This is a genomic window from Rummeliibacillus sp. POC4 (assembly GCF_003576525.1).
Taxonomy (GTDB): Bacteria; Bacillota; Bacilli; order Bacillales_A; family Planococcaceae; genus Rummeliibacillus.
In genome coordinates this window covers 1-98,153 of the sequence record NZ_QWUA01000008.1, presented here as the reverse complement: position 1 = coordinate 98,153, position 98,153 = coordinate 1, and the positions used below count along the sequence as shown (strand labels likewise).

Genomic DNA, 98,153 nt, shown 5'->3' with positions numbered 1-98,153 from the left:
AATTTTCAATCAACTGTTTATATTGTTCTGTATATAAGATTAAATTCAATTTATAACTACCTCCTAAAATACGCATCTACTAATTCTTTTGACTAAATACAACTTTACCAGCTACGACAGTCTTTACTACTTTTGCTTCTAGCATCTCTTCTGATGTTCCTTTAAATAAATCTCGATCAAAAATTGAAAAATCTGCAACGTAACCTGGTTTTATAAGCCCACGTTCATGTTCCTTACAAATTGCTTCTGCGCTACCTACTGTGTACATTCGAACAGCTTCATAACGTGTCAATTTTTGTTCTGGTAAATAACCCTCTCCCTCTGTATATGGCTTTTTACGCTCTACTGCTGCATAAATGGTAAGTAACGGATTAATGTCTTCAATCGGTGCATCTGTTCCAGCAGCGCACATAATTCCGCCATTCAATAATGTTTTCCAAGAGTAAACATAGTTTAGGCGTTCTTCCCCTAAACGATCTATAATCCAAGGAAAATCAGATGTAACGAATGCCGGTTGAGCATCTATCACTATAGGTAACTTAGCAATTCTTTCTATTAAATCTCCACGTAATAAGGAAGCATGGATTAGACGATCTCTTTTTCCTTTTGGTGCAGGGTATTTTTCGATGACATTTAGTATTTGTTCCGCCCCTGCATCACCAATCATATGTACAGCAATTGCCTCACCATATTTCCGCGCCATTTTTACTAGCTCATCTAGTTCTTGATTTGTATGAATAAGTAGTCCCTTAGTTTCTGGATTATCCGTATACGGTTTGGAAAGTGCTGCTGTAAAACCACCTAAAGATCCATCCGTAAAGATTTTCATTGCACCCGGTTCGATAAAAGGTTCATCAAATTCAACGTTCGCCGCCATCATTTCTTTAAACACAGCATTATGTCGCAGCAGATTTACTCTAAAATGATGTTTTTCACCAATGACACGACGAAAAGCAGTTAGTGGATTGATAAAATCCCCAAAATAATGCATATCCTCCGTATGACCACCTGTTAAGCCAAGGGACAACATTTGGTTGACCGCAAGATTGAGTTCATCTGATAACATATCAATATATGCTTCACCTTCTCTTGGAATAGCGGAAGTAACAAGATCACCCGCGGTATCATATAACAAACCATTTAGTTTGCCCTCCGTATCCCTTCCAATCTCTCCGCCTAATGGTGATTGGCTTTTTTCATATATCCCACCTGCTTCAAGTGCCTGAGTATTGCATAGGATCACATGATGACAAACTCTTTTCAAAAGAATCGGTTCTTTACGAATTGAATCTAGTTCATCCTTTGTTGGGATACGTTTAATTGCAAAACTATTTTCATTCCACCCATCGGCAAATAACCATTTGTCACTAGGTGTATTTTTTGATGTCTCTTTCACCATCTCAAGCATTTCTTCAGCAGAGGTGGCTTTTGATAAATCCAACCAGACCATCTTTTCACCTTGAAAAATCATATGGAGATGACTATCTACAAAGCCTGGATACATTGTTGCACCCTTTAAATCGATTTGTTCATCTGAATGATTAACCAAATCCTTGAATAATCCAACAGCTATAATTTTATCCTCTTCTACTAAAACAGCTTCAACTGTTTCCTCTTCTTTTTCCATCGTATAAATTGTTCCACCATACCAAAGTTGTTTCATATTATAAATGCTCCATTCTTAAAATTCTCTGATCTTATTTAGAAGTTATTTCGACAAAAGCGTTATTTTGTCCTTCATATGAAGCATTCTTCTTTTTCATCTATAAATTAACCTGCAGTAAGCCCCCTCAATACAAAATAAAAATGCCCTAAAAGATATTTATACCTTTTAAGACATTTTCGTCCCGCCATCATGCCCGAAATAGAGGTGTTTAAAATTTTAGCTATATAGTAACCAAGTATAGCAATTATTTGAATTGTCAATTACCTTTTTACATAAAAAAACATCACTCAAATAAAAATAATTAGAGTGATGTTTTTAGCTTGCTATTCTCCGCGTAATGCATCGATCTTTTCTGGCATAAATTTTTCTGAACGGAACATTTCGATTTCATAAGCATATGGAGCTTTTTTATTTTTTGAATCAGTACCAACCCATGGAGTTTCAAGAATCTTAGGGATTCCTGTGAAAGCTTCATGATGTGCGATACGATTAAGTGCATCAAAGCCAATATGACCAAAACCGATGTTCTCATGACGGTCTTTCGCAGCACCACATACATTTTTACTATCATTGATATGTAGTACTTTGATGCGATCTACACCAATGACTTTGTCGAAATTGTCTAGGACACCATCAAAATCATTTATAATGTCGTAGCCTGCATCATGCGTATGGCATGTGTCATAACATACAGAGAGGCGCTCATTATTAGTAACGCCATCAATGATTTTTGCTAGTTCTTCAAAAGTACGGCCACATTCTGAACCTTTACCTGCCATTGTTTCTAATGCAATTTGTACAGGATAATCTGTTGAAAGAACTTCATTTAAACCTTCGATGATTTTTGCTATACCTACATCAGCACCTGCGCCAACATGAGCACCTGGGTGCAATACAATTTGTGTAGCACCAATTGCGGCTGTTCGTTCAATTTCTTTTTGTAAAAATTCAACACCAAGAGCAAAAACTTCTGGCTTTGTCGTATTTGCAATATTGATAATATAAGGTGCATGAACAACGATATTCGACAGACCGTGTTCTTTCATATGTGCTAAACCGGCTTCGATATTTAAATCTTCAATCGGTTTTCTGCGCGTATTTTGCGGTGCACCTGTATAAATCATGAAAGTAGATGCTCCATATGAAGCAGCTTCTTCGCTAGATGCGAGTAGCATTTTTTTGCCACTCATTGATACATGTGAACCAATTAACATAGAAATGTCCTCCTTTTAGCGTTGGCGGCGACGTTTTTTACGTTCTTTCTTCTTAATCTCTTCCATTTCCCAACGCATATTGCGTTTATAACCAGGTTTTACCTTTTTAGGTTTACGTACTTTAGATTTTGCAATACGATCGATTTCATCTGATTTTTTCTCACGTTTTTCACGTGCATGACGGGTTTTCATTTCAATAATCTCGCCATTTTTAATGTCTTTTGCTTGGAATGGAATACCCATATTTTCTACTCGAGCAATAGCATCTTCATCAGATGGTTCAAAAATTGTAATAGCTAGTCCTTTGTTACCTGCACGGGCTGTACGTCCAACACGATGGATAAAGAATTCTAAATCTGTTGGTAATTCGTAATTGATGACATGACTAACACCTGGAATATCAATACCACGAGCAGCTAAATCTGTTGCAACGATATATTGGAATTCAAGATCGCGGATTTGTTTCATCATCTTTTTACGGTCGCGAGGAGTAAGGTCTCCATGAATACGCCCTACACGATAGCCGTTATTTGAAAGAAAATCAGCAACATGTTCAGCTTGTTTACGTGTATTAGTAAAGATAATCGCCAAATACGGATTAATCGCACCCATTACCTCTAATAGCTTGCTGTTCTTCGATTTACTACGTGTCGGAATAAGGTAGAAATCTAAATTTTCTGCTACAGGTTTTTTGTCATCCATTTGAACATAGATTGGCGATGCCATATATTTTTTCAAAAATGGTTGTAAACTTTCTGGAACTGTTGCTGAGAAAACATACATTTCTAGGTTATCTGGCATTTGTGATGCAAAAATATCAATGTCTTCGATAAAGCCCAAATCAAAGGCAAGGTCCGCTTCATCAATCACAAGAATTGAAGCAGTATGAACTAACAACGCTTTTTCGTTCACTAAATCACGAATTCTTCCTGGTGTACCTACAACAATTTGTGGTTGCGTTTTTAGCTTGTCAATTGATCGTTGTTTATCAGTACCACCGATAAATAATTTTGCTTGAATATCAGTCTCATCAATAAGTTTGTGAAGTTCTACATTTATTTGAGTAGCTAATTCACGAGTTGGAGCTGCAATTACAGCTTGTACTTCTTGTTTATCTTGACGGATACGTTCTACTATGGGGATTAAAAAGCTGTGCGTCTTCCCTGTTCCTGTATGCGCTTGTCCGATTGCACTTTTACCTTTTAAGATAAGTGGAATCATTTCTTTTTGAATCGGGGTTGGCTCTGTAAAGCCTAATTTTTGGATAGCATTTCTTAAAAATGGTTGGAAATTATAATCTGTATATTTGGACATTAAATTGTCACTCCTAACTTTCTATAAATATTGTAACATGATTCGCATTCATTAGACCATCTGCATATCATATCTATTAATAAAGCATTAGTCAATTCTCTTGTTGATTTTTCCTATGTGCTTTTTATTGTCTTATTTTACAAGTAAACAAATTCATAATTCACGTTTGAGTGAACTTTGATTTTACTTTGAAAAATTGAAAGGAGATTCTTATGGTTTACCGATCCTTTAACCCTTATGGTAACCCAATTCAGGGAGGGTTTAATCCATATGGAATGCAACAAATGATGAGGCCAATGCCTTTTCCACCTCCTGGTCCAGGCAACTTTAATGGACCTGCACAAGCTTTCGCAAGAGGAGCCGGTAATTTTATAGGTGCACCAGGTTTTGGTGGCCCTGGTCCAGGTGGTCCTGCTCCTGCTGGTCCAATTCGGAATTTTACAGGTGGCGCAGCTAGAGCTGTAAATTCTATAGGTAATTTTGCTGGCGGCACCGCTAGAACAGCGAATACTGTAGGTAATTTTGCCGATGGTGCTGCTAGAATGGCAAATTCTTTAAGTAGTTTTGCTGGTGGTGGAGCAAGAGCTGCAAATACTGCTGGAAATATTGCCGGGGCTGCCGGAGCTGCTGGAGCCGCGGAAGCTGCTGGGGCTGCTGCAAATGTAGCTGAAGGTGCAAGTTCCCTTGGAGGATTCGCAAAATTAGAACAATACTTAAATACAGCCGATCAATTGTTTAATACTGCTCAAAAATTTACGCCTATGGTTAAACAGATTTCACCGATGTTCCAAAACCTACCTGCTTTATACAGACTTTATAAAGGGTTCCAAGGACTTCCTAATGCAAATAGCCCTACCACCGCAACTGATCCACAAAATAATAACCTTGCGCAAGAAAGAAGACCAATGAGATTTAGATTTGGTAGAAATAGTTCACAACCTGAGCCTGCACAACCAGAAGTTCAAGCATACACACCACCAAGAACACGCCCATCAACCCCAAGAATATTCCAACCACCCTTTAATGGGTAAAGTGATACTTCCTTCAGAGGGGTTCTTTCCCCCTCTGAAGGTTAGTTGAACCAATCGGGCTTTTTACGGGCAGTTCCATCATCTCTCCTTTTGAGGTGATGGAACTGCATATTGCTGAAGAATAGATTATTTTGTATTCAAATCAGGACTCCGGTATAATATACATAGCGAGCGTTGAAAGGAGTTCGAAGCATGCAAGTCATTAAAATCACACCACGAGGATACTGTTATGGCGTTGTCGATGCAATGGTGATCGCACGTAATGCAGCCTTAGATAAAACATTACCAAGACCTATTTATATACTCGGTATGATTGTTCACAACAAGCACGTTACCGATGCATTCGAACAGGATGGAATTATTACTTTAGATGGTCCAAATCGTCTTGAAATTTTGAAACAAGTTGATAAAGGAACCGTTATTTATACTGCACATGGTGTCTCACCTGAAGTACGAGAATTAGCAAGAAAAAAAGGATTAGTTGCAATTGATGCAACATGCCCTGATGTTACAGTCACACATGATTTGATAGAAGAAAAATCTGCTGAAGGCTATGATATTATTTATATCGGTAAAAAAGGACACCCAGAGCCAGAAGGTGCTATCGGTGTATCACCTAACCATGTACATCTTGTGCAAAACTTGGAGGATATTGACCAACTAAATCTTACTCGTGATAAAATCCTTGTGACAAACCAAACAACCATGAGTCAATGGGATGTAGCAGATTTAATGGACCGATTGAAAGAAAAATATCCAAATATCGAAATTCATAAAGAAATTTGTCTAGCTACACAAGTTCGTCAAGAAGCAGTTGCAAAACAAGCAGGTGAAGCTGATCTATTATTAGTTGTTGGTGATCCTAGAAGTAATAACTCTAATCGTTTAACACAAGTTTCTGAAGAAATTGCTCATACAAATTCTTATCGTATTGCAGATTTATCAGAACTTAAATTAGAGTGGCTTGAAGGTATCGAAAAAGTTGGAGTTACGGCTGGTGCTTCCACACCTACTCCAATTGTTAAAGAAGTGATTAGATTCTTAGAAAAATATGATCCCAATGACCCTTCTACTCATTCTTTAGCGAGAACCGTAACATTAGATAAAATTTTACCTAAGATTAAACAACCTTCACCAGTTGAAAAAATCATGCCGTATAACCTATCTGAAAAATAATAATGGCTAGTGTTAGTAAGAGCGTCTTACTGTCTTTATAGACAGATTAGACGCTCTTTTCTATTCTTGTTCAGTTATTATATATCTCATTTATATAAATTGGAAAGGTTCTGTCGATATTTTTGAAGGAATAAAAGTACAGTCGACTTTATGCTGTTCGCAAAGAAGTGTCATTTTTTTCGCAACTCCTGCTTTCATAACACTCTCAACATGATGACCAGGATCAACAATATGTAATCCCATACTTTCCGCATCTTGTGCAACATGGAAATACATATCTCCAGTCACAAAAACGTCCGCTCCTGCACGTTTAGCTGCATAGATATACTTATTCCCGTCGCCACCTAAGACAGCAATCTTACGTACTTGTGCTGACAAATCCCCCACAACTCGTACAGCAGGAACATTTAAAGTATTCTTTACATGTTCAGCAAATTGATGAAGTGTCATTGGATTTATCGTTCCAATTCTGCCTAATCCCATTTCATTTGCAGGTGTTTCTAAGGCAAATAAATCATAAGCAGGTTCTTCGTAAGGATGATGATTGAACATTGCACGCAAGGCTTTGTTTTTATTTGATTCTGACACAACAACTTCTATTTTCACTTCTGGTTCTGTGTGCAATTTTCCAACTTCGCCAGTGAAAGGAGTGGCTCCATCTAAGGCTCTAAATCTACCTTCACCAGAAATTGTATAGCTACAAGAATCATAATCCCCTATACGCCCTGCACCAGCACCTGCTAATGCTTGTCGTAATGGTTCTGCATGATTTTCTGGAACAAATACAGCAAGCTTATACATCTTTTCAGTAAATGTTGGTACTAACACTTCACAATTCTGTAATTGTAATGCTTCTGCTAATAAATCATTCACTCCGCCTTCAGCAACATCTAAATTTGTATGTGCTGCATATACTGCGATGTCATTTTTAATACATTTTTCTAATAATTGACCTTTTGGATTATCAGTTCGTAGATTTGCTAATTTCCGGAAGATTGGTGGATGGTGAGCAATTATTAATTGGCATTGATTGGCGATGGCTTCATCAACTACATTTTCGTTAACATCTAATGTAACTAACACTTTGGATACAGGTTTGTTTAAAGTACCAATGGCTAGTCCAATTGGGTCGCCTTCCATTGCCGCAATTTTTTTCGGAGACCATGATTCAAAAATTTGAATAATTTCTTGACCATTCGTTTTTTTCATCATCGCAAAACCTCCTCTACCATTCGAATTCGTTGCTGTAATTCTTTCTTTTTAGCTAAAATTTCTTTGGTTTGCTCTGCTTTTTCAAGAGCTTTTAAAACATTTTGCCATTGTTCGATTTCATGATTCCATTTTTCTTTAAAGACTTCATTTTGTTGTTGCATTAGTACTGGTCCTAATAGTAAGGCTTCATTTGTTAAAGTTTCTTTACCTGGTTCAAGTACTAATACTTCATAAATCTTGTCATCTTCTTTTAAGATTTCCTCGTTTATAATCTTCCAATTATTTTTAGAGGCCCATTCACGGATTGCAATTGCATGTATATTTGGTTGAAGAATTAGTCTCTTCACTCCTGCTAATCGACCTACTTCTTTTTCCAAAATAGATGCTATTAGCGGACCACCCATACCTGCAATAGTAATGACTGTTACACAGTCTTCTGGATATATAGCTTTAAGCCCATCAGCTAGACGTACTGTAATTTGTGATTGTAAGCCTTCTGATTGTACTTCATGACATGCTGATTCATATGGTCCCTTCACTACTTCTCCTGCTATTGCACCTTTTGCAATCTTATTTAAAACTAAATAGCAAGGTAAGTATGCGTGATCACTACCAATATCAGCTACAATTGAATTTTCCGGCACAAAAGAGGCAACTTTTTCGAGGCGCTTTGATAATTTTTGAGCATTCATTTTTAAACCCTCCTCCCTTGTCTTATTGTATCGAAATTCGTCATATATTGTATAGATAAGTCTTATTTCGAATTAGATTTAAGTAAAAAACCCTTATCCCAAGTAGGATAAGGGTTTGGAAAATATATAGGAATTAATTATTTTAATTCAGAAATATATTTAGCCATAGCATCAAGTTCTGCACCTGAAACTAAACCAGCAGGCATACCGCTGCCTTTACCGTTAGTAAGAATATCTTTTACTTCAGCTTCTTTTAAACCTGTACCATGTAAGTTTGGACCTACTTGGCCTTTAAGGTCTCCACCGTGACAAGATATACATTTTTCTTTAGCGATTGCTTCGGGATCAACATCACCAGATGCCGATTCTTTATCACCAGCTGCTTGTTCAGTTTTTGCTTTGTCTCCGCCTTTAGCGATATCGGCTTTATTTCCTGCTCCTTCTACAGACAAGAAGAAGATTAAACCTAAACCGAACGCCATGATTAAGATATACGGAATAATAGGATTCTTTTTCATAAATTTACCCTCCCTTATAAGTTCAATCTATTTCTATAAATAGAATCAGTCAACACTTTATATTGTACTTCATAACTGATGAAACGAAAAGGCTTTCTGTACAAGTTTTCGTTTGTTTGTGACAAATTTGACACAATAGTCATATTAACAACCAATTTGTCTTGCAATAACCATTCTTTGTACTTCAGAGGTTCCTTCACCAATTTCTAACAGCTTTGCATCTCTTAAATACCTTTCGACTTCAAATTCCTTCATATACCCATATCCGCCATGAATTTGTATAGCTTCTCTTGCGATTTCCATCGCTATTTCTGTTGCATATAATTTAGCCATTGCTGCCTCTTTTGTAAATGCTTTTTGTTGATCTTTTAACCAAGCTGCTTTATAAACCATATTTCGTGCTAATTCGATTTTTAAAGCCATATCTGCGAGCTTAAATTGTGTTACTTGGAATGTACTAATCGCTTGTCCAAACTGCTTTCTTTCCTTTGCATAATTTAGTGCTTTTGTATAGGCTGCCTGAGCAATTCCTACAGCCATTGCTGCAATCCCTATCCTTCCTCCATCTAATGTAACGAGAAATTGTTTAAACCCTTCTCCTTCAACACCCAATAAATACTCTTTTGGAACTTGCACATCCTGTAATATAAGTTCTGTCGTATTTGACGAATTTAACCCCATTTTTTCATATGGCTCAGAGATAGTAAATCCATTAGAATCTGTTGGTACAATAATGGAACTTATTTGTTTTTTACCTTTTTTGATACCAGTAACAGCAGTTAAAGCTAAATGATTTGCGTAACTTGCATTTGTGATAAACATTTTACTTCCGTTTATCGTATAAACACCATCATCAAGTTTTGCAGTTGTTTCAGTTCCACCAGCATCGGAACCTGCATTAGGCTCTGTTAAACCAAATGCCCCCAACGATTCACCTGTGCAAATTGGTGTTAGGAATTTTTCTTTTTGTTCTTTTGTTCCAAATAAATGGAGTGGAGCACCTCCTAAGGAAATATGAGCAGAATACGTTATTCCAGTGGATGCACACGCTTTACTAAGCTCTTCTGTTACGATTGCAAAACTAATGGTATCAGAACCTGCCCCACCATAAGTTTCTTCAAAAGGCAGTCCCATTATTCCCATTTCGCCTAATTGTTTAAAAATTTCTTTTGGAAACTCTTTCGTACGGTCTCTTTCTATTGCTCCTGGCGCTACTACTTCTTCCGCAAACTCTCTTATCATTTTCTGTAACATTTTTTGTTCATCGGTTAGTTCAAAGTTCATCTACTATCACTCCTCATCGAATTTTACAAAACACTTTATATAAAATCATATTTTTTAAGACTAAAAAAAAGAAGCTATTTTTAAAATAGCTTCATACTTAATTGATTGAGTTGTGAATTCCAAATCTCTAAAGTAATCGTTTTGATATCAATTTATTTAAACAACATATAAAAAATGACGATGATTAATCCAATAATACCTGAGATTTTAAAATAGATTAAGTTTAATAATCTACCAGTTAACAACCATAAAATACAATTCCCAAGTAGAACACCATAAAGAAGTGAAGGGTGTCCACCAAAATAGAGGTTTACGATTTTGATAGAGACTCCAAAAATTAGTAGAGCTATTGTAGCGTATGTTAAGGTTTTTCTCACTGTTTTATTGGGCTTGAATTTAAAAAGAAATACTAACAGACCAACTATTATGCTCACACTTAAAATAATTGGAATAAGAACGAATGGGGCTTTCAAGACAAATAATGCAACGAAAATTAGGATAATAGCTATGGAAGCTAAAATCGTTTTCAAATTATTTTTTGAATAATTTTCTGCCAGTAAAGAATTGGCCGCATTGATTCTTATTTTAGTCGTATTATTTTCTTCTACTTCTTGACCTTCTGAATATAAAGTTGTTAAAAAATCGCAATAATGTTCAGGTAATAATTTATTTTTCTTCCAGAATGAGATTTCGTTTAGGATTACTTCTTTCTTTTGACTGTTCATGTAATTGCCCCCAGCTATTGAAACCATTTTCATCCCCAATTTTACCTTAATTCAACGAAAAAAGGCACCCTTTTAAAGGGTGCCTTTTTGACTATTCTAGAAAATCTTTTAGACGTTTACTTCTTGAAGGATGGCGCAATTTTCTTAGTGCTTTTGCTTCTATTTGTCGAATACGTTCTCTTGTAACACCAAAGACTTTACCTACTTCTTCAAGTGTACGAGTACGGCCATCATCTAAACCAAAGCGTAAACGTAGTACATTTTCTTCTCGGTCAGTTAATGTATCTAATACATCTTCTAATTGTTCTTTTAAAAGCTCATATGCAGCATGTTCAGAAGGTGATTGAGCTTCTGAATCCTCTATGAAATCACCTAAATGTGAATCATCTTCTTCACCAATTGGTGTTTCCAATGAAACTGGTTCTTGAGCGATTTTAAGAATTTCGCGAACTTTTTCTGGTGTAAGATCCATTTCTTCACCGATTTCTTCAGGTGTTGGTTCACGTCCTAAGTCTTGAAGTAATTGACGTTGAACTCGGATCAACTTGTTAATGGTTTCAACCATATGCACGGGAATACGAATTGTACGTGCTTGGTCAGCTATCGCACGAGTAATTGCTTGACGAATCCACCAAGTTGCATATGTTGAGAATTTGAATCCTTTTCGATAATCGAATTTTTCAACTGCTTTAATAAGCCCCATATTTCCTTCTTGAATAAGGTCAAGGAAAAGCATGCCACGTCCTACATATCGTTTTGCAATACTTACAACAAGTCGTAAGTTTGCTTCTGCTAATCGTTTACGTGCTTCATCATCACCTTGTTCGATACGTTCAGCAAGTGCGATTTCTTCTTCTGCACTTAGTAAGTCAACCCGACCAATTTCTTTCAAATACATACGAACTGGGTCATTTATCTTAACGCCTGGTGGAACACTTAAATCATTCAAGTCAAACGTTTCTTCATGGTCCTTACCTTTAAGTAGTCGATCTAAGTTTTCTTCATCACCATCTTTACCACCTAATTCAATACCATTAGATTCAAGTTTTTCGATGAATTCTTCAACTTGATCGGCTTCCATTTCATATGTTTGCAATTTATCTGCAATTTCTGCATATGTTAATTCGCCATTTTTCTTACCAATAGCCAATAAGAATTTTTTTGTTTCTTCTAAAGTATGCTCATGTTCTACTTCTTTTACTTTTTTATCATCGGTTGAACGTTTAGACTTGTCCGCCACAGGTGTTTCCTCCTTCTAACCATCACTATCCCATTACACTTTTGATAGTGAATTCTTTAAATCAATAACTTCTTTTAAAAGCTGCATTGCACTATTCAAATCGTGCATCTTTTCTGCTTCTTGAATAGCATGTTTTTTATCTTGTATAATTTGCTTAATCCTGAACTTTCTTATTTGTTTTAAACAATCAGAAATTTCTTCCTCAGCATGATCAGGATCTCTCTCTACAAGTGCAGCTTCCATTATGATTTTACGTAGCTCTCTATCACCAATGACTTCAGCAAAACGCTGGTAATCTGCTTTTTGATGTTCTTCATAAAAACCAATTAGGTGAATATAGATTGCCATATAATCTTCCCGTACAAAGGGATTTTCATCCTCTTCTTGGCGAATTCGATCGACAACGTCAATGTTGTGTAACATATGTGCTAAGAGTAGTCTTTCTGCACGGTCAGTCGCTGTGATTTTATCTTTTTGAAGAGTAATTTGTTCAGTTATTGGTTGCACTTGTTGCTCAAATCGTTTAGAATTCTTTGCAAGCTGTGCTTCCTTTTGACGTAATTGCATTTGTAATGTTTCTTCGGAAATATTCGTATCCATTGAAATCTGTTTAATATATAATTCTTTTTCAATAGGTGAAATTCCTTCAACTAAAAAGCCTAAAGCCTCATCCACATATTGCAATATGTCATTTTGATATTGAAAATTCTTGTTGCGCCTTGAATACATCAACATAAATGCAACATAACTTTGAGGTTCACTGATTACTTTTTCTTTAAAAGCTTCTGGACCAAATTGCTGTATATATTCATCTGGGTCTAAACCTGTAGGAAGTACTGCAACTTCAATATTTAATCTTTCGGAATGTAACATTTCCGCAGCTTTTCTTGCAGCTTCCCAACCAGCTTTGTCACCATCGTAGCAAACAATTATATGATCGGTCAGACGTTTCAACTTATTCATATGTTGCATCGTTAAGGCAGTTCCCATAGACGCAACACCATTAAAAACATCTGCTCTTTTTGCCGAGAGCACATCCATAAAACCTTCAAATAACACAACTTTACGTTCTTTTCGTATGATTGGTCTTGCTTGATCCAAGTTATATAATACTTGCCCCTTATGAAAAATAGGCGATTCGGGACTATTTAAATACTTGGCATCTTCTCCACCACTATCAAGAATACGACCAGAGAACGCAATAATTTTACCTTGCTCATCACGAATTGGAAACATGACACGGCCTCTGAAACGGTCGAAGTAACCAGAACCGTCCTCTCGTTTAATAATTAATCCGCTCTGTTCCATTTCATCTAAGTCAAAGCCTTTTCGCGTTAAAAGTTGAGTTAAAGAATCCCAATGGGGTAAGGAATAGCCTATCCCATTTATTTCGATTTCTTCTTTGGTAAAACCTCTTTGTTGCAAATACTCAAGCCCTTTTTCGCCTTCTTCAGTATTTAAAAGTAAGTGCTGATAATAATCTGCTGCAAAAGAATGGGCATCTTTCATACGTCCTTCTTCTGGAGAAATAGGATGGGTATGAATATTAGGTGATGATGAAACATCGACATGAATGCCGACACGTTCACCAAGCTTAGCCGTAGCCTCTTGGAAGGATATATTATCAATGTCCATTAAAAATGTAATGGCACTTCCTCCAGCACCGCAACCAAAGCAATGGAAAATTTGCTTATCTGTGGATACAGAAAAAGAAGGGGTTTGTTCGCCATGAAAAGGACATAAGCCGAAATAATTCCTTCCTCTTTTTGTCAACTGGACATATTCACCAATTACATCCACAATATCTGTTTTTGAACGTATTTGTTCAATAATCTCTTCAGGTATTTTTTGCGCCATTCCATCACCATCTTTTTTCGCTCATAACTGAATTCGAGATAATTATCAAAAAGTCCTTCATTTTTCGACAAAAAATTTTAAATTTAAGTTAGTATGGGCTAAATACTTGTAATTATTTTTACCACAATTTTTTATTATAAAACATTACACCTGAAAATTCTATTTCTTTTTTAACATTTTTATACCGAAACATAAAAAAACCCCCTAGAAAGGAGGATTACATAGTTAGTTTATTGTTTAGATAATTGAATACGATGAATAATATCATTAGCTGTTTCTTCAACAGCTTTATTGGTCACATCAATTACCTGACAACCGATTCGATCAACTACTTTTTTAAAATGCAAAATTTCTTCGTTTATCCGTTCCAGTTTTGCATAATTCGCTCCATCATTTAATCCCAAAGCTAGTAAACGTTCTTTTCGTATGCTATTCAATTTTTCTGGAGAAATTACAAGACCAAAGCATTTTGCTGGATCCACTAAAAACAATTCCTCTGGCGGCTCTACCTCAGGAACTAAAGGGACATTAGCTACTTTGAATCGTTTGTGTGCTAAAAATTGTGATAATGGGGTTTTGGAAGTTCGTGAAACGCCTATTAAAACAATATCTGCCTTTAGTAAGCCTCTTGGATCACGTCCATCATCGTATTTTACTGCAAACTCGATAGCCTCGATTTTTTGGAAATAATCATCATCTAATTTTCGAACCAATCCAGGTTCTTCTAATGGTTCTACTTGTAAGGTATCTCCTAAGATGCCTAAAATAGGTCCCATTAAATCTACACATGGAATATTATGCTCTTGGCAAATTCCACTTAAAAATAAGCGCATTGTTTCCTTTACTAAAGTGTAAACAATCATAGCATTCTGCTCTACTGCTAGATGAACAATCTCTGTTAGCTGTTCTTTACTCTCTATATGGGGAAAACGTTGAATTTTAGTATCCTGCATTCCTGGTCTAAATTGACTAATAGCTGCCTTTGTAACTAAATCACCAGTTTCTCCAACAGAGTCTGAAATGATAAAAACAGTTAAATTATTCATGGAAGCATCACCTCACAAATCATGATTTTCAGCAAGCGATAAGAACGCTCGTGTAATATTTGTTTTTGTCAAACGACCTATGACCTCTAAGCCATCTGGATGTTCGATAACGACAGGTAATGCATCTATTTGCCTTTCAATAAGCTTATGTGCTGCCTGTATTAAACCATCCGATTTAAAACAGTATGCAATATTTGGCATCCTCGTCATGATAATATGTACGGGAATATGATTTAAATCCTGACTTCCTATACTTGTTCGAAGTAAATCCTTTCTTGAAAGCACACCTGTCAAATATGAGTTGTGGTCTACTACAAATAATGTGCCCACATCTTCTAAGAACATTTGGCAAATGGCATCATATACAGAAACATCCTCAGAAACTACCACTGGAATCGATTGAAAGTCCTTCACCTTCATATTCGTCATGCTATCGATAACAGCTTGGTTTGTCTTTTTACCAGAGTAAAAATAACCGACACGCGGTCTAGCATCCAAAAAACCTGCCATTGTTAATATGGCTAAATCCGGTCTAAGTGTCGCCCTAGTCAGAGAAAGACGCTCAGCTATTTGTTCCCCGGTAATGGGACCATTTCCTTTGACAATTTCTAAGATCTCTTCCTGACGTTTGTTGAGTTCTATTGGACTCACCGCCTCAAAAAATGTTATACTCAATACTCAATTATTATATACTATTTTTGAATTTATTGCGAAGAAAAGAATCACATGATACAATAAGCATCAATACAAATAAGCAATGAACGGTCTAATAAGTATGATTTCATCTTATAAAGCGAGTAGAGATGGTGAAAGTCTACACGAAATCAGAAAAAGGCAACCGGGAGCTGAATTTTTGAAAGAGGGTTACTATTATTTAGTAACCAATCGGGGTGGAACCGCGGGTCTATATGCACTCGTCCCCGGGTACAAAATTGTGCCCGGAGACGGGTGCTTTAATATTTGGAGGGATTTTCTAATGGCAAAAACAATGGAAAGCATCGTAAGCTTAGCCAAACATCGTGGCTTTGTCTTCCCTGGTTCTGATATCTACGGAGGCTTAGCAAATACATGGGATTACGGCCCACTCGGTGTTGAATTGAAAAACAACGTAAAAAAAGCATGGTGGCAAAAATTCGTTCAAGAGTCACAATACAATGTTGGTCTTGATGCAGCTATTTTGATGAACCCAAAAACTTGGGTTGCTTCTGGTCATGTTGGTAACTTTAACGACCCTATGATTGACTGTAAACAATGTAAAGCTCGTCATCGTGCCGACAAACTAATTGAAGAAGCAGCGCTTGAAAAAGGCGAAGAAATCATCGTCGATGGCATGCCTTTTGATAAAATGGCTGATGTTATGAAAGAATATGACGTGCATTGTCCAGATTGTGGCGCTCAAGATTTCACTGAAATCCGTCAGTTCAATTTAATGTTCAAAACATTCCAAGGTGTTACAGAAGATTCAACAAACGAAATTTTCCTTCGTCCAGAAACTGCACAAGGTATTTTCGTTAACTTCAAAAATGTTCAACGCTCTATGCGTAAACGTACACCATTTGGTATTGCACAAATCGGTAAATCATTCCGTAACGAAATTACACCAGGTAACTTCACTTTCCGTACTCGTGAATTTGAACAAATGGAACTTGAATTCTTCTGTAAGCCAGGAACTGAACTTGAATGGCATGCATACTGGAAAGAATTCTGCAAAAACTTCTTATTAAACTTGAACATGAACGAAGAATCTATGCGTCTTCGTGACCATGAAGAAGAAGAACTTTCTCATTATTCAAATGCAACAACAGATATTGAATTTAAATTCCCATTTGGTTGGGGCGAATTATGGGGTGTTGCATCTCGTACAGATTTCGATTTAAAACGACATATGGAACACTCTGGTGAAGATTTCACTTATATTGATCCAATTTCAAACGAACGTTATGTACCATATTGTATCGAACCATCACTTGGTGCCGATCGTGTGACACTAGCATTCTTATGTGATGCATATGATGAGGAAGAATTAGAAGGTGGCGATACTCGTACAGTACTTCACCTACACCCTGCTCTAGCACCATTTAAAGCAGCAGTATTACCTCTATCTAAAAAATTATCTGATAAAGCTACTGAAGTATGGGCTGAATTACGTAAAGCTTTCCCAGTAGATTATGATGAATCACAATCTATTGGTAAACGTTACCGTCGTCAAGATGAAATTGGTACACCATTCTGTATCACTTACGACTTCGATTCAGTTGAAGACGGTCAAGTAACAGTACGTCACCGCGACTCTATGAACCAAGAACGTATGCCTATCGCTGAAGTTAAAGAATATATCGAAAAGCATCTAGCTTTTTAGTATCAATACTCTAACCTAATTTTCGCTATATCTAGATAAATCAAAACCAACATTTAAGATGGCGTTAACCGACAATGGTTGCGCCATCTTTTTTCGCATTCATGTGGAATAATCCTGAAATAGTGAAAAGTTTTCGAACTATATCGACTTACCAATTGAGAAGTGTTATCATAAATGCGTGATTAGATGTGAAAAAAATTTGGAGTGAACAACATGTCATTAAATGAATTGAAACTTGGTGAAAGCGCGATTATCGTCAATTTATCAACATTAAATAAATATATTAAAAGAAGATTATTAGATTTTGGGATTTTAGAAGGCGAAGAAGTCTTGTTAAAAAATCGAATGCCATTTCATGGTCCTTTCATGATTGAACATAACGGTCAAATGTTAGGGATTCGATATAAAGAAGCTATGCAAATCGAGATTGAAAGACAATGGTAAATATAGCGCTAGTAGGGAACCCTAATACAGGAAAAACTTCATTATTCAATTATTTGACTGGCTCTTATGAATACGTCGGAAATTGGAGCGGCGTTACAGTTGAAAAGAAAGTTGGAACATTAAAGGATAAATTAGGTCATCTAATTGACCTACCCGGAATTTATTCATTAAGTCCATTATCAAAAGATGAGAGTGTTGTTTCTAAATTCTTTATCTCAGAGGAATTTAATAGCATTATCAATATCGTAGATGCTTCTCAATTGGAGCGGAATTTAGTCTTAACCATTCAACTTTTGGAATATGGAAAGCCTCTTATCATCGGGCTGAATATGTCTGATGTTGCCAAGCATCGAGGAATTTCTTTGAACGAAGAAAAACTATCTGAAGCCTTACATACACCGGTTGTTTCCATTGTTGCGAGAACTGGTGAAGGTTGTAACAATATGATGAATTATATGACTTCACTTAATACGAAGCCTGTCGAGCAGCTAACATTAAATTATGGAAAAGATATTGAAAATGGCATTGATCAATTATTATCAATTTTGCCACTAGAAGATATTCAACATCTTCCTCATCGATGGCTTGCGTTACAGTTTTTCGAAGGAAATGTAGTCATACGAAATTATTTAGAAACGCTTGTTTCAAAAGAACTGTTGGATAAACTGTACCAACAAACTGAAGCAGAACTAAAGAAAAGTAATCATATTAATAGTATAGCTCAAAGGATTTATCAGATAAGAAAGAATTACATTACAACTATTTTAGAACAATCTGTGAGTCATGAAAAACAACAACAAGTTCATTTGTCTGACAGAATTGATGCAATCGTTACAAATAAATATTTAGGAATGCCTATCTTTTTATTATGTATGTTATTCATGTTTAAACTAACATTCGATTGGCTTGGAACCCCTCTTTCAGATTTATTGGATCAATTTATTTCTGGTAGATTAACAGATTGGATAACTATTCTATTGAATGATCTTGGTACATCTCAGTTTATTCAATCGCTAGTTTTAGATGGTATAGTTGCTGGTGTTGGCGGTGTACTTGTTTTTGTACCACAAATCTTTATCTTATTTTTCTTTATTTCATTTTTGGAAGACTCAGGTTATATGGCACGTGCGGCACTTGTGATGGATAAGTTAATGGAAGCTGTTGGTCTAAACGGAAAGGCTTTTATACCGATGATTATTGGTTTCGGCTGTAATGTGCCTGGTGTAATGGCAGCGAGAACGATTGAACAGCCAAAAGAACGATTAATCACGATTTTGTTGACTCCATTAATGTCTTGTTCAGCAAGATTACCTGTCTACGCATTATTTGTCGGTGCATTTTTTGCTGGTCATCAAACAATTATTGTCTTTTCACTTTATTTGTTAGGGATTACTTTGGCATTACTGATGGCGAAAATCTTTTCAAAGCTTTTACTTAAGAGTGAAACTTCTATTTTTGTAGTGGAATTACCTCCTTATCGAATTCCTCAATCAAAAACATTATTAAGAAGTACTTGGGATAAAGGAAAGGGTTTTATTCGTAAAGCCGGTACATTCATATTCGGAGGTTCTGTTATTATTTGGCTATTATCATATGCTGGTCCAGGTGGATTAGGTGTAGAAATGGATGATAGTTTTCTAGCAGTAATTGGTGGATTATTTGCACCGATACTCGCTCCCCTTGGGTTTGGTACATGGCAAGCTGGAGCATCCCTTTTAACAGGATTTTTGGCAAAAGAGGTAGTTGTTTCAAGCATGAATATTATCTATCATGCTCCAAATATGGATAGTTTACAAGGATTGTTAACACAAGCTTACAATCCATTGTCATCATTTACATTCATTGTTTTCATCTTACTATATGTTCCTTGTCTAGCTACTGTTGGTACGATAAAAAAAGAAACTGGTTCAACAAAGTGGACATATTTTGCAGTCGTTTACGCGTTGATTTTAGCATACATCATTGCGTTGATTATTTACCAAGGTGGTAAACTATTAGGATTTTAAGGAAGGAAGCATCGAGATGATCGCTAATATTATTATAGGTCTACTTATTTTCGGATACGCAGGATGGACTATTTATCGCCATATTCAAAAAAGTAAGGAAGGTAAATGCGGTACATGTGAACTAAAAAGTAATTGCAAAAGCTGCGGCACACCGACTGCTATCAAATCAAATAATAATGACCATATAAGTACATTACACAAATAGGTACGGGGTTATCCGATTTTAGGATAACCTCTTTCTTATGGTGAAATATTAATACATCAATTGAATAGTGACCAACATTATTAGAGATTACCCTCACCTATCAATTTTCAGATGAGGGTATTACTCTTTAATGCAAGAAAAAGTTTTGACGTTTTTCTATCGTCAGTGAATTTCCTCTATTTTTCTTTTACCACAGAAATGCCGAAGCTAGACCGATTCCTACGATTGCCCCAAGAGCGATTCCTACGCCAAATCCTGGTCTATAATATCCGTATCCCGGTCCGTATCCATAACCACCCCAACCCCAGCCTAGGCCATATCCGCCCATTCCACTTTGTGGGTTAATCCATACCATTTTTTGATCTACTCTTGTAATTTGTCCTACATGTACTGTTCCATCATTACATCTAATTCTTACCATTTTCCCATGATATCTATTACATAAATTATACGCATCTGCCGGATTCATGTTCACCCTCCTTCCAAACTTATATTGCATATGAGTATGCATTGTATTATATGGTCAGTGAAATAGAATCTTATGGATAAAGGTCTAAGGAATAAAAATTCATATTCACTTAAATTTTCGAAAGCAATAACATTTTCAAAACATAACATAAATATAAAAGTAAAAGAGGATGAGGTAATTGTCAGTAATTCAAACAAAACAATGGCTTTATGAATTTATAAATAGATGTAAAGAGAAATCGATTCTTGACTATCCTACTATTCAACGTGAAACGCTCTGTGACCCATTAAAAAAGGTATTCCCTAATATTGCTCCTCAATCATTACATCACGAATTATTAAATCATGGATTATTTGATCCTTTTGAATGGTTTAAAATTGAAACAGTAGTTGAGAAAATGGAAGAATTAAATGTTTGGAAAATTGTGCAGAAGGAATATAAAAAATTAAAGAAATTGTGGAACGGACCAAATGTTCCAATATATATTTTTCCTATAAAAGGGATGGGATTCAAAAGAGATTTTCGGAAAAATGGTGTTGCTTATAAAGAAGGTGTCTTTTTATTTTTTTCGAATAGTCTCTCTGAAACGGAAATAAAAGCAATGTTTGCACATGAGTATAACCATGTATGCCGTATTCACCTTAATAATCTATCACTAGATCAAATTCCTTTAAAAGAGTCAATTATTATTGAAGGACTTGGAGAATATGCAATAAAAGATTTATACGGTGAAAAGTTCGTCGGTCCATGGACAAATCTCTATTCATATGAACAGTCTTTAGAAATATGGAAGAGATACTTTTTACCTTCATTGTATTTAAAAGGTTTAAAGAATCATTATCCTTTCTTATATGGTCAAAAAGGTAGTCCGTTACCTAAATGGATTGGATACCATATTGGTTATCAGATTATTAATAGCTATCAAGAAAAAAATGGTCCCTTCAAAAATGATGAGCTTTATCGAAAATCCTCAGATACAATAATTTCTGGTTCGAAATTCCCGAAAGAATAATTTTTTTATACAGGGTTAGTAATAGTCGAATAAATTATAAAAAAACTATGCAAGAGAACATTTAAATGCACGATAACCTACTAGATGATTATTTTTCTCTACAAAATCATTATGTTCATCCCACAGATTATAAAAATGTATCGGTATTTTTTCAGATTCATCGATATCATCAATCTCACTTGGAAGGAGGAATGGAGGCGTTAGGATTTCTTTTACATTTGTAAATCCTGCTTGCCGCAAACACGTGATCCATTCTTCTTCCGTTAAAACTTGATTGACCCCATATAATTCTAAAATTTTTTCTCTTACTTCGTTTGATAATGGTTGCTCGGCAGTCATTTCAATTATGATCATACTACCTTCTCTTTTTAAAACTCTTACTAACTCTTTTAAAGTCTCTGGTATATTTGTAAATGAAATAACCGATTCAGATAGTACAAAATCAAAGGTTTCATCAGCGAATTTCATTTTTTGTACATCACCTAAAACGGTTTTAATATTAAGCCCTTCGTTCACAAATCTTTTTTTGGCTTTCTCCACCATCATTGAATTTATGTCGATTGCTGTTACACTACATCCAAACTTTTTTGTTAAATAAGATGCGGTTTGTCCTGTACCGCAACCAATATCTAGTACACTAAAATGCGGTTCAATTTTTTCTTTTTCAAAAATAGATTGAGTTAGCGCAAAACCACCAGGATGTGCACCACCAATACCGAAATAGGCAAGTAAATCTAAATATTGATTCATCAAATAACCCCTCTACAATAAGATACTGTTATTGTATGCGAATGAGGGAAGCTTCAAAGTGTACGAAAACCTAGAAATATATGAAACTAGTCAATCAATGAAATACCTCTAAAAAATAAAAAATACTCCTCATTAGTTAACAAATAAAATTTGTTTAGACTATGAGGAGTATTTCATTTACCTTATCGATTTAAAGAAATTGATATGGTATGGGGAAATCATTGTAATCCCCCAAAAAGTTCATGCTATTAATCATTTTCAAATACTCTTTTTGAGTATAGTTGAATAATATATAACATTGTGGCGACAATCAGTAATTTTACAGAACTAGGATGGTATTTCGACTTTTACAGTCGTCATAAAGCGCATTGCCCTACTTATTGCAGTAGGTACAACAGATGCATGATTTTCATCTTCTGCTTTATAAAAAGAAATATTGTTCATAAATCTTGGTTGAAGTAATTCGTGCATCTTTTCCGAATCTTCAACCATAAATCCTTCTTCACTCCCAACAGCCACAAATAAGGGAGAAACTTTACAATCTTGATCATTTATAAATGATTGCGCTAAATTTTCTATTTCATATTGGTTCCACCAAATAGATGGACTAAATGCAATGTAACGGTCAAAATAATGCTTATTCATAAACAAAAGCCAGAGTACATAATACCCTGCAAGAGAGTGACCGAATATAATTTCATCACCATGGTTTGGAAATTTTTCATGTATTGCCGGTTTCAATTCTCTCATGAGAAATTGAGTAAATTTTGTTGCTCCTCCATTTTTACGAACCTTTCCCTTTTGCAATAAACGCTGGGGATATATATACACCTTCGCCGGTGCAGTAAAATCATAAAAGCGACGATCTCGCATATCCTCACCATGCTCAATACTTACGACAATTGCCGGACAAACCTTTGTCTTGGGTGAATTTAAACATTGCAATTTAATCGTTTGATTGGCAAATGTAAAATATGAACTACCATCTAAAATATAATAAATAGGCAACTGATCTGAATTTTTTACATTCTCAGGAATATAAATTTGAACAGTATACGTATAATCTGCACACGTAGAATGTATTTTAAAAGTCTCTATACTTGGGGCCATTTATAATCCTCCTAAGCCTTAGTCTTAATTAGTAAATAAAGAAAATACGGAATACCGATGATAGATACAACTATCCCAACTGATAATTCTAAAGGTGCAAATACCGTTTTGCCGATAAAATCTGCGAAAATTAAAAGAAAAGCTCCCATTAATGCACTAATAATGACAACAGAGCGGTGATGATTTCCAACAAGCTGTTTTGCGATATGAGGAGCCATTAGGCCGATAAACCCAATGCTTCCCGAAACAGATACACAAGCACTTACTAAACCAACACTTGCAATCATTAACTTTCTTTTTTCGCTCTCTGTTTTAATCCCTAAACTGATCATATTCTCTTCCCCTAGTTGGAAGTAATCTAAGAGATGCGCTTTATAAAAAATATAGATAGCCAAAATGACTACCCATGGTAAAATTGTCCAAATAAACATCCAATCAGCATTATAAATGGAACCATTCATCCAAACTGCTGCCGCTTCAAAATCAGATGCATTCATCTTTAAAGAAAAGAATAATGACAATGCACTAAAACCACTGTTAATCGCGATTCCTGTTAAAATGAGCCTTTGCATATCAAGTCGTTTTTGTTTATAAGCGAATGAGAATATAATAGCAGCTGCTAATCCTCCTCCAACAAAACCGAAAATAGGCATCATCATAACAGCTAGCCAGTTCTGAATATCTGCCTGAACTACTTGAATTTGAAAGAAAAACATAAACAATACAATAGCTGTCCCTGCTCCTGCATTTATGCCTAGAATCCCTGGATCTGCCAATGGGTTTCTCGTAATCCCTTGTAATACAACACCAGCAAGAGCTAATCCTACTCCTACGATGGCCGCAATAATAATGCGTGGTAACCTAAATTCAAAAATAACTAGTTTAAACCGTTCATCATCTTCAAATCCTAAAATTGTTTTTAAAACATCTTTTACACTAATATCAAAGACGCCATTTGTAATATGTATATAGCTTGCAAGAGCAATGCAACCTAGCAACAATACTGCTATTAGAGATGTTGTAAGTTTTTTATGCCGCATGTTTCCCACCTCCATGCGGACGAATTAAATATAAGAAAAATGGTACACCAATCAATGATGTAACTACTCCAATTGGCGTTTCAAACGGAAAGTTTATATAGCGACTAATTAAGTCACATAAAGATAAATACATCGCACCTAAAAGTGCTGAGAAAGGAATAATTCTACGATAATCTACTCCTACTAAAAAGCGAGTAATATGCGGAATTACTAATCCAACAAATCCAATTTTACCAACAAGAGCTACTGCTGTTCCCGTTAAACAAACCACAGCTATCATGCAAATGATTTTGATCCATTTCGTATTTTGCCCTAAACCTGTAGCTATATCTTCTCCTAATGATGTTATCGTAATAGATTTAGAACTAGCTATTGCAAGTATTAAGCCAAGAACGCCAAATGGAATGGAAATGATCAATAATTTAGGATCGACCATATGAATTTTAGTATTATACCAAGAACTAATAGATTGAGATGCTTGAAAATACATTGCAATCGCTGTCGCTATACTACTTAGAAAAGTACCTATAACTGTCCCTATAATCGCTAGTCTAACTGGTGACAATCCATTCCGAATAAGCGACCCAAATCCAAAAACAAGCCCTGCGCCTAAAGCAGAACCTAGCATTGAAAGTAAGATTAATTGGTAATTCGCAAGTCCAGGTAAAAAAATCATTGCTAATGTAATAACAAAAGCTGAGCCATCATTCACGCCCATTAATGATGGAGACGCAAGATAATTCCTTGTAATCCCTTGCATAATTGCACCAGCGACTGCTAAAAATGCTCCAACAATCGCTACTGCTACAGCTCTTGGAAGTCTACTCGTCCAAATTATTTGGTGATTTACATTTGTTGCATCATAGTTTATGATTGCCTGCCAAACCGTTGACAAAGGAATATCCTTTGTACCTAGTATGATAGAAACAATCATAACAGCTATGATTAAAACTGGTGATACAAAAGAAATAACAATTGCATTCCAGCGCTGTTTATTCATTGTGACACCTCATTTATATAAAAAGAATACACTTTCAAAAATATAGTGTTTTAATAATGAGAAAAAGAGCAGATGGACGAGAAAAATAGATTCTCTCCAACTGCTTTGTTGATAAAATGGACAAATCAAACTAAGCTTTTAAGATACGTTTGGGTCAATTGACTGAAAAGCATTAGGCTATTCGCTTTTTCAAACTTACTATTTTAGAAGGTCTTTAGAGATTGCATCTAAAAATCTTGTTTTAGACCAAGCTGTTCCTCCTTGTGCTGAAGGAGAAATACTATTGACAAATACTTTGTCATTTTTAGCAGCATTTACACTTTTGAAGATATCATTTTTTAATACTTCATCTAATGCTTTTGGTGTTTTAGTATTTTCCGATTCGTCAAATTGAAGGAAGATCACATCAGGATTGATTTTTGATAATGTTTCGTATGATAATTCCATTTGTGTTTTTGCATCTGCTATTTCTTTTGGTACCTCAAGTCCTAAATCATCATATAAAACAGGATTTAAATAAAGAGAAGGGCCATAAGCCATCATGGTACCACGAACACGGATAATCATTACTTTTTTATCTTTTAGTTCTTTAACCGCTTTATCTTTTAATTCAGCTACTTTTGTTTCATAATCACTAATTACTTTATCCGCTTGGTTTTCTTTACCTGTCAATTGACCTAATAATTGCAAGTTTTCACGCCATTTTTCTGCAACAAAAGTGTATGGGAAGGTTGTTGCCACTTTATCATATTTAGCTAATTTTTTTGCATCCATTTTATCAGAAGCTAAAATGACATCTGGTTCAAGCTTTAGCATAGCTTCTGCATTTGGTTCAAATTTATTTCCCACAACAGTCGCTCCATCAAAGTCATCTTTAAGATATTCTGGCATATCGTTTCCGGCTATTGAAACAACACCTGTTGGCTTGACACCAAGAACTGCAGCATCTTCCATAGATTCTAAACTTGCTGCGATAATATTATCTGTTTTAGCTGGCACTGTATATTCCTTACCAAGGTATGTAATTTGTTTTGTAGTAGATTCCTTGTCAGCACTTGCACTACTTTCCGATACTTTTGTATCATTTGATTTTTTTGTATCACTGTTTGAATTGCATCCTGTTGCAATTGCTAAAGAAAGTAAAGCAACCGCTCCTAATTTCCAATATTTCCCCATATTGATCCTCCTAGTAAATTATAAATTTTCATTTATTGATAATGATTATCATTGCCGATTATTAATTTACCAAAAAGATTAGAAAATGAGAATGGACAAAATGTTTTTTCGCATGGACTTTTGCCGATTTATGTAATCTCTCTGCGATATGCTGTCGGAGATACACCTACATATTTTTTAAATATTCTACTAAAGTAAAATGGATCATCATAGCTTAATTGAAAGGCAATTACTGCTATGGAAAGATCACTCTGACGAAGCATCTCTTTTGCCTCTTTCATCCTTAATTCGATGATATAATTTGATGGATTTAACCCAGTATGTCGTTCAAATAATTCTGTAAAACGACGTCTATTTATTTTAAAACGCTTTGAAATTTCTGCTACTGAAATTTTCTCTGTATAATGTTGATGCATAAAATCCACCGCTTGTTCAATTACTGTGTCCCTATCGGATTTACTGTTTCGTTTTGCACCCTGCACTAGTTCTTCAATAATTTGATGGAACAATGTTCTCGCCGTAATTTTAGAGATGGGACCTGGAACAGAATACGCCTTTATTAACTCTTTAATATATCGAGTAATTCTTGTTTGATTGTCCACTTTTAAAGAAAAATGTTGATGATAAAGCTGATATACTTCCTTCTCTTTAGCTGGGATTTCATAATGTAATACCACATACCTCCAAATTTTCTCGCTTGAATTATCTACTTTTATACTCATTTGGGGCCCTGCATGGACGATTGTACCTATCCCCATTGCAAAGGTTTGATTATTCAATGTAAAATTTGCACTTCCTTGCAAAGGGATAATAAGACCACACATTCCAGGTGCTGTCCTACGTCCTACATCACTCTTACCTGGATTTAAATTGGCAACAAATATATTGGAAAAAGATACAGATGCATTTGCATAATAATTTATAATCTCATTTAATGAAATGTCCATTTTTCTATTCTCACCCACAATTGAAAACGATTATCAATTAACATGGTAATATGTAGAAAGTGAATTGTAAAGATTTTTTAAAGGAAAACTGCTATTAATGCTACTATAAAAAAATGCACCACCGTTTGATTTTTTATCAATCGGGGTGCATTTCATGTTCATGAATTTTCTCTACTTATATTATTTTTAAATGTTTTTTAATGTTCATGATGATGACTATGTCTTTCTTCTAATTTACAAAGGATTGTATTATCATGTTTGTGTCGGTCATTTTCTAATTGAACTGTCATATGCCCTATCCCTAAGTGCAATAATTTATGTTCGAGTTCTTGTAAAATAATTTGGCTATCTTTTACTGTAAGCTTTCCATCTACAACTACATGGCAAGAAAGTGCATTTTGACCACTTGTAATACTCCATATGTGTAAATCATGAATAGCAAGTATGCCCTCCGTTGTTTGGAAAGTACTAATAATATCATCTGTCTCAACATTCGAAGGCGTCCCTTCCATCAACACATGTATAGAAGCTTTCGTAACACGCCATCCACTTGTTAAAACAAGTATTGCTACAATTATACTGGCAACCGGGTCTGCCCATTCCCAACCGAATAACATGATAAGAATAGCCGCGATAATTGCACCGACAGAGCCTAACATATCACTAATGACATGTAAAAAAGCGGCACGCATGTTCAAATTATCATGTGTATCACCACCACGCATTAAGATCCACGCAACAAGGATGTTTACCAATAAACCGATTATTGCAATGATAAGCATACCACTTGAAGCAATTTCCTGTGGTTTCGTAAAGCGTTGTATTGCTTCTACACATATAAAAATAGCTATTAAAATTAATGTCACACCATTGAAAACAGCTGCTAAAATTTCAAAGCGTTTATATCCATACGTATTTCTATTATTAGCCACCTTCTCACTTATCGTAAAGGCTAATACACCCACCCCAAGTGCAATGGCATCACTTAACATATGCCCCGCATCAGATAACAGTGCTAGGCTGTTTGTGTAAAGACCACCTACAACTTCAACTATCATATAAGATGTAATAATTATGAAAGCTATCATTAAGGTCTTTTTGTTTGCACCATGTGTATGATCATGACTGTGACCGTGCTCATGTGAATGTCCCATTATTCATTTCACCTCTAATTATGTTTCGCATGCTCAATCGTTTGTTGTAGAATGGCCATGACATGCGCATCATCTTGTGAATAAAAAACTGTCGTCCCTTCGCGACGGAATTTCACTAATCTTAAATTTTTCAAAAAACTTAATTGATGAGAAACAGTAGACTGTTTTAAATTTAACTTCTCACCAAGTTCACTAACAGAACATTCTTTTTTACTCAATAAGTTTAAAATACGAATTCGAGTTGGATCACTGATTGCTTTAAATGTTTGAGATACTAAAAATAAAATTTCTTCATCTAAATCTTCATTATTGAATGAAATTTGTTCCTCAATCACGTGAACGCCCCCTTTTTTAATGTTCTTAGATTCTTTATATGATTAGTTGTTCATATATACATATTATATGTACGATGAATTGAAAAAGTCAAAACAATTGAATAAAAAACAAAAAGCCACGATATAGCTTTTTATAGCTAGTATCGAAGCTTTTTATGATTGATGATCTTCCTCGTCCTTAGTAAAGTGTGCATCGAACAGTAATGGGGTGCGTTCTAATTGGTCTATAAATGAGCGACTTTTAAAGCGCATACCCGTTTGTTCTTCATATATAGTCGTAACAATTTTACGGATAAATTTCTTTGTTTCTTTTTTTAAAGTTAGCTTACCAATTTGGTCTATTGGTACACTATAGAACATCCTTATAAGCTTTAGCTGTGTTGGTGTTAAACGGATAAGATATGGATCTCGTTGGAAGCAACGGTGGCATAGGAAACCTCCCTGTGTAAACGAAAACGCAAATTCTCCTTCAACTGAACCACAACTTGCACATGCATGTAGAATAGGCTGTACGCCTGTGTAAGGTAACATTTTCCACTCTACGAACATGGCAATTGCTTCTGGATCATATCCTTCTTCTATTGCATGTAGTGCTTGTGTTAATACATCAAATGCATAGGGTTCTGGTTTTTCAGATTCTACTAAACGATCAATAATTTCAACAACATAGCTAGCGTATGCTGTTGCTACAATATCTTCTTGAATATGCCGCATAGATTCTAAAGGTTCCCCTTGTTGCAATGTCCCCATGCCACGGCCTTGTTGAATCATAAAAGTACCATGTACAAAGGGTTGGCTAATCGCAGCTAAACGGCTAGACGGTTTTTTTGCTCCTCTAGCCATTGCTGCAACTTTGCCAACCTCTCTTGTCATTAGTGTGACGACTTTATTTGTTTCGCCATACGGTCGTGTTTTTAAGACAATGCCTTCCCATTTATTCAGCAATTGTCTTCACTTCCTATTTCCTAGTATTCATCATCACGGTATCCATAATCACGAAGTTGTGATGCACGGTCACGCCAGTCTTTTTGTACTTTGACCCAAAGTTCTAAATAGACTTTACTTCCAAGTAATGTTTCAATGTCTTTACGAGCACGTGTACCAATTTCTTTTAACAAGGCACCACGTTTACCAATGACGATTCCTTTTTGTGAATCACGTTCAACAATAATAGAAGCATTGATGCGTACTAAGTCCTTATTTTCATCTTTTGCAATTTTTTCAATTTCAACAGCTATAGAATGTGGTACTTCATCGCGTGTTAAATGCAATACCTTCTCACGTATTAACTCTGCAATTATAAATCGTTCAGGATGGTCTGTTACTTGATCTGCTGGGTAATATTGTGGGCCTTCTGGTAAGTACTTTTTCAATGTATCAAGTAGTTGTTGTACATTGTTCCCTTGTAGTGCTGAAATAGGTACAATTTCTGCAAATTCGAATTCTGCTTTATACGAATCGATAATATTCAAAAGCTCATCAGGATGCACTGCATCTATTTTATTGACTACTAAAAAGACAGGTGTTTTCGTGCCTTTTAGCATTTCCATTACATATTTGTCACCTGCGCCAAGTTTTTGAGTCGCATTTACCATGAACATAATAGCTTCAACTTCACGCAAAGCATTTTTAGATACTTTTAACATGAATTCGCCTAGTTTATGTTTTGGTTTATGAATTCCTGGTGTATCAATGAAAATCATTTGAGCATCATCTGTTGTATAAACACCTTGAACTTTGTTTCGAGTAGTTTGTGGTTTGTCACTCATGATTGCGATTTTTTGTCCGATGACATTATTTAAAAATGTAGATTTTCCTACGTTTGGACGTCCAACAATTGTGACAAATCCTGATTTAAAAACTTTATTTTCCTGCATTCAATAAATCCTCCGGTGAAAATGCGCCTGGTAACAACTCTTTTACAGTTGTTTCTTGCACATCGCCTTTCATATTTGTTAAGTAAACTGGCATATTCGGTGCACAAAACTCTGAAATAACTTGTCGACATGCTCCGCATGGTGAACAAGGACCTTCTGTATCTGCAACAATTGCAATTGCAGCAAAATCTCTTTCACCCTCAGAAACAGCTTTGAACATTGCAGTACGTTCAGCACAGTTAGTCATAGAATAACCAGAGTTTTCAATATTACAGCCTTTAAATACTTTGCCGTCAGTTGTTAACAGCGCTGCTCCTACTTTAAATTTTGAATATGGAACATAAGCTTTTTCGCGGCCTTCTTTTGCAAGTTCTATTAACTGTTCTTTTTCCATTTCATACACCTCAATCCCATAAATTTATCCATTTCGGTATAAAGATAAGTATACCGATTATAACACTTGCACAAGCAAAAACAAGCACAGCCCCTGCTGCTATATCTTTTGCAGCCTTTGCTAATGGGTGTATTCCAGGAGAAGCAAGGTCAACAACCCTCTCAATAGCTGTATTCATCATTTCAAGTGACAGCATAATAGCCATCACAACGATTAATATAATCCATTCTAGCTGAGATAGGCCTGTAAATACACCTGCTACTACAACAATAAACACCATCATTAAGTCAAAACGAAAATTTTGTTCGACCATTACTTGTTTAATGCCTTCAATCGCATATTTAAAGGAATGTAAAAACTTACGCACGATCATTATTTTCACGAGATAATCCATAGGATTCTAATATCTCATCTTGTTTTCCAAACATCACTTTTTCATCTTCAGGAACCATATGATCATAGCCAAGAACATGTAGAAAACCATGTACAGCTAGAAAACCAAGTTCACGTTCAAATGAATGGCCGTATTCTTCTGCTTGTTCTCTTGTACGATCAATTGAAATAATGACATCGCCTAAAATACGTGGCATTCCTTCTGCAATAATAGGTGTTTCACCTTCGCCCACTTCTTCAAGAGCAAAAGAAATAACATCTGTTGGCGCATCTTTGTGGCGGTACTCTCGGTTAATCTTATGGATTTCTTCGTTAGTGACGAAAGTAATGGAGATTTCTGTACCATCTTCAATATTTTCAATCTTCGCTGCATGTTGCAAAAGATTTTCCACTAATGCAATATCAGATTCCTTTACTTTTCCTGTTTCATCTAAAAAATCAATATTCAAACTCATTTTATGCCTCCTAGGCTTATTTTGGCTTCGGATATTCGATACGTGAATGGAAGGTTCCATTTAAAGTTTCACAAAAAACGCGTTCAGCCGTTTTCAGTTCACGGATAGAAAGATCACATTCATCAAACTGTCCGTCTAGCAATTTATCTTGTACGATATTGTGAACAAGCTGTCTGATACCTTCCGATGTTGGATTCTTCATCGAGCGTACAGCAGCTTCTACACTATCTGCTACACTTATTATAGCAATTTCTTTCGTTTGTGGCTTAGGTCCAGCATAACGAAATGCTGATTCCTCCACATCTGGGTTATTTTCTTTCTCTTTAAAGTAAAAGAATTTCACCAAGCTTGTACCATGATGTTGTCTTGCAATATCTACAATTTCCTTTGGCATTTTATGCTGCTCTAATATTTTAACACCATCTTCCACATGTGCAATAATTATATCTTTACTTGTATTCGGTGGGAGCTGATCATGTGGGTTAATACCTGACATTTGATTTTCCACAAAAAAGCCTGGCCTTTTTGTCTTTCCAATATCATGATAATAACAACCTACTCGAGCTAGTAAGCCATCAGCTCCAATTGCTTCACAAGCAGCGTCTGCTAAATTTGCTACCATCACACTATGATGATAAGTACCAGGTGTTTCTACTAAAATCTTCTTTAATAATGGATGATTTGGATTAGATAGTTCAATCAAGCGATACGTAGATAACAATCCAAATGCTGATTCAATGAAAGGAAGTAATCCAAGCATCAATGCTCCCGATAAAATAGCTGAAACAATTGCTGCTAATAAATAGTAAGCTAATTCTCTTACCTCGTAATTGGACTGAGATAAAAGCAAATAAAATGCGATAAAGGCAATATTTACTGCAGCTACATATAAGCTTGTTGTCATCACACTAGATCTCTTCTTGGCATTTCGCATAAAATAAATACTAGCAAATCCGCTGAAGATAATATATAGAGATACTTCCATTTGCATAACAGAAGAATAACCTTCTTGGAAGACAATTCCTCCAACAGCTGCTGTCATAATAGTGGTCAGCAATGCAATACGTTCGTTCACCAAAACTCGAATAAGCATAGGTACGACTGCCGCCGGGAATAGAAAACCAATTGTCACATCAAAGTCACTCGAAACTAAATTTAATAATTCCATCACAATGATAGAAGTTAAATATACAATCATTGTAATAATTAAATTACGTGTTTTTAACTTTTTATCAGCTTTCCAATTATAAAATGCTACATAAAAGAAAGCCATTTGTAAGAAGATAAAAAGCCCTAATCCAACAATCGGTTTCTTAGATTGCTGATTTGACAGCATCCCTGTTATTTCCAATTGGTGATATACTTCTCTATCAATCAGTTGTCCTTCTTGTACAATAATTTGACCTTGTAGAATTCTTGTTGGGTCGACATTTGCCTTTTCTTGCTCAATTCTTTCTTTCGTTAACTTATTATCCTTTTTTTCAGTCTCTACAATAGATGTTCTGGCTAATGTTATAGCAATAGATTGAATACTTTCAGGTATTGTATAACTTCCTCGAACTATTTTTTCTACACTTGCTTTTTCATCTGATACTTGTTCTTGACGAATAGGCTCCGATAAAGATTTAGTGATAATAGAAGTCAAAGTATCTCTTGTTTTAATAAGATCTTCTTCATTTTGCGCGAGTAATGTTGATATTTCTTGACCAGTTAATCGAACAGTTTGTCCATTTGTACTAATCTCATCTAGTTTATTTCTTAAATTTTTTATCTGTTCTTCCTTTTCTATGTCTTTTTTAGATTTGCTCTTTTCTTTATTAATCGTCTTTTGAACTTCAATTATGTAATCAAATGTAGAACTAATAATTGCTGCTTGGTTTTTAGCAATATCAGGCGAAAAAGTATAAACAGGCTTAACTTCGCTAGCAATTTTTTCTCTGTCACTTTCCGTTTTTTCCGTATCTTCTATTGTTTTGGTGGAGCGAATTGTTTCAGGTGACAATTGGAATAATTTAATGTCATATTGCTCCCCTTCAATATCCTTGACCATTAAGAAAAATTGTATGATTCCCGTTAGAAATAATAAACTTGCTAGTAATAAGGGGAAACGTACATATTGGTTGAGTGTTTTTATGATATTAATCATCTCGTCACCTCCTCTTCTTATCATACCAATAGAAAAGAGATTTTCCATCATTATTTTATAGAATATTAGTAAAATTATTTTATTTATCCTTTAAATGGAAAGTTCTATGTACGGTTCAATCACTATTATAGGTGGCTTTTTATTTTTTAAGAAATGCAAAAAATCAGAGATACAATTGCACCTCTGATTTCATGCTATTTTTGTTGTTCGTATGCTTGAATTATTTTTGCAACAAGCGGATGTCGGACAACATCACCTTGTTCTAAAATTCTGAATTCAATATTTTTAACGTGGCGCAACGTTTTTTCTGCACTAATTAGACCTGATTTTGCTCCATGTGGTAAGTCAATTTGTGTTTCATCACCAGTAATCACCATTTTAGATCCAAATCCTAATCGTGTTAAGAACATTTTCATCTGTGCTTCCGTTGTATTTTGTGCTTCATCAAGAATGACAAAAGCATCATCCAATGTTCTTCCACGCATGTACGCGAGTGGTGCGATTTCAATTGTTCCACGTTCAATCATACGTCCTGTTTGTTCTGCGCCTAATACATCATGTAACGCATCATATAACGGTCTTAAATATGGGTCAACTTTTTCTTTTAAATCTCCTGGTAAAAAGCCTAAACTTTCACCGGCTTCTACAGCTGGTCTTGTCAAGATTATTCGTTTTACTTGACTATTTTTTAAAGCTTGAACTGCCATCACAACAGCTAAGTATGTCTTCCCTGTTCCTGCTGGCCCAATACAAAATACTAGATCCTTATGGCGAATTGCTTGAATATACTGTCTTTGACCTATTGTTTTTGCTCGTATAGCTTTTCCTTTTGTATTCCGCGCAATAACTTCATCATAGAGCTCCGCAAAATATTCAATCGTTCCTGTTTTAGACATCTCAAGTGCAGAGACAACATCGCGCTGATTAATGTTAATACCTTTACGAATAACTTTTAATAATTGCTGTACTAATTGACTTGCGTGTTGTTTATTTTCTTCTTCTCCAACAATGACAATTGAATCACCGCGGGTAATCATCTGAATTTGGAAAGCTTCTTCGATTAATTTTAAATTGGCATCAGATATGCCCAGAAGCATGACTGCTTCGTTTGGATCTTGCATTTGTAATTGAATAGGTTGTTGTTCTGTCATGCTCAATCTCCTTGGTTAATCGCTTGTTTAATCGCAATATTTTCATTTACTAAAAACAATACTTTCCCCTTTACTGTATCATTATCAATTGTAACATTCAAAAGTTTTTCTTGTTTAACGACTGTTTTACGGGGTAATTTTTCTAAATACTTTTGATGCAATAGTGGTATCACAAAATCCTCCACTGATTTTTCATCGATTGTCACCTTCTTTTTAATCAATTCTTGTTGTATATAAACTTCCCCAATCATTGAAAACCATTTTGGAAGGTTTGCAACTTTCCATTCTTTTTCAGTCTTTTTTTCATTTGCCCAACGGAAATGATATGTTTTTTCCCCCATGGTTTGATAAGTAATCTCCTTGGGTAACGAAAACTCTGATTCTATCCAATAATCAGCATAAACTTCACCTTCTGCTCCATAAATGATATCCTTTTCACCACGTTTTAAAATTCCAGTTACTAATAATTGTCCATTTTTTACAGCATCATTTTCTTCTACTACTCGTTCACCTTTCGATAAATTAAAATGAGTAACAACACCATTTTTTTTAGCAATTAAATTTCCTTTAATAGGGTCATTAATGACTTCATTTTCAATAATAGGTGCAGCCAGAGGTTCAAATATTATTCTGCTCCCTCTGCGATGGATGTGTACCCAAGATAAATCACGATGCTTTGTCAATATATTCTGCCTAATTATAGTGTCATCAGGTTTATCCCTTTTCAGAAATGGTCCTGCAAGATGCATTTCATGTAATGTTTCAAATAATTCATCCGTCTGTTCAGGTGTAGCATTTTCAACTGAAACTTGCCATATCCACTGTGAAAAGAAAAAAGGAATTGCGAATAATATCAGTAAACCGGCATAGACAATCCATTCTTTTCTTAAAACGTGGTCATCATCTAATGATTCAATGCGGAATGTAATACCATATTGATACCGTAGTTTCCTAATTATACGTAAATTTTTTCTAGTTGTATGGAATGATACTTCATTTTCTGTAGTGATAAGATGACGTAAGACAATATTATTTTTTGTTAAGGCAGTTAAAAAAGCTGGGACTCTTTTCGTTCGTTTAATACGAATGCGAACAATACGATATTCTCGACTTTTTTTCATACTTCCTAATCCTCTATTCTGGTTAGCTCAATTTTTTTTAAGTTTTCCATGTCAAGTGCTAAAAGCTCATCTCGAAGAAGCTTTACATGAAATGAATCTGCTTCAATTTTTATACGATAATCTTCATGTATAAAAATCATATGGTTATCTGCAATTGTCTCAAGCAATAAATCTCCTCTGATTCGCATATGCTGGAAGTTTTCAATTTCGACCAGAGGCATTACTTGAAATAGCCTTTTCGACATAAAAAACCTCCTCTCTTTTTAGCATATGCTTAAAGAGAGGAGGGCATGTTATCTTTTCGATTTAGGCGGGCCTAAAATTTCAGCCATAACCATTGCTTGAGCTAACTCATTTGGGGTTTGAGGAAATTTAAAGCTGTTGTTTGTTTGATTATTATCATCTTTTGCAACTTGCTTTTTTGTAACATTTTGAAGCATTTCAGAACGGTCATAAGAAGTGTGATTCAAATGTTCAAAAACATTTTTTTCAATATTTCTCTCTTGTTTCTGAATCATTTCATTTGCCTGTTTTCTCAACTCATCAGGCTGTGGAATCTTCTTTTCTACCTCTTGTATAACGTTCTTTGAAGCTTCAGTAAGCTTTCTACGCATTGTTTGCTCTATTTTCTTTGGCTCAGAGCGTTGGACTCTACGATTAACAGGTGGAGGCGTGTTGGATTGCTCTTCTTTGTTTTTTAAGAAATAGCCTATAAGTGAAGAGATGACGAGTAAAATAATCGCTTCCAAGTTACACCCTCCTTTCTTCGTTTAAGTTATTGTTCCTTAGTGTTGTTAGCGTCATGTCCATTTTGATTCATTTTACCAATTGAATCACGCATTCCTGTATCAGCTTGAATGTTTTTGTAATTCATATAATCCATAATACCGATATTACCTGTGCGTAAAGCTTCTGCCATCGCCATAGGAACTTCTGCTTCTGCTTCAACTACTTTTGCTTTCATTTCTTGTACCTTTGCAATCATCTCTTGTTCAGAAGCAACTGCCATTGCACGACGTTCTTCGGCTTTTGCCTGTGCAATATTTTTATCTGCTTGGGATTGTTCAATTTGAAGTTCTGCCCCAATGTTCTTGCCGATATCAACATCCGCAATATCGATGGAAAGAATTTCAAATGCTGTACCTGAGTCTAATCCTTTTGATAATACAGTTTGTGAAATGGAGTCTGGATTTTCAAGTACATCCGTATGGCTTTGTGAACTACCAATCGTACTGACAATCCCTTCACCTACACGGGCAACGATTGTTTCTTCACCGGCCCCACCGACTAAACGGTCAATATTTGCACGAACAGTTATACGTGCTTTTGCTTTCACTTCAATACCATTCATCGCAACACCAGCGATAAATGGTGTTTCGATAACTTTAGGGTTAACAGACATTTGTACTGCCTCTAAAACATCACGCCCTGCTAAATCGATTGCTGCACAACGTTCAAATGTTAGAGAAATATTCGCACGGTGAGCTGCTATTAATGCATTTACTACTCGATCGACATTACCACCTGCTAAATAGTGACTTTCTAATTGGTTAATAGTAACAGGTAAGCCTGCTTTATGTGCTTTGATCAAAGGATTAACAATTCTTGATGGGATAACCCGACGTAAACGCATCCCTATTAATGTGAAAATACTAATTTTAACACCTGCAGCTAATGCTGAAATCCATAATGCTACTGGCACAAAAGTAAATAGAATTACTAGCGCTAAAAAAGCAACAACAATTCCGATAATTGTAACGATGAAACTACCACTTAATGCTGTCATTGTTCTCCTCCTATACTTTATGAGACTCTCGTACGACTATACGAACGCCTTCTACTTTAATAATAGTGACTTTTTTATGAGCTTCAATATAGCCACCTTCTGATACGACATCAATGCGCTCATCTCCTAACATCGCTGTGCCAGAGGGACGAAGAGGTGTTGTCGTAATCGCTTCCAATCCTAACAAATCTGTACGACTCTTATTGGATATATATCCTTTTTCAGTATCCGTTGAATCCTTTAAAACCATTTTGTTTAGCATATTCAGTTTTTTACCAAAAAACTTCATCATAATCACCATTCCTAAAACTGCCATAATTAAAGCAGTCAATATTGCATATGCCATATGCGTCGTATCTGCTCCTGAACTCAACAAACTAATAATAATTGCAACAAACCCTATGATTCCTACAATACCACCAGGCAAGATCAGCTCCAGTAATAATAAAATAATACCAAATACCAGTATAAATATACTTTGCCAAGTTGCAAATCCTGTAATCATATGAATTACGTAAAAAATTAATAGCGCCAAGATGCTTATAATACCGCCAAATCCAAAATGTGGTTGAAATAACTGAAAGACAATACCGATACTAGCTATACAAAGTAAAATGGCTACAACAAAAGGATGCGTCATCCACAGTAACATGCCATCTGTCGTATGAGTTGTTAAGTTGTCACTGGCATAACTTGGACTAGAAACATAAAACACTAAGAACATTGCAATAATCAATATTTTTGTTTTCTGCATTCTCCTTTACATTTACCCCTCCTCCGTCTAAAAACCTATCATTATAGTATACGGATAAATCCACAATAAGTTTCATTTATGCCTTTTTAGAATTTCTAATAGCATGAATGGACAACCGTACAAGAATTATTAAACTTAAGAATAACCCCAAGAACGAAGCCGTATTTAGATAAATGGCAGAAGCCGAATTGATGAATTGTGAAATGGCCAATAAAGATACGGAAATAATGCCAATTGTTATACCGACGATTAACAACATAAAATAGGATAGCCATTGGTTGACAAATGTGCTACTGGCTTTCTCCGAAAAAACATCTAACTTAACGGTTACTTTGCCTTTTTCTATGGTCTCTGCCATATTTTCAAATCGTCTTGGTAAATCTCTTAAAGAAGGTAATAACATGATCAATTCTTGTTCTAATAGAGCTTTTGTTTCTCTAATATTTGAAACAGGTAGAAATTTGCTTTTGTTGTCTGAAGTAAATAGTTTTGCTTCGGAAAACAAATCGAAATCTGTATCTAAAAAATTCAACGTCCCCTCCAAAGTAATTAGCGCTCGTAATGCTACACCTACCATTGGATATAGACGTAACTCATGCTTCTGCATAATGGCAAAAAGAGATTGAACAAGTTCTTCTGCAGAAATTCGATCTAAATAAGAAAGTTTAATAAGCAATTGGCTAATTGCTTGTAAAAGATTTTCCTCATGATTGATTTTATCATCTTGAACTAATTTCTTTACTCCTTCAAGTACTACTTTAGGATCATTCCGCTCAATACCGATAAACATCGTGCGTAAGCCTTGTTGTTGTATCGGTCCAATTCTTCCTACAGCACCAAAATCTAAGAAACAAGCTTGACCAGTTTCCTCAAGTACATAAATATTCCCAGGGTGTGGATCTGCATGGAAAACGCCCGCTACGAGCAACTGATGTAAGAATGTAAAGTAAATGGAGCGCAATAATTCTTTCTCTTCAATTTTATGTTGTTTAAGTAGTAATGCGCTATCTTTTATACTTACCCCTTGTATGAACTCTATAACTAAAATCATTCGATTACTATACTCTTTATAAATTTTAGGAATTTTTACAATCTTTTTGTTTTTGCCTAATGAATTTGTTATTTGTTCCATATTTCTAGCTTCAATTTCAAAATTAATCTCTTCACGAAGATTATCAGCAAAACCTTTTGCTAGTTGAAATATGCCAAGATTTTCAGCCCAAGAAGATTCTTCTGAAAGCCAATTCGCAAAATGCAGAAGAATATCTAAATCTTGATTCATAACTGATACTACTTCTGGGCGTAATATTTTTACTATCACTTCATCACCATTAGCTTTTAACTGCGCTCTATGTACTTGACCAATTGAACCTGCTGCTAGTGGTTCGTCATCAAAATATTTAAAAATATCCTCTAAAGGTTGTGATAGATTTTCTGATAATTGTTCATGTATTTGCTCTGTTGTCATTGGTTTAACAAATTGCTGTAATTTTGATAATTCTAAAATATATGCAGAGGGAAGGATATCTTTTCGAGTTGATAATACTTGACCAAACTTGATAAAGATTCCACCGCAATCTTCTAATGTTTTTCGTAAGATACTCGCAAGAAAACGGTCATTTTCATATGTCCTTTTATAGCTTAAAGTCCGTCCAATACCTTGTCGAAAGGCAATTCTGAAAACTTGAGAAAGGCGTCTTTGTCTTCTCCAACTACCGCGTAATCTAGTTATTATATTTCGGTTTCCTGTTAATCGTTCTCCTCGCTCTCCTAATTTAATCGGATCAAATAATTCTAGGATTAAGTAAAACAACATGGCGATTAACAACATACTTCCAATCCAAACAAGTGTACTGATATTTGTGACTTCTTGAATCATATCTTCTTTCGGAAAATCTGTATGACGCAAATACGAGTACCAATAAACAAATGTCGTAAATACAACGCTTAGCGTAGCTGATAATACCTTTTTGATAAAATTAAGCTTTGTCCCAATAAGACGCCCACTAACGAAATAGATCAGCAATCCTATTCCTATCAGTTGTAAAGCTGTCCATAAATAATGCATGGAATCACCTTCGCATAATAATTTCGTTACTTCTATTAAACCACAATACATTTGGTAAGGCTTGTAAAAACATTTAGTATGCTATTCAAATTTTTGAATAGCTAAAGGAATTATGTAATAAGACTGTTGAAAAATAAATAAGCCGAGAAACCAATTAAGATTTCCCGGCTTAGATTATTTGCGAGTTTAATAAATCATGATAGTGCGTGTTTAGAACGTAGGGATTGTCTAGGAATGGATATTACCACTTACGTTTACGTGCAGCTTCTGATTTCTTTTTGCGTTTTACGCTAGGTTTTTCATAAAATTCGCGTTTTCTTACCTCTTGAATAGTACCACTTTTAGAAACAGTACGTTTGAAGCGGCGAAGAGCATCTTCAAGCGATTCGTTTTTTCTAACGACAGTTTTTGTCATCTCTTTTTCCCTCCCTCCGAACACACGTCAAAACAGCAACATTACTTATTTACATAATAACGTTGTGTACTAAAGAATTATAACGTATATCTAGGCTTAGGTCAATACTATTGGGCGAATTAATAGTCTGTTTTTGAAATTTGTCCTTTTATAATTTTAACTCCAGAACTTGCACCGATACGAGTAGCTCCTGCTGCTACCATAGATTCTAAGTCTTCTAAACTTCTAACACCGCCTGATGCTTTAACTCCAATTTCAGGGCCAACAGTTTTACGCATTAATGCAACATCTTCTGCTTTAGCGCCTGCTGTTGAAAATCCAGTTGAAGTTTTAACAAAATCAGCTCCTGCTTTAACAGATAATTCACATGCTTTGATCTTTTCTTCATCTGAAAGAAGGCATGTTTCGATAATAACTTTCACTAAAGTACCGTTTGCAGCTTCAACAACAGCTTTAATATCATTTTCCACTACATCATACTGTTCGCTTTTTAATGCACCAATATTAATCACCATATCAATTTCTTCTGCGCCATTTGCGATTGCATCTTTTGTTTCAAATGCTTTTGTTGCGCTTGTAGAAGCTCCTAATGGGAATCCAATTACTGTACAAACTTTAGATGTTGCATCTTTTAGCTCTGATGCAGCTAAGCTAACCCAAGTGGGGTTTACACAAACTGAAGCAAAACCATATTCTTTTGCTTCTGCACAGATCTTTTTAATTTGTTCTTCAGTTGCTTCTGGTTTTAATAATGTGTGATCAATATATGAAGCATAATTTTTTGTCATTTTGTAAAACTCCTTTAATAACTAAGATGTACGTACATCTCAAGTCTAACATGAATAGCTATATCCTTTCCATTAAAACAAATATAAATAAATGATTTTCCAAGTATAGATTGCCCTTGATATATTCCGATAGTTCTGAAAACAATAAAAAGAAAAAGTGCACAATAAGAAGAACGTTCTTGTCTTTTGTGCACTAGCTTTTACTTTGTTTTATCTAAATATTCACTAACACCATCAGAAATTGATGTCGATAACTTATCAAGATAATGGCTGTTAGATAGATTTCTGTCTTCTTGTGGATTAGAGATATAACCTAACTCTACAAGAATAACGGGTACTTTAGACCAATTAAATCCTGCCAAATCGCTACGATAAATAAGGCCATTTTGGTAGAGTACAAAATCCTTTTCTACTTGTTTAACAATGGTTTGAGCAGCTATTTTACTCTCTCGGAATACTTTCTTCGTGTAAGGATTATCCTTTCCGGGGGCTATGATTGAGAACCCATGTACATTTGGATTTTCCGCACCATCAGCATGTATTCTGATGAATAACGATGACTGACGTTTGTTTGCGATTTTAGCGCGCTCAATATTCGATAAGTCTACTTCATTTGTATACCGAGTTAAAAAAACTTTATAACCCTTTTTCTGTAGTTTTTTTTGCAGCATTTTAGAAGCATCTAAAGTAATCGCATACTCACTCTTTTTTGTTATGGCACCTCTTGAACCGACAGTCGCTTTAAATTTGGTCATTTTAGATTTTGGTGCAACAGGTTCTTGTCCCAAATTTGCTTTTTCTTGATGACCTGGATCAATGGTAACCACAATATCCTTTTTAACCTTTTTGGGTCGTACTTGCTTTTTCTCTTTTATGTTAACTTTTGGTGCTTCTTTTGTTGTTCCCTTGGTTAAATCTTTCGATGGCTTTGTAGAAACAGTTGAATTCATATAATTACGATTACTATTTTTTAATAATCCTTGGTCTGTTTGATGATTGACGATTAACACAGCACTTGAGACAACGAGTGTCATAATGATTAATATAAGTGCCAACTTTTTCATCTGCATCGCCTCAATTCATTTTTCTACATTCAATAATATAACTATAACAAAAAAGCCCAGCTTTGGTCGCTAGGCTTTTTGACATATTCTAAAATTAGGCTTCAACAGTGTCCAATACGCGAACGAATTGTGCATGTGAATGTGGATATCCTGCCTTGTCAATTTTGACTTTGACTAGTTTACCAATCATATCTTCAGTGCCTTCAAATACAATTTTCAAATAGTTCGGAGTATAACCAGTCACTAATCCAGCTTCTTCGCCTTCTTTAATCACTTCTTCTGGAATGATTTCAAGAACTTCACCTTCAAATTTTGAAGCGTATTCTTTAGCTAATTGATCATTTAAAGTTAACAAACGATGTACACGTTCATTTTTAACTTCTTCATCAACTTGGTCTTCCATTCGAGCAGCAGGAGTACCTGTACGTTTTGAGAATGGGAATACATGAAGTTCTGCAAATTTATGTTTTGCGATGAAGTTATAAGTTTCCATAAATTCTTCTTCAGTTTCACCAGGGAAACCTACAATGACGTCTGAAGTTACAGCTAAGTCTGGTAATACTTCACGTAAGCGATCTAAACGTTCTCCGAAAAATTCCATCGTGTATTTACGACGCATCCGTTTTAAAACTGTGTCAGAACCAGATTGGATAGGAATGTGTAAATGATTGACAACAATTTTAGAATCACGTAACACTTCAATTACTTCATCTGTTAATTGACTTGCTTCAATTGAACTGATTCGTAGACGTTTTAAACCTTTAACATTTGCTTCAATATCTCGTAGAAGTTGTGCCAAATTATAGTCTTTTAAGTCTTGTCCATAACCACCTGTATGGATACCTGTTAAAACGATTTCTAAATAGCCAGCATCCACAAGTTGTTGTGCTTGACGTACAACTTCTTTTGGATCACGAGAACGCATTAAACCGCGTGCCCATGGAATAATACAGAAAGTACAGAAGTTATTGCACCCTTCTTGAATTTTCAAAGAAGCGCGTGTACGGTCAGTGAAATAAGGTACATCCAATTCTTCATATACTCTGTTTTTCATAATATTTTTTACTGCATTGATAGGTTGTCGTTCTTGCTTGTATTGTTCAATATATCCAAGCATTTTCGTACGGTCTTGTGTTCCGACTACTATATCAACACCTGGAATAGCCATAATCTCTGCAGGTGAAGTTTGTGCATAGCATCCTGTTACACAAATTACTGCATCTGGATTTTGACGTATCGCACGGCGAATGACTTGACGACTTTTTTTGTCCCCTGTATTCGTAACTGTACATGTATTAATCACATATACATCCGCTTGATGATCAAATTCTTTACGTTCATAACCTTCATCTTTGAACAGTTGCCAAATTGCTTCTGTTTCATAGTGATTCACTTTACATCCAAGTGTGTGAAAAGCCACTGAAGACAAGGCTGCTCACCTCTTTCATTCAAATTCATAAGAAATAGCAGAAAGCACATAGAAAGGTGCTGTTTCTGCTCGTAATATTCTAGGTCCTAGTGATATGCACTGACATCCTAATTGTTGTAGAGCTTGTGCCTCTTCGCGGGCAATTCCACCTTCTGGACCGAAGATAACAAGCATTGATTTATAATCATACACCTTTTTTAGTTGTTCGGCAAATCTCGTACGTACTTCTTGTTTCGCATCTTCTTCATCCGCAAGAAAGACTACATCATAGTTTTCTACTTCTTGTAAAAGTTTTTTAAAACTAATAGGTTCTTCAATTGTCGGAATATGTGTACGATGCGATTGTTCAGCTGCTTCTTTTGCAATCTTTTGCAAACGTTCTTGTTTCTTTTTGCCTTTTTTATAATCCCATTTTACAATTGAGCGTTCCGCCTCAAAAGGTATAAAAGAGTACATTCCAAGCTCTGTTGACTTTTGAACAATTAAATCTAGCTTATCACCTTTAGGTAAACCACAAGCAATCGTTACATGAATCGGAAGTTCTGGAGAACGGAGTGTACGTGTTGTTTTTTTCACATGCACTCCTTCTTCAGTTAGATTTGCAATTTCACAAATGGTTGCTTCACCATTATGTACGACGATAATTTCATCGCCAGCACGCATTCGCATGACTTTCGTTATATGGTGAGCGTCATCCCCGACGATGATGGCTAATTCATTGTCAAATGATTCGTTGATAAAATATCTTTGCATAAGTACACTCCATTAAATTTCAGCTTTGCGTGAAACAATTGTAACCCAGTCTTCCATCATCATAACCTCTTCAATCAAAAAGCCCGCTTTTTCAAGAGATGCTTTCACATCTTCTTTTTTTGCTTCGATAATACCTGATGTGATGAAATATCCACCTGGTTTAACAACCGTATATGCATCATCAGTAAAAGTCATAATAATTTCCGCTAATATGTTCGCGACAACAATTTCAGCAGGTTCTTTTACCGTATTCAATAAATTCCCTTGTACTACATCAATATGGTCTTGAACTTTGTTTAGCTTAACATTTAATTTAGCGGATTTCACAGCTACTTCATCCAAGTCAAGTGCATGAATATGTTTTGCACCTAACATAGCTGCTCCAATTGCTAACACACCAGAGCCAGTCCCTACATCAATAACTGTAGAATCTTTTGTAATATATTTTTCAAGTGCTTGCAAACTCATAACTGTAGTAGGATGAGTCCCTGTACCAAATGCCATTCCGGGATCTAATTCAATGATTAGTTCATCACTATCAACCGGTTCATACATTTCCCATGTCGGAACGATTGTAAAGCGATTGGAGATTTTCACTGGGTGGTAATATTTCTTCCAAGCAGTTGCCCATTCTTCTTCGTTCACTTCACTAATAGAAACTTCATTGGCACCTATATTAATATCAAAATTAATCAGATTAGTGATTGCAAGTTTGATTTCTTCTACTGTTTCTCCTAAAAAGCTTGTGACAGGTAAGTACGCCTTTATAATTACTCCATCTACTGGGAAATCGGATGGATCTAAATCATATATTTCACCAAATTCATTTTCATGAACTTTGATAAGATCTTCTGAATCTTCAATTACAACTCCACTTGCACCGGCCTCATGCAATATATTTGAGATAGGTTCAACAGCTTCATTTGTAGTATGGATGGATAATTCCGACCATTTCACTTACAATCACTCCTCTAATTATTCACCTTTAAATTTTTTCTTTAACTTATCAATTAATGAGCTACTTTGTTCCTCAGGAATATCACCTGAAACATTAGCGAACTCACGTAGTAATTCTTTTTGTTTTTCCGTAAGTTTTTTCGGAGTTTTAATTTGAACAATGACATGTTGGTCACCTGTACCATAACCATGAACGTTTTTGACACCCTTACCTTTCAAACGGAAACGATCACCTGATTGTGTACCTGCAGGTATTTTCATTTTCACTTTGCCATTGATTGTCGGCACTTCAATTTCATCACCAAGGGCAGCTTGAGGGAATGTGATTGGTAATTCTAAATAGATATCATCACCATCACGTTCAAATTTATCGCTAGCTCGGACATGGAACACAATGTATAAATCCCCTGCTGGACCACCGTTTATACCTGCTTCACCTTGACCACTTAAACGTAATTGTTGGCCGTCATCCACACCTGCTGGAATGTTGACTTTAATCTTCTTACGTTTTTTAACAGTACCTGCACCATGACATGTTGAACATTTATCTTTAATGATTTGACCTGTACCTTGACAGTGGCTACATGTGCGACGGTTAACCATTTGACCAAATGGTGTGTTAACTGTTTCTGATGTTTGACCAGATCCATTACAGTATGAACATGTTTCTTTTGAAGTTCCTGGTTTAGCACCAGTACCATGACAAGTTTCACAAGTTTCTTCTCGAGGAATTTCAATTTCTTTTTCTTTACCAAAGACAGCTTCTTCAAAGCTAATTGTCATTCGGTATTGAAGATCGTCGCCTTTACGTGGTGCATTCGGATCGCGGCGAGTTCTTCCGCCACCACCAAAGAATGAACTAAAGATATCTTCAAAGCCTCCAAAGCCTTCAGAACCACTAAAGCCTCCGAAACCTCCGAAGCCTTGATTTGGATCTTGATGTCCAAATTGATCATATCGAGCACGTTTTTGATCATCACTCAATACTTCATAGGCTTCTGCAATTTCTTTGAATTTTTCTTCTGCCCCTGGTTCCTTGTTTAAATCAGGATGGTATTTTTTTGATAGTTTACGATATGCTTTTTTAATTTCATCTTTAGATGCTGTTTTTGCAATACCTAAGACTTCGTAGTAATCGCGTTTTTCCATCTTCCACACTCCGCTCTATTCACATAATTATTATTGTATCATGTATCGATAATATGGCAAAAGTAATATTTTGCGAGTATCTTTTATTTTCTCATATTCGATTTTTCTAGAAGAACTTTAATTTAAAAAGCCAAAGCCCGAGAGCGGTCTTTGGCTTTTCAATATTTCTTTATTACGATGAATAGTCAGGCTTTCCGCGCGGCTAAACTCGCGCGTTTAGCACTCTTATAATCCGGCTTCTCGCGCCAGCCCCTCGTGTCATTTCAGTCCCTCAGTCGAAAGTTTAAAAGATACTTTCGATTCGGGCCTTCCAATGCTCTTCGTGGCTTACAGGCGCGTTTAGCACTCTTATTTGTCGTTTACTTCTGTGAAGTCTGCGTCAACTACACCATCGTCTTTTTTATCTGTTGCTTGGCCTTCAGCACCTGCTTGAGCTTGTTGAGCTTCTGCAGCTTTTTGGTAAACTTTCATCACTAATGGTTGAAGAACGCCTTCTAATTTTTCTTTAGCTGATTTAATTGTTTCGATTTCACCAGCTTCAAGAGCTTTTTGTAATTCTTCTTTTGCATCAGTTACTGATTTCTTTTCATCTTCAGTAATTTGATCACCTAGGTCAGTGATTGTTTTGTCTACTTGGAAGACTAATTGATCTGCTTCGTTTTTAAGATCTACTTCTTCTTTACGTTTTTTATCAGCTTCAGCATTTGCTTCTGCTTCTTTAACCATACGTTCGATGTCTTCTTCTGATAGACCTGAATCAGATTGGATAGTAATATTTTGTTCTTTTTGTGTACCTAGATCTTTTGCTTTTACATTAACGATACCATTTTTATCAATATCGAATGTTACTTCGATTTGAGGTACACCACGTGGAGCTGGTGGAATATCAGTTAATTGGAAGCGACCTAAAGTTTTGTTATCAGCAGCCATTGAACGTTCACCTTGTAATACGTGAATGTCTACTGCAGGTTGGTTATCAGCAGCTGTTGAGAATACTTGAGATTTAGATGTTGGGATTGTTGTGTTACGATCGATTAATTTTGTGAACACACCACCCATTGTTTCAATACCAAGTGATAATGGAGTTACGTCAAGAAGTACCACATCTTTAACATCACCAGTTAGTACACCACCTTGAACAGCAGCACCCATTGCTACTACTTCATCAGGGTTTACACCTTTATGAGGTTCTTTACCTGTTGCTTTTTTAACTGCTTCTTGAACAGCAGGAATACGAGTTGAACCACCAACAAGAATTACTTGGTCAATATCTGAAGCAGAAAGGTTAGCATCTGATAATGCTTGACGAGTTGGAACCATTGTACGTTCTACTAAATCTGAAGTAATTTCGTTAAATTTAGCACGTGATAGAGATACTTCTAAGTGTAATGGACCAGCTTCACCAGCAGTGATGAATGGAAGTGAAATTTGTGTAGTTGTTACACCAGATAATTCTTTTTTCGCTTTTTCAGCTGCATCTTTTAAACGTTGTAGAGCCATTTTATCTTGTGATAAATCGATACCGTTTTCTTTTTTGAATTCTGCTACTAAATAGTCAATGATTTTTTGGTCAAAGTCATCGCCACCAAGACGGTTATCACCAGCAGTAGCTAATACTTCGAATACACCATCACCAAGTTCAAGGATTGATACGTCGAAAGTACCGCCACCAAGGTCAAATACTAAAACTTTTTGATCTTGATCCATTTTTTCTAAACCATATGCTAGTGCTGCAGCTGTTGGTTCGTTAATAATACGTTCAACTTCAAGTCCAGCAATTTTACCAGCATCTTTAGTAGCTTGACGTTGAGCGTCATTGAAGTAAGCAGGAACAGTGATAACTGCTTTTGATACTTTTTCACCTAGATAATCTTCAGCGTATTCTTTTAAGTGTGTAAGAATCATTGCTGAAACTTCTTGAGGAGTGTATTCTTTATCTTCAACTTTAACTTTATAGTCAGTACCCATGTGACGTTTAATAGAGATAATAGTATTTGGGTTTGTAATTGATTGACGTTTAGCTACTTCACCAACTTGGCGTTCACCATTTTTGAATGCTACAACTGATGGAGTTGTACGAGCGCCTTCTTTGTTTGCGATTACTACAGGTTCGCCACCTTCTAATACAGATACGCAAGAGTTAGTTGTACCTAAGTCAATACCAATAATTTTACTCATTTGAATTTCCTCCTAGATTTCTATTCATCAAATTATGATGTGATTTATTCATTAACTTTAACCATTGCTGGTCGGAGTACGCGATCTTTTAGCATATAACCTTTTTGCAATTCTTGTAACACAATTCCTGATTCTTTTGAGTCATCTTTTTCTTGCATTACTGCATGATGAATATTCGGATCAAATTGTACATTTTCTGTTGCAACTGGTTCTAAGCCTTCTTTTTTTGTAGCTTCTATTAATGAACGGTAAACCATTTCGATTCCTTGTTTCATCGATTTGGCATCTTCCGTTGTTGCCTCTACTTGTAACGCACGTTCAAAATTATCTAACACTGGTAATAAATCAGTTAATAAATTTTGAGCACGATACTTTTCTTGTGCTACACGGTCAATTTGGTTACGACGTTTTAAATTGTCGAAATCGGCGCGTAAACGTATATAACGCTCTTCTTCTTGTGCTAGCTTTTCTTTTAACAGCGCTAGTTCATCTGGTTGTTCTTCGGATACATTTTCTTCCGTTGGTTCTTCAGTAGTTGTTTCTTCGTTTTCTACTGTTTCATCTACTGAAGTTTCATCAGAATTTTCTACAGTTGACTTTTCTTCATTTTCAACTAATTGCTCTTTTTCTTCTCTTGTCTGAGACAATTGTCATCCTCCTCTAATGTCGATCGTTACCGGATTCTTTTCGTAATCTCATTTGACATAAAATCTAATATTGAAACTACTCTTTTGTAATCCATCCGTGTAGGACCGATGATAGCAATAGATCCTTTTTGCTCTGTACCAATTAAATAAGACGCAGTAATAACACTACAACCTTCCATAGCTAAGTGATTATTCTCAGAGCCTATTCGAATATGAATACCTTGTTCATCTAATGGGAAAATCGTTTGAATTTGACTTGTCTTCTCCATTAGTTCCATTAACATTCGGACTTTATTTAAGTCATGGAATTCTGGCTGGTTAAGCATGTTCGTCTTTCCACCATAGTATATTTTACCTTCTCCTTGATAGTTGTTAATATCAAAGATTGACGATAGCAGGCCATCATAAGTGCCTATATGTTGTTTAATCACTGCCGCTGCCTCTTGCTCAAGCTTATTATGAAGCTGCTCAAGCGGAACACCGACAAGTCGATCATTTAAAATGTTCACGACTTTTTCAATATCCGAAGGTGAGAAATTCTTCGGTATTGAAATCAAGCGGTTTTCAACATGACCATTGTCAGTAACAATAATAGCCACGGCTGAGTCAGCTGTTAAAGGAACAATTGAAAATTGTTTTACTTTATGAAGCTGAACATCTGGACCCAAAATAATGGAAGTATATGTCGTCAAATCCGATAAAATAGCTGCAGATTTACGAATCACCTGTTCCGTTTCCATCATCCGATCTTGAAACAAAGATTGGATGGTTTTGATATCTTGAGTAGTAATAACTTGAGGCTTTAACAAATGATCCACATAAAATCTATAGCCTTTTTCTGAAGGTACTCGCCCGGAAGAAGTATGCGTTTTTTCCAAATAACCTAGATCCTCTAAATCAGCCATCTCATTTCGAATGGTAGCTGCACTAAAGGTCATCCCATCTTTCTTCGCAATTTGGCGAGACCCTACTGGCTGTGCTGTCGCTATGAAGTCATCTATGATTACTTGCAAAATTTGCAACTGTCGATTTGTTAGCATGATCATCACCTCTCGTTGTTAGCACTCACGATAGAGGAGTGCTAATACAATTATTAATTTATCACCTCTATATTATGATGTCAACGGAAATGCATAGGTTTATAGCAAAAATTCTTCAAATACTTCATTTCCAACAAAACGTCCTTTACGGGTTAGTTTTATATAGTCTCCTTCGATAGCAATGAGTTCTGTTTTCAATAGCTCCTGTATCTGTTTTTCATAAATACTTTCTATTGTGCAATTAAATTTGGTAAAGAAATGTTTTTTGCTTACGCCTTCTGTTTTGCGTAAACCTAAAAACAACTCTTCTTCAATACGTTCTTGCTTTGTTTCAGTATGTGTTTCATGAATCGGCTTATCCCCGTTTGCAATAGCTTCCATATATTTTTTTAGTGGACCATGATTTGAATAACGGATTCCTTTACTATACCCATGCGCTCCGGCACCAAGCCCAACGTATTCATCATTATCCCAATAAATACGATTATGAAGAGAAGAATAACCCTCTTTACTAAAATTACTAATTTCATATTGATGAAGGCCATGCTGTTCCATTTGTTGCATTAATACATCATACATTTCAGCTTCTAAGTCTTCGCCTGGTAATCGTAATTTTCTTTTTGCCATGAGATTATAAAAAATAGTTTTGGGCTCCACGATCAATGAATACGCTGAGTAATGTGGCAACCGAAGTGAAAATGCTATATCTAAAGTTTCTTTCCATTGCTCCATTGTTTGACCAGGTAATCCATACATCAGGTCGATACTAATATTTTTGAAACCTATTTTCTTAGCTTCTTCAATTGTTTGAAAAACATGTTTATTTGAATGGGTTCTTCCTAGTTTTCTTAATAAGTCTTCTTGGAAGGCTTGTACACCTAAACTTAACCGATTGACACCGCCATTATAGAGCACTTCTAGCTTTTCTTTAGTTAGTTCGTCCGGATTTGCTTCTGATGTAAATTCTGTGACATGTTCCATTGGTATATACATATGTATTAAGGTCAATAATCTTTTCAATTGTGTAGGTGATAATGATGTTGGTGTCCCTCCACCTAAAAATACTGTTTCAATGCTTTGAAAATCACTTTCTGCTGCCCATAGTCGCAGTTCTTCACCTAACGATTCTATATATTCATCGACTGGCTGATTTTTGAAAAATACCTTGTTGAAATCGCAATAGTTGCAAATCTGATGGCAAAATGGAATATGAATATAAATACCTCTAGCCAATCTAAAACCCTCTTTCAAATTATCTTTCCATAAACTTTTTATCAATTGACATTATGTATAGTGTAAAGGATTATACGCTATTATCAAAATTTCCCGTATTTTTTAGGAAACAACATCATTGCACCCTAAAAACGTTATCATAAAAGCCGTATGCTGAATTCACATACGGCTTACTTATGTATTACTTTAAATATTCAAATCGATTCAAATTATAGCATTCATCACATGCAACTTCTACTTCAATTGCGTCCTTGTCAGTAAAAGTAATTTTTGCGACGTTACCAGCCATTTCTCTTGAAGCACTTACCGTTTCAGAAGTGATGGGTGGGTTAAAATATACACCTTTCCATTCAAATACACGACCACAATTAAAACATTTATGAGTGTCTTTGATCTTTTCAATATTTTTCATAGCAATCGCCTCCAGCTATATTATTTCATAATTCCATTCAAATTAACCGAAAAAAAGTGACTATTTTAGGAAATTTTTTCATACAGTAAGAGGCAAAATAGGAGCGATTATTTGACCGCTATTTATTAGAAAGGAAGCATATATCTTTTTCAAATAAAAAAAGAAGCATTTGTTTTCGCTTCAGTAATTTGGCTAAATAGCAGTTTTAAGTTGCAAATGTTGTACATCATATATGTTATCTTGCTTTTTTATTTCATCTAATTTTTTTTGCATATGATCGATATGTCCTTCAAATGCATCTAGATTATTTTCAATCGTTTTCATTAAACGCTCTAGGTAATCTACTTCTTCATTTAATACCATTTTATCATTCCTTTATTTACATTTAACACTGTACTAATAGTGTAAAACTAATGTAGTAAATGAAAAATACCCATAAATAATCACTAAGTAATTTTTCAAAATACTACTATATTTTATATTACTTATTTTGAGAATTAATATCATTTCATTTTACCTAATACTATTTTACCCATAAAACCTATTTGCGTCTAGGGTTTTGACAATTCTTTTTGAAAAACTATAAAAAAAATGATAAAACCATTAATTCAGCTTTGAAATAACTTGTTATCTTGTTATCTCTTTACCTTACTCCCTAATATCTCTTCACTTTTATCTATGAAATCGGGTCTTTCATAGATTTCGTTACATAATAGACCTAAGAAATTTTCTCTTGAATATTCCTTAATACTGACTAACTCCTTAGTTTCTAGTTGCTCTAAATAATTATCCAAGGTAGGTACTTTACGAAGATAACAATAAGTTTGAGGAGCAAAAAAATTCGGTTCTATTTTTCGTGCGTCATCTAATGAAACAAACTTATTAAGAATTTCAATTTTTTCAATTGGAATAACATATTTAGCTCCCTCTTCTTGATGAAGTTTTAATCTACCAACAGTTTTCCATTCACTTGTAATCTTATCATCTAATAGTAAATCATTGATTTTTTCTTTTTCAGAAAAAGTTATCTTTCCTACAATAGACTTCACTGGGCTACTTAGATAAATATACGCTTCTATTTTTCCAATTGGAAATTGCCTTCTATACTCAAATTGTTTTAGCCCACTACATAACGCTGGAAATACACGTGGTTGGAAGCTCAATATTATTTTCATGTTATCATTTCCTCCCAAAGTAAAAATACTTTCATAGTAATTTAAAAGCTATTTTTGATTTCAGATTATCATCTTGTTCCCAGTTCATCATATAACTTCACGTTCTATAAGGAACTGGGAACACTGCAGGAATGTTATTGATATAGACTCTTACCAGAAAAATTCTCCAGTGTTTTCTATAACATTCTCAACAAAAGTTACAAACGATTCTTCTGTCGCCTCGGGCATTATATGTCCTACATAAATTGCACCTTGCGAAGAATGCTTTTTAAGCTTACGCGCGTCCATTATTATATATCCAGCATCCGGGAATTGGCCGATAGGATAATCTTTTGTTGGTTCAAGATCATCTTCTTCGCGATCTTCTTGTACAATTAAGAAATTCTCACGAATTTCGTCCAAGCCATAAAATTTATATTCAACAAGATATGTACTAAACAATGTCATGCCATTATGATGTAATAAAAATTCTCTATAATCATAAGGAATAGTTATACCTAATTCTATTTCTAAAGAATTAATCTCGCCTTCTGTTGCAGGCTCTTTAAAAATACATTCTTCTCGTAGAATATTTTTATCGTCTCTGTCTAATAACCCTCTAGGATGAAGTCTAGTTAAGTTCTCATCTAATTGACTTTTTAATTTATCTAATACAGTTTTAATATTTGCCATTTTAATCTCACCTCTCTTTAATAACTATTTAATTTACCAGCTGAGAACTTACTCCATATACTATAGGTTTTATATGATGCAAATCAATTTTATCTTCCTTATAATACTGGATGAGCCATACATTTCTTCTCGTCCTCGGTCATATTTTTCCCCTTCGCCCAATCGTTACGAATATTAGAGGCTACTTTTTAGACCACTTATCTTTATAATCAGGAAATCTATAATTTTGCTGACCAAAAATAAAAGCGGTGGCAATACGGTGGCAAAATCCACCTAGTATTACACATCCGCTTATTGTTAATCAAACAAAACGTTGAGATATCAATATTACTTTTTCGGTTGGTCGTCGTCCATTTTTAATACTGCCATAAAGGCTTCTTGCGGAACTTCAACGGAACCAACTTGTTTCATACGTTTTTTACCTTCTTTTTGTTTTTCAAGAAGTTTACGTTTACGTGAGATATCCCCACCGTAACATTTCGCCAATACATTTTTACGCATTGCTTTAATCGTAGAACGTGCGACAATTTTTTGTCCGATAGCAGCTTGTACGGGTACTTCAAATTGTTGGCGTGGGATAAGCTCTTTTAGCTTTTCAACAATGACTTTACCACGTTCATAGGCAAAATCTTTGTGTACGATAAAGCTTAATGCATCGACTTGCTCTGCATTTAATAAGATATCCATTTTCACTAGATTAGATGGTTTATAGCCAATCAATTCATAGTCAAAAGAAGCATATCCTTTTGTGCTAGATTTCAGTTGATCGAAGAAATCGTAGACAATTTCAGATAACGGAATTTCATAAAAAATATTGACACGTGTTGTATCGATGTAATCCATTGTTAAGAAATTACCACGTTTTCGTTGGCAAATTTCCATAACAGCACCAACATAATCATTTGGCACCATGATGTTTGCTTTTACATATGGCTCTTCTACACGATCTATTTTTTGTGGTTCTGGCATCATAGATGGGTTGTCCACTTTTACTTCTTCCCCATCGGTCATGTGTACATGGTAAATAACACTAGGCGCAGTAGTAATCAAATCAATATTAAATTCACGTTCAATACGTTCTTGAATAATTTCCATGTGAAGTAGACCTAGGAATCCACAACGGAAACCAAAACCTAGTGCTTGAGATGTCTCTGGTTCGTACTGTAACGCAGAGTCATTTAGCTCTAATTTTTCAAGTGCATCACGTAAATCATTGTATCTTGCTGTGTCGATTGGATATAAACCGCAATATACCATTGGATTTAGTTTTCGATAACCTGGTAAGGCTTCAGAGGCTGGATTTTCTGCAAAAGTAATCGTATCCCCTACTCGTGTATCACCAACATTTTTGATAGAAGCCGTTAAATATCCAACATCTCCGACTGTTAAAAATTCAGTTGGTGTAATTTTAGGTGTATGAACACCAACTTCGATTACTTCGAATTCAGCACCAGTTGCCATCATACGAATTTTATCTCCTGGCTTCACTGTTCCTTCAACAATTCGAATGGATGTAATAACACCTCGATATGCATCGTAAACCGAGTCAAATATCAATGCTTGTAAAGGTGCTTCAGGATCACCAGTTGGCGCAGGAACTTTTTCTACAATCTGTTCCAGTATTTCCTCTATACCAATGCCAGCTTTTGCAGATGCTAAAACAGCTTCAGAGGCATCTAATCCTATGACATCTTCAACTTCTGTTCGAACACGTTCAGGGTCAGCTGAAGGAAGGTCAATTTTGTTGATGACAGGTAGTATTTCTAGGTCATTATCTAAAGCAAGATATACGTTTGCTAAAGTCTGTGCCTCAATCCCTTGTGCTGCATCTACAACTAAAATTGCACCTTCACAGGCAGCTAAGCTTCGTGACACTTCATATGTGAAATCGACATGTCCTGGTGTGTCGATTAGATGAAAAATATACGTCTCTCCATCTTTAGCAGTGTATTTTAATTGTACTGCATTTAATTTAATCGTAATTCCACGTTCTCTTTCAAGATCCATAGAATCTAGAAGTTGTTCTTTCATTTCACGTGCAGTAAGTGCATGTGTTTTCTCTAATATACGGTCTGCTAATGTAGATTTTCCGTGGTCAATATGCGCGATAATAGAGAAATTTCGTATATGTTCTTGTCGTTTAATCAGTTCTTCTCGATTCATGCGTTCCACTCCTATTTAAACTACTAGAATTATAGCAGTGATTCGCCTTATATTGCAATGTTAGGATGATGCTGGTTCAACAAATGCTTCTTGGATCGCTCTTCCCAAAATAGCAATTGAACGATTTAACTCTTCTTCATTGTTATTAACTCCACCAAGTTCGATTAAAATAATCTGTTTGGATAGATCTTGATTATAAATTCCATTAACCCCATCACCCGTTTTTCTCAATACACCTCTTGATATTCCCGGAACAAGGCTATTTAGCTTTTTCGATAATTGTTCAGCATAGGCTTCATTTGCCTGGTATTGCTGATTCTTTCCTCCAATAACAAGAGCCATTCGAGCATATGAAGAACCTTTATAAGTTGTTGTGGTTACTTTTTTACCAGCAGAATCTCTATGAATATCCATGATTAAATCATAATCTTTTTTTCCAATTTGATTTTTCACATAGGGACGGACTGCATCGTATGCCTGATAGAATGTCATATCTTGTTTTTTCATAACTTTCATCGCATCTACATTCAATAAATCCGTATTAATATTATTTTGTTTAAAGTGTTTGACAAATAAGTTTCCTAAGGATTGGACGTTTGTCGCATCATGATAGACTGTAATGGTTTGTTGCCGTTCTTTCAACATTGGATAGTATGCTTCATGAGAGTGGGTGAAATAAATTAATGTGTTAAAACTTTTTCCTTTTTTTGTTTCAGATACTTTTGTTGGAATTGTCTTGTTGGCTGCATAAGCAATTTTAGTGTCCTGTTTTGACGATTCAATAACATGTTGCTTTTCAGCCAAAAATGGTAACTTTGCTGCAAGAATCGGTAGTGAAAAAAAGATTGCTAAGAATAATAAAATAAATTTCCATCGATGTTGTTGTCTCCGCATCCAATATCCCTCCTCCAGTTACTTTATGGAGAAAAGATATGGATTAGAACTTTATGCGACGCTTAACCATCTTGTACAAACGCTTGCAAGCATTGATACATAAGCTGAAACCCAATCATCAATATTTTTTGGCGTAACAAATAATCGTTGTTGTCCGGTTAATGCTTCCTGAAACAGTTGTAACCTTTCTTGTCTTTCCCATTTTACCCATTCACCAAAAATCGGCAATAATGCTTCCGTCAAAATTTTAGTATTTTCATCTACAGAATAGGAAGAAACGGATAAAGCTGATGAAGGTCTTTTATCTTCGTCTATTTTTGCAGAAATATATTTAAATAACGATTCGACTGCATCTGTAATTAGAACAGGACCATCAACTACTGTCGGTAATCCAATAGCAGTTACTGGACATCCCATTGTCTCTTCGGAAATTTCTTTTCTAGAATTCCCAACTCCAGCACCAGGTTGAATACCTGTATTGGTAATCTGAACGGTTTTGCAAAGTCGATCACTAGAATTAGTAGCAAGGGCATCAATAATAACGATTAAAGAAGGTTTAATATTATCAGCAAGTGCTTTAACGAATTCACTTGTTTCATACCCTGTTTGCGCGGTAACTCCAGGTGCATAAATAATACAATTATCTTGGATTACTTCCGCTTGATTATGCAGATGGTCAATTGTTAAAGGTCCAATTGCATCCGGTGTAATTGTTCGATTCCCTAGACCAATGATTAGAACTTTTTTTAAGCTTGCTTTTGAATGAATCTTTTTTAAAGATTTGATAATAGTTTCTTCGAAAATTTTAAGTCCTTCAAGGTCATAAGCTTCTAACGATGGTACTGATAATGTTATATAGGTACCTTCTTTTTTCCCTATATGTTCTTCACCTTGTTTAGATACAGTTACTTCTGTGATCTTTACGATTTCATCCCAGTTTTCTTTAATATCAATTCCGTTAGAATTTCTTAACTTCGCTCTTTCTTCTTCTGTCTTATGTTTGATGTATGCTTCTGTTTCATCAACTAAATCTGTTGTTGACCATTGAAAATTTTCCATATTCTCACCTCGTTTCTATTCTGTACATTGTGTCAAGTAAATATTCTTTGCAATTCGCTCTTGATTTTTCTATTAGGATTTTGATATAATGATGCTTGTTGTATAGACACATGAAACAGTTGAGAATTTACTCATCTCGATCCTTTTTAGGAGGTGAATGTTAATGCCAAATATTAAATCTGCTATCAAACGCGTGAAAACTGCTTCTGAAGCAAACGCACAAAACGCACAAGCAAAATCTGCTATGCGTACTGCTGTTAAAAAAGCTGACGCTGCATTAGTCGCAAAAGATGAAAACGCAAAAGAATTAGTAAAAGTTGCTGTTAAAACTTTAGATAAAGCAGCTTCTAAAGGCTTAATCCACAAAAACGCAGCTTCTCGTCAAAAAGCTCGTTTAATGAAAAAAGCTTAATCCATTTGGATTCAAAAAGACTAGAGAATTATTCTCTAGTCTTTTTTTGTATACAAGTATTATAATGGGCGCATCAAGAACAATTCCAAAAATCGTTCCCGCTTACCACTCATAGATTTTAATTGTAAATCTACTTCACTTAATCCATACAAAGCTTTGAGTAAAGATTCTTCAGATACTTTCCGTCGATCTTCTACTATTCTTTTCACACGATACGGATTTACCTTTAATTGTTTTGAAATTTGTTGTGAATGATATCCTTTAGACAATAGATAATATACATTAGACATCAAGCGAATTTGAGATGCCAATAAAGCCACAAGCATTATAGGCTCTTGCTTCTGTCTTATTAAATCATGATAAATTGAAAGTGCCTCCGCAACATCGTTTCTCATATACGCATTGAGCATCTTAAAAGCATCTTGCTCTAATGTTTTCGATACTAATTCTTCCACTAATGCAACCGTTATATTCTTATCCTCACCAAGATATAAACAGATTTTCTCAATTTCAGAGCGTAAATGTAACATATCCATTCCAACTAATTCCATTAATTTTGCAATTGCTTCTTCATCAATTGTTTTAGCAAAGGATGAAATTTCGTTTTTAACCCATACTGATAAATCATTCTCTTTTGGAGTCTCTGCTAGCATGTATACCGCATGCTCTTTCATTTGCTTCGTTACTTTTTTACGTTCATCGAGCTTTTCATACGGTGCAATAAAAATAGTGATGGATGTATCTGAAGGAAACTCTAGCCATTTTGCAAGTCTCTTCAAATCATGATCAATTTTTTCTTTTGTTTTGTCTGTTGCTTTTAAGAATGATGCATTCTTAGCAATAATCAATTTTTTGCTAGAGAAAAAAGGAATCGTATCTGATTCATCAATCACAAAGTCTACTGGCTTTTCATCCAGATCAATTGTAATTGTCTCAATTTCTCCACTTTCTTCTAGCTTAGATTTAATACGATGGATTGTTTCGTCTATAAAATAGGATTCAAGCCCTGCTAAAAGATAAACAGGTGCTAGTTTTCCTTTTTGTATATCATTCCATAATTTTGAGAACATGGTCTTCCTCCTAGCACAACACTAACTCTAGTATACATTCATTTTGAGTAAAGGGAAACTCAGCAAGTTGTAGTTCAACTTCCTTGAAATATAGTTAAGCAATAGACATTTTACTGCTTATATACTCTCTAATTATTTTTTCTAAAGCACTTCAATTTAGGTGAGAGAATCTTTCTTCTTATGAAAACGGTTGAATATGTGAGTATGTCCAAATTGTGTCAAAGCCGATAGAACTATGTAATTTCGCCATTCAATATAGCTTTTTTGAATGCGTTACCGTATAATTAATAAGAATTAGGAGGGATATTAATGAATCCATTTGAAAAAGATGTACAAAGTAAAAGAAATGACGCTATTGATTCAGGTGTAGGCTTCGGCGTATCATTCGTATTCTTCGCACTTATGTTCATTATCGCTACTGTTATCGATTACGTAAATCTATAAGCGTCTACACAAAAAAGCTTTGTCACTTTGACAAAGCTTTTTTCATTTCTACTAATTGAGATGTTGTTGTAATCTCACAGTTTTCTTTTGTCATTTTCAGTTCAATCGAACCTACTTCCGCAGTGTTTAAAGTGGGTAATCCAAGTTTTTGAAATCGCTCAACTACTTCTTTGCTTGGATGTTTGTACCGATTATTTAACCCCGTTGAAAATATCGATAGTGAAGGTTTAGTATGTTTTAAAAACGCTTCTGCACTAGATGTTTTACTTCCATGATGTCCTACTTTCAATATACTTAAATCAGTAATTTTCTGCTCATTATTTTTAACAAGTTGCATCTCCCCATCTTCTTCGAGATCACCTGTTAATAATATTTTATACTTACCAAAGCTAACTAATAATACAAGTGAATCATTATTTCCCTCGTACTGTGTGTCCGTTGGAGATAAATATTCGAAATAAGCATCTCCCACTCTCCACTTTTCATCTGCTATTTTCTCTTTTAGCGGTATTTTTTCTTTTTTTATATGAGCGATAATATCTTCCATCACTGACTTCTCCCATGAGTTGGGACTTACATGAATTTCTTTTACTTTTATTTCTTCCATCACTTCTTCTGCACCCTCTGCATGATCCGCATCCGCATGCGTAATAATCATTGTATCTACCGCTTTTATCCCTCGGCCTTTTAAGTATGGAACAACAATTCGCCTTCCAACTTCATATTCCGTCTTCGATTGCTTCCACTTTTCCTGCTCAAAACGTAATAATCCACCCGTATCAACTACATAAACCTTTTTACGATATGGTAACTCAATTACTATGCTATCTCCTTGTCCAACACTTAAAAACGTGATACGGATATCTTTATGCATTCTAGGAGCAAGATGAATAACAAGTGCAGGTATTAAAATACATATCAAAGCCATTTTAAATTTTCTTTTCTCTATATAAACGAAAGCACATAAAACACCTAAAAACGCTAGACTACACAAAAGCACACTTGGTCTTCCGGTAACCCACATTTGATATGGGATTGACTGGCACCACATAATTACCTTTGCGACAAATCCTCGAAGTGGCTCATAGATTAAAAATAGCACTTGTGCACCTGGTTTAAATAGTAGCGTTAAAACAAATAAAACAAGGTTTACCGGCAATATTATGAATGAAAATAACGGCACAAATACAATATTAGCTATAAATGATGATAGGCTTAATTCGAAAAAGTGATAAATTAGAAGTGGATAGACAAGTAATTGGCATACGCTCGTTATATAAAAAGATTGAAAAAGCGCACTTTGAGTTGATTGTAAAATCACGTTAGAAAATACGAGTGCTACCGTTGCCAAATAGGATAATTGAAAACCTATTTGAAATATTATACTCGGTTGATACAATACAAGAGCAATAAAACTTAAAGATAACGCATCATCAATCGATAACTTCTTAGAAAGGATTTTGCTAATCATTATCATTTCTACTACCGTAACAGAGCGCCAAACAGAGGGAGCACCACCTGCTATACATGCGTATAAAGGTAAGGCAATGATAATTATAATTGTTGCATGTTCTCTTCTTATATGAAGCCTTAATAACAGTTCAAATACTAACAGAGAGACAAGGGCTACATGAAGTCCTGAAATAGCAAATAGATGTGTGATTCCTAGTTTTTGATAGGCTCTATTTAACTCTTGGTCTACATTCTCTTGTTCTCCAATAATAAGTGCTTGCGCTTCTGCTATTAAACTGTTTGGAAATGTAGCTTCAATGTGCTTCTTTACACGAAATCTCTGCTCAGCTAGTAAAGATGAAAGAGAGTTTTTCTTTTCTTTATATGTCGATTGTTCAATTTCATATATTCCTTGTGCAGCATGACTTAAAATGTAATTTTCCATTGAAAAAGCAAATTGATGTGAGGGCAATGTTGGAGGGACTAAATTACCTTTTACCAGGAAAGTGTGACCACTTAAGGAAATTTGCTCGTAGTTCTGCTTTTCATGCTCAGATTGAAAGGTTTGAACCGCGTACACTTTTGCTCCATTTTCTAAATAAGCAAATCCTCGAAGTTTTGCTCCGTTAATTGTATAAGTGTCTGTCCAAGTTAAAGTTGTTTCTTTTGGAATATCCATTTCTCTATGTTGTAGTGTTTGTGAGATATAAATAAAGGCAGAAAAAGAGATGCCAACAAGGATTACAATTATCCAAGTGTTTTCTTTTTTCCACCTTAGAAAAAGACTAAAAGGGATTAACAACCCTAATAACCAAATGTTTATATGTGCCGCAAGTGAGGCTAGTAATATTACAAGTGCTACAAAAATTAGTTTATGTCTAATGTTGATAGACCAAATAATTCTACCACCTTCTGTTCATATGGCTCCAATTCTTCAGCTGTTGCACCATGATTACGAAGTTTCGACAATAGATCAACATATAGTGCGATTTTTTCATTACTTAAAAAGTCAATTTTCCGTTCGTCAAATGGGACATGTACGACTTCTACTCCTGCTTGTTCCAAAAGTTCTAATGCATATGGGTTATTTTTATAATCTGTTGCATAATATAAGCTTTTAATACCTGCTTGAATAATAGATTTTGTACATGGTAAACAAGGAAAATGTGTGACATATAAATCTGCACCATCAGTTGGTGTACCGTATTTCGCACATTGTAACAAAGCATTTACTTCCGCATGTACTGTTCGAACGCAATGATTGTCTATTACATAACAACCTTTATCAATACAATGGTCATCACCAGAAATTGAACCATTATACCCACCTGCAATAATTCTTTTATCTCGAACAATCGTAGCTCCGACTGATAATCTTGTGCAAGTACTTCTTAATGCTAATAAATGGCTTTGTGCCATGAAAAATTGGTTCCATGTAATACGCTCCATATGAATGCCTCCTGATTAGTTGTACTACTATTAGTTTAGTTTTAGAAACTAGCTTTTTCAACAGTCAATATTTTGCTTCAGTTTACAGTCAGATAATCTTTCAACGATTCGAAAGTCTTATCACCAATTCCAGTTACATTTTTTAATTCTTCGATAGTCTTGAAAGGGCCATTTTCTGTGCGATAAGCAATAATAGCTTGAGCTTTAGCAGGTCCAACTCCATTTAATGTTGTTAATCCTGCTTCATCGGCTGTATTAATATTCACTAAATTCGAATTTTCTCCATGTGCTGTGCTTCCTTGTGTTGACGGTGCAGATGTAGACGTTTGCTGTGATGCAATAGCCAGAACCTCTTCTGTATCTTCACCTTTTTGAGGTACATAAATGACCATTTCATCTTGTAATTTTTGCGCATGGTTAATCTGACGCGACTGTGCATTCTTCGCATAACCGCCAGCAAGTAAAATGGCGTCAATGACACGACTATCTGCATCTAACTGATAAACACCAGGATTTTTGACCGCTCCCTTAACATCTACCATGATTGAAGTAGTGGCTACAATACCTTGTTTTTGGGCGTCTTGTTGATTCTTTTTCTCCTTTGGTTCTGTTTTTTCTGTACTTGCTTGTTGATCATCCTGAATAGTTGAGAATAGCTCGTCCTGTGGGGGTGTGGACGATTGTTTGGAGATATAAAATATGACTAAACATACTAATAATACAGCAATGGGGGTGCCGTACTTTTTAGCATTTTTCTTCAAAAAAGAAGGAATTAGCTCACACATCCTTTCTTCTCAGAAGGCAATTGATATGGAACTAATTCCAATATAAATGATTTTACAATATTTGAAAAGTCTATTTTATAGCACGGAAGAAAATTCTTTCTGATTCTTCAGTAGGTGACGTATCAGTAAAGTCTGCTGTAACAAAAATTTCATGAAAGCCCGCATGACGTAACATTTCGATATATATTTCTATCGGGAAAGTTCGTTGATAATGGTATTCTTCAAACCGTTCGTATAAACCGTTTTGCTGTTGCACATAGAAAACCATATCATGATGAACGGAATGCGGTGCTTCTCCTGGTTCTGTTACCCATAAATACGTAATTTCACCATCGTCATATGTAAATGGAGAATCCATGAAGATCTCGTCCATTTTAAACAATGAATGTACATCAAAGAATAATTGTCCTCCCTGTTTTAGGGATTGATAAATACGCGAAAAAGTTTCTTGAACAGCCTCGCGCTCTTGTACATAATTTAAAGAATCTATTGCAATTGTTACAATATCCAATTCTTCAAAACCTTCGAGCTCATCCATTGACATACAATATAAAGGAACATTATAACTTTGCGCTATGAGTCGCTGAGATGCTATCATCAGCATCTCTTCAGATAAATCCAATCCACTTACTTCATAACCATTTGAAGCAAATTTTGCAGTCAGTGTCCCTGTACCACATCCTATATCTAATAACTTTTTATGTTGTGCTGAAGGTGCATATTTTTCAACCCAACGGACATAGTCGTCGTACGGAACATCTGTCATTAATGCATCATAAACTTCTGCAAATCGACCGTAGCTACTCATTCTGGCTCAACTGCTACAAATTTTTCGGGTGCATCTCCCCATAGACGTTCTAAATTGTAGTATTGTCGTTCATCCTTATGGAAAACGTGACATACTACATCACCTAGGTCTACAAGTATCCATCTAGCTGAATCAAAGCCTTCCATGCGTTTTACTTGGTATCCAGCTTTGTGTGCTGCATCTGCAATTTCACGTGCAATAGCTTGCGTTTGACGATCAGAATTACCGTGGCAAATTAAAAAATAATCTGCTAGTAAAGAAATCCCTTGCATATTTAGTATGACAATATCTTCTGCGCGTTTGTCATCTGCTGCTTTAAAGGCAATATCTAATAATGTACTTTTTGTCATTCTTTCACTTATCCTTTCTTTTGCAATAACAAATCGTTATAGCATTCAAATGAATCAGGGAATACAGGTTGATGTTTGCTAATTAAAAATGATATTGAATGCGCTAAGCATTTTATCATCAAATCGTGTAATGCCAAATCTTCAGATGCTTTTCTTAATTCATCTACACCTGGAAATTTACGATTTGGTTCAATCATATCTGCTATATAGACAATCTTTTCTAAATTGCTTTGTGCCACTCGTCCCGTAGTATGGAAACGAATCGCATTTAATACATCATCATCTGTAACATTAAATTCTGTTTTTGCAACATACGCACCTACTGGACCATGCCACAATTCATGATGATATTGAAGTAATGTCGGATCCATCTTTTGATCAATAATGGTTTGTCTCATCCAATCACGGTCAGCATATTTACATGAATCATGTAAAATAGCTGCTAACTCAGCTTTTTTAGGATCTTCTCCAAAACGTTTTGCAAGTTTTATGGCTGTATCCGTCACACCTATTGTATGGATATAACGTTTTTCCGGCATACGGTCTTTCATCGCTACTAATAGTTCATCGCGTTCCATATAGACCTTCCTCTCGTATATACTGTTCAACGGCTGTCGGCACTAAAAATGTCACAGTTCGTCCTTCTTGTAATCGATTGCGAATCATCGTTGAAGATAAATCCATAAGTGGTGCTTCTATTAGCTGTACCGGCAAATTTGTAACACCAGAAGTACCTGGTCGATGAACACCAACAAAATGAACTAACTTTGTCAGTTCTTTTATATGGTACCATTCATCCAGCATATCTATCATATCGCCACCAATGATAAAATAGAATTCTGTATCAGGCTCACGTTCTGTCAAACCTTTCAAAGTATCATATGAATAAGATACTCCTCCACGTTCAATTTCATACAGTTCTATGTTAAAGTATGGAATCGATTGAATAGCAAGTTCCGTCATATGCAACCTGTCTTCTGTAGTGGCATCTTCCGGTTTTACTTTATGGGGTGGTACAGCATTTGGCATAAAACGGACTTCATCCAATCCAAGAACATCATAAGCCTCATTGGCCATCAATAAATGTGCCATGTGAGGAGGATTAAAAGTGCCACCTAGAAGACCAACTTTTTTCATCTCATCAAATCCTTATTTTACTTTTGGTAATTCGATTTTACGATGTTCGCGTTTTGATGCTTGTTTATATAAAACAACTGTTAAACCAATTAGTTGAACAAGTTCTGCATTTGTTCCTTCAGCTAATTGCTCAGCTACTTCATGTTTGTCGACTTCACAATTATCTAAAATACGGACTTTTAATAATTCGCGTACTTCTAATGCTTGTTTAATCTGAACAAGCATTGCTTCATTTACTCCACCTTTCCCAACTTGAAAAATGGGTTGTAAATGATGTGCTTCCGCACGTAAAAAACGTTTTTGTTTACCTGTTAACATGTGATTATTTTCCTCCTAATTGCTCAAGCAAAAGACTACGTACGACTTTTGCTTCAGGATACGAATCTGTCCAATAACTATAAGCAAGCGCACCCTGATGGATGAACATACCGAGTCCAGTTACGACAGTCGCTCCTTTTTTCTTTGCTTCAATTAAAAATGGTGTCATTAAAGGATTATACACAATATCTGCAACAATTGCAGTGCTTGATAATCGGTCCATTGAAATAGGTAATGCAAATTCACTATGATTTAATCCAGCTGATGTTGTTTGAATAAGAATTTCAAACTTGTTCAGTTGTTCAGATGCCGTTTCCAATGATAGAGCATTCGCATCAACATCTAACTCATCACAAATAGCTTCCGCTTTGGAAACAGTACGATTAGCAATCGTAATATGCGTATATCCTGTAGCAACCAAAGCAAATGCAATACCACGCGCTGCTCCACCTGCTCCAATGATTAATACCTGCTGATTACGATGATTATCTCCTATCTCATCTTCTAAAGAACGGACAAAACCTAAACCATCGGTATTATAGCCTTTATACGTACCATCTGATTGTCTAACTACAGTATTCACTGCTCCCATTTTTCGTGCCATTTCATCGAGATCATCTAAAAACGGAATAATTTTCTCTTTATGAGGAATTGTAATATTCCACCCACTGCACCCCAGTAGTTTTAAAGATGCAACAGCTTGTTCTAAATTCTCTGGCTTCACATGTAATGGAATATAACTAGCATCTCTACCTTCTTCTGCCATCCAAGCGTTGTGCATAAGTGGCGACATTGAATGTTCAATCGGGTCGCCAATTACTGAATACCATTTTCTCAAAATTAATTCCCCCTAGATTAAAGAAGGACGAACTTGAACTTCTACACCTTCTGGGGCATATGCTGCAACTACTACGTTTGGATCTTGAATTGTTATCCAGCCTAGGCCTGAGAAAACAATATCAGTTTTTGCTTCTTTAATCGAAAATTCATGACGTACTAATTCTGGTAGTTGATCAATATACTTTTCAGATGGCGGAGCAAGTAATTCGCCTTTATGATTTTTATATAGTTCATCTGCATTCTCTAATTTTGTACGATGAATATTTAAATCATTTGCAATATACACCGTGAACGCGGATCGTTTTCCTTTTATAAAGTCAAAACGTGCCAAAGCACCAACAAATAATGATTGTTCTTCATTCAGCTGGAATATTTTCGGCTTAATCTCTTTTTTAGGCATTATATATTTCAACTCTGTTGGATCAATATAATGTGCCATTTGATGGTGATTGATAATTCCTGGTGTATCATAAATCGCATGACCGTCATCCAGTGGGATTTCAATCATGTCGAGTGTTGTACCTGGGAAGTATGAAGTAGTAATAATATCGCCAGCACCAGTAGCTTGTTTAATAATTCGGTTAATGAAAGTAGATTTCCCTACATTCGTACATCCAACAACATAGACATCTTGCCCATTTCGATATTCATCGATAGCATCCATGGCTTCTTGCATACCTTTTCCTTTATGTGCACTAACTAATAAAACATCGATTGGTTTTAAACCAAGTGCTTTAGCTTCTCTCTTAATCCAATTAATCACCTTATTCTTTTTCACGGATTTAGGAAGCAAATCTGCCTTATTTGCAATTAGTAGTACAGGATTGTTTCCTACGAATCGATGTAGGCCTGGTAACCAACTTCCATTGAAATCGAATATATCTACAATTTTCACGATCAACCCTTTATGTTTTCCTAAGCCATTTAAAATACGTAAGAAATCATCATCTGTTAAAGATACTGGTTGAAGCTCATTGTAGTTTTTTAAACGGAAGCAGCGTTGGCAAATCACATCTTCTTTTTCTAAAGTAGATGCAGGTGCGTATCCTGGTGCATTTTTGTCTTCTGTTTGGATTTGTGTACCACAACCGATACAATGTGGCATTTCGTTCATTATTTTTCCTCCCAAGTTTTAATACCTTTTTTGCTTAAATATTTGTAAACACGTCTTTCGATAAAACGATTAAAACGAGTTACAAGTCCATCCGATTGAGCTACTGGTTTTACTAAGATGGTATGTAATTTTTTACGGTTTGCCCCCATCATATCTGTAAGCATTTGGTCGCCCAACATTAAGACTTCTTCTGGTCTCATTTTTAATAGCTCAAGTGCTCGTTTAAACCCACTAGAAAGTGGTTTTCGTGCTTTATATATATAAGGAATTCCCAATGGATCAGCAAATTTTTTGACACGAGGTTCTTTATTGTTTGATAATATGACGATTTGAATTCCAGCATCATGCATTTTCTTGAACCACTCTATTAGTTCCTCTGTTGCATCTGCTCGATTCCATTCAATTAGTGTATTATCAAGGTCTGTAATAATCCCTCTTATGCCCGTTTTCTTTAGCTTTTCAGGCGTAATGTCAAATACTGAAAAGACAAATTCCTTTGGCATGATCAATTTATACAAATTTCTTTCTCCTATTCTTATAAGTACTTCAGTTTTTTCGCACTGCAACTAACTTCTAAAATTATAACATATGTGCGAACGCTTGACCCACCTGTATGTGCGTTCCTTGTACAACATTCTCTAAAAATTGAATGCTGTTTTCATTAAATAACATTACAACCGTTGAACCAAACCCAAAAAAACCAACTTCTTCCCCTTTATTCCATTCTTCTTTTGTATTAGTAATATGAATCGAATTGACAAACATCGCTCCAACTTTAATAAAAGCACAACGCGATCCGTTATTCGTGACCAGTTCTGTAATTTGACGATAGTTTTTTGAAATTGGTTGATTTCCATATGTTAATCCTAGACTGTTAACAGGGTACGATTTTCTCCCAAGTGTGAATTGGTTAACTACCTTTCCGTCAATTGGGCTATGGAACCGGTGGTAATCAGCCGGGCTAAGGTAAAAGACAATATATTTTCCATTTACATACTGGTCAACAATTTCTTCTTTAGCTAATAAGTCCTTTAAATCATATGATTTTCCTTTGACATAAAATATAGTGTTTTTTTGAATATCACCAAATGATTCAATTTTTGCATCTACAGGACTTGTATAAACATGCTTACCAACTTCAATAAGTCTTGCATCTTCTTTTAAATGTCTAATAAAGAATTCTTGAAGATTTTGAAATTCTTCCTTTTTTTCTGAAACCTCATCTAGTTTTATTCCGTATATATTTATGTAGGATGAAATCAATCTTTTACTAATTCTTGATGTTGTAAATCGCTTAAGTAAAAAAGATGACCATCTTCCATTCGTTAACTCGACTATTGATTGGTATATTTTTTCTCTTAACAATTCAATACCTCTTTCTGAAATAGTTTTACAGTAACACTTAAAAAGCAGTATAATATTATAATACTGAACAAATAAAGGAGTGCTGTCCATTGTTTCTTATTCATAAAGTGGATACCACAATTAAAAAAATGAAATCACATATTGCTAATTTAATTACAATCGGAAATATCTCATTTGGTGGAGCCTCAATAATGGCGACTATACATGAATCATATAATTTCGCAGTTTTATTTATTTTTATCGCTGCGTTTTTAGATCGTTATGATGGTAAAGTAGCTAGAAAATTTAACCAAGAGTCTGAACTAGGTAAACAACTGGATTCCATGAGTGATATTATATCATTTGGAGTAGCTCCTGCGATATTAATGTACGAAATGACTCTGATGCAATTTGGTACAATCGGGATGATTGTAGCTGTATTATACATCGCTTGTGGAGCATTCCGTCTCGCTAGGTTTAATATTACTGAATCGAACGGTTACTTTTGTGGTTTACCTATAACAGCAGCAGGCGCTATTTTAACGGTATCATTTTTCTTTATACCTCTATTTTCAACTGTTTTTTATATGTTTTTGTTCCCAATCTTATCTATTTTGATGATTAGTACATTTTCTTTAAAAAAAGTATAAAAATTATTTTTTAATGATCTACCAATGTAGGTCATTTTTTTGTTGTAAAAAAGAGGTTCATGTCATATGTTGTATTAAACACTTACGAAAGGATGACGATCATAAGTACCCTTTTAACAGCCATCCTACAGCTTTGGGTTGATCTCCCCGTATTACTTGGCTATTTAAAAGGGCAATCATTTCCTCAGCCCTTTACGAAGGAAGAAGAAGCAGAATGTCTTGAACGCTATTTAAATGGTGATGAATCAGCCAAAATGGAACTAATCGAAAGAAACATGCGCTTAGTCGCGCATGTAGTTAAAAAATTCCATCCAAAACATGAACAATTAGATGATTATATTTCAATAGGAACAATTGGTTTGATGAAAGCCGTTGCCAGTTTTACACCTCAGAAGAAAACCCGATTAGCCACATATGCTGCACGATGTATTGAAAATGAAATTCTTATGCATTTAAGAAGCCAAAAAAAGGTACAAAAGGATGTTTCCCTTTTTGAAACAATTGGTTCCGACAAAGATGGAAACCCTCTTGAAATCGCTGATTTTCTTCAAAGTGATGCACCCTCTACTGAACAACAAATTGAACGCCTTGAAGAAGAACAAAAACTGTATGAACACCTAGATTTACTTGATGAAAGAGAATTATCTATTATTCAACAACGGTATGGACTTGGGCAACAGGAGGCCAAAACACAAAAAGAAATTGCTCAGGAGATGAATATCTCAAGAAGTTATGTGAGTAGAATTGAGAAAAGGGCATTGATCAAACTTTATCAGCACTTTAAGCGTAAAAACTCCTGATTTATAGCTCATTAATTGTTCCGAAAGGTTCCTTACATCTTACTAATCTAAGAAGGATGAGGTTGCCAAAAATATGACGTAAAAAAGGAGTTGCCCAAATTGTCTGGGAAACTCCTTTTAACGTGTAATTTAGAACATTAGTCTAAGCAACTTCTGAAACCATAATTAGGCTTAAAATTGCAGTTATAGCCATAGAGCCAATCATGATGAATGTCATATTAACCCCTCCAAACATCCCTAGAATGTAGTAACTTATTTACCTATATCTTATCACTCTCGAGATGTCTTACTAGGGGGTGTTTTTGAACATATAAGGTCAAATAGATGACAGAATTGTGACACCTTATAACTTAGAAATAACTTTTAATACAATTTGTGTTGAATGTTTTGCAGCAACTGGTAAAAACTCATCAAAGCTTATATTTGATTGTTTACCTGCTATATCTGATAAAGCACGAATCACTACAAATGGAGTACCAAATTGATAACAAACTTGTGCAACTGCTGCTGCTTCCATCTCAACTGCTTTCATAGTTGGGAAATAACCTCTTACTTTTTCAACTCGAACTGGATCATTCATAAACGAATCACCTGTTGTGATTAAACCAACTGCAAATTGATGTTCTCCTATTTCTGCTACTGCTTCTTCTGCAAGTTTCATCAATTGCTCATCAGATTTAAAAGATGCTGGCATTTGTGGGACTTGTCCCATTTCATATCCAAAAATAGTTGCATCTACATCATGGTGACGCACTTCATCGGAAATAACGATTGCACCTACTTCTAGATTTTCATCATAACCACCAGCAGAACCAGTGTTAATCACAACATCTGGTTTATATTCGTTTAACAAGATAGATGTGGACATCGCAGCATTTACTTTACCGATACCACTTTTTAATAACACTACATCTTTTCCAGCGTATGTACCTTCTGTATATTCACTATTAGCAATAGTTTTAGTTGATGTATTTTGAAGTGTGCTTCTTAATAATTCTACTTCTTCTTCCATTGCGCCAATTACAGCAATTTTCATTTGATAAATCTTCCTCTCTTATACGGTGCTTTTCTATCAAGCTTTAGTAAAAACTTTGAATCAGTCAAGTTTTCAGTTCAAATGATCCATATAATCTATCTTCAAAATTATTGAAATACCTTCACAATAACTGATACTTTGGCGTGACAAGCAACCTTCTCTTTTTAATCTAAAGCAAAAAACGGTTATCCGTCAAGAACCGGATAACCGTCTTATATATTAATATGCACCTTTATACGTTTTTAGTACTTCTAATTTTGTTGGTTTCCAACCTTCTTCAGGAACCCATTTCAACGATACGCGATAACTTTTTTCCTTATCTTTTGATGAAACAATCCCAACAGATGTATCTGGACTGCCTCCATTTTTTACATACCATACAATCATATCTTTTTCATCTAGACCAGCTGTATTTGCAATGGTTGTAATTTTTTCGTTCCAATCGACAGATCCTTTAGTATAGCTAGATACATGGGAACTGCCCTTATCTTTTTGAGAAGTTTTTGTAGGTTTCCAATTTGAGTCAGTAACGACTTTTAATACATTAGCATCCCCAGATGTTTCAGTAGTAGCTGTTTCACTTTCTTCATAGTTATAACTACTAGAGTTGGAATTAGTTGCTGTAGAATTGCTTTCTTCATCAGTTGCTAGATTACTATTATTTTCTTCACTTGTATTTTCTGCTGCAGAATTTACATCATTCGTATCTTCTGTCTGAGTTTGATCTTGTTCATCCTTTTTTTGAGATTCCTCAGCTTGTTTAGCTTTCTCTTTTTCTAGCTCTTTTGAATTATTTTTTTCTACTATTTTTTCATCTTGCTTATCATTGTCTTGTTCAACTGTTTTTGCCACTTTATCATTTGCAGTATCTTTGCTATCTGAGCCGCCAATCACGATAAAACCAGCAACTATTAATATTAGGACAACTACTACTCCGATTAAAACATTTAAAATTTTGTCCATTTTTTTCTTACCTGTATTTTTAGGCTTTTTTTCTTTTGGTTTATATCGACGTCCAATTTCAGCCATATGTACTCCCCCTGTTCATCTTTAAATTTGGTTCTAGGTTGAAGCTAACAAAGGTTGCCTATATCATAATTATCATAGCATAGAATGGAATATATCTTCTAGCAAATACCAAAAACGCAACTAATGACATCTATATGAACCATTGTTAGGAAATATTCTAACTGATGCATAATGTAATAACTTTTTTGAATGAAAGAATTCTGAAATCCATAGCTTTAAGTGAAAAAGCGAGTATGAGAAGGATTCATCCGTTCTCATACTCGCTATAAAAGTCTTTTTAGTAAATCAAAAATAAATTATTTGATTTCGATAATTTGAACGTCCATATCTCCACCAGGAGTGACGATTTTAACTTTATCGCCGACCTTGTTACCTAATAGACCTTTGGCAATTGGTGAATCATTTGAAATACGTCCTTCAAATGGGTCTGCTTCTGCTGAACCAACGATTGTATAAGTTTCTGGATCTTCATCTGGAAGCTCTTTGAATGTTACAGTACGGCCGATTGTAACAATGTCAGAAGCACTTGTACCTTCTTCAATAATCATTGCGTTACGAATCATAGTTTGAAGAAGTGTAATACGTCCTTCTACGAAACCTTGTTCGTCTTTTGCTGCATCATACTCTGAGTTTTCAGAAAGGTCACCGAAACCACGAGCTATTTTAATACGTTCTACTACTTCTTTACGTTTTGTAGTGATTAAGTATTCTAATTCTTCTTCCAATTTTTTCTTACCAGCGGCAGTCATTGGATATTGTTTTTCAGTTGACATTTACATTCACTCCTTAACTTACATCTTAGCTTAATGGCTCTGTTAATCGATATTTATATATGTGAAGAATCCGCTTTATATAGACCAAAAGAAGTAAAGCCCTTCCACTAGTGGACACTCGATTGAATCGTTTATATGCATGATATGCTCACAATAAAATTCATATGAAATAAACATAGCCTAACTTAATAAAAATACTATGTCGCGATTTCAATAAGAATGCGACATAGTTTTTAAAAAGAATATTTGTTCATCATTTACCATGATATTACACAATACTATCAGATTCAAGGATTGTTTTAATTTTTGTGACCATTAAATCAATCGCTACCTCATTTTGTCCGCCTTCTGGAATAATGATATCTGCATATCTTTTTGTTGGTTCTATGAATTGGTTATGCATTGGACGAACAACTGAAAGATATTGTTCAATAACCGAATCCATTGAACGTCCTCGTTCATTAATATCCCTTAAAATACGGCGAATAATACGTAAATCTGCATCTGTATCTACAAATAATTTAATATCCATTAAATCCCGTAGACTTGGGTCACTTAAAACAAGGATTCCTTCCAAAATAATGACATCTTGTGGATCAATATGAATCGTTTCCTTTGAACGAGTATGAAGTGCATAATCGTATACTGGTTTCTCAATTGCTTCACGATTTAAAAGACGTTTTATATCTTTAATTAATAAATCAGTATCAAATGCATCTGGATGATCGTAATTCGTTTCCAGACGTTGTTCAAACTCTAAGTGACTTTGATCTTTATAATAATAATCTTGTTCAATTACAACTACTGAATGCTCTTTAAATACATCATGGATGGCATGGGTAACACTTGTTTTACCTGAACCAGAACCTCCAGCAATTCCAATTAGGACTGGACGTTTTTTTCCCATTATCGCATCTCCTTGCGCATCATATTATGCGGATATAATTTATGTTCACATTTAAAGCGAACGATTTGTAATGGGTGTCGTGCAGCATCTAAAGATTCTCCATCTTCATCCCAAACTTCATTAATTACAACTGTAAAGTTTTCAATTTCAGGGCCAAAGAATTCTACTTCATCTCCTGGTTTGAAGTAATTACGTTGTTGTAATGTTACCATTTTTGTTTCTTCATCGTAATCTAAAACCATACCTACGAAGTCGAATTTTGTTTGTTTACCATGTACACCAAACATTTGTTGTTCGTATCCTGGTTCTCCTTCAAAGTATGAAGAAGCAGTTTCACGGTTTGCACATTTATCTAATTCTTCAAGCCATTCACGTTTAATCTTGAAGTGATCTGGGTCTGCACAATAAGCATCGATTACTTTACGATAAACGCTGACTACTGTTGCAACATAATGGATAGATTTCATACGTCCTTCAACTTTTAACGAATCGATACCTAATTCAATAATTTTCGGAATTGATTCGATAAGTTTTAAGTCTTTAGGGCTCATAGCAAATGCTTCATCACCTTTATCAAATAAAGGTTTTGACTCACCATCTTCTACTGCATACAAATCATAATCCCAACGACATGATTGACAGCAACCTCCACGGTTTGAATCACGTGCAGTCATATGATTAGATAATACGCATCGACCTGAATAAGCGATACACATTGCGCCATGAACGAAAGATTCGATTTCGATATCTACCTTTTCTTTCATCAATTTAATCTCTTCTGCACCTGTTTCTCTGGCAAGAACAACACGTTGTAAACCTTCTTCTTTCCAATATTGAACAGCTTTCCAGTTTGAAAGAGATTGTTGTGTACTTAAGTGAATTTCAAGTTTTGGTGCAACTTTTTTACTTGTTTCAATGATTAACGGGTCAGCTACAATAATTCCTGCTGCTCCAGCATTTTCAAGTGCACGTAGATAATCTTCGAGTCCATCCATATTGTCATTATGAGCAAAAATATTTGTAGTTACATAAATTCTTGCTCCATATTTTTTGGCAAACTCTACACCTTCATGAATTTCCTCGATTGAGAAATTCCCTGCATTTGAACGAAGTCCAAACTCTTGTCCACCTATAAACACTGCATCTGCGCCGTAGTGAACAGCAATTTTCAATTTTTCTAAGTTACCAGCTGGTGCTAATAACTCTGGTTTTTTGACGATAACTCTTTTACCGTCACGTATTTCACTAATATGATCATTTTGTAATAATGTCACAGGATCTCCTCCTTCCTAATAGACAGTTTCTTTAAAGAAGAAGCCGGTATCAAGTGGGCGTAGTTCAGGTTGAATTTCTTCAATTTTCGCTAATAATTCTTCTTTAATATCAAAATAAGTATCTGGTGATTCTGCATAGGCATCGATTGCTTTACGATAACATTCTGTTACTGTTACAACATATTCTTCAGATTGCAAGACACCTTCAATTTTAAAAGCGTCAATCTCTGCTTCAAATAATTCATCTAGTTCATCAATGATACACATATCATTTGGACTATATATGTGTGTTCCATTTAAATCTTCATAGATCGGATATCTACTATTACGTTCTTTATCATATAAGTACATATTTCGTGCACTTTTACGATTTTCAACTTCCATAGCTTTTCCTTCATACATGAAATAATGGCCTAGTAGTGGGCGTTTTGACTGGAACATACATGTCATACCATGTACTTGTACTTGAATTTCAACTTCAGCATTTTCTTTAATCTCAATAATTTCTTCCATGCTCAATTCACGTGCTAGTACTGCACGAGTTGCGCCACGTTTTCCCCAGTAATTTGCTTGGAACCAGTTAGTGGCAATTGTTTCAGGACTCCAATGTAATGGAATGTCCACTTCTGCTTCTCGTTTTGCAATAATTACAGCAGGATCGCCAAAGACAATCCCATCAACGCCTATTTTCGCTAATTTTCGCATATATGGCGCAAGCCCATCTACACGATCGTTATGGAAAATGGCATTCATAGCAACATAAACTTTTTTCCCTGCATCATGTATTAAAGTTGTAGCTTCTGCTACTTGTTCAATAGTAAATTCTCCTGCTAAACGCAAACCAAATTGTTGTTCACCTATTAAAAAAGCATCTGCTCCGGCTTGGATAAGTGCTTTAACGTGGGCAATAGATTGTGGTGTCACGAGTAATTCAGGTTTTTTCATCAATGGTCACCTCTTTATACAAATCAATAACCCATCACCAACTGGGAAGAATGAGGATTGATAGTCCGGATTGGCAATAATCCATTCAGCAAATTGGTGTAGATTTCGAATCATTGTTCTTTTTCGCTTTGGCACGTCTTTCATATCTAAATCTGAAAGGCCATGCATATACATATTATCGATGTATAGTATTCCGCCTTTTTTCACAAGTGGGCTATACTTTTCAAAAAACTTTTTATATTGCCCTTTTGCAGCATCAATAAAAACAGCATCAAAAGATGGATAGGTACTTTCTACATCCACTTCTAACGCGTCTCCTTCAAGTAATACAATATGATCTTTCACATCGGACTTTGATAGGAATTGCTTCGCTTGTTCAATCCTTGTTTCATCACGTTCGATTGTAACAATTTTGGCATCCTTAACGGTTTCAGCCATACGAATTGCTGAGTAACCAATAGCACTTCCGATTTCTAGAATTGTGGCGGGATTTTGTATACGAAGCATTTGAAGTAAGATTTCAATTGCTGGTAATTGCATAATAGGAACATAGTTTTCTTCTGCAAATTGTTCCATTTCCATTAGTAATGCATTACGTGGTTGAATGAAGGATTTTGTATATGCATCCGAAATAGCCATTCAACACTCACTCCTTCATTTCTGATCCAGTAGCTAAATGAGCTACTTTTGTTATTAGATTGGTTGTTTATGAATACTGTTAAATCATATGATTCGTAAAAAACACTATCATAATCAAAACCTTATTATAAAAATACACTTTATCTTATCATGAAAATAGAAGAAAAGCGAGAGTCGCCTTTCTTCTATCTGGTTATTTAATATGTTGATCGACTTTATTTAAATGCTCATTGTATGTTTTAGAGAAATGGTTGTTTCCTTTTTCATCTGCTACAAAGTATAGATAGTCGGTTTCAGCTGGATTAATAGCTGCTTCTAACGACTCTTTACCTGCATTAGAAATTGGACCTGGTGGTAACCCTGCGTTCTTATATGTGTTGTATGGATTATCGACTTCTAAATCTTTGTACAATACACGAGATTTATGTTTTCCTAAAGCATAGAGAACAGTTGGGTCTGTTTGTAATGGCATTTTTTTATCAATACGATTGTAAAATACGCTTGCAATTGTTTCACGATCTGCTTTAGCTGTAGCTTCTCGTTCGAGCAATGAGGCAAAAGTCAAAAATTTATGAACAGACATTCGTTTTTCTTTCAATTGTACTGCGTATGATCCTACAACTTCATCTGTTTGAGCAACCATTTGTTCAGCTATCTCTTCAAGTTTAGGTTTTTCTTCAAAGAATGGATATGTTGATGGGTATAAATATCCTTCTAGTGCATAACGAATATTCTTGTTGTATACAGCCTTAGTGACCGTTTTAGGATATTTTTTTCTCATATCCTTTACAAATTCTTTACTTGTCACTAAATCCATAAATTCCTTCTTAGAGTAGTCGGTACTTTTAGATACTCGTTCAGCTATTTGGTCAAGAGTCAATCCTTCAGGAACGGTTATCGTAAATTCAGGTTGGCGATAAACTTTTCCTGTTTTTAAACTTTTAATAATTTCATCAATGGTCATTGATTGTGTTAATTCATATGTACCAGCTTGAAAGGCTGATTCATTTTTGAATTTTGCATAGTATTTAAATACTTTAGCATTTTTGATAATTCCTTTTTCTTCTAAAGTTTGCGAGATTGAATCTAAAGAAGAACCAATTGGAAATTCTATTTTTACTGATTTGTTAGCACTTTCGTTTACAGGTTTCAATGCACCTTTTATATAGAAATACATACTAATCCCTACAACAAGTACTAGTGCTACAATTATAGTCGAAATGATTAATACAATTTTTCGAACAAGCTTTTTTTCTGCTTGTCTTTCTTTTAACATATTGATTTGATCTTTTTTTGATGAATTTGTACTCAATTGCAAGTCCTCCTTTGAAAAGAGTATATCTCGCTTATTGTAAACTTATCCAGCCTGATGATTGGACTCACTTTCAATAAAAAAAGCGGAATGCTAAGTACTCATTCCGCTTGGGCGATTTTACTCGTTACTCTTCACCAAATTCAGCATCAAGAGTGTTTAATACTTCTTCAACCATATCCCATTCTTCGTCTGTTTCGATAGGAACAAGTTCTCCACCTTCACCATCTTCAGCAGGGTTGATTGCAGATGCAAAAATTTCTACTTCTTCGCCTTCTTCTGCGCCTTCTTTATAATACAGTACATATGATTTACCGAAGTCGTCTGAATCGAAAGTGTATAGTACAGCGTATACTTGTTCATTTCCTTCATCGTCTACTGCAATAATATGTTCGTGATTGTGTTCGTGTTCTTGTGTCATTTCCAGTCACCTCTTCTGATTATTTGAGTTACTTATTCTTGCTCAATTCCTTCATCTAATTCTTCAATAACAGATTCAATATAATCCCATTCTTCTTCGGTTTCGATTGGTGATAATTCACCATCTGTACCATCATCAGAAGGAATAAAAGATGATGCGAAAATTTCAACAGTACCATCTTCATCTTCAGAACCAATTACAGAATAAAGGACATAAGATTTTCCAAATTCTGCAGAGTCAAATGTATGAAGCACTTCACAAAGTTGCTCATTACCATCTTCATCAACGACTGTGATATGACGTTGTTCTAATTCTTCTTCCATTTTTTCACCTCATAATTGTTTTCGGTCTAAAAATCCTTGTAGGATCATGACCGCAGCCATCTTATCAATGACTTTTTTACGATTTTTGCGTCGAACATCTGCTTCAATAAGCAATCGTTCTGCTGCCATCGTAGTTAAACGCTCGTCCCAAAGTGTGACAGGCATTGAAAAAGTATCTTCTAAAAGCTTTGCATAAGCTTGTGATGCTTCTCCTCTGGGACCAATTGTATTATTCATATTTTTCGGGAATCCAACAACGAATTCCGTTACTCCATATTGTTGGACGAGTTCACTGATTCTTTCGATACCGAATTCACCATTTTCCTCATCAATTTTAACAGTTTCAACGCCTTGAGCTGTCCACCCAAGGGCGTCGCTAACTGCTACTCCAACAGTTTTGGAGCCTACATCTAAACCCATTATTCTCATCATTTTGCTCCGTTATTCTTCTTAATATAGAACTTAACTAGTTCTTCTAAAATTTCGTCACGTTCAAGCTTACGAATTTTGTTACGAGCATCTTGATGACGAGGAATATAAGCGGGATCTCCCGATAATAGGTATCCAACTATTTGGTTAATCGGGTTGTACCCTTTTTCTTCTAGTGCTGCATGAACATGAAGCATGGTTTCTCTTACTTCTTGTTCCATAGATTCTTCTGGGAAATTAAATTTCATCGTTTGATCAAACTTACTCATGCTCAGCACCTCACTTTAAAGTTGTTGGAAATTAAAACATCTTATAATTTTTAGTATACCTGATTCTTAATGCCTTTTAAATAGATTTTACATAATTATACACAGAATCCAACGCTTCTGCCAATTTTGAGCCATCTTTTGCTCCAGCCATTGCCATGTCAGGGCGACCGCCGCCTTTACCACCGCATTGTTCTGCTACATGTTTGACGATATTACCAGCGTGATAATTTCCACCTGCTATATCTTTTGTTACACCTGCACATAACATAACTTTTTCACCAGCTGTTGCTCCAAGAACAATTATGCTGTTATCCATTTTACCTTTTAAATCATCCATTAATTGGCGTAATTGATTATTATCTTTTGCATCTACTTTTGTAGAAAGAACTGTAACATTACCAATTTGTTGAGCTGCAGAAAGAATATTAGATGCTTGAGCTCCAGCAATTTTAGCTGAAAGTGATGCATTTTCACGTTGTTGTTCTTTTAACTCATGTTGTAATCCTTCTACACGAGCAACCAAATCTTTTGGATTTGCTTTTAGAAGTCCCGCAGCTTGTTCTAGAATATGTTGTTCTTCTTTTGCGGCAATATATGCTGCTTGTCCTGTAACTGCCTCGATACGTCGAGTACCTGCCCCGATACCACCTTCGGAAATAATTTTGAAGAAGCCAATTTCAGAAGTATTTTTTACATGAATACCACCACATAATTCAATTGAGTAGTCAGATACTTGAACAACTCGAACAACATCACCATATTTTTCTCCGAACAATGCCATTGCTCCCATTGCTTTTGCGTCTGCAATCGGCATTTCTTCGATAACGACTTGAATGCCTTCCCAAACTTTTTCATTGACAATTTGTTCGATTTTTTCTAATTCTTCTTTTGTCACAGCACCAAAGTGAGAGAAGTCGAAACGTAAACGATCTGGCCCTACATATGAACCTGCTTGGTTTACATGTTCGCCAAGAGTATCTTTTAATGCGCGTTGTAAAAGGTGAGTTGCAGTATGGTTTTTCACAATTAAGTTTCGTTCAGCGCGATCGACTTTTGCGAACACTTCATCTTCTACATGCATTTCACCAGATTCAATAAGTACAGTGTGTAACGGTTGACCATTTGGTGCTTTTTGTACATCTTTGACAGATGCAGTGAATGAATCGTTTGAAATTGTACCATGGTCTGCGATTTGTCCACCCATTTCTGCATAAAATGGTGTTTCAGCTAAAATAACTAATACTTCGTCACCTTCAGATGCTGTTTTTGCTTCTTGTCCGCCAACAACCATTGCAGCAACTCTTGTATTTGTTTCTAATGTATCGTAACCAACAAAAGTACTTTCTTGTTTTAAGTTTGCTAACACTTCTGATTGTACATGCATAGAGTCAACATCTTGACGAGCATTACGAGCACGCTCACGTTGTGCTTCCATTTCAGCTTCAAAACCAGCTTCATCTACTGTCATACCTACTTCTTCAGCATATTCTTCAGTAAGTTCTACTGGGAAACCATACGTATCATACAAACGGAATGCATCAGCGCCTGGAATAACTGTTTCACCTTTTGCTTTTTGTGATTCTACAACTTCATTGAAAATAGCTAAACCATCGTGTAGTGTTTCATGGAAACGAACTTCTTCGTTTTTAATAACACGTGAAATAAATTCTGCCTTTTCTTGTACTTGTGGATAAAAATCAGCCATAATTGCACCAACAGTTGAAACTAATTCGAACATAAATGGCTTTTCAATACCAATTTGTTTTGCATAACGAACAGCACGACGCAATAAACGACGTAATACATAGCCTCGGCCTTCATTTGAAGGTAGAGCACCATCACCAATAGCAAATGCTACAGTACGAATATGGTCTGCGATTACTTTGAATGGTGTGTTTATATCTTCTTCACTACCGAAAATTTCATTGAAATCTATTTCGTTAGGGCGTTTATATTTGCGATTTGCAAATTCTTCAATTTTTTCAATGATTGGCATAAATAAATCTGTATCAAAGTTTGTAGGTACATTTTGGACAACTGAAGCCATACGTTCAAGTCCCATACCTGTATCAATATTTTGCTTTGGTAGTGGAGTGTAAGTACCATCTGGATTATGGTTGAATTGTGAGAACACAAGGTTCCAAATTTCTAGATAACGTTCATTTTCCCCACCTGGATATAATTCAGGGTCTTTTGGGTTATTGCCATATTCTTCGCCACGATCATAGAAGATTTCTGAGTTTGGACCACTTGGACCTTCACCAATATCCCAGAAGTTACCTTCTAAACGGATTAGGCGTTCTTCAGGCACACCGATTTCATCTTTCCAAATATTATATGCTTCTTGGTCTTCAGGGTGAATTGTAATGGATAATTTAGCACCATCGAATCCCATCCATTTTGGATCAGTTAAAAATTCCCAAGCAAAATGAATAGCTTCTTTTTTAAAGTAATCACCGATAGAAAAGTTACCAAGCATTTCAAAGAAAGTATGGTGTCTTGCTGTTTTACCAACATTTTCGATATCGTTTGTACGAATTGCTTTTTGAGCATTTGTTATACGTGGATTTTCAGGTATAACGGAACCATCAAAGTATTTTTTTAATGTTGCTACACCAGAGTTAATCCAAAGTAATGATGCGTCATTAATTGGAACAAGTGGCATACTTGGCTCTTGTTTATGATTTTTTTCTTCGAAGAATTGAATGAATTTACGACGAATTTCTGCAGATGTTTGCATAGAAATTATTTCCTCCTTTAATACAATAAAAAAAACCCCATCCTCTTAAAAGGGACGAAGGTTATATTCGCGGTACCACCCTAATTATAATAATTTACACTATTATCTCTTACTTTACCTTAACGCGGTTAACGACAGTTTTTAACTGCACTCAGGACGAGCTTTTCCAAATTGGAAGTTGAAGATTCTCGCAGCCAAGGAATCTCTTTCTGAACACTTTCCAATAAGTACTTTTTTCCTTCAACGATTTCTAAATATAGGGTTTAAAAATAGTACATTTGCGTTATATGACTAGTTGTATCCATTTTTTCTCTTTCTTATTTTAAAAAATGCCTGTCATTATGTCAATTCTCATTATTCATAAAGTCATATGGACTAATACCATTCATGCCGATCATGGGATGGATGCTATATACATTCTCCATAGTCAGCTTAGCAGGTTCTCCATTCGTTTCTGCTAAATCTGATTCTATAGGGGCTTCTTCTACATTTATCGTTTCTGATGATGAGTCAACATTTTCTATAGGACTTTTCACTTTTTTTTCAACAGGTGTATCACTCATTAACCGATCTGCCAGACTAGTATGCCTTTTTGAATCATCAGTTCTTTGGAAACCATAGATAAAAGTATCAGGTTCTCCACAAAGGATAAGAAAGTTTTTAGCTCTTGTAATACCCGTATAGAGTAAATTCTTCCGAAGCATTTTAGAATAGCTTCTAACAATCGGCATAATTACCATTGGAAATTCGCTACCTTGGGATTTATGAATCGAGCAACAATACGCTAGTGTTAGTTGATTTAAATCACCTTTTTGATATGTTACTTCAATACCATCGAAAGAAACTATTAATAAGTCTGTTTTTTCAACCGTTTCTTTCGCTTTTATAATGGAAATTACTTCCCCCATATCTCCATTGAATACATTATTATTTGGTTGGTTGACGAGTTGCAATACCTTATCACCAATTCGATAAATCGTATCTCCAAAAGCAATTTCTTTTGTTTTTTCGCTTTTCTTAGGATTCAAAAGTTCTTGCAGCAATTTGTTCAAAGCATCAATACCAGCAGTTCCCCGATACATCGGTGCTAATACTTGTATGTCATGAATAGAAAATCCTTTTTTTATGGCACTTTTCACTACTTGACCAACTACATCTGCAATTTGCTCTTGACCAACTCGGATAAATGATCGATCACTTGTTTTAACTGTTAAGTCTTGAGGTATTTCGCCTTGTTTCATCTGATGTGCCAGTTCAATAATTGAAGAACCTTCTGATTGACGATAAACATCGGTAAGTTCAACAGTTGGAATTGACTTCGAGGCAAGTAAGTCTTTTAGTACTTGCCCTGGCCCAACTGGTGGTAGTTGGTCTTGGTCCCCAACAAAAATCACTTGGCAATCATCGTTCAATGCTTTTAATAATTGGTGAGCTAACCAAGTATCTACCATCGACATTTCATCCACGATTATAAGTCTACCCGCGACTTCGCGATCTGAATCTTCATCTTTTTCTTGACCTGTAAATCCTAATAATCGGTGAATAGTCATCGCAGGGAGTTCAGTAGATTCGCTAAGTCGTTTTGCTGCACGACCTGTTGGAGCAACTAAAACAATTGGAAAATCTTCATCTTTTTCGGCATACTCCTTTGGATTCAATGACAACCCATGCAATTCTGCATAGACATCTACAATTCCTTTGACAACAGTTGTTTTCCCAGTACCTGGACCACCTGTTAAGATCATTACAGCGGAATTAATGGCGGTTTCAATTGCTTCGATTTGCGTTTCTGCATAACTAACACCAAACCTTTCCTCAGCATCCCCTATTCGCTTACGAATTTCTGATGCTGGAAAAGCAGAATGTTCTTTGTTTTTTTTGACTAGTTCAGTTATTTTCGATGCAATACCAATTTCCGAATAATAGAGTGAGGGCATATAGATTCTTGTTTCTTCGCCACATACTTTACCATCTTCACCTAATTCGATAATACATTTTGAGATATCATCGTATTCTATCGCACATCGTTGGCTTGTTTCTAGAAGTCGTTTAGCTTCAGGTATTATTTCACTAGCATCAAGAAAAACATGTCCTTCTGATAGTGCAGCTACATTCAAAAGATGTAAAATCGCAGCTTTAATCCGATCTGGATGGTTTCCTGTTATATGTAATCTTGCACCAAGTTCATCTGCACGTTGGAAACCAATTCCTTCAATATCTTCAATTAATCGATAAGGATTTTTTTGCAACACTTGCAATGTTTCACCTTCGTACATTTGGTAAATCTTCACTGCAATTTGTGCGCCAAATCCCCATTCATTGAGTTGAATCATAATGCGATCGAGTCCAAGATTTTGTTCCAAAACTGAACGTAGTGTTTGCTTTTTTTCTTCAGTTAATCGAGGAATTTCATCTAATGCATCTGGGTTTTCAATAATCACTTTGATAGCATTTGCCCCTAGTTTTTTGACGATAATATCAGCAGTACGACGACCGATTCCAGGGAATAAATCACTAGCTAAATATTGAACGACCCCAGTTTCAGTTGCTGGAATCTCTTTTTCAAAAGTAGCAGCTTGAAACTGTAGGCCGTATTTAGGATGTTGCTTCAGTTGACCTGTATAGCGGTATATAGCATCCTCGACAACTTTAGGAAAATAACCTGTGACGATTATTTCCTTTTCTTTATAGTCCGTATTTGTTTCTTGAATTTTCAACTTTACAATTGAAAACAAATTTTGTGCATTATGAAAAATGGTAACGACAGGTCGACCGACGATAAAAAGCTGCTCGTCTGTAAATAATGTTAAATTCCCAGTCAACTCTGTCCCCTTCTTTCAAATTAGTTCTTTTTCATCGCAAGCATGTCATGAATATATCGTGCTTGTTCAAATTCAGGTTGTAATGTATAAGCTTGTTTTAAATGATACATTGCATCATCAATTTGGTCGGTAGAAACAGCATATAATACTCCTAAATTATAGTGAGCATCTGCATTATTCCAATCTTCATCGATGACAAACTTTAGTTCTTTCTCTGCTTGTTCAAATAATTCTAATGTACATAGCATAATGCCATAAGATAGTCTTATTTGTAAATCTTGCGGTGCAAGTTCAGCTGCTCGTTGCATATAAGGCAGGCCAAGCTTATGTTGTCCTTCATGTTCAAAACTTTTACCTAACATATAATAGGCATCAGCACCTTCAATTCCATGACGAATTGATTTCTCATATAATTTTGCAGCTTCTAAATATCTTTCTGAATTATAATATAAATTCGCTAAACCGTAGTATGCTGTTGCCGTATTTTCATCTAATGTTATTGCTTTTTGGAAAAAACGTTCTGCTCGTTCTATATCATCCATTGATGCTAGTAGATTACCGAAGTTAATATAACCCACTGGATCATTAGGATTTTCGTCTATTGCTTGAGTAAATGCTTTAGCTGCATCTTCATAACGTTTTTCTTGAATAGCTTTTACGCCTTCTTCATTAAAATCCATTTCTATCACCTCTATATTACCCAACGTAAGTTAGTTTTTCGCCATTTTTAAATACTTCATCAATCGTAGCGCCACCTAGACATTCATCTCCATCGTATAAAACAACAGATTGTCCTGGTGTGATAGCACGCGTTGGTTCACTAAAGGTAACTTGCCATTTATCTTCGCCTAAAATTTCTACTTCTACAGGTACGTCCTTTTGACGATAACGGAATTTAGCTGTAGCTTTGAACTTTTTAGGCATTTCGCGATGTGTTGTAAAACTTGTTTTCACTGCAGTTAAGCTAGTAGAAAATAGTTTATCGTTATAGAAGTTTTGACCAACTAATAAGACATTTCTTTCTAAATCTTTTCCTAGTACAAACCATGGATCACCATCTCCGCCGATTCCAAGGCCATGACGTTGTCCAATTGTGTAATACATTAATCCATCGTGTTTGCCCATCACTTGACCATCAAATGTTTCCATATTGCCTGGTTGCGCAGGTAAGTATTGACTTAAGAACTCTTTGAAATTACGTTCTCCGATAAAACAGATACCTGTTGAGTCTTTTTTCTTGGCAGTTGCTAAACCTGCTTCAGCTGCGATTTCACGGACACGAGGTTTTTCTAATTCTCCAATTGGGAACATAACTTTCGACAATTGTTCTTGAGATAATTGGTTTAAGAAATACGTTTGGTCTTTGTTTTGATCGACGCCGCGTAACATTCTTGTTTCACCGTCTCGTACTTCTACTCGTGCATAATGCCCTGTTGCCACATAATCAGCACCAAGTTTTAAAGCATGTTCTAGGAATGCCTTAAATTTGATTTCTTTGTTGCACATAACATCAGGATTTGGTGTACGACCTGCTTTATATTCCTCTAAGAAATAAGTAAATACTTTATCCCAATATTGTTTTTCAAAGTTTACTGCATAATAAGGAATTCCGATTTGATTGCAAACTTTAATGACATCTTCATAATCTTCTGTAGCTGTACAAACACCATTTTCGTCTGTATCATCCCAGTTTTTCATAAAAATACCGATGACGTCATAGCCTTGTTTCTTTAATAAGTAAGCCGTCACAGAAGAATCGACTCCTCCAGACATTCCGACGACAACCCGGGTTTGTGAGGGGTCTTTCGTTACGTTCATATTGTTTCACCTTTTTCTATTATTTCACTAGACGTTTTACGATCTCGATTGTTTTAACTGCAGCTGTTTCAATGTCCTCCAGTGTTAAGCCATAGCCAAAGCTAAAGCGAATAGAGTTGCGGAGTTCATCGGCATCTTTTCCGTACATAGCAACTAGTACATGTGAAGGATCGATAGAACCAGCTGTACATGCAGAACCACTTGAAGCTGCTATACCTGCGATATCCAAATTAACTAAAAAAGATTCTACATCCATTCCTTTAAAGCTAATATTTAAAACATGAGGTAAATAGTCAACTTCATCACCATTTACATGATAAGTGATACCTGCTTGATCTAATTTATCTAAAAATGTTTTGCGGAATTGTTTAAATAATTGTTGTTTTTCTTCAAAACTATCTTGTGCAATTTTTGTAGCTTCTGCTAAACCAACAACTGCCGGTACATTTTCAGTTCCTGCACGACGTTTGCGCTCCTGTTCTCCCCCGAAAATAATTGGTTGAATTTTTGCGTTATCACGTTGATATAAAAAGCCTAAGCCTTTCGGGCCGTTCAATTTATGAGAAGAAACAGATAGTAAATCTACTTGTAATTCATTGACATCAATCTTTTGAATACCAAATGCTTGAACTGCATCCGTATGGAAACTCGCTTGATGATCCTTTAATAAGGCACCGATTTCTTTAATCGGTTGTAATGTACCGACTTCGTTGTTACCAAACATAACTGTTACCAAAATGGTATCGTCTCGAAGAGCTTTTTTTAGATCATCAAGTGAGATCATTCCTTTTTCGTTGACTGGAAGATATGTCACTTCAAAGCCTTCTCTTTCTAGTTGTTGGCAAGTATGAAGTACTGCATGATGCTCGATTTGTGTTGTAATAATATGGCGACCTTCTGCACGTCTTGCATGTGCTGTACCAGTAATCGCTAAATTATCAGCTTCACTACCACCACTGGTAAAGATGATTTCGCGGTCTTTTGCACCAATAGATTTTGCAATTACTGTTCTTGCTTCGTCCAAATATTTGCGAGCATATCGACCAATGCCATGAATACTAGAGGGATTGCCAAAAACTACTCCCATAGTTTCTGCCATCTTCTCAATTACAGCTGGATGCATAGGAGAAGTTGCAGCATGGTCAAGATAAATTTCTTTCATGATAAAAAACTCCTTTTAAATATAAAACATATAGCCATCGTCATTATGTTCTTCTGTATAAGTTGCTAAATCATCAAGTGTTGTTGTTTCAAGTACGTCTTTTACAGCATCTCGAACACGTAACCAAAGCTCTCGTTGTGGTGGAGCTTCTTCTTCAATACCTTCAACAGGTTGAATTGGACCTTCTAAAACTTTAATCACATCTGCTGAAGAGATTAAATGGGGTGCTTTTGACAGCATATAACCACCGTATGCACCACGAACACTTTTTACAAGGCCTGAGTTTCTTAAAGGAGAAACAAGTTGTTCTAAATAAGCTTCTGATAAGTTGTTCTCAGATGCAATTTGTCTAAGTGGGATTGGTCCTTGACCATATTCTTTAGCCAACTCAATCATAATAGTTAGGCCATAACGACCTTTTGTTGATATTTTCATATATACACCTCTAAAATTAGCTATTTGTCTAGATTAAAGTATAGCATATTTCCTTTCATTCTACTCGGGAATGATTTATGATTATTGTTACGAGTTATCGAAACTTGTCTAATTATCAAAACAAGTAATTTTATCTACTACTTTATCACTTATAACATAAATTTTTCTTAGTAAAGATACATTAAATTTACAACAACTTACTGGATACAAATAAATGAAGGAGGTGTCTGCATGCCGAACGAACCACTTGCTTTTCGTATGCGACCACGTAACCTTGATGAAGTTGTTGGTCATCAAGAAATTATTGGACAAAATACTACATTATATAAAATGATAAAAAATGGGCATATACCTTCTATGTTACTTTACGGTGAACCTGGTATTGGAAAAACATCGATTGCCTTTGCAATAGCTGGTTCTTCTAAATTACCATTTTTCGCCTTGAATGCTACACGTGCAGGAAAAAAAGATGTGGAGGATGTTGTAGGCGAAGCAAAATTATCAGGACAAGTCATCTTATTTTTAGATGAAATTCATCGTTTCAATAAATTGCAACAAGATACTCTACTTCCACATGTTGAAAACGGTTCAATTGTATTAATAGGGGCAACAACCGAAAATCCATTTCACGATGTCAATCCTGCCATTCGATCCCGCTGTGGAGAGATTAAGCAACTTAAGAGATTGACAGATGATGATATTGATACATTGATACTTCGAGCTTTAGAAGATAAAGAACGCGGACTAGGTCGTTATAAAATCCGCATGACAGATGATCAACGTACACTCATCGTACAAGCTGCACATGGAGATGCCCGAAAAGCACTAACTCTTTTGGAGTCTGTCTACTATTCTTCAGATGAAGAAAACGATGAGACGATTGTACAAGATTCAATCGTCAAAAATCTAGCAGAACGCATCGGAGTTTATGGGGATAAAAAAGGAAGTCACTTCTATAATCTTATTTCAGCATTACAAAAATCTATTCGTGGAAGTGATGTAAACGCAGCAATCTACTATTTAGCGAACTGTTTGGAAAATGGTGATTTGGTTGCGGTCAGTCGACGATTGCTTGTAATCAGTTATGAAGATATAGGTTTAGCTGCTCCTGAAGTAGGTTCACATGTTCTTGCAGCAGTACAGGCTGCTGAACGTCTTGGAATGCCGGAAGCACGTATTCCGCTTGCACATGCTGTTATTGAAATGTGTCTAGCAGAAAAATCCAATTCAGCTATTGCTGCTATTGATGCAGCAACAGCAGCTATTCACGCTGGTAAAACAGGAGACATCCCGATGCATTTACGAGATGCTCACTATGCAGGTGCAAAAGTACTCGGCGTAGAAGGATATCAATATCCGCATAATACACCTATTGGTACATTTGGTGGCTGGGTAGATCAGCAATATTTACCCGATGAACTAGAAGGCACGGAATTCTACAAACCAGTCATTGCAGGACAAGAAAAACGCATGGCAGGAATCTATGATCATTTGAATAGTTTAAAAAAGAATAGAAAAAAATAGCCTATTTATTAGTAATCTAAGACTATGGACGACCCTAACAAATTTAGAGTTTGTCTATAGTCTTTTTATAGTTTATTTTATCCAAATAAGTAGAACAATAATCATCTTGAATCCATTAGTTATATAAGGATATTACCGACAAACACTTTTTAAGACTATTTCGAAGAGGAATTAAGTCACGATTGGATTCAACTTTAATATAAAAACTTTTTAAGAATGTCTTACAGTTTGAATATAAAAACCAATACTGTTCTTCCTCTATCTGTTCTTTTTGATTTTTTAGTTGTATCGGTATATTTTGCACTAATGTTTCGATCTCTTTTTGCTCCAATCCTCTATTTAACATTTCTAATATGGGAATCAAAATTCTTTCGTCTTCATCATGTATATAAACACTTGTAGAAACGAAAATCTTATTCCATAGCATTTTAAGTATTTCTATAAAGGATTCCTGATTTATTTTTGGATTCTTTATAAGTTCTTCAAAAGCATCAGCTACATGAGCTATACTGTGTGCCCATCCTTTTACTGAAACATAGCCCCTTAAATCATTCTCTAAATTTATATAATCGATTAACCTGTCCTTAATTTTATAAACTGTACTTTTGGAAAGAAAATTATCTTCGTTATCTCTATAAAGAATAAGTGCCACTAAAAGTGAAGTAAAAGATCTTATGAAAACTGTATCCGTTCCATTTTCCTCAATTCCTTTAAATAACAATTCATTTATACTCAAGTCTAAGAGTTTTTTTAACATGTTATGTTCGAGAATATTTTTCTCTATTATTAATTGACAAAATGAGCCATATATCAAGTTGTCCCTTAACTCACTATCAATTGAACCGATATGGTTAATCATTGATTGAACTATAAGCGACTTATTCTTTTCATCCCAGTCGTTTTGTCCATTTTGAATATCCTTTAAAACCATTCTTAGTTCATCTTCATCTAATAAAATTGTGTTTGTAAGTAGATTCAATATTAATCACCTTTGCAGATATGTTTTTTTACAATACTTTTTACTTATCATAATTCAACTTTCGCAGTTGAAATTTCATTTGTCTCTATCCTACATATTTTTTGAATGAAATGTGGTACTTTTGATTGTTAGAAATCTGTTCTTTCTTGACAGATTTATTTATATTTATAAATTTGTATGTTGATTGGAGTGGATGGCGGTGACTCCTCGAAAATGTATTCACATTTTCTTCGTGCGGTGTAAATTTCGAGGAAGCTAATTCAATGTCCTGCGGGAAAGCGAGACAGGTGAGACCCCGGAACGAAGTGAGGAGGCTCACCGCTCGCCCGCGGAAAGCGTCCGCCAGTAACGGAAATCAACAGATTATCATAGAAAAAAACAAGGCCATCAAGAGTTAAATTCTATGCACCCTGATTTTTCCATTTTAAAAGTTTGGATTTAAGATATTACGTAGTAACTTTCAACACAGTTTTAATTTTTTGAATAACCCCACCAGAACTATAAGTCAGTACGCTTCGTTTATAGAATGAAAAACTAATATAGAACAGTACGATAACTGTAACGATTAAAACAATTAATGCAATAAGTGGTTCTGCAGGTAACAAGTCCGTCGCACCTATTCGAAGCGGCATAACCATCACTGTCGTAAATGGGATAAAAGAAAAGACTTTTACAAGCAATGTATCTGGATTGGATAAACCTGATAACAATACGTAAAAACCCGCCATACCAACGAACATAGCTGGCATCATCGTTTGGCCCGCTTCCTCTACTTTAGAAACAAGTGAACCAAAGAGGGCACCCATAATTAAGAAAAGGAAAATAGATAACAATAAGTATGCAAGAGTGTATAGAACATAACTTATCGATAAATGATCAACAATATCCGCAACTTTCCCCCACTTTTCTCCTCCGTTTACTATTAACAATAGAATAATTTGTACACCAAATATCAATATGACTTGCGTAAATGCTAATAAATAAGTACCCGTAATCTTTGCCAAAAAGTGGGTTGAAGGTTTAACACTTGCAAGTAATACTTCTAATACCCGTGAACCTTTTTCGGAAGCAACATCTGTCGTAATAATAGATAAAAACGAAATAACGATTGAGTAGACTATTGAACCTACTAAAATAGAAGCTCCAATGCCTGCCGCTTTTTCATCCTCGCTCTTTCCACTTTCTTTTTCAGTATTTAAATTTTTCATATTAATCGGTGTTTCAGATTCAATAATTTGAGCTGCTTGTTCAGCCGATAAATTGAGTTGTTGTACCGAATAGATTTTTCCAGCATACTGAATCATCGAAGATAATTTCGTTTGATCATTGAATTCAAGTGGTGTATATGTGGCAATTTCAGCGTTTAACTTACCGTCTTTTTCATTTAGAAAGACTGCCGCATCTAATTTCTCATCTTTGACCTGTTTTTCAATTTTTGCTGAATCATCATTAGAAAAAGAAAATTTCAAATCGTTATCTGATTGAAATACTTCTTTAAAATCCTGTTTTGTATTGTTAATCATAGCAATCTTAAGTGGTTCTTCGGAAAAAAGAGCAGCTTTAATATCAGACCAAAATATAATCCCACTGATAATTGCAACATATAATAATGTCCCAAAAATAAATGATTTTGCTTTAATCTTTTGCTTATAAAGCTGAGTTACTAATATCCAAAATTTAGACATGCTCTCCACCTACCAAGTCTTTGAAGATTTCATCCAGCGATAAATAATCCATACTAAACTTCTCCATATATTTTCCTTTTCCAAGAGTATCAAATAATTGTTCTCCGTACGATTCATCTTCCAATAATAAGGTGAAACCATCTTTTGTTTCTTTAACATTCCCAACACCAGGAAGGGCAAATAGTTGTGATTTATCCAGATCTGTACGGATACTTAGTTTAATCTTGCCGTATTGCTCCTTTAAATCTACTAAACTACCAGTAAATAAAGACTCACCTTTTTTTAATATACAAAGATGATCACAAAGCTCTTCCACATTATCCATTTGATGACTTGAGAAAAGAATCGTTGTACCTTTTTCTTTTAGATATAAAATTGCATCCATTAATAATTGCCGATTAACAGGATCAAGACCACTAAAAGGCTCATCTAATATTAGAAACTCTGGTTGGTGGATAAAACTTGCGATTAGCTGTACTTTTTGCTGATTTCCTTTTGACAGTGTTTCAGCCTTTGCTTTTCGTTTATCATCCAATTCAAATCGAGTAATCCAGTAATCTACTTCTTGTTTCAAATCCGTCCTAGTCCACCCTCGTAATACACCAAAAAAATAAAGTTGTTCTTCTACTGTCATAGTAGGGAAAATACCACGTTCTTCTGGCAAATAGCCAAGTACATCTCGATTGACTCTATTCATCGGTTGACCATTCCAAGATATATTCCCCTCAGTCGTATCCTGTAAATCTAAAATCATACGAAATGTTGTAGTTTTTCCAGCTCCATTCTGTCCTATTAATCCAAAGATTTCTCCTTTTTCAATAGTAAAAGATAGCTGATTCACTGCTTTAAAATCATGATACCTTTTTGTAACTTGCTCGATTACTAGTGCCATAAACCTTCTCCTTTTTTAAAAATTCTGAACATAATACTTATACGTTTCTAACCACGAAATGTATTCACCTTAATTGAAATTAAATAGATATGGTTATCATAAATAAAATGTTTGTCTCTTTTGTAAGACAAAATAGAAAAATCACAACAAAAGAACTTGATGCTACAGTTGAAATTATATATCAATTTAACTAATAATGGTAAAAAATAAAATTTCATATTACCATATTTAACTAATATTCCTATTACATAATAAAAACCGTATTCACAGATTAATGTGTAAATACGGTTTTGGTAAATATATATTAGCCTTGTACTCGATTAATTTTAATATCTTTCAAAATATCACGTACTACCCAGCTTGCAGCTATTAAACCTGCTGTAGAAGGGGCAAAAGCATTTGATGATGGTGGCATTTTAGCTTTTCTAATTTCAGCATCCGGTTTACCAACTGTTTCGGCAACATCTGGTCGAATAACAATTGGACTTTCATCAGAGAAAATAACAGGAACACCTTTTTTAATGCCATCCTTACGTAATTTTAAACGAATGACTTTAGCAAGTGGGTCTGTATGCGTTTTTGATATATCTGCGATTTTAAAACGAGTTGGGTCCATTTTGTTGGCAGCACCCATACTAGAGATAATTTTAATCTTTCTTTTTAGACATTCTTTAATAATATGAATTTTGTATTTCACAGTATCTGAAGCATCAATGACATAATCAGGTTGATAGCTAAAGAATTTTTCATATGTTTCTTCTGTATAGAACATATGTAAATCGATTACTTCACATTCCGGATTAATATCCGCAATTCTTTCTTTCATAACTGCTGATTTTGATTTACCGATTGTAGATATATAAGCAACTAATTGACGGTTAATATTCGTAATATCAACATCATCCTTATCTACTAAAATAATTCGACCAACACCACTTCTTGCGCATGCTTCAGCAGCAAATGAACCAACACCACCAACGCCTAGAATGGCAACGGTCGTATTTTTTAGTTTATCTAAACCTTCTTGTCCAATTGCAAGCTCATTTCTTGAAAATTGATGTAACATGAACGTCTCTCCTATTAATAAAGTAATCCTATTCTTTTACTTATATAATTGCTCCATCAAAAATATAAACCTAAAGTATGTAACAATGCAAGTAAAGTATAGAAAAAACTCTAGTTTACATCTTTCCTAAATTGACACCGCAATACTTTTGAGTTCTAACATTCAACATCAATACCCTCTGAAAAAATTACTTCGGATAATTTTGCAAGAGCTTCTTCTACATCTGATCCTTCTGCAGAAATTGTAATTTCTGCCCCTGATAGTTACTTTCCCTATTCGTTTATGTTAGTTTTTCAATTAAGCATATAATGTTGCTTCATTTTATTTCATCTAAATCAGACAATATCTTTAGATTTTGCTATTAATTACTTATAGACTGTTGTCGAATACAATTTTGCCTTGGCGAATTGTTTTTTGCACATATAATTTTTGATCAAGTAGCACAAAATCCGCATCTAATCCCTCAGCAATATGACCTTTTGACGTAATACCCATTTGTTTACATGCATTTGTAGAAGACATAGCAACTAATTCTTGGAGTGTGCAATTTGTAGCTTTTCGCATGTTTCGAACTGCTAAATCCATCGTTAATACACTTCCAGCTAAGGAGCCATTTGGTAAATATGCTCCTTTTGGTGTTAGATGAACTAGTTGTCCACCTAAATCGTAATGACCGTTTGGTTCACCTTTTGCTCTCATTGCATCCGTAATAAGAATAATATTATTTGCCCCTTTGACACGGTAAGTAAAGTCAACTGCTCTTGGATGAACATGGATAAAATCAACAATCAACTCTACCTTCACATTTTCAGATAGCAATACGCCTCCCACTACTCCTAATTCACGATGATGGAAAGGTCGCATTTTATTATATAAATGTGTCACTTGTTTTACACCTAGAGAAATGGCTTTTTCTACTTCTTCAATTGTTGCATCAGAATGACCAATCGATATGACAACACTCTCTTTGGCTAAAGCTTCTACAAATTCAAAACCACCATTTACTTCTGGTGCAACTGTGATTTCTTTTATTTTATAGCCACTTAATCTTTGCCATTGTGTGAATTGATCAATAGATGGGGGAATAATATGTTCTACTGGTTGTGCGCCAGCACATTTTTTTGAAATATATGGACCTTCAACATGAATACCAATAACTTCTGCTTCATTTTCTGCACTTTCAAAGTTAGCTATATTCTTTAAAGCCGATTCAATTGCTTGTTGTTCTTGTGTCATAGTAGTAGCTAAAAAGCTAGTTGTCCCCTCTTTAACTAATGATCTTGCTATTATATGAAGTGACTCTGTTGTTGCATCCATCGTATCTTTTCCTGCTGATCCATGAATATGCATATCAATATAGCCTGGAAAAAGTATTTTGCCACTACCATCAATTTCTTTATCCGCTTTTAATCGAAGTGAAGATCCAATTTTTTTGATTTTCCCGTCTTCAACAAGAATATCTGCAATGTACTCTTTTTCGTTTGCATTAATAATCTTAACTCCAGATATAAACAGTGTTTGCACCAATATCATACCCCCTTTTTT

Annotated in this window: 100 protein-coding genes and 1 other annotated feature; of the genes, 12 read left to right on the top strand and 88 right to left on the bottom strand. The window is 35.2% G+C overall.

Annotated features, from left to right (window positions below; genetic code table 11):
- Positions 1 to 79: 79 nt before the first annotated feature.
- The 3 genes from D1606_RS04690 to D1606_RS04680 all read right to left on the bottom strand — a co-directional run bounded on the left by D1606_RS04690 (position 80) and on the right by D1606_RS04680 (position 4,194).
- Entirely contained in the window at positions 80 to 1,663 is a 1,584-nt protein-coding gene (locus tag D1606_RS04690) for an amidohydrolase (protein ID WP_119414856.1), read from the bottom strand.
- Positions 1,664 to 1,989: 326 nt separating this feature from the next.
- A complete protein-coding gene (locus tag D1606_RS04685) occupies positions 1,990 to 2,880 on the bottom strand; it encodes a deoxyribonuclease IV (RefSeq protein ID WP_119414855.1) in 891 nt (296 codons plus the stop codon).
- Positions 2,881 to 2,895: 15 nt separating this feature from the next.
- Positions 2,896 to 4,194 carry a DEAD/DEAH box helicase gene (locus D1606_RS04680; RefSeq protein WP_119414854.1) on the bottom strand — a complete coding sequence of 433 codons (1,299 nt, stop codon included), beginning with the start codon at positions 4,192 to 4,194 and terminating at the stop codon, positions 2,896 to 2,898.
- Positions 4,195 to 4,406: 212 nt separating this feature from the next.
- Between D1606_RS04680 and vrrA the strand changes: the two genes are divergently transcribed.
- Together vrrA and D1606_RS04670 are read left to right on the top strand one after the other, a co-directional pair.
- On the top strand, positions 4,407 to 5,225 hold the full coding sequence (gene vrrA, locus D1606_RS19030; RefSeq protein ID WP_233548019.1) for a VrrA/YqfQ family protein: 819 nt from the start codon (positions 4,407 to 4,409) through the stop codon (positions 5,223 to 5,225).
- A 192-nt stretch (positions 5,226 to 5,417) separates the two neighbouring features.
- On the top strand, positions 5,418 to 6,401 hold the full coding sequence (locus D1606_RS04670) for a 4-hydroxy-3-methylbut-2-enyl diphosphate reductase (RefSeq protein ID WP_119414853.1): 984 nt from the start codon (positions 5,418 to 5,420) through the stop codon (positions 6,399 to 6,401).
- 90 nt (positions 6,402 to 6,491) lie between these two features.
- Here D1606_RS04670 and D1606_RS04665 read toward each other — a convergent pair whose 3' ends face one another.
- From D1606_RS04665 to ccpN, 9 genes are all read right to left on the bottom strand, one after another.
- The gene (locus D1606_RS04665; RefSeq protein WP_119414861.1) at positions 6,492 to 7,610 is read right to left on the bottom strand and encodes a Nif3-like dinuclear metal center hexameric protein; all 1,119 of its coding nucleotides are present in this window, start codon (positions 7,608 to 7,610) and stop codon (positions 6,492 to 6,494) included.
- Complete coding sequence (locus tag D1606_RS04660; RefSeq protein ID WP_119414852.1) at positions 7,610 to 8,305, bottom strand: tRNA (adenine(22)-N(1))-methyltransferase; 696 nt, start codon at positions 8,303 to 8,305, stop codon at positions 7,610 to 7,612. Before D1606_RS04660 ends, D1606_RS04665 begins: the two co-directional genes overlap by 1 nt.
- Before the next feature lie 137 nt (positions 8,306 to 8,442).
- Complete coding sequence (gene cccA / locus D1606_RS04655; RefSeq protein WP_119414851.1) at positions 8,443 to 8,823, bottom strand: cytochrome c550; 381 nt, start codon at positions 8,821 to 8,823, stop codon at positions 8,443 to 8,445.
- A gap of 144 nt (positions 8,824 to 8,967) precedes the next feature.
- Positions 8,968 to 10,107, bottom strand: coding sequence for an acyl-CoA dehydrogenase family protein (locus D1606_RS04650; protein WP_119414850.1), 1,140 nt, complete (start codon positions 10,105 to 10,107; stop codon positions 8,968 to 8,970).
- A gap of 152 nt (positions 10,108 to 10,259) precedes the next feature.
- The gene (locus D1606_RS04645) at positions 10,260 to 10,832 is read right to left on the bottom strand and encodes a hypothetical protein (RefSeq protein WP_119414849.1); all 573 of its coding nucleotides are present in this window, start codon (positions 10,830 to 10,832) and stop codon (positions 10,260 to 10,262) included.
- 91 nt (positions 10,833 to 10,923) lie between these two features.
- Complete coding sequence (gene rpoD / locus D1606_RS04640) at positions 10,924 to 12,072, bottom strand: RNA polymerase sigma factor RpoD (protein WP_119414848.1); 1,149 nt, start codon at positions 12,070 to 12,072, stop codon at positions 10,924 to 10,926.
- Positions 12,073 to 12,105: 33 nt separating this feature from the next.
- On the bottom strand, positions 12,106 to 13,929 hold the full coding sequence (gene dnaG, locus D1606_RS04635) for a DNA primase (RefSeq protein WP_119414847.1): 1,824 nt from the start codon (positions 13,927 to 13,929) through the stop codon (positions 12,106 to 12,108).
- A 230-nt stretch (positions 13,930 to 14,159) separates the two neighbouring features.
- Positions 14,160 to 14,975, bottom strand: coding sequence for a pyruvate, water dikinase regulatory protein (locus D1606_RS04630; protein WP_119414846.1), 816 nt, complete (start codon positions 14,973 to 14,975; stop codon positions 14,160 to 14,162).
- Between the two features lie 12 nt (positions 14,976 to 14,987).
- Positions 14,988 to 15,626: a transcriptional regulator CcpN gene (gene ccpN / locus D1606_RS04625; protein WP_119414845.1), complete on the bottom strand. Its 639-nt coding sequence runs from the start codon at positions 15,624 to 15,626 to the stop codon at positions 14,988 to 14,990.
- A 325-nt stretch (positions 15,627 to 15,951) separates the two neighbouring features.
- Between ccpN and D1606_RS04620 the strand changes: the two genes are divergently transcribed.
- From D1606_RS04620 to D1606_RS04605, 4 genes are all read left to right on the top strand, one after another.
- Entirely contained in the window at positions 15,952 to 17,334 is a 1,383-nt protein-coding gene (locus tag D1606_RS04620; RefSeq protein WP_119414844.1) for a glycine--tRNA ligase, read from the top strand.
- Between the two features lie 213 nt (positions 17,335 to 17,547).
- Positions 17,548 to 17,778 (top strand): FeoA family protein, encoded by a 231-nt coding sequence (locus D1606_RS04615; protein ID WP_119414843.1) that lies wholly within the window; start codon positions 17,548 to 17,550, stop codon positions 17,776 to 17,778.
- Complete coding sequence (feoB, locus tag D1606_RS04610; protein ID WP_119414842.1) at positions 17,772 to 19,784, top strand: ferrous iron transport protein B; 2,013 nt, start codon at positions 17,772 to 17,774, stop codon at positions 19,782 to 19,784. The genes D1606_RS04615 and feoB overlap by 7 nt, the downstream gene beginning before the upstream one ends.
- A gap of 16 nt (positions 19,785 to 19,800) precedes the next feature.
- A complete protein-coding gene (locus D1606_RS04605) occupies positions 19,801 to 19,989 on the top strand; it encodes a FeoB-associated Cys-rich membrane protein (protein ID WP_119414841.1) in 189 nt (62 codons plus the stop codon).
- A 187-nt stretch (positions 19,990 to 20,176) separates the two neighbouring features.
- Here D1606_RS04605 and D1606_RS04600 read toward each other — a convergent pair whose 3' ends face one another.
- A complete protein-coding gene (locus D1606_RS04600; RefSeq protein WP_119414840.1) occupies positions 20,177 to 20,458 on the bottom strand; it encodes a hypothetical protein in 282 nt (93 codons plus the stop codon).
- Between the two features lie 178 nt (positions 20,459 to 20,636).
- On the opposite strand from D1606_RS04600, the gene D1606_RS04595 reads away from it, so the two are divergent.
- Positions 20,637 to 21,470, top strand: coding sequence for a DUF2268 domain-containing putative Zn-dependent protease (locus tag D1606_RS04595; protein ID WP_119414839.1), 834 nt, complete (start codon positions 20,637 to 20,639; stop codon positions 21,468 to 21,470).
- 45 nt (positions 21,471 to 21,515) lie between these two features.
- Here D1606_RS04595 and D1606_RS04590 read toward each other — a convergent pair whose 3' ends face one another.
- The 39 genes from D1606_RS04590 to gpr all read right to left on the bottom strand — a co-directional run bounded on the left by D1606_RS04590 (position 21,516) and on the right by gpr (position 59,155).
- Entirely contained in the window at positions 21,516 to 22,220 is a 705-nt protein-coding gene (locus D1606_RS04590) for a class I SAM-dependent methyltransferase (protein ID WP_233548018.1), read from the bottom strand.
- Between the two features lie 327 nt (positions 22,221 to 22,547).
- Positions 22,548 to 23,330 carry an alpha/beta hydrolase gene (locus D1606_RS04585; protein ID WP_119414837.1) on the bottom strand — a complete coding sequence of 261 codons (783 nt, stop codon included), beginning with the start codon at positions 23,328 to 23,330 and terminating at the stop codon, positions 22,548 to 22,550.
- Positions 23,331 to 23,341: 11 nt separating this feature from the next.
- Complete coding sequence (locus tag D1606_RS04580) at positions 23,342 to 24,370, bottom strand: FecCD family ABC transporter permease (RefSeq protein WP_119414836.1); 1,029 nt, start codon at positions 24,368 to 24,370, stop codon at positions 23,342 to 23,344.
- Positions 24,360 to 25,370, bottom strand: coding sequence for a FecCD family ABC transporter permease (locus D1606_RS04575; protein ID WP_119414835.1), 1,011 nt, complete (start codon positions 25,368 to 25,370; stop codon positions 24,360 to 24,362). Before D1606_RS04575 ends, D1606_RS04580 begins: the two co-directional genes overlap by 11 nt.
- 198 nt (positions 25,371 to 25,568) lie before the next feature.
- Positions 25,569 to 26,546: an ABC transporter substrate-binding protein gene (locus D1606_RS04570; RefSeq protein WP_119414834.1), complete on the bottom strand. Its 978-nt coding sequence runs from the start codon at positions 26,544 to 26,546 to the stop codon at positions 25,569 to 25,571.
- Between the two features lie 128 nt (positions 26,547 to 26,674).
- A complete protein-coding gene (locus D1606_RS04565) occupies positions 26,675 to 27,493 on the bottom strand; it encodes a helix-turn-helix domain-containing protein (RefSeq protein WP_119414833.1) in 819 nt (272 codons plus the stop codon).
- Between the two features lie 197 nt (positions 27,494 to 27,690).
- The gene (locus D1606_RS04560; RefSeq protein WP_119414832.1) at positions 27,691 to 28,647 is read right to left on the bottom strand and encodes a cation diffusion facilitator family transporter; all 957 of its coding nucleotides are present in this window, start codon (positions 28,645 to 28,647) and stop codon (positions 27,691 to 27,693) included.
- A 14-nt stretch (positions 28,648 to 28,661) separates the two neighbouring features.
- Positions 28,662 to 28,979 (bottom strand): ArsR/SmtB family transcription factor, encoded by a 318-nt coding sequence (locus tag D1606_RS04555; RefSeq protein ID WP_369973749.1) that lies wholly within the window; start codon positions 28,977 to 28,979, stop codon positions 28,662 to 28,664.
- A 156-nt stretch (positions 28,980 to 29,135) separates the two neighbouring features.
- Positions 29,136 to 29,927: a DNA repair protein RecO gene (recO, locus tag D1606_RS04550; RefSeq protein WP_119414830.1), complete on the bottom strand. Its 792-nt coding sequence runs from the start codon at positions 29,925 to 29,927 to the stop codon at positions 29,136 to 29,138.
- Between the two features lie 20 nt (positions 29,928 to 29,947).
- Entirely contained in the window at positions 29,948 to 30,859 is a 912-nt protein-coding gene (gene era / locus D1606_RS04545; RefSeq protein ID WP_119414829.1) for a GTPase Era, read from the bottom strand.
- Positions 30,846 to 31,253, bottom strand: a complete 408-nt coding sequence (locus tag D1606_RS04540) for a cytidine deaminase (protein WP_119414828.1) — start codon at positions 31,251 to 31,253, stop codon at positions 30,846 to 30,848. The genes era and D1606_RS04540 overlap by 14 nt, the downstream gene beginning before the upstream one ends.
- A gap of 10 nt (positions 31,254 to 31,263) precedes the next feature.
- Positions 31,264 to 31,626, bottom strand: a complete 363-nt coding sequence (locus tag D1606_RS04535) for a diacylglycerol kinase family protein (RefSeq protein ID WP_119414860.1) — start codon at positions 31,624 to 31,626, stop codon at positions 31,264 to 31,266.
- Positions 31,613 to 32,101 carry an rRNA maturation RNase YbeY gene (ybeY, locus tag D1606_RS04530; protein ID WP_119414827.1) on the bottom strand — a complete coding sequence of 163 codons (489 nt, stop codon included), beginning with the start codon at positions 32,099 to 32,101 and terminating at the stop codon, positions 31,613 to 31,615. The genes D1606_RS04535 and ybeY overlap by 14 nt, the downstream gene beginning before the upstream one ends.
- A gap of 16 nt (positions 32,102 to 32,117) precedes the next feature.
- The gene (locus D1606_RS04525) at positions 32,118 to 34,247 is read right to left on the bottom strand and encodes an HD family phosphohydrolase (RefSeq protein ID WP_119414826.1); all 2,130 of its coding nucleotides are present in this window, start codon (positions 34,245 to 34,247) and stop codon (positions 32,118 to 32,120) included.
- 194 nt (positions 34,248 to 34,441) lie between these two features.
- Entirely contained in the window at positions 34,442 to 35,398 is a 957-nt protein-coding gene (locus D1606_RS04520) for a PhoH family protein (RefSeq protein ID WP_119414825.1), read from the bottom strand.
- Positions 35,399 to 35,400: 2 nt separating this feature from the next.
- A complete protein-coding gene (locus D1606_RS04515; protein ID WP_119414824.1) occupies positions 35,401 to 36,519 on the bottom strand; it encodes a sporulation protein YqfD in 1,119 nt (372 codons plus the stop codon).
- A gap of 5 nt (positions 36,520 to 36,524) precedes the next feature.
- The gene (locus D1606_RS04510) at positions 36,525 to 36,764 is read right to left on the bottom strand and encodes a hypothetical protein (protein WP_119414823.1); all 240 of its coding nucleotides are present in this window, start codon (positions 36,762 to 36,764) and stop codon (positions 36,525 to 36,527) included.
- A gap of 48 nt (positions 36,765 to 36,812) precedes the next feature.
- The gene (locus D1606_RS04505; RefSeq protein WP_119414822.1) at positions 36,813 to 37,268 is read right to left on the bottom strand and encodes a hypothetical protein; all 456 of its coding nucleotides are present in this window, start codon (positions 37,266 to 37,268) and stop codon (positions 36,813 to 36,815) included.
- Positions 37,269 to 37,294: 26 nt separating this feature from the next.
- The gene (gene floA, locus D1606_RS04500) at positions 37,295 to 38,305 is read right to left on the bottom strand and encodes a flotillin-like protein FloA (protein WP_119414821.1); all 1,011 of its coding nucleotides are present in this window, start codon (positions 38,303 to 38,305) and stop codon (positions 37,295 to 37,297) included.
- A 10-nt stretch (positions 38,306 to 38,315) separates the two neighbouring features.
- Positions 38,316 to 39,059 (bottom strand): NfeD family protein, encoded by a 744-nt coding sequence (locus D1606_RS04495; RefSeq protein WP_119414820.1) that lies wholly within the window; start codon positions 39,057 to 39,059, stop codon positions 38,316 to 38,318.
- A 76-nt stretch (positions 39,060 to 39,135) separates the two neighbouring features.
- A complete protein-coding gene (locus tag D1606_RS04490; RefSeq protein WP_119414819.1) occupies positions 39,136 to 41,127 on the bottom strand; it encodes an ABC1 kinase family protein in 1,992 nt (663 codons plus the stop codon).
- A gap of 241 nt (positions 41,128 to 41,368) precedes the next feature.
- Positions 41,369 to 41,542, bottom strand: a complete 174-nt coding sequence (rpsU, locus tag D1606_RS04485; RefSeq protein ID WP_010287987.1) for a 30S ribosomal protein S21 — start codon at positions 41,540 to 41,542, stop codon at positions 41,369 to 41,371.
- A gap of 119 nt (positions 41,543 to 41,661) precedes the next feature.
- Positions 41,662 to 42,330 (bottom strand): deoxyribose-phosphate aldolase, encoded by a 669-nt coding sequence (gene deoC, locus D1606_RS04480; protein ID WP_119414818.1) that lies wholly within the window; start codon positions 42,328 to 42,330, stop codon positions 41,662 to 41,664.
- Positions 42,331 to 42,530: 200 nt separating this feature from the next.
- On the bottom strand, positions 42,531 to 43,394 hold the full coding sequence (locus tag D1606_RS04475) for an N-acetylmuramoyl-L-alanine amidase family protein (protein ID WP_158582314.1): 864 nt from the start codon (positions 43,392 to 43,394) through the stop codon (positions 42,531 to 42,533).
- Between the two features lie 94 nt (positions 43,395 to 43,488).
- Entirely contained in the window at positions 43,489 to 44,823 is a 1,335-nt protein-coding gene (mtaB, locus tag D1606_RS04470) for a tRNA (N(6)-L-threonylcarbamoyladenosine(37)-C(2))-methylthiotransferase MtaB (protein WP_119414816.1), read from the bottom strand.
- Positions 44,824 to 44,838: 15 nt separating this feature from the next.
- Positions 44,839 to 45,576 carry a 16S rRNA (uracil(1498)-N(3))-methyltransferase gene (locus D1606_RS04465; protein ID WP_119414815.1) on the bottom strand — a complete coding sequence of 246 codons (738 nt, stop codon included), beginning with the start codon at positions 45,574 to 45,576 and terminating at the stop codon, positions 44,839 to 44,841.
- 12 nt (positions 45,577 to 45,588) lie between these two features.
- A complete protein-coding gene (gene prmA, locus D1606_RS04460) occupies positions 45,589 to 46,533 on the bottom strand; it encodes a 50S ribosomal protein L11 methyltransferase (RefSeq protein ID WP_119414814.1) in 945 nt (314 codons plus the stop codon).
- An 18-nt stretch (positions 46,534 to 46,551) separates the two neighbouring features.
- Complete coding sequence (dnaJ, locus tag D1606_RS04455) at positions 46,552 to 47,682, bottom strand: molecular chaperone DnaJ (protein WP_119414813.1); 1,131 nt, start codon at positions 47,680 to 47,682, stop codon at positions 46,552 to 46,554.
- Positions 47,683 to 48,030: 348 nt separating this feature from the next.
- Positions 48,031 to 49,860 (bottom strand): molecular chaperone DnaK, encoded by a 1,830-nt coding sequence (gene dnaK / locus D1606_RS04450; protein WP_119414812.1) that lies wholly within the window; start codon positions 49,858 to 49,860, stop codon positions 48,031 to 48,033.
- Between the two features lie 44 nt (positions 49,861 to 49,904).
- Complete coding sequence (gene grpE, locus D1606_RS04445) at positions 49,905 to 50,507, bottom strand: nucleotide exchange factor GrpE (protein ID WP_119414811.1); 603 nt, start codon at positions 50,505 to 50,507, stop codon at positions 49,905 to 49,907.
- A 26-nt stretch (positions 50,508 to 50,533) separates the two neighbouring features.
- Positions 50,534 to 51,547, bottom strand: coding sequence for a heat-inducible transcriptional repressor HrcA (gene hrcA / locus D1606_RS04440; RefSeq protein ID WP_119414810.1), 1,014 nt, complete (start codon positions 51,545 to 51,547; stop codon positions 50,534 to 50,536).
- A gap of 99 nt (positions 51,548 to 51,646) precedes the next feature.
- The gene (gene hemW / locus D1606_RS04435; RefSeq protein WP_119414809.1) at positions 51,647 to 52,780 is read right to left on the bottom strand and encodes a radical SAM family heme chaperone HemW; all 1,134 of its coding nucleotides are present in this window, start codon (positions 52,778 to 52,780) and stop codon (positions 51,647 to 51,649) included.
- Positions 52,781 to 52,961: 181 nt separating this feature from the next.
- Positions 52,962 to 53,192 (bottom strand): hypothetical protein, encoded by a 231-nt coding sequence (locus D1606_RS04430; RefSeq protein WP_119414808.1) that lies wholly within the window; start codon positions 53,190 to 53,192, stop codon positions 52,962 to 52,964.
- Positions 53,193 to 53,384: 192 nt separating this feature from the next.
- On the bottom strand, positions 53,385 to 53,555 hold the full coding sequence (locus D1606_RS18665) for a hypothetical protein (RefSeq protein ID WP_158582313.1): 171 nt from the start codon (positions 53,553 to 53,555) through the stop codon (positions 53,385 to 53,387).
- Positions 53,556 to 53,827: 272 nt separating this feature from the next.
- On the bottom strand, positions 53,828 to 54,367 hold the full coding sequence (locus tag D1606_RS04425) for a hypothetical protein (protein ID WP_119414807.1): 540 nt from the start codon (positions 54,365 to 54,367) through the stop codon (positions 53,828 to 53,830).
- Between the two features lie 150 nt (positions 54,368 to 54,517).
- Positions 54,518 to 55,039 carry an SMI1/KNR4 family protein gene (locus D1606_RS04420; RefSeq protein WP_119414806.1) on the bottom strand — a complete coding sequence of 174 codons (522 nt, stop codon included), beginning with the start codon at positions 55,037 to 55,039 and terminating at the stop codon, positions 54,518 to 54,520.
- A 327-nt stretch (positions 55,040 to 55,366) separates the two neighbouring features.
- Positions 55,367 to 57,202: a translation elongation factor 4 gene (gene lepA, locus D1606_RS04415; RefSeq protein WP_119414805.1), complete on the bottom strand. Its 1,836-nt coding sequence runs from the start codon at positions 57,200 to 57,202 to the stop codon at positions 55,367 to 55,369.
- 60 nt (positions 57,203 to 57,262) lie between these two features.
- Positions 57,263 to 58,096, bottom strand: coding sequence for a stage II sporulation protein P (gene spoIIP, locus D1606_RS04410; protein WP_119414804.1), 834 nt, complete (start codon positions 58,094 to 58,096; stop codon positions 57,263 to 57,265).
- Positions 58,097 to 58,147: 51 nt separating this feature from the next.
- Positions 58,148 to 59,155, bottom strand: coding sequence for a GPR endopeptidase (gene gpr, locus D1606_RS04405; protein ID WP_119414803.1), 1,008 nt, complete (start codon positions 59,153 to 59,155; stop codon positions 58,148 to 58,150).
- A gap of 163 nt (positions 59,156 to 59,318) precedes the next feature.
- Between gpr and rpsT the strand changes: the two genes are divergently transcribed.
- Entirely contained in the window at positions 59,319 to 59,567 is a 249-nt protein-coding gene (gene rpsT, locus D1606_RS04400; protein WP_119414802.1) for a 30S ribosomal protein S20, read from the top strand.
- A 59-nt stretch (positions 59,568 to 59,626) separates the two neighbouring features.
- On the opposite strand, the gene holA is transcribed toward rpsT, so the two are convergent.
- The gene (gene holA, locus D1606_RS04395; RefSeq protein ID WP_119414801.1) at positions 59,627 to 60,637 is read right to left on the bottom strand and encodes a DNA polymerase III subunit delta; all 1,011 of its coding nucleotides are present in this window, start codon (positions 60,635 to 60,637) and stop codon (positions 59,627 to 59,629) included.
- 309 nt (positions 60,638 to 60,946) lie between these two features.
- Between holA and D1606_RS04390 the strand changes: the two genes are divergently transcribed.
- On the top strand, positions 60,947 to 61,081 hold the full coding sequence (locus tag D1606_RS04390; RefSeq protein ID WP_119414800.1) for a YqzM family protein: 135 nt from the start codon (positions 60,947 to 60,949) through the stop codon (positions 61,079 to 61,081).
- 22 nt (positions 61,082 to 61,103) lie between these two features.
- On the opposite strand, the gene D1606_RS04385 is transcribed toward D1606_RS04390, so the two are convergent.
- The 12 genes from D1606_RS04385 to D1606_RS04330 form a co-directional block, all read right to left on the bottom strand.
- Positions 61,104 to 63,212 carry a DNA internalization-related competence protein ComEC/Rec2 gene (locus D1606_RS04385; RefSeq protein WP_119414859.1) on the bottom strand — a complete coding sequence of 703 codons (2,109 nt, stop codon included), beginning with the start codon at positions 63,210 to 63,212 and terminating at the stop codon, positions 61,104 to 61,106.
- Between the two features lie 188 nt (positions 63,213 to 63,400).
- Complete coding sequence (locus tag D1606_RS04380) at positions 63,401 to 63,982, bottom strand: ComE operon protein 2 (RefSeq protein ID WP_119414799.1); 582 nt, start codon at positions 63,980 to 63,982, stop codon at positions 63,401 to 63,403.
- A 77-nt stretch (positions 63,983 to 64,059) separates the two neighbouring features.
- Complete coding sequence (locus D1606_RS04375) at positions 64,060 to 64,767, bottom strand: helix-hairpin-helix domain-containing protein (RefSeq protein ID WP_119414798.1); 708 nt, start codon at positions 64,765 to 64,767, stop codon at positions 64,060 to 64,062.
- 70 nt (positions 64,768 to 64,837) lie between these two features.
- Positions 64,838 to 65,575, bottom strand: coding sequence for a class I SAM-dependent DNA methyltransferase (locus tag D1606_RS04370; protein WP_119414797.1), 738 nt, complete (start codon positions 65,573 to 65,575; stop codon positions 64,838 to 64,840).
- Positions 65,572 to 65,925, bottom strand: a complete 354-nt coding sequence (gene rsfS / locus D1606_RS04365) for a ribosome silencing factor (protein WP_119414796.1) — start codon at positions 65,923 to 65,925, stop codon at positions 65,572 to 65,574. The genes D1606_RS04370 and rsfS overlap by 4 nt, the downstream gene beginning before the upstream one ends.
- Before the next feature lie 8 nt (positions 65,926 to 65,933).
- Positions 65,934 to 66,503, bottom strand: coding sequence for a bis(5'-nucleosyl)-tetraphosphatase (symmetrical) YqeK (gene yqeK, locus D1606_RS04360; protein WP_119414795.1), 570 nt, complete (start codon positions 66,501 to 66,503; stop codon positions 65,934 to 65,936).
- On the bottom strand, positions 66,490 to 67,062 hold the full coding sequence (locus tag D1606_RS04355; protein ID WP_119414794.1) for a nicotinate-nucleotide adenylyltransferase: 573 nt from the start codon (positions 67,060 to 67,062) through the stop codon (positions 66,490 to 66,492). The genes yqeK and D1606_RS04355 overlap by 14 nt, the downstream gene beginning before the upstream one ends.
- Before the next feature lie 12 nt (positions 67,063 to 67,074).
- Complete coding sequence (gene yhbY / locus D1606_RS04350; protein WP_119414793.1) at positions 67,075 to 67,380, bottom strand: ribosome assembly RNA-binding protein YhbY; 306 nt, start codon at positions 67,378 to 67,380, stop codon at positions 67,075 to 67,077.
- 4 nt (positions 67,381 to 67,384) lie between these two features.
- Positions 67,385 to 68,218: a shikimate dehydrogenase gene (gene aroE / locus D1606_RS04345; protein ID WP_119414792.1), complete on the bottom strand. Its 834-nt coding sequence runs from the start codon at positions 68,216 to 68,218 to the stop codon at positions 67,385 to 67,387.
- Between the two features lie 12 nt (positions 68,219 to 68,230).
- A complete protein-coding gene (gene yqeH, locus D1606_RS04340) occupies positions 68,231 to 69,334 on the bottom strand; it encodes a ribosome biogenesis GTPase YqeH (RefSeq protein WP_119414791.1) in 1,104 nt (367 codons plus the stop codon).
- Complete coding sequence (locus tag D1606_RS04335; protein WP_199670661.1) at positions 69,334 to 69,837, bottom strand: YqeG family HAD IIIA-type phosphatase; 504 nt, start codon at positions 69,835 to 69,837, stop codon at positions 69,334 to 69,336. The genes yqeH and D1606_RS04335 overlap by 1 nt, the downstream gene beginning before the upstream one ends.
- A 76-nt stretch (positions 69,838 to 69,913) precedes the next feature.
- The gene (locus D1606_RS04330) at positions 69,914 to 70,699 is read right to left on the bottom strand and encodes a phosphatidylserine decarboxylase (RefSeq protein WP_233548017.1); all 786 of its coding nucleotides are present in this window, start codon (positions 70,697 to 70,699) and stop codon (positions 69,914 to 69,916) included.
- Between the two features lie 89 nt (positions 70,700 to 70,788).
- Here D1606_RS04330 and pssA point away from each other — a divergent pair, with 89 nt between their 5' ends.
- Entirely contained in the window at positions 70,789 to 71,328 is a 540-nt protein-coding gene (gene pssA / locus D1606_RS04325; protein ID WP_119414788.1) for a CDP-diacylglycerol--serine O-phosphatidyltransferase, read from the top strand.
- 101 nt (positions 71,329 to 71,429) lie between these two features.
- Positions 71,430 to 72,128: an RNA polymerase sporulation sigma factor SigK gene (gene sigK / locus D1606_RS04320; protein ID WP_119414858.1), complete on the top strand. Its 699-nt coding sequence runs from the start codon at positions 71,430 to 71,432 to the stop codon at positions 72,126 to 72,128.
- A gap of 343 nt (positions 72,129 to 72,471) precedes the next feature.
- Here sigK and mtnN read toward each other — a convergent pair whose 3' ends face one another.
- The 18 genes from mtnN to cymR all read right to left on the bottom strand — a co-directional run bounded on the left by mtnN (position 72,472) and on the right by cymR (position 90,462).
- Positions 72,472 to 73,164, bottom strand: coding sequence for a 5'-methylthioadenosine/S-adenosylhomocysteine nucleosidase (mtnN, locus tag D1606_RS04315; RefSeq protein WP_119414787.1), 693 nt, complete (start codon positions 73,162 to 73,164; stop codon positions 72,472 to 72,474).
- A 219-nt stretch (positions 73,165 to 73,383) separates the two neighbouring features.
- A complete protein-coding gene (locus D1606_RS04310; RefSeq protein ID WP_119414786.1) occupies positions 73,384 to 74,193 on the bottom strand; it encodes a YrrS family protein in 810 nt (269 codons plus the stop codon).
- Between the two features lie 296 nt (positions 74,194 to 74,489).
- A complete protein-coding gene (greA, locus tag D1606_RS04305) occupies positions 74,490 to 74,966 on the bottom strand; it encodes a transcription elongation factor GreA (RefSeq protein WP_119414785.1) in 477 nt (158 codons plus the stop codon).
- A gap of 268 nt (positions 74,967 to 75,234) precedes the next feature.
- Positions 75,235 to 75,873: a uridine kinase gene (gene udk, locus D1606_RS04300; protein ID WP_119414784.1), complete on the bottom strand. Its 639-nt coding sequence runs from the start codon at positions 75,871 to 75,873 to the stop codon at positions 75,235 to 75,237.
- Positions 75,873 to 77,147, bottom strand: a complete 1,275-nt coding sequence (locus D1606_RS04295) for a peptidase U32 family protein (protein ID WP_119414783.1) — start codon at positions 77,145 to 77,147, stop codon at positions 75,873 to 75,875. The genes udk and D1606_RS04295 overlap by 1 nt, the downstream gene beginning before the upstream one ends.
- Before the next feature lie 15 nt (positions 77,148 to 77,162).
- A complete protein-coding gene (locus D1606_RS04290) occupies positions 77,163 to 78,092 on the bottom strand; it encodes a peptidase U32 family protein (RefSeq protein ID WP_119414782.1) in 930 nt (309 codons plus the stop codon).
- Positions 78,093 to 78,098: 6 nt separating this feature from the next.
- Entirely contained in the window at positions 78,099 to 78,731 is a 633-nt protein-coding gene (locus D1606_RS04285; protein WP_119414781.1) for an O-methyltransferase, read from the bottom strand.
- 193 nt (positions 78,732 to 78,924) lie between these two features.
- Positions 78,925 to 80,043, bottom strand: coding sequence for an endolytic transglycosylase MltG (gene mltG / locus D1606_RS04280; protein WP_119414780.1), 1,119 nt, complete (start codon positions 80,041 to 80,043; stop codon positions 78,925 to 78,927).
- A 127-nt stretch (positions 80,044 to 80,170) separates the two neighbouring features.
- A complete protein-coding gene (locus D1606_RS04275; protein ID WP_119414779.1) occupies positions 80,171 to 80,464 on the bottom strand; it encodes a DUF1292 domain-containing protein in 294 nt (97 codons plus the stop codon).
- 32 nt (positions 80,465 to 80,496) lie between these two features.
- Entirely contained in the window at positions 80,497 to 80,787 is a 291-nt protein-coding gene (locus D1606_RS04270; RefSeq protein ID WP_119414778.1) for a DUF1292 domain-containing protein, read from the bottom strand.
- 9 nt (positions 80,788 to 80,796) lie between these two features.
- Positions 80,797 to 81,216: a Holliday junction resolvase RuvX gene (gene ruvX, locus D1606_RS04265; protein WP_119414777.1), complete on the bottom strand. Its 420-nt coding sequence runs from the start codon at positions 81,214 to 81,216 to the stop codon at positions 80,797 to 80,799.
- On the bottom strand, positions 81,216 to 81,485 hold the full coding sequence (locus D1606_RS04260; protein WP_119414776.1) for an IreB family regulatory phosphoprotein: 270 nt from the start codon (positions 81,483 to 81,485) through the stop codon (positions 81,216 to 81,218). Before D1606_RS04260 ends, ruvX begins: the two co-directional genes overlap by 1 nt.
- A gap of 76 nt (positions 81,486 to 81,561) precedes the next feature.
- Complete coding sequence (gene alaS / locus D1606_RS04255) at positions 81,562 to 84,225, bottom strand: alanine--tRNA ligase (protein ID WP_119414775.1); 2,664 nt, start codon at positions 84,223 to 84,225, stop codon at positions 81,562 to 81,564.
- Positions 84,226 to 84,272: 47 nt separating this feature from the next.
- Positions 84,273 to 84,478 (bottom strand) — a binding site (T-box leader).
- Positions 84,479 to 84,569: 91 nt separating this feature from the next.
- Positions 84,570 to 87,047: an SF1B family DNA helicase RecD2 gene (recD2, locus tag D1606_RS04250; RefSeq protein ID WP_119414774.1), complete on the bottom strand. Its 2,478-nt coding sequence runs from the start codon at positions 87,045 to 87,047 to the stop codon at positions 84,570 to 84,572.
- A gap of 20 nt (positions 87,048 to 87,067) precedes the next feature.
- The gene (locus D1606_RS04245) at positions 87,068 to 87,727 is read right to left on the bottom strand and encodes a tetratricopeptide repeat protein (protein ID WP_119414773.1); all 660 of its coding nucleotides are present in this window, start codon (positions 87,725 to 87,727) and stop codon (positions 87,068 to 87,070) included.
- Between the two features lie 16 nt (positions 87,728 to 87,743).
- Positions 87,744 to 88,865 (bottom strand): tRNA 2-thiouridine(34) synthase MnmA, encoded by a 1,122-nt coding sequence (gene mnmA, locus D1606_RS04240; RefSeq protein ID WP_119414772.1) that lies wholly within the window; start codon positions 88,863 to 88,865, stop codon positions 87,744 to 87,746.
- Between the two features lie 19 nt (positions 88,866 to 88,884).
- Positions 88,885 to 90,027 (bottom strand): cysteine desulfurase family protein, encoded by a 1,143-nt coding sequence (locus tag D1606_RS04235; RefSeq protein ID WP_199670657.1) that lies wholly within the window; start codon positions 90,025 to 90,027, stop codon positions 88,885 to 88,887.
- Positions 90,028 to 90,042: 15 nt separating this feature from the next.
- Positions 90,043 to 90,462 (bottom strand): cysteine metabolism transcriptional regulator CymR, encoded by a 420-nt coding sequence (gene cymR / locus D1606_RS04230; protein ID WP_119414770.1) that lies wholly within the window; start codon positions 90,460 to 90,462, stop codon positions 90,043 to 90,045.
- Positions 90,463 to 90,693: 231 nt separating this feature from the next.
- Between cymR and D1606_RS04225 the strand changes: the two genes are divergently transcribed.
- Positions 90,694 to 91,986, top strand: coding sequence for a replication-associated recombination protein A (locus D1606_RS04225; protein ID WP_119414769.1), 1,293 nt, complete (start codon positions 90,694 to 90,696; stop codon positions 91,984 to 91,986).
- A 115-nt stretch (positions 91,987 to 92,101) separates the two neighbouring features.
- On the opposite strand, the gene D1606_RS04220 is transcribed toward D1606_RS04225, so the two are convergent.
- The 5 genes from D1606_RS04220 to nagA form a co-directional block, all read right to left on the bottom strand.
- A complete protein-coding gene (locus tag D1606_RS04220) occupies positions 92,102 to 92,965 on the bottom strand; it encodes a DUF2785 domain-containing protein (protein WP_119414768.1) in 864 nt (287 codons plus the stop codon).
- A 446-nt stretch (positions 92,966 to 93,411) separates the two neighbouring features.
- Positions 93,412 to 94,650, bottom strand: a complete 1,239-nt coding sequence (locus D1606_RS04215) for an ABC transporter permease (protein WP_119414767.1) — start codon at positions 94,648 to 94,650, stop codon at positions 93,412 to 93,414.
- Positions 94,643 to 95,542 (bottom strand): ABC transporter ATP-binding protein, encoded by a 900-nt coding sequence (locus D1606_RS04210; RefSeq protein WP_119414766.1) that lies wholly within the window; start codon positions 95,540 to 95,542, stop codon positions 94,643 to 94,645. The genes D1606_RS04215 and D1606_RS04210 overlap by 8 nt, the downstream gene beginning before the upstream one ends.
- 304 nt (positions 95,543 to 95,846) lie before the next feature.
- Complete coding sequence (locus tag D1606_RS04205) at positions 95,847 to 96,608, bottom strand: tRNA threonylcarbamoyladenosine dehydratase (RefSeq protein ID WP_119414765.1); 762 nt, start codon at positions 96,606 to 96,608, stop codon at positions 95,847 to 95,849.
- 369 nt (positions 96,609 to 96,977) lie between these two features.
- Positions 96,978 to 98,141: an N-acetylglucosamine-6-phosphate deacetylase gene (gene nagA / locus D1606_RS04200; protein WP_119414857.1), complete on the bottom strand. Its 1,164-nt coding sequence runs from the start codon at positions 98,139 to 98,141 to the stop codon at positions 96,978 to 96,980.
- Positions 98,142 to 98,153: the final 12 nt, after the last annotated feature.

Excerpts from the sequence above, each read along its gene's own strand:
- D1606_RS04335 (WP_199670661.1), bottom strand. The coding sequence starts at position 69,837 with ATGCCAAAGGAATTTGTCTTTTCAGTATTTGACATTACGCCTGAAAAG.
- D1606_RS04620 (WP_119414844.1), top strand. The coding sequence starts at position 15,952 with ATGGCAAAAACAATGGAAAGCATCGTAAGCTTAGCCAAACATCGTGGC.
- D1606_RS18665 (WP_158582313.1), bottom strand. The coding sequence starts at position 53,555 with ATGGTATTAAATGAAGAAGTAGATTACCTAGAGCGTTTAATGAAAACG.
- D1606_RS04510 (WP_119414823.1), bottom strand. The coding sequence starts at position 36,764 with ATGTCGAAAAGGCTATTTCAAGTAATGCCTCTGGTCGAAATTGAAAAC.
- D1606_RS04215 (WP_119414767.1), bottom strand. The coding sequence starts at position 94,650 with ATGTCTAAATTTTGGATATTAGTAACTCAGCTTTATAAGCAAAAGATT.
- dnaG (WP_119414847.1), bottom strand. The coding sequence starts at position 13,929 with ATGGCGCAAAAAATACCTGAAGAGATTATTGAACAAATACGTTCAAAA.
- yqeH (WP_119414791.1), bottom strand. The coding sequence starts at position 69,334 with ATGAACGAAATGCCACATTGTATCGGTTGTGGTACACAAATCCAAACA.
- lepA (WP_119414805.1), bottom strand. The coding sequence starts at position 57,202 with ATGAATCGAGAAGAACTGATTAAACGACAAGAACATATACGAAATTTC.
- nagA (WP_119414857.1), bottom strand. The coding sequence starts at position 98,141 with ATGATATTGGTGCAAACACTGTTTATATCTGGAGTTAAGATTATTAAT.
- D1606_RS04270 (WP_119414778.1), bottom strand. The coding sequence starts at position 80,787 with ATGGAAGAAGAATTAGAACAACGTCATATCACAGTCGTTGATGAAGAT.
- D1606_RS04560 (WP_119414832.1), bottom strand. The coding sequence starts at position 28,647 with ATGGGACATTCACATGAGCACGGTCACAGTCATGATCATACACATGGT.
- D1606_RS04525 (WP_119414826.1), bottom strand. The coding sequence starts at position 34,247 with ATGATTAATATCATAAAAACACTCAACCAATATGTACGTTTCCCCTTA.
- D1606_RS04615 (WP_119414843.1), top strand. The coding sequence starts at position 17,548 with ATGTCATTAAATGAATTGAAACTTGGTGAAAGCGCGATTATCGTCAAT.
- D1606_RS04495 (WP_119414820.1), bottom strand. The coding sequence starts at position 39,059 with ATGCAGAAAACAAAAATATTGATTATTGCAATGTTCTTAGTGTTTTAT.
- D1606_RS04475 (WP_158582314.1), bottom strand. The coding sequence starts at position 43,394 with ATGAAAAAGTTGGCACTTATATTAATCATTATGACACTCGTTGTCTCA.
- D1606_RS04210 (WP_119414766.1), bottom strand. The coding sequence starts at position 95,542 with ATGGCACTAGTAATCGAGCAAGTTACAAAAAGGTATCATGATTTTAAA.
- D1606_RS04515 (WP_119414824.1), bottom strand. The coding sequence starts at position 36,519 with ATGAAAAAAAGTCGAGAATATCGTATTGTTCGCATTCGTATTAAACGA.
- D1606_RS04235 (WP_199670657.1), bottom strand. The coding sequence starts at position 90,027 with ATGAAAGAAATTTATCTTGACCATGCTGCAACTTCTCCTATGCATCCA.
- era (WP_119414829.1), bottom strand. The coding sequence starts at position 30,859 with ATGCAGGAAAATAAAGTTTTTAAATCAGGATTTGTCACAATTGTTGGA.
- D1606_RS04370 (WP_119414797.1), bottom strand. The coding sequence starts at position 65,575 with ATGAGTAGCTACGGTCGATTTGCAGAAGTTTATGATGCATTAATGACA.
- hrcA (WP_119414810.1), bottom strand. The coding sequence starts at position 51,547 with ATGCTAACAAATCGACAGTTGCAAATTTTGCAAGTAATCATAGATGAC.
- alaS (WP_119414775.1), bottom strand. The coding sequence starts at position 84,225 with ATGCAAACATCTGCAGAAATTCGTCGTAAATTCATTCAATTCTTCGAA.
- D1606_RS04565 (WP_119414833.1), bottom strand. The coding sequence starts at position 27,493 with ATGGACATTTCATTAAATGAGATTATAAATTATTATGCAAATGCATCT.
- D1606_RS04685 (WP_119414855.1), bottom strand. The coding sequence starts at position 2,880 with ATGTTAATTGGTTCACATGTATCAATGAGTGGCAAAAAAATGCTACTC.
- D1606_RS04590 (WP_233548018.1), bottom strand. The coding sequence starts at position 22,220 with ATGAATCAATATTTAGATTTACTTGCCTATTTCGGTATTGGTGGTGCA.
- vrrA (WP_233548019.1), top strand. The coding sequence starts at position 4,407 with ATGGTTTACCGATCCTTTAACCCTTATGGTAACCCAATTCAGGGAGGG.
- D1606_RS04430 (WP_119414808.1), bottom strand. The coding sequence starts at position 53,192 with ATGAAAAATATTGAAAAGATCAAAGACACTCATAAATGTTTTAATTGT.
- D1606_RS04275 (WP_119414779.1), bottom strand. The coding sequence starts at position 80,464 with ATGACACAAGAACACGAACACAATCACGAACATATTATTGCAGTAGAC.
- yqeK (WP_119414795.1), bottom strand. The coding sequence starts at position 66,503 with ATGGAACGCGATGAACTATTAGTAGCGATGAAAGACCGTATGCCGGAA.
- D1606_RS04285 (WP_119414781.1), bottom strand. The coding sequence starts at position 78,731 with ATGGCTATTTCGGATGCATATACAAAATCCTTCATTCAACCACGTAAT.
- D1606_RS04535 (WP_119414860.1), bottom strand. The coding sequence starts at position 31,626 with ATGATCGTGCGTAAGTTTTTACATTCCTTTAAATATGCGATTGAAGGC.
- D1606_RS04585 (WP_119414837.1), bottom strand. The coding sequence starts at position 23,330 with ATGGCCCCAAGTATAGAGACTTTTAAAATACATTCTACGTGTGCAGAT.
- D1606_RS04580 (WP_119414836.1), bottom strand. The coding sequence starts at position 24,370 with ATGCGGCATAAAAAACTTACAACATCTCTAATAGCAGTATTGTTGCTA.
- D1606_RS04225 (WP_119414769.1), top strand. The coding sequence starts at position 90,694 with ATGCCGAACGAACCACTTGCTTTTCGTATGCGACCACGTAACCTTGAT.
- D1606_RS04680 (WP_119414854.1), bottom strand. The coding sequence starts at position 4,194 with ATGTCCAAATATACAGATTATAATTTCCAACCATTTTTAAGAAATGCT.
- D1606_RS04380 (WP_119414799.1), bottom strand. The coding sequence starts at position 63,982 with ATGGAGCGTATTACATGGAACCAATTTTTCATGGCACAAAGCCATTTA.
- D1606_RS04355 (WP_119414794.1), bottom strand. The coding sequence starts at position 67,062 with ATGAAAAAAGTTGGTCTTCTAGGTGGCACTTTTAATCCTCCTCACATG.
- floA (WP_119414821.1), bottom strand. The coding sequence starts at position 38,305 with ATGACAGCATTAAGTGGTAGTTTCATCGTTACAATTATCGGAATTGTT.
- D1606_RS04630 (WP_119414846.1), bottom strand. The coding sequence starts at position 14,975 with ATGAATAATTTAACTGTTTTTATCATTTCAGACTCTGTTGGAGAAACT.
- mnmA (WP_119414772.1), bottom strand. The coding sequence starts at position 88,865 with ATGAACGTAACGAAAGACCCCTCACAAACCCGGGTTGTCGTCGGAATG.
- gpr (WP_119414803.1), bottom strand. The coding sequence starts at position 59,155 with ATGGAAAATTTTCAATGGTCAACAACAGATTTAGTTGATGAAACAGAA.
- D1606_RS04385 (WP_119414859.1), bottom strand. The coding sequence starts at position 63,212 with ATGGATATTCCAAAAGAAACAACTTTAACTTGGACAGACACTTATACA.
- D1606_RS04600 (WP_119414840.1), bottom strand. The coding sequence starts at position 20,458 with ATGAATCCGGCAGATGCGTATAATTTATGTAATAGATATCATGGGAAA.
- D1606_RS04520 (WP_119414825.1), bottom strand. The coding sequence starts at position 35,398 with ATGACAGAACAACAACCTATTCAATTACAAATGCAAGATCCAAACGAA.
- dnaK (WP_119414812.1), bottom strand. The coding sequence starts at position 49,860 with ATGAGTAAAATTATTGGTATTGACTTAGGTACAACTAACTCTTGCGTA.
- rpsT (WP_119414802.1), top strand. The coding sequence starts at position 59,319 with ATGCCAAATATTAAATCTGCTATCAAACGCGTGAAAACTGCTTCTGAA.
- D1606_RS04490 (WP_119414819.1), bottom strand. The coding sequence starts at position 41,127 with ATGCATTATTTATGGACAGCTTTACAACTGATAGGAATAGGATTGCTG.
- dnaJ (WP_119414813.1), bottom strand. The coding sequence starts at position 47,682 with ATGGAAAAACGCGATTACTACGAAGTCTTAGGTATTGCAAAAACAGCA.
- cymR (WP_119414770.1), bottom strand. The coding sequence starts at position 90,462 with ATGAAAATATCAACAAAAGGTCGTTATGGCCTAACTATTATGATTGAG.
- deoC (WP_119414818.1), bottom strand. The coding sequence starts at position 42,330 with ATGACAAAAAATTATGCTTCATATATTGATCACACATTATTAAAACCA.
- D1606_RS04575 (WP_119414835.1), bottom strand. The coding sequence starts at position 25,370 with ATGAATAAACAGCGCTGGAATGCAATTGTTATTTCTTTTGTATCACCA.
- D1606_RS04645 (WP_119414849.1), bottom strand. The coding sequence starts at position 10,832 with ATGAACAGTCAAAAGAAAGAAGTAATCCTAAACGAAATCTCATTCTGG.
- D1606_RS04465 (WP_119414815.1), bottom strand. The coding sequence starts at position 45,576 with ATGCAAAGATATTTTATCAACGAATCATTTGACAATGAATTAGCCATC.
- D1606_RS04290 (WP_119414782.1), bottom strand. The coding sequence starts at position 78,092 with ATGAAAAAACCTGAATTACTCGTGACACCACAATCTATTGCCCACGTT.
- udk (WP_119414784.1), bottom strand. The coding sequence starts at position 75,873 with ATGGGAAAAAAACGTCCAGTCCTAATTGGAATTGCTGGAGGTTCTGGT.
- spoIIP (WP_119414804.1), bottom strand. The coding sequence starts at position 58,096 with ATGCGGAGACAACAACATCGATGGAAATTTATTTTATTATTCTTAGCA.
- D1606_RS04670 (WP_119414853.1), top strand. The coding sequence starts at position 5,418 with ATGCAAGTCATTAAAATCACACCACGAGGATACTGTTATGGCGTTGTC.
- D1606_RS04665 (WP_119414861.1), bottom strand. The coding sequence starts at position 7,610 with ATGAAAAAAACGAATGGTCAAGAAATTATTCAAATTTTTGAATCATGG.
- D1606_RS04420 (WP_119414806.1), bottom strand. The coding sequence starts at position 55,039 with ATGGCAAATATTAAAACTGTATTAGATAAATTAAAAAGTCAATTAGAT.
- D1606_RS04425 (WP_119414807.1), bottom strand. The coding sequence starts at position 54,367 with ATGAAAATAATATTGAGCTTCCAACCACGTGTATTTCCAGCGTTATGT.
- rsfS (WP_119414796.1), bottom strand. The coding sequence starts at position 65,925 with ATGACAAAAAGTACATTATTAGATATTGCCTTTAAAGCAGCAGATGAC.
- ybeY (WP_119414827.1), bottom strand. The coding sequence starts at position 32,101 with ATGAGTTTGAATATTGATTTTTTAGATGAAACAGGAAAAGTAAAGGAA.
- D1606_RS04390 (WP_119414800.1), top strand. The coding sequence starts at position 60,947 with ATGAATCCATTTGAAAAAGATGTACAAAGTAAAAGAAATGACGCTATT.
- yhbY (WP_119414793.1), bottom strand. The coding sequence starts at position 67,380 with ATGTTAACAGGTAAACAAAAACGTTTTTTACGTGCGGAAGCACATCAT.
- feoB (WP_119414842.1), top strand. The coding sequence starts at position 17,772 with ATGGTAAATATAGCGCTAGTAGGGAACCCTAATACAGGAAAAACTTCA.
- mtnN (WP_119414787.1), bottom strand. The coding sequence starts at position 73,164 with ATGAAAATTGCTGTAATTGGCGCAATGGAAGAAGAAGTAGAATTATTA.
- cccA (WP_119414851.1), bottom strand. The coding sequence starts at position 8,823 with ATGAAAAAGAATCCTATTATTCCGTATATCTTAATCATGGCGTTCGGT.
- D1606_RS04570 (WP_119414834.1), bottom strand. The coding sequence starts at position 26,546 with ATGGGGAAATATTGGAAATTAGGAGCGGTTGCTTTACTTTCTTTAGCA.
- D1606_RS04310 (WP_119414786.1), bottom strand. The coding sequence starts at position 74,193 with ATGGCTGAAATTGGACGTCGATATAAACCAAAAGAAAAAAAGCCTAAA.
- D1606_RS04375 (WP_119414798.1), bottom strand. The coding sequence starts at position 64,767 with ATGTGTGAGCTAATTCCTTCTTTTTTGAAGAAAAATGCTAAAAAGTAC.
- rpsU (WP_010287987.1), bottom strand. The coding sequence starts at position 41,542 with ATGACAAAAACTGTCGTTAGAAAAAACGAATCGCTTGAAGATGCTCTT.
- D1606_RS04245 (WP_119414773.1), bottom strand. The coding sequence starts at position 87,727 with ATGGATTTTAATGAAGAAGGCGTAAAAGCTATTCAAGAAAAACGTTAT.
- D1606_RS04650 (WP_119414850.1), bottom strand. The coding sequence starts at position 10,107 with ATGAACTTTGAACTAACCGATGAACAAAAAATGTTACAGAAAATGATA.
- D1606_RS04660 (WP_119414852.1), bottom strand. The coding sequence starts at position 8,305 with ATGAATGCTCAAAAATTATCAAAGCGCCTCGAAAAAGTTGCCTCTTTT.
- D1606_RS04540 (WP_119414828.1), bottom strand. The coding sequence starts at position 31,253 with ATGGAAAAAGAACAGTTAATAGAACTTGCAAAAGAAGGCCGCGAAAAA.
- holA (WP_119414801.1), bottom strand. The coding sequence starts at position 60,637 with ATGTTCTCAAAATTATGGAATGATATACAAAAAGGAAAACTAGCACCT.
- D1606_RS04260 (WP_119414776.1), bottom strand. The coding sequence starts at position 81,485 with ATGAGTAAGTTTGATCAAACGATGAAATTTAATTTCCCAGAAGAATCT.
- D1606_RS04690 (WP_119414856.1), bottom strand. The coding sequence starts at position 1,663 with ATGAAACAACTTTGGTATGGTGGAACAATTTATACGATGGAAAAAGAA.
- D1606_RS04605 (WP_119414841.1), top strand. The coding sequence starts at position 19,801 with ATGATCGCTAATATTATTATAGGTCTACTTATTTTCGGATACGCAGGA.
- D1606_RS04205 (WP_119414765.1), bottom strand. The coding sequence starts at position 96,608 with ATGTTACATCAATTTTCAAGAAATGAGCTTGCAATTGGACAAGAAGGT.
- greA (WP_119414785.1), bottom strand. The coding sequence starts at position 74,966 with ATGTCAACTGAAAAACAATATCCAATGACTGCCGCTGGTAAGAAAAAA.
- ruvX (WP_119414777.1), bottom strand. The coding sequence starts at position 81,216 with ATGAGAATAATGGGTTTAGATGTAGGCTCCAAAACTGTTGGAGTAGCA.